The sequence below is a fragment of the Achromobacter sp. DH1f genome (genome assembly GCF_000633435.1).
Taxonomy (GTDB): domain Bacteria; phylum Pseudomonadota; class Gammaproteobacteria; order Burkholderiales; family Burkholderiaceae_B; genus Achromobacter; species Achromobacter deleyi.
Map to the genome: position 1 here is coordinate 226,697 of NZ_AYMF01000006.1, position 110,813 is coordinate 337,509.

Here is a 110,813-nt window from a genome sequence, read left to right on the forward strand (position 1 = left end):
CGGCCCTGTATTCCGAGCGCTGGAGTTCGCCCCTGGGCGATGAAATCCGCGGCGCGCTGTCGGATGCGCTCAAGCATGACCTGGGCGCGCTGGACGTGCAGGTGGTCAAACCCGCTCCCACCGCGCCGGTCTGGCGCATACAGACCGACGTGCAGCGTTTCGATCTGGTGGCCGGCCGCAAGTCGCAACTGGATGCCACCTGGCGGGTGCGGCCGGTGAACCTGAAGGGCAACGGCCTGCTGTGCCGCAGCGTGGTCACGGTGAACGTGTCCGATGCGGCGGGCGATTCCGCCGCTGGCGGGTCGGGGTCGAAGCCGGCGCCGACGTCGGGTGTGCCTGGGTTGGTCGCGGCGCAGCAGCGTGCCGTGGTGGCGCTGGCAGGCGCCATGGCGTCCGCCATTCGGGGCCAGACGCCGGACAGCGGCGGGGGCGTGCAGATGCTGGGTTGTTCGCCGTTGCCGGACTGAACCGGTTCATCTGTAAAAAGGGTCAAGGCGATTGTCAAAAACCCGCCATGATCTCAATCGGTTAACCCTAGGGTTAACCTTAGTACAAACCCGGTTGCAACCTGATTAGCATACGGTCCTACCGATGCCGGGCCTCGCTGTGGGCCCGGTATGACCTTTGCCATGCGACAGGAAGCAATCTCTTATGGCCAGCACCACCCTCGGCGTCAAAGTCGATGACGCGCTACGCGACCGCCTAAAGGCCGCCGCGCAAAAGCTCAACTGCACGCCGCACTGGCTGCACAAGCAGGCGATCCTTTCCTACCTGGACAAGATCGAGCGCGGCCACCTGCCCGCCGAAATGTCCCATCTGGGCGGGGAAGAGGGCGCCGATGACGAGGGTAGCGATCACCCCGCCGCCGTCACGCCGCCGTTCTACGAATTCGGCCAGGACGTGCAGCCGCAATCGGTGCTGCGCGCGGCCATCACGGCGGCGTATCGCCGCCCCGAGCCGGAATGCGTGCCGTTGCTGCTGGGCCAGGCCCGCATGCCGAACCTGGAAAAGGTGCATGCGATGGCCACCGACCTGGTCAAGAAGCTGCGCGGCAAGCGCACCGGCGGCGGGGTCGAGGGGCTGATCCAGGAATTCTCGCTGTCCAGCCAGGAAGGCGTGGCGCTGATGTGCCTGGCCGAGGCGCTGCTGCGCATTCCCGACCGTGCCACGCGCGACGCGCTGATTCGCGACAAGGTCGCCCGCGGTGACTGGAAGTCGCACATGGGCGGCTCGCAATCGCTGTTCGTCAACGCCGCGACCTGGGGCCTGATGATCACCGGCAAGCTGGTGGCCGTGAGCAGCGAGCAGTCGTTGTCCAAGGCGCTGACGCGCCTGATCGGCAAGGGCGGCGAGCCGCTGGTGCGCAAGGGCGTGAACATGGCCATGCGCATGATGGGCGAGCAGTTCGTGTCGGGTCAGACCATTTCCGAAGCGCTGGCCAACAACCGCAAGATGGAAAGCCGCGGTTTCCGCTATTCGTACGACATGCTGGGCGAAGCGGCCACCACGGCCGAAGACGCGGATCGCTATTACGCGTCGTACGAGCAGGCCATCCATGCCATCGGCAAGGCGGCGGCCGGCCGTGGCATCTATGAAGGCCCGGGCATCTCGATCAAGCTGTCGGCGCTGCACCCGCGTTATTCGCGTGCCCAGCGCGAACGCGTCATGGCTGAACTGCTGCCGCGCGTGAAGGCGCTGACGATCCTGGCGCGCAGCTACGACATCGGCCTGAACATCGATGCCGAAGAAGCCGACCGCCTGGAAATCTCGCTGGATCTGCTGGAAGCGCTGTGCTTCACCCCTGAGCTGGAAGGCTGGAGCGGCATCGGTTTCGTCATCCAGGCCTACCAGAAGCGCGCGCCGTTCGTCATTGACTACGTCATCGACCTGGCCCGCCGCAGCCGCCACCGCGTGATGGTGCGCCTGGTCAAGGGCGCCTACTGGGACAGCGAGATCAAGCGCGCCCAGGTCGACGGCCTGGAAGGCTATCCCGTCTACACCCGCAAGGTGTACACCGACGTGGCCTACCTGGCCTGCGCCCGCAAGCTGCTGGGCGCGCCGGAAGCCGTGTACCCGCAGTTCGCCACGCACAACGCCTACACGCTGGCGGCGATCTATCAACTGGCCGGCCAGAACTACTACCCGGGCCAGTACGAATTCCAGTGCTTGCACGGCATGGGCGAGCCGCTGTACGACGAAGTGGTGGGCCCGCTGGCCCAGGGCAAGCTGAACCGCCCGTGCCGCATCTACGCGCCGGTCGGTACGCACGAAACGCTGCTGGCGTACCTGGTGCGCCGCCTGCTCGAAAACGGCGCCAACACCTCGTTCGTGAACCTGATCGGCGACGACAGCATTCCTGTCGAAACGCTGGTGGCCGATCCGGTGGATGCGGCCTCGCGCATCGTGCCGCTGGGCGCGCCGCACGAGAAGATTCCGCTGCCTCGCGAGCTTTATGGCAATCCGCAGCAAGGGGCGCGTGCCAATTCGGCCGGCCTGGACCTGAGCAACGAACATCGCCTGGGGTCGCTGTCGGCCGCGCTGTTGACCAGCGCCGCCACGCCCTGGCGGGCCGCGCCGATGCTGGGCGAGGGCGCCGAGGCCTGGGATGCGGCCCGCGCGATCGAAGTGCGCAACCCCGCCAACCTGCGCGACATCGTGGGCCACGTGATCGAAGCCAACGGCGAGGAAGCCGAGGCCGCCTTGCGCGCCGCGGCCAATACCGCGCCCATCTGGCAATCGACGCCGGTGGCCGAGCGTGCGCAATGCCTGCGCCGCGCCGCCCAGTTGCTGGAAGAGCAAATGCAGACCCTGCTGGGCCTGATCGTGCGCGAAGCCGGCAAGTCGCTGCCCAATGCCATCGCCGAAGTGCGCGAGGCCGTGGACTTCCTGCGTTACTACGCGGACCAGGCCGAGCGCGAGTTCGGCAACGACACGCACCGCCCGCTGGGCACGGTGCTGTGCATCAGCCCGTGGAACTTCCCGCTGGCCATCTTCACCGGCCAGGTGGCCGCTGCCCTGGCGGCCGGCAATACCGTGCTGGCCAAGCCCGCCGAACAGACGCCGCTGATCGCGGCGCAGGCGGTGGCGATCCTGCGCGCGGCCGGCGTGCCGGCCGGCGCGGTGCAGCTGTTGCCCGGCCGCGGCGAAACCGTGGGCGCGCAACTGGTGGCCAGCCCCGGCATTCGCGGCGTGATGTTCACCGGGTCCACCGACGTGGCCCGCATCATTGCGCGCACGCTGGCCGACCGCCTGGATGACGACGGCCACACCATTCCGCTGATCGCCGAAACCGGCGGCCAGAACGCCATGGTGGTGGACTCGTCGGCGCTGTCCGAGCAGGTGGTGTTCGACGTACTGAGTTCGGCCTTTGACTCGGCCGGCCAGCGCTGCTCGGCGCTGCGCGTGCTGTGCGTGCAGGAAGACAACGCCGACCACGTGCTGACCATGCTGCGCGGCGCGATGCGCGAACTGAGCGTGGGCAACCCCGACCGCCTGTCGGTGGACGTGGGCCCGGTGATCGACACCGAAGCGCGCAACGGCATCCAGCGCCATATCGACGCGATGCGCACGGCAGGCCACCGGGTCGACCAGGCCGAACTGAACGGCGAATGCCGCCAGGGTACGTTCGTGGCACCCACCATCATCGAAATCGACACTGTCAGCGAATTGACGCGCGAAGTGTTCGGTCCGGTGCTGCATGTGGTGCGCTACAAGCGCGAGGAACTGGACGCCTTGCTGGATGCCATCAACGGCACCGGCTACGGCCTGACTTTCGGCGTGCATACCCGCATCGATGAAACCATCGCCCACGTGACCGGCCAGGTCCATGCGGGCAACGTCTACGTCAACCGCAACATCGTGGGCGCCGTGGTGGGCGTGCAGCCGTTCGGCGGCGAATGCCTGTCGGGCACGGGCCCCAAGGCCGGCGGCCCGCTGTATATGTACCGCTTGCTCGGCACGCGCCCCGACGGCCTGCCGCCCGCGCTGGATCCGGCGGCGCCGTTGCCGCAGCGCATCGCGCTGCCGGGCCCCACGGGCGAGACCAATACCTATATGGTCGAACCGCGTGGCGCCGTGTACTGCGTGGCGGCCACCGAGGCTGGCGCGCGGGCGCAGTGGTCGGCGGCGCGCCTGACCGGCAACCACGCCTGGTTCGCGGACACGCCAGCAGGCCAGGCGCTGCTGGCCGGGCTGGATGCCGAGCAGCAGGGCCAGGCCGGTATCCTGGCCGATGCCGACGTCGACGAGGCCGATTACCAGGCGGTGCTGTTCGAGGGAGATGGCGACGCCTTGCGCACGCTGAATCAGCGCATTGCACAGCGTCCTGGCGCTATCCTGGCGGTGCACGGACTGACGTCGGACGCGCTGGCGGCGGGCGCGGCCTATGTGCCGGAACGCCTCTTGACCGAACGATCCATCAGCGTCAATACGGCCGCGGCCGGCGGCAACGCCAGCCTCATGACCATCGGCTGAGCGTGACCGAGGGGTAACCCTTGGGCAACCAAGGGTTATCTCCAATATCTAGCGAGGTTGCACTGGAAGCAAAATCCGGTCGCACCTGAAGTTCGATTGCGGCAACCCGGCAATTGGATTCAAACAGAAAAGCCTGGCCCAAAAGCCCAGGAATAACAAAGCCTCATCCGACATACCGGAGGATACCCATGAAGTTTCGCACCACTTTGAAGCTTGTCGCCGCCGGCATCGCCGCCGCCAGCATGGCCGCCGCTGCCCAGGCCGCCGACGTCAAGTTCGGCTTTGCCGCGCCGCTGACCGGTCCCCAGTCGCACTACGGCGAAGACATGCAGAACGGTCTGAACCTGGCGCTGGAAGAAGCCAACAAGAAGGGCATCAAGATTGACGGCCAGCCGGCCAAGTTCGTGCTGGTGTCGCGTGATGACCAAGCCGACCCGCGCGTGGGTGTGCAGGTTGCGCAGCAACTGGTCGACGAGAACGTCGTCGGCATCCTGGGTCACTTCAATTCGGGCACCACGATCCCCGCGTCGCGCGTCTACCATGAAGCCGGCCTGCCGCAGATCGCCATGGCCACGTCGCCCGAATACACCAAGCAGGGCTACGAAACCACGTTCCGCATGATGACCAGCGACACCCAGCAGGGCGCCGCGGTCGGCAAGTTCATGGTGCAAAGCCTGAAAGCCAAGAAGGTCGCGATCATCGACGATCGCACCGCCTACGGCCAAGGCCTGGCGGACGAAGTCGAGAAGGCCGTCAAGGCCGCCGGCGGCCAGGTGGTGCGCCGCGAATACACGACCGACAAGGCCAACGACTTCACGGCCATCCTGACCAACATCAAGGGCGCGGCGCCCGACGCCATCTTCTACGGCGGCCTGGACGCGCAGTCCGGCCCGATGAAGCGCCAGCTGGCCACGCTGGGCCTGAAGTCGCCGCTGGTCTCGGGTGAAATGACCCGCAGCGACACCTTCATCAAGCTGGCCGGCGACGCCGCTGACGGCACCTTCGCCTCGCTGGCCGGCGTGCCGCTGGACAAGATGGCCGCGGGCAAGGATTTCGAAAAGCGCTACCAGGAACGCTTCAAGAAGGCCCCGGGCGTCTACGCGCCCTACGCCTATGACGGCGCCTGGAACATGATCAGCGCCATCGAAGCCGCCGGCTCGGCCAAGCCCGAGAAGTACCTGCCGGAACTGGCCAAGCTGAACCGCAAGGGCGCTACCAGCGAACACATCGCCTACGACAAGAACGGCGATCTGAAGGAAATCTCGGTCACCATCTACGAAGTCAAGAATGGCAAGTGGGAGATGGTCGAGACGATGGTCAGCCAGGCCAACTGAGGCTGCTGCACCCGGCCAGGTCGCGGCTGCGCCGCCCCTGGCCATTGACACCCGCCCGCGCCGCCCGGCGCGGGGGTGCGCCACAACGGTGGCGGCCCCGCGGGTGCGCCGCGCGCGAGATGCGCGCGATTTTTCCAGGCTTATTCTGCGGCCCCTATGGATATCTTCATTCAACAACTGATTAACGGCGTCACGCTCGGCAGCGTGTACGCCCTGGTCGCCCTTGGCTACACCATGGTGTACGGCATCATCGGGCTGATCAACTTCGCGCATGGCGATGTCGTCATGATCGGCGCGATGGCCGCGACGACGATCGCCATCTCGCTGGTGGGCGGCGATCCGTCCACGTCCGCGTTCGTGGTGCTGGGCCTGGGTCTGCTCGTGTCCGTGCCGCTGTGCATGGCGGTGGGCTGGACGGCCGAACGCGTGGCCTACCGGCCGCTGCGCCGGGCACCGCGCCTGGCTGCGCTGATCACCGCCATCGGCGTGTCGATCATCCTGCAGAACGTGGCGATGATGAGCTGGGGCCGCAACTACCTGAACTTTCCGCAGGTGCTGACCCCGCAGGTGTTCGAGATCTTCGGCGCCCGCATGAGCACGCTGCAGATCGCCATTGTCGCGATCGCCGCGCTGATCATGGGCGGGCTGCTGGCCGTGGTGCACAAGACCCGCCTGGGCACCGCGATGCGCGCCACCGCGCAGAACCGCGAAGTGGCCGGCCTGATGGGCGTGAACATCAACACCGTCATTTCAGCGGCGTTCCTGATCGGTTCGGCGCTGGCCGCCGTGGCCGGCATGATGGTCGCCACCTACTACGGCGTGTCGCAATACACCATGGGCTTCATGCTGGGCCTGAAGGCCTTCACGGCCGCGGTGCTGGGTGGCATCGGCAACCTGGTCGGCGCGATGGCCGGGGGCCTGTTGCTGGGCATCATCGAATCGCTGGGCGCCGGCTACATCGGCGACCTGACCGGCGGTTTCCTGGGCAGCCACTACCAGGACGTCTTCGCGTTCTTCGTGCTGGTGCTGGTGCTGATCTTCCGTCCGTCCGGCCTGCTGGGCGAGCGCGTGGGAGACCGGGCATGAGCGGCGCCATGAAACACAGCGGGCTGTCGACCCGCAACCTGATCGGCATCGCGCTGATCGGCATCGTGCTGGCGGTGCTGCCGTTCGTGATCGGCATGGCCGGCCAGAGCTGGGTCCGCATCCTGAACTTCGCGTTGCTGTATGTGATGCTGTCGCTGGGCCTGAACATCGTGGTGGGCTTTGCCGGGCTGCTCGACCTGGGCTATATCGCGTTCTACGCAGTGGGCGCCTACACCTGGGCGCTGCTGGCCTCGCCGCACTTCGGGCTGCACCTGCCGTTCTGGGCGATCCTGCCGATCGCGCTGGCGGTGGCATGCCTGTTCGGGGTGCTGCTGGGGGCGCCAACGCTGAAATTGCGGGGCGACTACCTGGCCATCGTGACGTTGGGGTTTGGCGAGATCATCCGTATCTTCCTGAACAACCTGAACGCACCGGTCAACATCACCAACGGGCCGCAGGGCATCAACCGCATCGATACGTTCAAGGTGGGCGAATTCGCGTTCGGCCGCACGGAAAGCCTGCTGGGCATCCGCGTGACCGGGCCGGAGAAGTACTACTACCTGCTGTTGGCGCTGACGCTCATCATCATCCTGGTGTGCGTGCGCCTGCAGAATTCGCGCATCGGCCGCGCCTGGGAAGCGATTCGTGAAGACGAGATCGCGGCCAAGGCCATGGGCATCAATACCCGCAACATCAAGCTGCTGGCCTTTGCCATGGGCGCTTCGTTCGGCGGCGTGGCGGGCGCGCTGTTCGCGTCGATGCAGGGCTTTGTCAGCCCCGAGAGCTTCTCGCTGATGGAATCCATTTCCATCCTTTGCATGGTGGTGCTGGGCGGCATGGGGCATATCCCCGGCGTGATCCTGGGCGCCCTGATCCTGGCCGCGTTACCCGAGTTCCTGCGGGCCGTGGTCGAGCCGGTGCAGCACATGCTGTTCGGCGCCGTGGTGCTGGACCCCGAAGGCATCCGCATGCTGCTGTTCGGCCTGGCCATGGTGTGCGTCATGCTGTTCCGCCCCGCCGGCCTGTGGCCGTCGGCCGTGCGCAAGCGCGAGCTGGCCACCAAGACCCAGGGAGGTGCGGCATGAGCAAACTGCTGCAAGCCCAGGGCCTGGGCAAGCGTTTCGGCGGCCTGCAGGCCTTGTCGGACGTCAGCTTCGATATCGAGCAGGGCGAGATCTACGGCCTGATCGGCCCGAACGGCGCGGGCAAGACCACGCTGTTCAATGTGCTGACCGGCCTGTACATCCCCGAAGACGGTTCGTGCACGTTCAACGGCCAATCGATGTCGGGCAAGAAGCCGCACGAAGTGGCCTACGCGGGCCTGGCGCGCACGTTCCAGAACATCCGCCTGTTCGCCAACCTGAGCGCGATCGAGAACGTGATGATCGGTCGCCACGTGCGGACCCGCGCGGGCGTGCTGGGCGCCGTGTTCCGCACGCCGGGCGCGCGCGCCGAAGAGGCCGCCATCGAAGCCCGCGCCCAGGAATTGCTGGACTACGTGGGCATCGGCCACCGCGCCAACGACGTGGCGCGCTCGCTGCCTTACGGCGACCAGCGCCGCCTGGAAATCGCCCGCGCGCTGGCGACCGACCCGAAGCTGCTGGCGCTGGACGAACCGGCCGCCGGCATGAATGCATCGGAAACCGTGGTGCTGCGCAAGCTGATCGAAAAGATCCGCGGTGACGGCGTGACGGTGCTGCTGATCGAACACGACATGAAATTGGTCATGGGCCTGTGCGATCGCGTGCTGGTGCTGGAATACGGCAAGGTGCTGGCCATGGGCAAACCCGCCCAGGTGCAGCGCGACCCCAAGGTCATTGAAGCGTATCTGGGCGCGGGCGCCGCCCAGGATCCGCTGATTCATCAGGAGCGCCCGGCATGACGACGGCAAGCAAACCCCTACTGGAACTGCGCGGCCTGCAGGTCGCATATGGCGGCATCCGCGCGGTGCGCGGCATCGACCTGCGCGTGGACGAAGGCGAGCAGGTCTGCCTGATCGGCGCCAACGGCGCCGGCAAGAGCACGACCCTGCGCGCCATCTGCGGCCTGGTGCCGCTGGCCGGCGGCGAAGTGCTCTACGGCGGCAAGTCCATCGGCGGGCAGAAGTCGCACGAACTGGTGCGCCAGGGCCTGGTGATGGTGCCGGAAGGCCGCGGCATCTTCGGCCAGCTGACCATCGAGGAAAACCTGGCGATGGGCGCGTACATCCGGCGCGATGCGGCGCAGGTGCGGCAGGACACGGACCGCGTGTTCACGCTGTTCCCGCGCCTGGCCGAACGCCGCAAGCAGGCGGCCGGCACGCTGTCGGGCGGCGAGCAGCAGATGGTGGCCATGGGCCGCGCGATGATCGCGCGCCCCAAGCTGCTGCTGCTGGACGAGCCGTCGATGGGCCTGGCGCCGCTGATGGTCGAGAAGGTCTTCGAGGTGGTGCGCACCATCGCCAGCGAAGGCGTGACGATCTTGCTGATCGAACAGAACGCCCGCCTGGCGCTGGAAAACAGCCATCGCGGCTACGTGATGGAATCCGGCGAGATCACGCTGTCGGGTCCGGCGCGTGAAATGCTGCATGACCCGAAGGTGCGTGCCGCCTATCTGGGTGAAGTCGAAGAGGTGTAAGAAAAAACCGGCGCAAGCCGGTTTTTTTTACCTTAAGCGGGTTGCGCCACGACCCGCTCACGCCCGATCAGCAGGGCGATGACGGCGGCAATCAGGCCGGTGGCGCCTGCGGCAACGAAGGCCATCAGGTAGCTGCCTTGCGATTCGCGCACCAGCCCCGCCATCCAGGCCGCGCTGGCCGCGCCCAGTTGATGGCCGGCGACGATCCAGCCGAACACGATGGGGGCCTCGCGGTCACCGAAGGCTTCGGTGGCCAGGCGCAGCGTGGGCGGCACGGTGGCGATCCAGTCCAGGCCGAAGAACACCGCGAAAATCGCCAGGCTGTAGAACGAAAAGTCGGAATACGGCAGGTAGATCAGCGCCAGCCCGCGCAGCGCGTAGTACACGAACAGCAGCTTGCGCGGATCGTAGCGGTCCGTGAGCCAGCCCGACGCGGTGGTGCCGAAGAGATCGAAGATGCCCATGATCGCCAGCAGGCCGGCGGCTTGCACTTCAGGCATGCCATGGTCGCCGCAAAGCGCGATCAGGTGCGTGCCGACCAGGCCGTTGGTGGTGAAGCCGCAGATGAAGAAGGTGGCGAACAGGAACCAGAAGGTGCGGGTCTTGGCGGCGCGGGCCAGGGCGCCAAACGTGGCGGCCAGCATGCCGGTGCGCGGGGCGGCGGGGGCGGGCGGCGCATGCGGGTCGCTGCCGAACGGCACCAGGCCGACGCTGGCGGGGCGGTCGGGCACCAGCCACCAGGCCAGCGGCACCAGTGCGGCGGCGGCGCCGGCGACCGTCCACACCACCCGGGTCCAGTCACCGGACGAGGCCAGTGCGGCCAGGACCGGCAGGAAGATCAGCGTGCCGGTGGCGGTGCTGGCGGTGAGCAGGCCCATCATCAGGCCGCGATGCTTGGTGAACCAGCGATTGACCACGGTAGCGCCCATGACCACGGCGACGGCGCCCGAACCGATGCCCGAGAACACGCCCCAGGTCATCAGCAGGTGCCACGGCTGCGTCATGTAGGCGCTGACCGCGCTAGACGCGGCCATCAGCGACAGCGACACGATCAGCACGCGGCGCAGGCCGAAGCGTTCCATTGCGGCCGCGGCGAACGGGCCGACCAAGCCGTACAGGAAGATACCGACGGCGGCGGCGAACGAGGTCGTGCTGCGGTTCCAGCCGAAATTCTCTTCCAGCGGCACCAACAGCACACTGGGCGAGGAGCGCAGGCCGGCCGACACCAGCAGGGCCAGGAAGACCACCGCCACCACGACAAAGGCGTACTTTTGCCCGGCTCGGCGGAAGGGGATGGGTGGTTGGGCTATACTCATGTTACTGACCGGTACGTATTAAGGTTTGCGAATAGTACGTACCGGTCAGTAACATCGTCAAGCATTATTTTTGACGACCCTGTTTTCAGGGCGGCGGGCCGTGTCCGCCGGTCTCAGCAAGGAGTCTCCGAATGGCCAACAAATCCGACGCAGCGGGCAAGGCGCCCGTTGCAGCCTCCCCGGCAAAGCCGTTGCTTGCGGCGGACCGCATCCGCAAGACCGCGCGCGAAATGTTCTACCGCGACGGCATCCGGGCGGTGGGGGTGGACGCCATCGTCAATCAGGCCGGCGTCACCAAGCCCAGCCTGTACCGCAGTTTCTCGTCCAAGGACGAGCTGGCCGCGGCCTACCTGCGCGACTACGACGCCGAGTTCTGGGGGCGCTTCAACGCGGCCTGCGACGCCCATCCGGGGGATCCGCAGGCGCAGTTGCGCGCCTATCTGTCCGGCCTGAGCGTGCGCGCGGTGCAGAACGGCTACCGCGGCTGCGGCCTGACCAACGCCGCGGTCGAGTACCCCGAAGCCGGCCATCCGGCGCGCGTGGTCGCCGTCGAGCACAAGGTGGAACTGCGGCGCCGCTTGACCGCGATGGCGGCGGAAATGGGGGCGCCGGATCCCGAGGCGCTGGGCGATGGGCTGCTGCTGCTGATCGAAGGCGCCTTTGTTTCCAGTCAGTTGTTTGGCGAGGGCGGCCCGGCCGGGCGCGTCGCCGACATGGCCGACAAGCTGATCGCCGCCCATGTGGACTGCCGGCAGGGCTGATCGTCACCTATTGCGCTGCACAAAAATAGTGCCAGATATGGTGCCTGTGCACCATCATGGTGGTGTTTGTACCCATTGCGCAACGGCAGAAATAGTGTCAGGTAATTTATATTGCGACGCAGCAAACGCGGATCTAACATGAAGTCGTGTTGTTCCCCATCGCGCTTTCTCAAGGAGAGAATCATGAGCGATACCGCGTTGAAAAATGCCCGCATGTCGGATGCGCTGGAGCGGTCCCTGATCCGCGAGGCCATCAAGGCGGAAACCCTGTCCGGCCCGTTCTCCCGCATGGGCTGGCGCCGGCTGAAGCTGCGCCTGGCCAAGATGGGCGGCGCCGTCGGTGAAGTGCTGCACGACATGGACGCCGGCCGCCGCCAGCACCCGGTCGTCTCTGCCCGCCGCTGACGCCCCAGGCAGGGTCCCAGAAAAAACGCCAGCGCAAGCTGGCGTTTTTTTATGGCCGAAGGCGGCGTGCGATCACACGACCATGTCGACCAGCAGGTAGCCGTCCAGCAGCACGATGCCGACGGTGGCGATGACGGCGGCCCAGGCCCACGCGCCGCGCAGCGCATGGCGGCCCATCAGGCTCTTGCGGCAGGCCAGCAGCACCAGCGGACCCAGGGCGAAGGGCAGGGCCAGGCTCAGGATGACCTGGCTCAGCACCAGCAGTTCGTCCGGATCCTGGCCGCCGGTGAAGATCAACAGGCCCACGGCGGCCGCGCCCGCGATCAGCCGGGTGGCCAGCGCGCGGCGGCGGTCGGACCAGTTGCTGCGCACCTGGAAGCCTTGCGACAGGATGCGGCCGGCCAGCACGCCGGTGATGGTCGAGCTTTGCCCGGCGGCGTAAAGCGCCACGGCGAACACGATGGCGGCGCCGATGCCCAACGTGTGGCCGATGACGGCGTGGGCGTCATCCAGGCTGGAAACGATCATGCCCGAGCCCGACAGGGACGCTGCGGCGACGATCATGATGGCCGAGTTGATCAGCATAGCCACGCCCAGCGACACCACGGTGTCGTTGCGCGCCACCCGCATGGCCATGTCGCGGGCGTCGGCCGGCAGCGCCCGGGCGCGTTGCGCCAGCGAGCCGGAATGCAGGTAGAGGTTGTGTGGCATCAGGGTCGCGCCCAGGATGCCCAGCGCGATCAGGAAGCCTTGCGGGTTGCGCAGCGCCTGGCCCGTCTGGGTGATGCCGTGCGCCACTTCCGTCCAGGCCGGATTGGCCTTGAACAGCAGGAACACGAACGAGGCCGCGACGATCGACAGCAGCACGGCGATGACGCGCTCGTGGCGATCGGCGTTGCCGCGGGTCAGGGCCAGCACGGCAAACGTGCCCACACCCGTGACGGCCACGCCGCCGATCAGCGGCAGGTTGAACAGCAGGCGCAGCGCGATGGCGCCGCCGATCAGTTCGGCCAGCGCGGTAGCCAGGATGGCGGCTTCGCCGGCCAGCCAGGCAGCCTTGGACATGCGCGGGGAAAGATGGCGGGCGGTGAGCGTGGCCAGGTCTTCGCCCGTGGCCAGCGCCAGGCGCGACACCAGCACCTGGAATCCCAGCGCCAGGATGGCCGAGGCGATGACCACCAGCAGCAAGCCGTAGCCGAAGCCGCTGCCACCGGCGATGTCGGTGGCCCAGTTGCCCGGATCGATGTAGCCCACGGCCACCAGGATGCCCGACCCGACCACCCGGCGCAGGTTGGCCGTCACCTGGGCGTCTTGTGCGTACGCCGCCTTGCCGCCAGAGATCGCATAAATGAATCGGGTCATGATTTTTCCTGAGAATGGTTCTCATTTTCCATAACTCGGGCATGACCGTCAAATTGATTTTCAGCAAGCCCGGGATAGGGCAGCCCAATGGCGCCGCCCCATCTCGGCCTGGCGGGCCGGTCAGGACTTGAGCTTGGCGTCCATGGTGATCTTGGCGTTCAGCACCTTGGAAACGGGGCAGCCTTTTTCAGCCTTGCGGGCAGCGTCTTCAAACGCCTGGGCCGACGCGCCGGGAATGACGGCTTCGACGGTCAGGTGCACGGCGGTAATGGCAAAGCCGTCGTCGGCCTTGTCCAGCGTGACCTCGGCCTTGGTGTCCAGGCTTTGCGCCACGAGGCCGGCTTCGCCCAGGATGTTGGACAGCGCCATGGTGAAGCAGCCGGCGTGGGCGGCGCCCAGCAGTTCTTCGGGGTTGGTGCCCGGGGTGTCGCCAAAGCGGGTATTGAAGCCGTAGGGCTGGCTCTTGAGCGCGCCGCTCTGCGTGGAAATCGTGCCCTTGCCCGTCTTCAGATCGCCCGACCAGGCGGCGGTTGCGGTTTTCTTCATGCGTTGACTCCTGTAGAGGGGAACGCGCCCGTCGCGGACGCGTCCGGTGGGGGGAGGCGGGCCGTTGGGGCGGCGCCGCGCAATGCCGAAAGGGCATGGGTCATGATACGGCGGCGGCGCGGCGCGGGTGCCCAAAACAGCGCCACGCAACGGCAAGCCGATGTAACGATTGCGGTCGCTACGCCTTGCCAGCGGGGCATGGCGCCGTCACACTTCGCCCTGGCTCAACCCGAACAGGCATTGGATACAGATGGTAGTGATCGACACCGAACAAACCCGCCGCGCATTGTCGTTCGACGCGGCGATTCCGGCTTTGCGCGAGGCCTTTCGCCAAGGCGCCCACGTGCCGCCGCGCCATGTGCATGCCATTGAATCCGGCGGTGCGCACGGCACCACGCTGATCATGCCGGCCTGGAACGAACAGGGCTATTTCGGCGTCAAGGTCATCAACATCTTTCCCGAAAACACGCGCCAGTCGTTGCCTGGGCTGCACGCCACCTACAACCTGTACAGCGCGCGCACCGGCGTGCCGCTGGCGCAGGTCGACGGCGATCAGGTCACGGTGTTCCGCACCGCCGGTGCCGCCGCGCTGGGCGCCTCGTACCTGGCCCGCCCCGATGCCCGGGTGCTCACCATCGTCGGCTCCGGCCGCATCGCCGGGCTGGTGGCCCAGGCCATGCGCACCGTGCGCCCCATCGACAAGGTGCTGGTCTGGAACCTGCGTCCGGCTGGCGCCGACGCGCTGGCGGCCGCGCTGCGCGAACAGGGCTTCGATGCCACCAGCACGCCAGACCTCGAACAGGCCGTGCGCCAGTCCGACATCGTCAGCTGCGCCACGCTGTCCACCGAACCGCTGGTACGCGGCGCCTGGCTGCGCCCGGGGACCCACCTTGACCTGATCGGCAGCTTCAAGCCCGACATGATCGAAACCGACACCGCCTGCTTTGACGGCACGACGGTCTACGTGGATACCGACGAAGCCCCCACCAAGGCCGGCGATCTGCTGGCCGCATTCCAGGCCGGCGTGCTGACGCGGGAAGGCATTCGCGGCACGCTCACCGACCTGGTGCAGGGCCGCGCCCCGGGCCGCACCGATGCGCGCGAAATCACCGTGTTCAAGGCGGTGGGCAGCGCCCTCGAAGACCTGACGCTGGCCGCGCTGGTCTACGAGGCCCGCGCCGGTCAGGCAAAATAGCGGCATCCGCATTTCTTCCTTTCCGCGAGTTGCCGTCATGTCCCGCACTTTTCTCCGTTACGCCTGCGCGGTCGCGCTGGTCGTCCCCGCCTTGTCTGCCCGTGCCGACATCGTCATCGGTGTGGACGTGTCCACCACCGGCCCGGCCGCGGCGATCGGCATCCAGACCAACAACGCGATCCGCCTGTGGCCGGCCACGCTGGGCGGCCAGCCGGCGCGCTACGTGGTGCTGGACGACGGCACCGACGTCAGCCGGGCCGTCAAGAACCTGCGCAAGCTCACGTCCGAAGACAAGGTCGACGCCATCGTCGGGCCCAACACCACCGCCGCGGCCCTGGCTGCGCTGGACGTGCTGGCCGAAACGCGCACGCCGATGATCGCGCTGGCCGCGTCCAGCGTCATCGTCGAGCCGTTGTCCGACCCCAAGCGCGCCTGGGCCTTCAAGATGCCCCAGAACGATTCGCTGATGGCGACGGTGCTGGTCGACGACATGAAAAAGAAAGGCCTGAAGAACGTGGCCTTCATCGGCTTTGCCGATTCCTACGGCGACAGCTGGTGGAAGGAATTCTCGGCCGCCGCCGGCTCCGACCTGAAGATCGTGGCGCAAGAACGCTTCCAGCGCACCGACGCGTCGGTGGTGGGGCAGGTGCTCAAGGTCATTGCCGCCAAGCCCGATGCCGTGCTGATCGCGGGCGCCGGCACGCCGTCGGCCCTGCCGCAGAAGACGCTGCTTGAACGCGGCTACACCGGCACCATCTACCAGACCCACGGCATCGGCACGCTCGAATTCCTGCAGGTCGGCGGCAAGGACGTCGAAGGCACGCTGTTCCCCACCGGCCCGGGCGTGGTGGCGCGCGAGCTGCCGGATTCGAACCCGGTCAAGAAGGTGGCCGTGGCCTTTGCCGACCAATACGAACGCCAGTACGGCGCCAACACGCTGACCCAGTTCGCCGGTGATGCCTACGGCGCCTGGATGCTGCTGGATTCCGCCGTGGCGCGCGCCCTCAAGACCGGCGCCAAGCCCGGCACGCCGGAATTCCGCGCGGCCCTGCGCGATGCCCTGGAAAACACCCGTGACCTGATCGTGCCCAATGGCGTGCTCAATATCTCGAAAGACAATCACCAGGGCTTTGACGAGCGCGCCCGCGTCATGGGCGTCGTGCGCGACGGCAAGTTCTCGTACGCGCAATAGGGGCCCCATCGGTAAAAACGGGGGGCAAAAAATGGGGACGACATAGTCGTCTACCCTTCGTAACGTGTTCTAACCTGTCATAGGGCAGCGCACGGGAAAAGCAGGCTTCGGCCTGCTTTTTTTCGTTCATATCATTAGAGGTGAAATGATTTAATGTCGTATCATTTTTAGCGAAGCCATGTACCTAGAAATAAATTCGGGAGAAAAAGACCATGACCCTGCAAACCACCCGCCGCCTGCTGCTGGCCCTGAGCCTGGGCTTGTTGGCCGCCTGCTCGGACTCCGGCGGCGACAAGACCGCGGCCGGCAAGGCGCCCGCGGCCGCCAACACGCTGGAAGCCGCCAAGGCGGCCGGCAAGATCCGCATCGGCTATGCCAATGAGGCCCCGTTTGCCTTCATGGACAGCAAAGAGGCCAAGGTCACGGGCGAGTCGGTCGAGATTGCGCGGGTGGTGCTCAAGCGCATGGGCATCAATGAGGTCGAAGGCGTGCTGACCGAGTTCGGCTCGCTGATTCCCGGGTTGCAGGCCAAGCGTTTCGACATCATCGCGGCGGGCATGTACGTGACCCCCGAACGCTGCGGCCAGGTGGCGTTTTCCGACCCGACCTATGGCGTGGGCGAGGCTTTCCTGGTCAAGCAGGGCAACCCCAAGAACCTGCACAGCTACGAAGACGTGGTGAAGAACCCCGACGCCAAGCTGGGCGTGGTGGTGGGCGCGATCGAAGGCGAGTACGCCTCCAAGGTCAAGGTGCCGCCCGGGCAGGTGGTGGTGTTTCCCGATGCGGTCAGTGCGCTGTCCGGCGTGCAGGCGGGCCGCGCCGACGCCTATGCGGCCACCGCTCTCACCATCAACGACCTGATGGGCAAGACCGATGCCGGCAGCGGCCTGGAAAAGGCCGACCCGTTCACCGATCCGGTGATCGATGGCAAGGGCGTGCGCGGCTACGGCGCCTACGCCTTCCGCCCCGACGACAAGGCCTTTGCCGACGCCTTCAACGCCGAACTGGCCAAGTTCATCGGCACCGACGAGCACAAGCAACTGGTGGCGCCGTTCGGCTTCACGCCGCAGGAACTGCCCAATGGGGTCACGGCCGCCAAGCTCTGCGCCGGCCAATAGGAGGCGCCGATGCCGCTCATCTCCGAACATATCGCCGAGCTGGTGCCGCCGCTGCTCGAAGGGCTGGCGGTGACGCTGGAAATCATGGCGGGCGCCGTGGTGCTGGCCGTGCCGCTGGCGCTGGCCGCCGGCATCGGACGCCTGTCGACGCTGCGGCCGGTGCGCTGGGTGGCCTCGATCTATGTCGAGGTCTTTCGCGGCACGTCGGCCCTGGTGCAACTGTTCTGGTTCTATTTCGTGCTGCCGCTGTTCGGCGTGCAACTGCCGGCCATGCTGGTGGGCATCGTGGTGCTGGCCCTGAATGCCGGCGCCTACGGCGCGGAAGTGGTGCGCGGCGCAATCCGCGCCGTGCCGCCGGGCCAGCGCGAGGCGGGCGTGGCGTTGAACCTGACCCGCGGCCAGATCATGCGCCGCATCGTCGTGCCGCAGGCCATTCCGGCCATGCTGCCGCCGGCCGGCAACCTGTTGATCGAACTGCTCAAGAACACAGCGCTGGTGTCGCTGATCACCATCACCGACTTGACCTTCCGCGGCCAGCTGCTGCGCAGCGAAACCCTGCGCACCACCGAGATCTTCACCTTGATGCTGCTGATGTACTTCGCGGTGGCGCTCTTGATCACGGCCGGCGTGCGGCTGCTTGAACGGAGGGTCCGCGTCCGATGAAACCGATATTCGACTGGTCCTTCGCACTGGAAATCCTGCCCACCCTGGGCTCGGCGCTGATCATCACCATCCAGGCCACCGTGCTGGGCATGCTGGTGGCCGTGACGCTGGGCCTGGCGCTGGCCCTGATGCGGCGCTCGCGCCTGGCGATTGTGTCGCTGCCCACGGCATTCGTGATCGAGTTCGTGCGCAGCACGCCGCTGCTGGTGCAGATGTATTTCCTGTTCTACGTGATGCCGCTGACCGGGGTGCAGATGTCGCCGCTGGCGACCGGCATCGTGGCGCTGGGGCTGCACTACGCGACCTATTGCGCCGAGGTCTACCGCGCCGGCATCGAGGCGGTGCCGCGCGGCCAGCTGGAAGCCGCCCGCGCCCTGAACATGTCGCCCTGGCGCACCGCCGTCGGCGTGGTGCTGCCGCAGGCGATTCCGCCGGTGGTACCGGCGCTGGGCAATTACCTGGTGGCCATGTTCAAGGACACGCCGCTGCTGTCCGCCATCACCGTGGTGGAACTGCTGCAGCAAAGCAAGATGATCGGCTCCAGCACCTTCCGCTACACCGAGCCCCTGACCCTGGTCGGCGTGCTGTTCCTGGTGCTCAGCCTGGTCGCGGCCTGGGGCGTGCGTGGCCTGGAGGCCCGACTGCAACGATACGGAGGAAAGCGATGAGCGCAAGCGTCACCATCAAGAACCTGCACAAACGCTATGGCGAACTCGAGGTGCTGCGCGGCATCAACCTGGAGATCCCGGCCGGCCAGACCGTCGCGGTGATCGGCCCGTCCGGTTCGGGCAAGTCGACCCTGCTGCGCGTCCTGATGACGCTGGATCGGCCCACCAGCGGCGATATCGAGATCGACGGCCAGGCCATGTGGACCGACGAGCAAGGCCGTCCGGCCGGGCCCAATTCCGACCACCTGCGGCGCGTGCGCGGCAAGATCGGCATGGTGTTCCAGCACTTCAACCTGTTCCCGCACATGACCGCGCTGGGCAACGCCATGGAGGCGCCGCTGCACGTGCTGGGCATGTCGCGCGACCAGGCCCGCGAGCGCGCCGTGGAGTACCTGGAGATGGTGGGCCTGGGCGACAAGCTGGATGTCTATCCGGCGCAGTTGTCGGGCGGGCAGAAGCAGCGCGTCGGCATTGCCCGCGCCTTGGCCATGTGCCCGGAGATCATGCTGTTCGACGAAGTGACCTCGGCGCTGGATCCGGAACTGGTGGGCGGCATCCTGCAGATCCTTCGCGACCTGGCGGCCCGGCGCAGCATGACGATGATCATCGTCACCCACCAGATGAAATTCGCCGAACGCAGTTCCGACCGCACGCTGTTTTTCGACGAGGGCAACATTGTCGAGGACGCCGAGTCGCAGACGCTGTTCAGCGCGCCCAAAGAGGCGCGCACCCGCCAGTTCCTGGATAGCGTCATCGAAGGCCAGTAGCGCGGCCCGGCGGCAGGCGGCACGCGCCGCCTGCATCGTCCGCCAGCGCGCGGGGCGGCCAGGGCATTGATGCTCAGTATCCCGCAGTCAGACCCCCCGCCGTTTAACCCTGTTGCGCCCGTTGGGATTTCCCGCGGCGCGCGCCGGGCGGCGCTATGCTGTGTATCCGCGTCCATCGCCCGGAGTTCTTCGCATGAGTCACCTGTTCAGTCCCACGTCAGTCGGCAATGTCGACCTGGTCAATCGCATCGTCATCGCGCCCATGTGCGAGTACTCGGCCGACGAGGGCCGGGCCACCGATTGGCACATGATCCACCTGGGCCACCTGGCGCTGTCGGGGGCGGCGCTGCTGTTCACCGAAGCGACCGCGGTCGAGGCGGACGGCCGTATTTCCCCGGGGGACCTGGGGCTGTGGTCGGACGAAACCGAGGCCGCGCTGGGCCGGGTGGTGCAGGCGGTGCGGCGCTATTCGCCGATCAAGCTGGGCATTCAATTGGGCCATGCGGGCCGCAAGGCGTCCAGCCATGCGCCCTGGGAAGGCGGCCAGCTGGTGCCGCCCGAGCAGGGCGGCTGGCAGGGCTGGGCGCCATCGGCGATTGCCCACAACGCGTCCGAGCCGCCGCCGCGCGCGCTGGACGCGGCCGGCCTGGCGCGGGTGCGCGATGCCTTCGTGGACAGCGCCCGCCGCGCCATCCGCCTGGGTTTCGACGCGATCGAGCTGCATGCCGCCCACGGCTACCTGCTGCACCAGTTCCTGTCTCCCCTGGCCAACCAGCGCGACGACGAATACGGCGGCTCGCTGGAAAACCGCATGCGCTTTCCGCTGGAAGTCTTCCGCGCGGTGCGCGAGGTGACCCCGGCGTCGGTGGCGCTGGGCGTGCGCGTGTCGGCGACCGATTGGGTCGACGGCGGCTGGGACCTGGAACAGACCCAGGCCTTCGCGCAGCGCATCAAGGAACTAGGGGGCGAGTTCATCGACGTCTCCAGCGGCGGTGTGTCGTCGCAGCAGAAGATTCCGGTGGGGCCGAATTACCAAGTGCCGTTCGCCGACGCGATCAAGCGCACGGTCGGCCTGCCCACCATCACCGTGGGCCTGATCACCGAGGCCCAGCAGGCCGAGGACATCCTGGCCAATGGTCAGGCCGACATGGTGGCCCTGGCCCGCGGCATGCTGTATGACCCGCGCTGGCCGTGGCATGCGGCCGCGCAACTGGGCGGCCAGGTCAGTGCGCCGCGCCAATATTGGCGGTCGCAGCCGCGCGAGCAGAAAGAACTGTTCGGCGAAACGCGCTTCGGCCAGCGCTAGCCGCCGCAGCGGAGCCGGGCGACGTACGCGAGTCCGCCACCCAGACCGATCCACCATGAAAAACGCCGCTTCAAAGCGGCGTTTTTCATGTGGCCTTGCAGCGAAGCGCGAGCCTTACAGCTTGGCGTAGGCGGCTTCCAGATCGCGGTGCAGCAGGTCGGCAAAGCCGGCTTGCGAGGCATCGTGTTGCGACAGCAGGCGGGCCAGCACGACGTTGTCTTCTTCGCCGTTCCAGATCTTGATGTAGGTGCCTTCCTTGTAGCCGTGTTGCTGGCGGAAGATGTTCAGCACGTTCTTGGACACGTACTGGGTATAGGCATCGTTCCAGGTCATCTCGCAGGCCGTCATGCTCTGTTCCAGCAGCTTGAAGCTGGCGCGGCCGCAGACGGCCAGGCCGCCGATCAGTTCCAGCAGTTCCGGCACGGTCAGGCTGGCCAGCGCGTAGCTCTTGCCATCCAGCGTCACCGAGGCCGGGCCGGCCAGGTCGGCCACCAGCGCGGCAGCGGCCGCACCGACGTCGCCCTTGGCCTGCACGATGGTGTGCGACAGGTAGAAATGCAGGATGTCGACCAGTTCCATCTGCACCTGGGGCAGATCGATGGTCTGCTTTTTCCACCACTTCCAGCCGTAGTGCTCGAGCGCCTCGGCCGATTCGACGAAGGCGGCGCGCAGGAAGCGGGCGCCGCCATTGATCCAGTCCGGATTGATCATGCTGTTCAAGTCGCCTTGCAGCTTCAGCATCGTGGCCGCCTGGGCCTGGTTCAATCCGACAACGTTGTTCACTTTCACTCCGGTATTCATGGGGTCTTTCGACGGCGGCGGAAATGTTAGCACCATTGCGTGGGGGGCCAGGCGCCGCCGTCCGCGTTCAGCCGTCCTTGCGGTACGAGGTGGTCTTGAGCGGCGGCAGTTTGCCCAGCGGCTGCTTGCGCGGATCGCGGGCGCCGCTGGCGGCCTTGAACAGCATGAACGCGAAGAACGCCAGGAACACCGCCGGCATCAGCTCGTCCAGGTCGAAGCGCGGCGAGCGCAGCGCCTTGAACGCGATATTGACCGCGGCCCAGCCGGCGATGGCACCGGCGATGGTCAGGAAGATGCCCAGCTTGCGCTGGCGCGCGCGCTTGGCCATCGACACTGTGGCGGCGTCTTCCTGGCCGGGTACGCCCACCAGCGGCGCGGGTTCGGCGCGGCGCGATTGCAGCGGCGGGGGCGCGGATTTGCCCCAGGTCAGGTCGTACAGCGAATCCTTGGTGGAACCGCTCGGCGGAGCCGAGGGCGTGGCGGCCGGGGTGCTGGCCTGGCGGCGCGTTTCGGCCTTGTCAGGCACGCGGCCGGGCGAAGCGCCGCCGGCCCGTGACAGGTTCTCGACGTAGCGCGCGAAGTCGCCGTTTTTCGGCTCCATATCTATTGCCATGCTGTTCTCCGGGCTGGGCCTGATGACGACGGATCGGCCCTAATTGCCGCGGCGCGCTCGCGCCGGCTGTCGGCGTTTGCGCATCATCGCGACCAGAAGCCCGAATCCTAGCAGCACTGAGAAGCCCGCGCCGATCATCATGGCGATCTGTTGCGCGTTTTCGGCCGCGCCCAGGCTGCGCGCCGTGATGTAGCCCGGCGCCAGCATCAGCGGCATCCACAGCACGGCCGACGCGACGTTGGCCAGCTGGAAACGGCCGTGGGCCATGCCCATCACGCCGGCCACCGTCGGGATGGTCGAGCGGATGGGGCCCAGGAAGCGGCCGATCAGCACCGAGGCAAAGCCGTAGCGGTAGAAGAACAGCCGCGCGCGGGCCACCGCGGTGCGCTGCTGCTTGAGCGGCCAGCGACGCAGCACGGTCGGGCCGGCCCAGCGGCCCAGCGCGTACGACAGCGCGTCGCCCACGATGGCGCCGGCGATGCCCCAGGCCAGGATGCTCCAGAGGTCCAGCGTGCCCGCGCCGATCAGGCCGCCGGTCAGCAGCATGAGGGCGGTGGCGGGGATGAACAGGCCCAGCAGCACCATCGATTCGCCCAGCGTCAGCAGGAAGGTGATCGGGCCGGCCCAGGCCTGGTTGGTCTCGATCAGCAGGCCGATCTTGTCGATATAGTGGTCCATGGGGGTCGAAGTTGAAAATTAGCTGAATGCAATCGGGTATCTTAACGCCTGCGTTGTGGACGGCGGGTGAAAATGGCAGTCCACCGGAAGGCTATCGTCGGAGTTCTATGGATTCGGTTACACAGGCCGTGCTGGGCGCGGGCATACAGGGGGCGCTGCTGGGGCGTGTGCAGGGGCGCCGGGCGCTGTTCTACGGCGCCGCGCTGGCGACGGTGCCCGATCTGGACGTGCTGATGCGCTATCCCGACCCCGTGTCGCTGATGACCTACCACCGCGGGTTCTCGCACTCGATCTTCGTCCTGACTGGACTGGCGGCGCTGCTGACCTGGTTGATACGCAAGTATTGGCCCCAGGCGCAATACAGCGGCAGGCGCCTGTTCCTGACCTTGTGGCTGGTGTTGGTGACGCATCCCCTTCTGGACGCCTTCACCGTCTATGGCACGCAGTTGTTCTGGCCGATACCGTCCATTCCCGAAAGCTGGTCGGCGATCTTCATCATCGACCCCGTCTATACCGTGCCCTTGTTGCTGGCAGCGGTGTACGCCGCGGCGGTCGGCATGACGCGCAACGCCCGCCGCTTCCTGGCCGGGGCGCTGGTGTTCAGCACGGCCTACCTGGGTTTCGGCTTGGCAGGCCGCATCGCTGCCGAGCACCGGGTGCGCGATGCGTTGCAGGCGCAGGGCATCGCCGTGACCGAGTTGCGGGCCATGCCCATGCCGCTGAACACGCTGCTCTGGCGCGTGATCGCCAAGACGCCCGATGGCCACTACTACGAGGCGGTCAGTAGCTGGTTTGATCGGGACCCACCGGAATCCCTGCGCCAGCCGCTCAACCTGGATGTGGGCCAGGCGCTGGCCGGCGTGCCGCTGCACGAGCGGCTGCGCTGGTTCACCGACGACTGGCTGCGCTACGACGTGATGGGCGACGCGCTGGTGGTGACGGATCTGCGCATGGGCATGGCGGGCCACTACAACTTCCGCTTCAAGATGGCCGAGCGCGGCCCCGACGGCGCCTGGCGCGCGGTCACCCCGTCCAGTTGGCCGGGCGAGCGGGGCGGTTGGGCTGAATTGAAACTAGTGCTGGCCCGCATCCTGCACGCCCAGCCGCCGCTGCCGCTGGCGCAATGGGCGGAAAAGGCGGCGCCTTAGGGCCAGTGCGAGGCTCCTTTTAGTGTTAACAGGCCCTAGCGCGCATCGCACCCGCCGGTCTGGTGTCGAAGGCCCCTCTGTGTCGTACGCGAGGGGCTTTTGTTTTTGGCCGCCCTGGATTATTCTTGTTCGCTATTAAGGAACAGCAGTTCCGTTTTATGGAACATCCATGAGTATTCTAGACGGCGTTCAACGCGTGCTGTCGCTGTATGCGGACGGCGTGGCCGAGTTGAGCTTCACCGATGTGGCGCAGCGGCTGTCCATGCCCAAGAGCACGGCGTCGCGCTTGCTGAACCAGATGCAGCACTACGGCATGCTGGATCAGGACGCCGCCACGCGCCGCTATCGCCCGGGCGTCTTGCTGACCCAAGCGGTGCGCGCCGGCCAACGTGCCACGCCGCTGGACGAGGCCTGTCGCAAGGTGTTGGCGCGCCTGTCCGGCGACAGCGGCCTGACCGCCTATCTGTCGACCCTGAATCAACGCGAAACCGTGGTGCTGCAGCGCTTGAACGGCTCGCAGCCGGTGCAAGTGCTGGCGCCGCCGGGATCTCGGCGCGCCGCGTCCGGCACGGCGATGGGCCGCGCGCTGCTGTCGCGGCTGACCCAGCCCGAGTTCGACGCCCTGTATGGCACCGACCCGTCGTCGCCCCTGCCGGTCGAGGGCAAGGATTGCCCGGTCACCGTGGGCGAACTGGCCCAGCGCGTCGCGCAAGTCCGTGCCGACCATTACGGCGTCGCCATCGACCAGGCCATGCCCGGCATCGGGGCCGTGGCCGCGGCGGTGCGCGATCCGGCCTCCGGCGAACTGCGCGGCCTGTGCCTGTCGTTCGTGTCGTTCCAGGCCGACGCCGCCCGGGTGGCTGCCCTGCGCGAATCCCTGATGCAGCAGGTCGCGGCATTGGGCCGCGAATTGAACGATCCCTACTGGCTGGGCTGATGCCCGGCCTGCTTCCCCTGACCGACATTCCCGCATCCTAGCCGCGCCCGCGCGGCCTCCGACTTACCGATTCCAAGGAACCCGTCTCATGAACCTTCTGCTTCTCAGCAATTCCAGCAGCGACGCCGGCTATCTGGTGCATGCCTTGCCCGACATCCGCGAACTGATCGAAGCGCTGCCGGCCGGCGCCAAGGCCGTATTCGTGCCGTTCGCGGGCGTGACCCGCAACTGGGACGACTACACCTCGCTGGTGGTCTCGGCGCTGGCCGACACAGGCCTGGACATCCAGGGCCTGCATCGCGCCGCCGACCCCGTGGCCGCGCTGGAAGAGGCCGCGGTCATCATCGTGGGCGGCGGCAACACCTTCAACCTGCTGGGCCAGCTGCGCCGCCAGGGCCTGCTCGACGTGGTGGCGCGCCGCGTGCGCGAAGGCGCCGCCTACCTCGGCTGGAGCGCAGGCTCGAACATGGCGTGCCCCAGCATCTGCACCACCAACGACATGCCCATCACCGACCCCGAAGGTTTCGATGCGCTGGGCCTGCTGTCGTTCCAGATCAATCCCCACTACACCAACGCCCACCCGCCCGGACACCGCGGTGAAACGCGTGCGCAGCGCCTGGCCGAATTCTGCACGCTGAACCCGACCATGCCGGTGCTGGGCTTGCCGGAAGGCGCGGCGCTGCGCGTGCGTGGCCAGGCCGTGGCGCTGATCGGTCCGCACGACGCGCCGCTGTTCCTGGGGCAGGCCGAGCCGCGCGTGTTCCGCCCCGGTCCGCTGGAGATTCCCGCATGAAGCAAGTCATCGACACCATCGAGTTGCTGTCCTCGGCCCACATCACGGGCGAAGCCGTGGCGCAGCACCTGCGCGCGGCCGGCAATTGCCAGGTCGACGTGACCCGGCTCGAACGCGACGGCGCGGCCACCGAGTTCCTGTCCATCATCATCCCGGGCGCGGATGACGCCGCGCCGCAGTTGGGCATCATCGGCCGCCTGGGCGGCATCGGCGCGCGCCCGGCCGTCACCGGCCTGGTGTCCGACAGCGACGGCGCCGTGGTCGCGATTGCCGCCGCGCTCAAGCTGATGGCCATGGCGCGCCAGGGCGACGTCCTGCCCGGCACCGTGCGCATCCGCACCCATATCTGCCCGCGCGCGGGCACTCGTCCGCACCATCCGGTGCCGATGATGAAGTCGCCGTTCCCCATGCGCGAAATGATGTCGCACGAAGTGGACCCGCGCATGGACGCCATTCTTTCGGTCGACACCACGCGCGGCAACCGCCTGGTGAACCAGCGCGGCGTGGCGCTGACGCCGGTGGCCAAGCAGGGCTACCTGCTGCGCATTCCGGAAACCATGCTGGACGTCATGGGCTGGGTCAGCGGCGAACTGCCGCTGACGCTGCCGCTCACCACGCAGGACATCACGCCCTACGAAAACGGCCTCTCGCACGTCAACTCGTTGATGCAGCCCACCATCGCCACCGACGCGCCTGTCGTTGGCGTGGCGCTGACCGCACAGACCGCCGTGCCGGGCTGCGCCACGGGCGTGACCAACGCCGTGGATGCCGATGTCGCCATGCGCTTCTGCATCGAAATTGCCAAGCTGTTCGGCCAGGGCGCCATGACGTTCGTCGACGCGGCCGAATGGAGCACGCTGCAAAGCCGCTACGGCTCGCTGGCGCGGTTGCAGACCACCGGCGTCGACCCCAAGGCTGCACAATAAGCCCAGGGGCGCACAACAGGTACGCCGCATCTGCCGCGCCCAGCAAAAACGCCAGACGTTCGTCTGGCGTTTTTTCCTGGCGGGAATGATGCGGCCCGCCGTGCGGTGTCAAGCGTTCAGGTCGGCAGCCGTGCGGCGATCTCGGCAATCAGGCGGCGGGCGGCATCGAGCTTGTCGGCGGCCGGCAGCGGGTGGGCGCCCTGGGCGTCGAACAGCACCAGCTCGGTGGTGTCGGCGTCCATGACCTTGTGCGCCAGGTTGCCGACCAGCAGCGGAATGCCCTTGCGTGCGCGCTTGGCCTCGGCGTGCTCGGCCAGCTTTTCGGTTTCGGCGGCAAAGCCCACGCACCAGGGGCCGTCTTTCAGCTTGGCCACTTCAGCCAGGATGTCGGGGTTGGGTTCGAATTCCATCAGGGGCGCGCCGCCGCCTTCGCTGGTTTTCTTGAGCTTTTGCGCGCTGACGTTCTTCACGCGCCAGTCGGCCACTGCCGCGACCGCAATGAAGATGTCGGCGTCGGTGGCACTGGCCATCACGGCGTCGTGCATCTGGCGCGCGGTGGTGACCGACAGCGCGGTAACGCCGCGCGGCACGGCCAGGGCGGTGGCGCCGGTGATGAGGGTGACGCGGGCGCCCGCTTCGCGCGCGGCGCGGGCCAGCGCATAGCCGGTCTTGCCCGACGAGCGGTTGCTCAGCACGCGCACCGGGTCCACGGGCTCGGACGTGGGGCCGGCGGTCAGCAGCACGTGGCGGCCGGCCAGCAGCTTGGGCTGGAAGAAGGCGATCAGGTCGGTCAGAATTTCATGCGCTTCCAGCATGCGTCCGTCGCCCGTTTCGCCACAGGCCTGTTCGCCTGCGGACGGACCCAGCACGCTGATGCCGTCGGCGCGCAGCTGCGCCACGTTGCGCTGGGTGGCCGGGTTGGCCCACATTTCGCGGTTCATGGCGGGGGCCACCAGCAGGGGGCACGCGCGCGCCACGCACAGGGTGGACAGCAGGTCGTCGGCCATGCCGTGCGCCAGCTTGGCCATGAAGTCGGTGCTGGCGGGGGCGATCAGCACGGCGTCGGCGCCGCGCGTCAGGTCGATGTGCGCCATGTTGTTGGGCACGCGTGCGTCCCAGGCATCGACGAACACCGGGCGGCCCGACAGAGCCTGCATGGTGACGGGGGTGATGAAGTGCGTGGCCGCTTCGGTCATCACCACATCGACGGTGGCGCCTTGTTCGGTCATGCGCCGCACCAGCTCGGCGATTTTGTAGCAGGCGATGCCCCCGGTCAGGCCGAGGACGATGCGTTTGCGGGCGAGGTCGAGCATGAGGGTCGGACGGCGGGCAAGCGCCGTCAAATCAAGGAACGGACCATGATTTTATTCTGCATTGCGGTATTGCGCCGTTCGCCATCCCGATAGGGGGCGTCAAACAGGACAAAACCCAAGACAGAACCCAAGAAAAAACCCGGCCGGGGGCCGGGTCTTTCGAGGCAATACGGGATGAAAAATCAGGCCCGCGGCTTGCGCGCCCGCAGCAGTTCGTCCAGCACCAGCAGTACTGCACCGCAGCTGATGCCCACGTCCGCCAGGTTGAAGGCGGGGAAATACCAGTCGCGCCAATAAAACAGCAGGAAGTCCACCACGTGGCCATAGACCACGCGGTCGATCACGTTGCCGATGGCGCCGCCCAGGATCAGCGTCAGGGCCAGGCAGAACCGCGGCTGGCCGCGGGTGCGGCGCAGGATCACGGTGATGACCACGGCGGCCACGATGCCCAGCGCGGTGAACAACCAGCGCTGCCAGCCTTCTTCGGACGCCAGGAAGCTGAACGCCGCGCCGCGGTTGTATAGCAGCGTGAAGTCGAAGAACGGCAGCAGATTCAGGCGTTCGCCGTATTGGTACGAGGTGTTGAAGTACACCTTGGTCAGCTGGTCCAGCACGATGATCGCCAGGGCGATGGCTAGCCAGCGGCCCACCTTGGCGGGGGGCGCGCTGGCTGCCGCGGACGCGTTGGCGCCTTGCGAGGCGGGGCCGGCCATGTTCAGGCCTTGTCGCGGGCTTCGCCCGAGCCGAACAGGTTGGACACGCAGCGGCCGCAGATCTCGGGGTGGTCCGGATCCTGGCCCACGTCCAGGCGCCAGTGCCAGCAGCGTTCGCACTTCTTGTGCATCGACGGCGTGACCTGGATGCGGGTTTCGCCTTCGCCTGCGTGCACGGTGGCGCGCGAGACGATCAGCACGAAGCGCAGATCGTCGCCCAGGCTGGCCAGCAGTTGCTGGTCTTCGCCGTTGGCGTACAGGTCGACTTCGGCCTGCAGCGACGAACCGATGTCGCCTGCCGTGCGCACTTCTTCCAGCTTGCGCTGGACTTCGGCGCGAATGGCGCGCAGGCGCGTCCACTTGGCAGACAGGGCATCGGCATCGGCGAACGGCGGCAGCGCGTGGTAGACCTCGGTGAAGATGGTCACGCGGGCCGCGTCGGCCTGGTGCTTCAGGGCCGAGGCCACCAGTTCCTTCCAGGCTTCTTCGGCCGTGAACGACAGGATCGGGGCCATCAGCTTGAGCAGCGTCTGGGTGATGTCCAGCAGGGCGGTCTGGGCCGAACGGCGGGCCAGGCTGCCCACGGCGGACGTGTACAGGCGGTCTTTCAGGATGTCCAGGTAGAACGCGCCCAGGTCTTCCGAGCAGAACGTCTGCAGGCGCGACACGGCCGGGTGGAAGTCGTAGCGCTCGTAGTTGGCCTGCACTTCGGCCTGCATCTGCGCGGTCATGGCCAGCGCGTAGCGGTCGATCTCGAACAGGTCGCCATAAGGCACGGCTTGCGACACGGCGTCGAAGTCGGCCAGGTTGGCCAGCAGGAAGCGCAGCGTGTTGCGGATGCGGCGGTAGCCTTCGACCACGCGCTTGAGGATCTCGTCGGAAATCGACAGTTCGCCCGAGTAGTCGGTGGAAGCCACCCACAGGCGCAGGATTTCCGCGCCCAGCGAGTCGGACACCTTTTGCGGGGCGATCACGTTGCCGACCGACTTGCTCATCTTGCGGCCCTGGCCGTCCACCACGAAGCCGTGCGTGAGCAGGGCCTTGTAGGGCGGTTGGCCATACAGCATGCAACCGGTCAGCAGCGACGAATGGAACCAGCCGCGATGCTGGTCCGAGCCTTCCAGGTACAGGTCGGCGGGCCAGGCGAGTTCAGCGCCGTGCGAGCCGGCGAAGGCATGGTCCTTGCCGCCCAGCACGGTGGCGTGGGTGCTGCCGGAATCGAACCAGACGTCCAGCGTGTCGCGGTTCTTTTCGTATTGGTCGGCTTCGTCGCCCAGCAATTCGCGCGGGTCCAGCGCCTGCCAGGCCTCGATGCCGCCTTGCTCGACGCGCTGCGCCACCTGTTCAAGCAGTTCGGACGTGCGCGGATGCAGCTCGCCGGTTTCCTTGTGCACGAAGAACGCCATCGGCACGCCCCACTGGCGCTGGCGCGACAGGGTCCAGTCCGGACGGTTGGCAATCATGGCGTGCAGACGGGCACGGCCCCAGGCCGGGTAGAAGGCCGTGGCGTCGATACCGGCCAGCGCCGATTCGCGCAGGGTCGGGCCGCCGTCTTTCGGGGCCACGTCCATGCCGGCGAACCATTGGCTGGTGGCGCGGTAGATGATGGGCGTCTTGTGGCGCCAGCAGTGCATGTAGCTGTGCTTGTGCTTTTCCACGTGCATCAGCGCGCCGGCTTCGGTCAGGGCCTCGACGATCTTGGGGTTGGCATCCCAGATGGACAGGCCGCCAAAGAGCGCCAGGCTCTCGGCGTACTTGCCGTCGCCCATGACCGGGCTGATGAAGTCGGTGTCTTTCATGCCGTGCGCCTTGCACGAGATGAAGTCTTCGATACCGTAGGCAGGGGCCGAGTGCACCACGCCGGTGCCCGAATCGGCCGTGACATAGTCGCCCAGGTAGACGGGCGACTTGCGGTCGTAGGCGGCTTCGAACTGGGCCAGCGGATGGCGGAATTCAATGCCCGACAGCGCAGCGCCCGGGGCGGTGGCGATGACTTCGCCTTCCAGGCCCCAAGACTTCAGGCAGGCTTCGACACGCTCGCGCGCCACGAGCAGCAGCGGACCGAACTTGGGCGCGGGCGACACGCGCACCAGCGCGTATTCGATTTCCGGGTGCACGTTCAGCGCCTGGTTGGACGGGATGGTCCAGGGCGTGGTGGTCCAGATGACGATGGCGCCGTCTTCGACCGATTTCAGGCCGAAGGCCTGGGCCAGTTTGGCCGGTTCGGCGAACGGGAAGGCCACGTCCACCGCCGGGTCGACGCGGTCGGCGTATTCGACTTCGGCTTCGGCCAGCGCCGAGCCACAGTCAAAACACCAGTTCACGGGCTTCAAACCGCGGAACACGTAGCCCTTGTCCAGGATGCTGCCCAGGGCGCGGATTTCGTCGGCTTCATTGCTGAAGTTCATCGTCATGTAGGGACGATCCCAGCCGCCCAGCACGCCCAGGCGCTTGAAGTCCTTGCGCTGGCGGTCGATCTGCTCGAGCGCGTAGGCGCGGGCCTTGGACTGCACTTCGGCCACGGGCAGGTGCTTGCCGTACTTTTTCTCGATCTGGATTTCGATCGGCATGCCGTGGCAATCCCAGCCCGGCACGTAGTGCGCGTCGTAGCCGGCCATGTTGCGGCTCTTGACGATGATGTCCTTCAGGATCTTGTTGACCGCGTGACCGATATGGATGTCGCCGTTGGCGTAGGGCGGGCCGTCGTGCAGCACGAAGCGCGGGCGCCCCTTGCTGGCGGCGCGGATCGCCTGGTAGACGTGGTTTTCCTCCCACTGCGTAATCCAGGCGGGCTCGCGCTTGGCGAGGTCGCCCCGCATGGGGAAGGGGGTATCGGGCAGGTTGAGGGTCTTTTTATAGTCCATGAACGGCAAAATAGGCGCGCGCGTTTCGCGCGTCTTCGGCGATGGCGGCAGTCAGGGAAGGGAGGTCAGGAAATTTTTCTTCGTCCCGCAGCTTGTGCAGGAATTCGATACGCACGAGTTTACCGTATGCGTTGACGGTCTCGTCGAGCAGGTGTGACTCAAGCAGCACGCGGCCGCGGTCTTCGACCGTGGGGCGCACGCCCAGGCTGGCCACGGCCGGCAGGGCGCGGTCGCCCAGGCCGTAGACCTGCACCACGTAAATGCCGGAACGGGCCGCGCAGCGCTCGGCCACCCGCAAGTTCATGGTCGGAAAGCCCAGGGTGCGGCCCAGCTTCTGGCCGTGGATCACGTGGCCGCTGATATGGAAGGGGTGGCCCAGCAGGTGGCGGGCCCGGTCCAGGTCGCCGACGGCCAGCGCGGTACGCACTTCCGAACTGGAAATGCGGTGGCCGTGGCGGTCGGTCACGTCGGCCAGGGTCTGGACCTCGAAGCCATGGCGCAGGCCGGCTTCGCGCAGCAGGTCGATGTCGCCGCTGCGCTTGTGGCCAAAACGGAAGTCTTCGCCCACCAGCAGCCATTTGGCGTTCAGGCCTCCGACCAGCAGGTTCTCGATGAATGCGTTGGCCGACATTTCGGCCAGGCGGGCATTGAAGCGTTCGACCACGACCTGGGAAACGCCATAGCGCGCCAGCGCCGCCAGCTTGTCACGCAGGCCGGAAATACGCGTGGGCGCCAGTTCCGGGCGGTGGTTCAGCGTCGCGAAATATTCGCGGGGGTGCGGCTCGAACGTCATTACGGCCGGGGTCAGCGCGCGCTCGCGGGCAACCTGGCAGACGCGCGCCAGCATGGCCTGATGTCCGCGGTGGACGCCGTCGAAATTGCCGATGGTCAGCGCACAAGGGGCGCGCTGAGCGGGCGGAGGAAGGGATCGGTAGATACGCAGCGATGGTTTCACGAGCGAGAGTTTACAATTTTGGATTACGGGATTGTTCGACATCCCCAATTTGGATTGGTCATCTTGCCGGAAACATCTACTACACAGCGCCGCATCGTCATCCTGATCTCAGGGCGCGGCAGCAATATGCAGGCGCTAGTCCAGGCCTGCCGCGAGCAGGGCTGGCCCGCCCGCATCGCGGCCGTCATCGCCAGCCGGCCGGATGCCGGCGGCCTCGAATGGGCCGCCGAGCAGGGCATTGCCACGGCCGCCCTGTATCACAAGGATTACGCCAGCCGCGAAGCGTTCGACGCGGCCCTGGCCGCTGAAATCGACCTGCACGAACCCGATTTCGTCATCCTGGCCGGCTTCATGCGGGTCCTGACGCCCGGCTTCGTCAATCGCTTTGCCGGCCGGCTCGTGAATATCCACCCGTCGCTGCTGCCGGCGTTCCCCGGGCTGCATACCCACGCCCAGGCCCTGGCCACCGGCGTGCGGGTGCACGGCTGTACCGTGCATTTCGTCACCCCGGTGCTGGATCACGGCCCGATCATCGCCCAGGGCTGCGTGCCGGTCCTGGCCGGCGATACCCCTGAATTGCTGGCCAACCGCGTGCTGGAGGTAGAACATCAGGCTTTTCCTGCCGCCGTGCGCTGGCTGGCCGAAGGCCGGGTTACCCTGACAACCGACCACCGGGTGGACGTGCAGGGCGATCCCGACCGCCTATTCACCTGGTCCGCGGCGGCCTGAGCCGCGACCCTTACGCATCGCGGGCCGCCCGGCGGCCCTGAATCGCATTTATCGGGCGCAATCCCTGCGCCCCACTGGAATACACCATGAGCAAACCCCAATCTCCGCGTTCCCGTCCGGCCGGCGCCCCGAGGGCAGCCGCCGAAGGCCGCGACGGTCGGTCCTTCTTCTCGCGCCCCAAGGGCGAGTCCCGCGACGCCGCCCCGCGCGAACGCGCCCCGCGTGACGAACGCGCCGGTGGCCGCGAAGATCGCGGCTCGTTTGGCTCCGAGCGCCGCGAAGAACGCGGCAATTTCGGCGCCGAGCGTCGCGAGGGCCAAGGCCGTCCGGCCCCGCGTCCGTCCTATGACGCGCCGCGTGGCGACAACCGGGGCGGTCAGCGCGGTTCCTTCAGTTCCGAGCGCCGTGAAGGGCAGGGGCGGCCGACGCCGCGCCCGTCCTATGACGCCCCGCGCGGCGACAGTCGTGGCGGTGAACGCGGTTCCTTCGGTTCTGAGCGCCGCGAAGGCCAAGGCCGTCCGGATTCCCGTCCGTCCTACGGCGCCCCGCGCGGCGACAGCCGTGGTGGCGAGCGTGGTTCCTTCGGTTCGGACCGCCGCGAAGGCCAGGGCCGTCCGGATTCCCGCCCTTCCTACGGCGCCCCGCGTGGCGACAGCCGTGGCGGCGAGCGCGGTTCCTTCGGTTCGGACCGCCGTGAAGGCCAGGGCCGCCCGGATTCTCGCCCGTCCTACGGCGCCCCGCGCGGCGACAGCCGTGGCGGCGAGCGTGGTTCCTACGGTTCGGACCGTCGCGAAGGCCAGGGCCGTCCGGACTCGCGCCCGTCCTACGGCGCCCCGCGTGGCGACAGCCGTGGCGGCGAGCGCGGTTCCTTCGGTTCGGACCGTCGCGAAGGCCAGGGCCGCCCGGACTCCCGCCCGTCCTACGGCGCCCCGCGTGGCGACAGCCGTGGCGGCGAGCGCGGTTCCTTCGGTTCGGACCGCCGTGAAGGCCAGGGCCGTCCGGATTCGCGTCCGTCCTACGGCGCTCCGCGTGGCGACAGCCGTGGCGGTGAACGCGGTTCCTTCGGTTCGGACCGCCGTGAAGGCCAGGGCCGCCCGGACTCCCGCCCGTCCTACAACGGCCCGCGTGACGACGCCGGCCACGGCCAGCGCGAAGCCGCGCCGCAAAAACCGCAGTTCAACCGCCCGCGCCTGTCATACGCCGCCAGCCGCATCGACCAGGTGCAGCGCGTGCTGGGCGAGATCCTGCAATGGACCTACCCGGCCGACGCCGCGCTGTCGCACTGGCTGCGCCACCATCCCGGCCTGGGCGCCCGCGACCGCTCCGAAGTCGCCGAAGCCGTCTATGACGTGTTGCGCCACCTGCGCCGCTACCGCCAATTCGGCGAAAGCGGCGTTGGCCCCGCCTCGCGCCGCCTGGCCATCCTGGGCCTGGCCGCGACGCTGGGCGTGGACGCATTGGAAGAGGGCATGGATGCCGGTGAAGCCGCCTGGCTCAAGCGCGTCAAGCAGATCGACCTGGCGACCCTGCCGCGCGCCGTGCGCGGCAGCATCCCCGACTGGCTCGACGAGCGCCTGGGCGCCATGGACAGCCCCGAAACCTTGATCGATGCGCTGAACCGCCAGGCCAGCCTGGACCTGCGCGTGAACCCGCTCAAGGTCGAGCGCGACGCCATGCTGACCGAACTGCAGCAAAGCGCCGGCCGCTACGAACCCGTGGCCATGCCGTTCTCGCCCTGGGGCATCCGCATGGAAGGCCGCCCGGCGATCAACCGCTGGCCGCAATTCGAAAACGGCAGCATCGAAGTGCAGGACGAGGGCAGCCAGTTGCTGGCCCTGCTGGTAGCCCCGCGCCGCGGCGAAATGATCATCGACTTCTGCGCCGGCGCCGGCGGCAAGACCCTGCTGCTGGGCGCGCTGATGCGTTCCACCGGCCGGCTCTATGCCTTCGACGTGTCGGCCGCCCGTCTGGCACGCGCCAAGCCGCGTTTTGCCCGCAGCGGCCTGTCCAACGTGGTGCCGGTGGTCATCGACAGCGAAAACGACGCTCGCGTCAAACGCCTGGCCGGCAAGGCCCAGCGCGTGCTGGTCGATGCGCCGTGCAGCGGCATCGGCACCCTGCGCCGCAATCCCGACCTCAAGTGGCGTCAGCATCCCGAGGCGCTGGCCGAACTGGGCCAGTTGCAGGAACGCATCCTGAACAGCGCCGCGCGTTGCGTGGCCCCGGGCGGCCGCCTGGTGTACGCCACCTGCAGCCTGCTGGCCGAAGAAAATGAAGTGCAGGCCGAGCGTTTCCTGGCCAGCCACCCTGATTTCGAACGCCTGGACGCGGCCGAAATCCTGGCGGCGCGCTGCGAAAACCTGAAGCTGGACGGCCCCTACGTTCAGTTGCGCCCCGACGTTCATGGTACCGACGGCTTCTTTGCCGCCGTCTTCGAACGCCGCAAGAAGGCCACCGCCGCCACGGAAACCGAGGCCCAGGCCGAAGTCGACGCAGAAGCGGACGCCGTGGATACGGTCGAAAGCGCTGCCGAGGCAGAGGCTGACGCCGTCGTGCAGACCGCCCAGGCCGAGGCCGAAGTGGTTCAGGCGGCAGTGGAATCGGTTGAGGCTGAAGCCGCTCAGGCGGCCGACGAGGCCGACGTGGCGGAACCCGCCGACGCCGAACCGGCCCCGCTCAAGCCCGCCGACGCCAAGCCCGCGGCTTGAAGCACGCGGGCCGCGCCGGCTCAGTCGGCCGGCGCGATGCCCAGCGTGGCGCTGTAGCGGCGGATGCCGATCGTCTTATTCTGGTATTTCACTTCCCAGGCCAGCGAGTCCGAGCCGGGCTGGTTGGCCTGGTAGACCAGTTGGGCGACCGGCACTGTCTTATATGCGCAACGTCCCGAATCGCCGGATTGGCCCCGTGTCTGCACGATGCTGGCCGTGCCCAGGCGCGGTTGCAGCGTGATCGTCACGCGCGGGGCGCGCAAGGCCAGGCAATCCGACCCCCGTATTTCGTAGTACGACGCCAGCACGGCGACGTCCCCGGTTTTCATCGACTGGGCGAGGGCGGGCGTCGAGGCCGCCAGCCCGGGCAGGGCCAGCAGTGCAATAAAATAGGGACGGATATTGTGGTGAAACATCTGGGGGCGGACCGGATAAGTGACGGGACGGGCGGACCGAAGTGTGCGCCAGACGCATGGCGCCCGCAAGACAGCCGCAGGACCTGACAGGAACTTTAATGGCGAAATGTAGCCAAAACACCATGCCTTGCGAAGGCTTCCCCGTCCCGGGAAGCGCCGGCCCCGCTGCCGGAAGCCCGCACGGTGTCAGTCCGCGGCTTGCCAGTGCCGCCGCGAGCGTGCGGTTTTGTGCTCAAAAGCGGGGCTTAGTCCTTGATTTCGCTCAAAAACTATTTTGAAACTCCGTTGTCATAAGATGGCAAAGGTAAGCTAAACTTCAGGCACTCTTCAAGCGAGGCTCATAACAGCTTTATGGATTACATCCTCTCCTTCATTGCCGGCGGTCTGACTCAAGCCTCTTGGTGGCAGGTCGTCGTTTTCACCCTGGTCGTGACGCACATCACCATTGTCGCGGTCACGGTCTTCCTCCATCGCAGCCAAGCGCACCGTGGTCTGGATTTGCATCCGGCTGTCATGCACTTCTTCCGTTTCTGGCTCTGGATGACGACCGGCATGGTCACCAAGGAATGGGTCGCCATCCACCGCAAGCACCACGCCAAGTGCGAAAAGGAAGGCGATCCCCATTCGCCCATCCTGTTCGGCATCTGGAAGGTGCTGTTCCGCGGCGCCGAGCTCTACCGCGAAGAATCCAATAACAAGGAAACCATGGCCAAGTTCGGCCACGGCACGCCTGACGATTGGCTCGAACGCAACGTCTACAGCAAGCACAGCCTGTGGGGCGTGCTCAGCATGCTCGCCATCGACATCGCCCTGTTCGGCGCCATCGGCGTCACGGTCTGGGCTGTCCAGATGGCCTGGATTCCCTTCTGGGCGGCTGGCGTCGTCAACGGCATCGGCCACTACTGGGGCTACCGCAACTACAACAGCCCGGACACCAGCACCAACGTGTTCCCGTGGGGCATCGTGATCGGCGGCGAAGAGCTGCACAACAATCACCACGCCCACGGCACGTCGGCCAAGTTCTCGGCCAAGTGGTACGAATTCGACATCGGCTGGTGCTACATCAACATCCTGAAGTTCCTGGGCCTGGCCAAGATCAAGAAGGTCGCGCCCAAGCTCAAGCTGGATGACTCCAAGACCGGCATCGACCTGCGCACCCTGCAAGGCGTGATCACGCACCGCTACGAAGTCATGGCCCGCTATGCGGACGTGATCAAGAGCGCCGCCCGCGAAGAACTCGCCAAGCTGAAGGCCTCGCGCCAGGACGGCAACGCCGATTGCGGCTGGAACAAGCTGCACAAGGTGCGTCGCGCCATCCACCGCAACGAAGACATCCTTCAGCCGGAACAGCTCGAAGCCGTGGACAAGGCCATTGCCCAGAACCAGTCGCTGTCGACCCTGGTGCAGATGCGCCGCGAACTCGGCCGCATCTGGGAAAGCTCCAGCGCCAGCAGCGAACAGCTCCTTCATGACCTGCAGGCCTGGTGCCAGCGCGCCCAGCAAAGCGGCATCGCCGGGCTCGAGCAATTCGCTCAACGTCTGCGCCGCTACGCGGCATGATGCTAGAGAAGCTCAACCCTGAACAACGCGCCGCAGTAACGTTAGAACCGCAGCACGCCCTGGTCCTGGCCGGGGCGGGCAGCGGGAAGACTCGGGTGCTCACCACCCGCATGGCCTGGCTGATTCAAACCGGCCAGGCTTCGCCTTTTGGGCTTCTGGCGGTCACGTTCACCAACAAGGCTGCCCGCGAAATGCTGGCGCGCATGTCGGCGATCCTGCCGATCGATACGCGCGGCCTCTGGATCGGCACCTTCCACGGCCTGTGCAATCGCATGCTGCGCGCGCACCATCGCGATGCCGGCCTGCCGCAGACCTTCCAGATCCTCGACGTCACCGATCAGCTGGCCGCCATCAAGCGCCTGATGAAGGCCAACGGCGTCGACGACGAGAAGTATCCGCCGCGCGATGTGCAGCGCTTCATCAACGGCGCCAAGGAAGAAGGCCTGCGTCCCAACGACGTCGAAGCCTACGATGCCCATCGCCGTCGCCTGATCGAGATCTACCAGCTCTACGAAGCCCAATGCCAACGCGAAGGCGTGGTGGATTTTGCCGAGCTGCTGCTGCGCGCCTACGAATTGCTGTCGCGCAACGCGCCGGTGCGCGAGCACTACCAGCGCCGTTTCCGCCACATCCTGGTCGACGAGTTCCAGGACACCAACACGCTGCAGTACAAGTGGCTGCGTCTGTTGGCCGGCGGCGGCGCGGCGATCTTCGCCGTGGGCGACGACGACCAGTCCATCTACGCGTTCCGCGGTGCCAACGTCGGCAACATGTCCGACTTCGAGCGCGACTACGCGCACGGCACCGTCATCCGCCTTGAACAGAACTACCGTTCGTACGGCCACATCCTGGATTCGGCCAACGCGCTCATCGGCCACAACAGCGGCCGCCTGGGCAAGAACCTCTGGACCGACCAGGGCGAAGGCGAACCGGTGCGCGTCATCGAACAGCCTTCCGACGGCATGGAAGCCCAATGGATCGTGGACGAAATCCGTTCGCTGATCCACGAAGGCAGCCTGCGCCGCGAGATCGCCGTGCTGTATCGCAGCAACGCGCAATCGCGCGTGATCGAACACGCCATCTTCTCGGCCGGCATTCCCTACAAGGTGTACGGCGGCCTGCGCTTTTTCGAGCGCCAGGAAATCAAGCATGCGCTGGCCTACCTGCGCCTGATGGCCAATCCGCACGACGATACGTCCTGGATGCGGGTGGTCAATTTCCCCACGCGCGGCATTGGCGCGCGCACGCTCGAGCAACTGGCCGACGCGGCCCGCGCGCACGATTGCAGCCTGTACGCGGCGGTGGCCATGGTGGCGGGCAAGGGCGGGTCGAACCTGGCCCAGTTTGCGCAGCTGATCCATCGCCTGATCGAAGAAACGCGCGACCTGCCGCTGCCCGAAATGGTCGAGCACATGCTCGAAACCAGCGGCTTGAATGCCCATTACAAGGCCGAACGCGAAGGTGCCGAGCGGCTGGAAAACTTGAACGAACTGATCACCGCCGCGGCGGTGTTCGCGTCCGAGGAAAACTACGACAGCCTGCCGGCCGGCGTGCCGCCCGCGCAGGACACCTCGTCCACCTTGATGCCGGGCGTGGTCGATGCGCCGCCGGTCGTGGCCGACACCATGACGCCGCTGGCGGCGTTCCTGTCGCACGCGGCCCTGGAAGCCGGTGACAACCAGGCCCAGCAGGGCCAGGACGCCGTGCAGCTCATGACCGTGCATGCCGCCAAGGGCCTGGAATTCGACGCGGTCTTCATCACCGGCCTCGAAGAAGGGCTGTTCCCCCACGAGAACAGCATTCTTGAGCAATCCGGCCTGGAAGAAGAACGCCGCCTGATGTACGTGGCGATCACCCGTGCGCGCCAGCGCCTGTACATCAGCCTGGCGCAAAGCCGCATGCTGCATGGCCAGACGCGCTACGCCATGCGGTCGCGCTTCCTGGATGAAATTCCCGAGCAGCACCTGAAATGGCTGTCGCCCAAGGCCGGCTTGGCGCCGGTCAGCAGCACGGGTGCGGGTTGGAACGGCAATCGCGGCGATGCCTTCGGCCGCAAGGCCACCAACACCATTGCGCCGCGTCAACCGCGTGGCACGGCCACCGGTGTCACCGTGGGCGACAAGCAGTATCGTGTGGGGCAGGGTGTCCATCACGCCCGTTTTGGTGATGGCACGATCATCGGCCTGAGCGGCGCAGGGCAGGACGCGCAGGCTGAAATCCAGTTCCGCGATGTGGGCGCCAAGACCCTGGCGCTGGGCATCGCCAAGCTTGATATTGTTCAAGGTTGACAAAGACATGGCCAAAGACGATTCCCCGAAAGCCGAACTCTCGGCGCTGCGCGCCGAGGTCGACGAAATCGATCAGCAGATCATCCTGCTGCTGGGCGTGCGGTTCCGCTGCACGGACATGATCGGCGAGCTCAAGCAAGCCCACGACATGGACCTGGTGGACCCGGTGCGCGAAGACCAGCAGGTTCAGCGCATCCGCCGCCTGGCCGAAGAAGCCGGCGTGCCGCCTGCGCTGGCCGAAACCATTCTGCGGGAAGTGATCGACACCGTCGTCGATCACCACACCCGTCTGCGTGAGCGTCCTTATTCGTGATCCGGCATGCTTGCTCAAAAACGGCGTCCATCTCGGACGCCGTTTTTTTTACAGCACCTTCAAGAACGCCAGCAGCGCATCGATCTCATCCGGGCTCAGGTCCAGCGGCTTGATGTGCGCCGACTTGCGCGGCGCATACGGATCGGGCGGGTTGTCCGGCGCCGGTTCGCGGCCCATGCCGGCGTTGTACATGCGCAGCAGTCCCTTCAGGTCCGGAAACAGGCCGTTGTGCATCCACGGCCCGGCGCGCGAGACATTGCGCAGGCTTGGCGTGCGGAACTTGCCCAGGTCGTCGAGTTCGCGCGTGGCTTCGAAGCGCCCCAGGTCCTGGTTGCGGCGGCCGTAGAAAGACAGGCCGATGTTGTGGAACTGGTGGTCCGTCAGCAGCGGGCCGCTGTGGCAGTTCATGCAGCGGGCCTTCGTGCGAAACAGATGCAGGCCGCGTAGTTCCGTATCATCCAGCGCATCAGGCTTGCCGGCCAGGAATGCATCGAATCGCGTGGGCTCGGGCCGGAGCGACGCGACGAACGCCGCCAGCGCGCGCGCCAGGCGGTCCGCATCCACGGACGACGGCGGCGCGGTGGTGGCGTCAGGCGCCGCAGCAGATGCTGCGTCCGGTGCCGCGTCACGTGCCGCGCCGAATGCCGCCAGGAACAGCGGCGGATAGGCCTCCGTCTGCCGCAGCCGCGCCACTGCGCCGGCCGCGTCATGGTTCATTTCACGCGGGTCGTGCAGCGGCCCCATGACCTGTTCCTTCAGACTGGCCGCGCGCCCATCCCAGAACAGGCGCGGGGCGAACGGCGCGGCCAGCAGCGGCGTGGAACGACGCCGGCCCATCAGCTTGTCTTCGCCTACCGCCAGCGCAAGGCCATCCGTGAAGGCGCGCTGCGGCAGGTGACAGGACGCACAGGACACCTGACCCTTGCGTGACAGGCGGGTGTCGAAGAACAGCATCTGGCCCAACGTCACGGCCGGCGCATGCGCCACGTCGGCCGCCAGTTCCGCCTGGCCCGGGTTCGCGGCTGTCCAGCTCAACGGCGGATCGGATGCAGGCGGTACCGCCGCCCATTCCGTCCAGCGCACGCCCGGGTCGATGGTGGGCGCCGGCCACGTGGCGGGGGCTCCGGCGTAGCGGGACCGCAGGCAGGCGGCGTCTTCGCCCGTCGTGGTGCGGCAGGCGGGGGCGACGGTCGATGGGGCAGCCCCCGGCGGCTCGGTGCCCTGCGCGGCGCTGGCCACCGCCAGCGCCGCGCCCGCCATCAGAAGCGATAGCCGACTTGCAGCCATAGCTCGCGTCCCGATTGGAAAGTGCTGCGGTTGGTCTTCAGGTTGGGATTGCTGGCCGTCACCGCGGGCATGCGGTTCAGCACGTTCAATACCTCGACCGTGAATTCCAGGTTGCGGGCGAATGTGGGTTGCCAGGCCAGCTTGGTGTCCCAGGTCCAGTACGACGGCAGTTCACCGGATTCGAAGCGATCCAGGTAGTAGGGCTTGGGGCCCACGCCGACATAGATGGTGGCATCGCGCTTGCTGCGCCAATTGACCATGTTGCTCCAGGTCAGCCCGGCGCGGGGCCACGCGCCGATCAACGTCATCGTTGCGACCTGGGGCTGGTAGAAGGTGCTGGGCGGCAGGTCGATGGCGCGGATCTGCGAGCCGTTGTAGATCACGTAGTCGTCCGGTGCGCGGGCATCCGCGGTGTAGCCTTCGACCAGGTCGGCGTTGGTCTTGCGCTTCTGCCAGCTCCAGGAGGCCTGCATGTTCCAGCGTGTCTCGCCCAGGCGCCAGGGTTCCAGCATGCGCAGCGTCAGGCTGACGCCGTCCGTGGTGGACAGGCCGTCGTTGGTGTATTTGTAGCCGTCGCGTTCGTTGCCGGTCTTGGTCCATTGGTCGCGGCCGTTGCGGTGCACGTAGCTCAAGGTGCCTTCCAGCCCCGCCATGCGCTGGCGCAACGACACCGCCCATTCGTCGTCGTAGGGCAGGCGCAGGCCCTGGTATTCGACGAAGTATTCCTTGTTGCCATCGGCGACCGGCTTGCCCTTGGCATCCAGCACCTGCTTGCGCAGGCGGCTGCGCTCGGCTTCCAGCGCGGTTTCCAGCACCTCGCCGCCGTAGTAGCGCGACCAGCCGGCGCTGAGCAGCGTGTCGCCCGAGCCGAACAGGTCCCAGTCCAGGCGGGTGCGTGGCGAGAGATTGGTGTTGCCCAGGAAGGTCTCGCGGTCGTAGCGCACGCCGGCGTCCAATGCCAGGCGCTGCCATTCGATGCGGTCGGACAGGTACAGGCTGGCCATGTCGTAATTCACGTTCACGGTGCCGGGCAGATAGCGGACTTTGCTGAAATCCTGGTATTTACCGTTGGCGCTGTAGGCGCGGCGATAGGAATAGGTTTCCTGGTAGCGCCTGAAGGCCGCATCGATGTGCTGGATTTCCGTGCCGGCGTACAGGCTGTGCGTGAAGACGCCCGTGCGCACCGGGTCCAGGTCGATGCGGCCCTTGAGCGTCCAGGTGTCCTGCTGCGTCTGTTCGCGGCCGAAGCCGCCGGCGGTGTATTGCGGCAACCGGTAAGGCTGGTACGTGACCAGTTCGTTGCCGACCGATGTGCGGTTGCTCATCGAACGGTCCCAGCCGGCCTGCAACGTGAAGCGCCCGCCCTGGAACAGGTGATCGACATTGCCGCTGACGCCGCGCGCGCCGTGATTGTTGTCCCAGCGGGTGTTGCGGAACAGGTCGCTGGCCAGCGTCTCGCGCCGGTCGCTGTATTTCAGCGTCAGGTCGGCGATGGTGTCGGCGCTGGCGCGCACGCTGAACTTGCCCAGGAAGTTGTCGATGCGGTCCTGGTAGCGGTCCTGTCCGGGCATGGGCTGGCCCTTGTCGTCCACGCCCATGTTCCAGCGCGTGATGTCCGATTCGCGGCGCGACATTGCCAGCACCGCACCCGTTTTCTCGTTGAACGCAATGTCGCCCACGGCGGAATAGAAGCGCTTCTTCCATTCTGGCGAGTAGCCGGGCTTGCCTTGCGCCCAGCTGTTCTCGTCGCCTTCCGACACTTGTTGCTGCGTCATCTTCGACGTGTTCCAGCGGTAGTCCAGGTTCAGGTGGTTCTCGCCGGAAAAACGCCGCAGCCGCGCGTCGACCACGCCGCCAGTAAAGCGCCCGTATTCCACCGGCACGAAGCTGTCGTGCACGCGCACTTCGTCGAGCAGGCTGGTGTCCACGAAGTACGACTGCGGATTGCTGGGGACGTTGCCGACCTGCAGGTTCAGGTTCTTGCTGGCCGGATCCACACGATTGGTCGCGTCCATGCCGTCGATCTGAAACAGGTTCTGGTAGGGGCTGGAGCCGTGGAAGGAAATGTCTTCCACGTTCAGCGAACCGCGATTCTGCGAGCCCGCCGCGCCGGGATTGGTACGTACCGCAGGATGAGTGGCCAGCAGGGTGCTCAGGTCCCGGTTCGATGACGGGGTTTCGGCGATTTCGTCGCGGCCGTAGACGCGTTCGCCGACTTGTTCGCCATAGACCCGCACGGCTTCCAGCCGCAACGCCGAGAATTGGCTGGTCTTGTCCACGAAGACGATGTAGCGGCCCGGGCCGTCTGCGCGCAGCGCCAGGCCGGACCCTGCCAGCAGCTTGTCCAGCGCCAGCAGGGCCGAATACTCGCCTTGCAGTGCGGGCGCGATCTTGCCGGCCACGGCGGCGGGCGAGAACGAGATTTCCAACCCGGCCTGGCGACCCAGCGCCAGCAAGGCATCGCCCAGCGGCTGGGCGGGTATGTCGTACGAGGTCGCGCGGGCCGGGGGGTGTGCGGCGACAGGCGCTGCAAGCGCCAGCGCGGCGCAAAGGATGGCGGCCGAAGCGCCTGCCAGGCGCCGTGCGCCGCCGTCAGAGGGGAAAGCCATGGATACGTCCCAAGCTGTGTTGATGTCAGCCGTAGGACGTGGCGACGCCGTGTTTACCTCAGTGCCGGATCGATGAATAATTTATATCGATTCTCATTTACTGATTGATGTGCGCACGTCAACGCAAGATCAGCAGGCCCGGCAGGTCCGTGATGCGCACCGGCGTCTGTGCCAACAGCAGGTCCAGCGCCCGCTTGGGGTTGGCGATATTGGCGGTGCCGGACACGTGGGTGCGCCGCGCCGGGTCACCCATGACCACGATGTGCTTGCCGGTGTAGCGCGCCAATTGCGCGGCGGCGTCGGGCAGCAGCGCATTGTTGAACGCCAGCAGGCCCTGGCTCCAGCCGGGCGCGTTTTCCTTGGGCGCGTCGCCACGGAGGATGCCGTCAGGCGAGACGGTGGCTTCCTGCCCCGGGTCCAGGATCAGCGATTGGCCATCGGTGCAGGCCAGGCATTGAACCGCTACGCGGTGCTGATAGACGGTGACCCGGGTGCCGGCCGGCTCGCGCGCCACGGCGTAGCGGGTGCCCAGCGCGCTCGCCGAGGCGTCGGGCGTGGCCACCGTGAACGCGGGGCCATCGGCAACGCGCGGCGCGGCATTGAACAGCGCCTGGCCAGCCAGCAAGTGCACTTCGCGCTTGTCCGGGCCGAAGTCGACCGCAATGGCGGAATGCGCATCCAGCACGGCGGTGGACCCGTCGGGCAGCGCCACGCGCAGCACTTCGGCGCCGCTGGCGTAATCGGCCCCGGGATGAAAATCCCGCAGCGTATGCCAGCCGATGCCGGTGGCCGCCAGCAGCGCCAACGCCAGGGCCGTACGCCGCTTGCGGGCCGGCCGTGCTGGCGCCAGCTTGCCGCGGTCGATCTCGCCCATGCGGCGCCACACCCGTGCCAGCCGGTCGTATGCCGCGGCATGGCTGGGGTCGGCCTGGTACCAGGCATCGAATTCGGCCTGGGTCTGGGCATCCAGTGTTTGCCCGCTGGCGCGGACCACCCAGCGCGAGGCCTCGTCATTGGCGGCCTGCGGCCCGCGAACGGACGGCGCGATGCTCATGCCAGCGCCTGGTCGCAAGCCAGCAGGATGCGCATCATGTGTTTTTCCACCGCGCTGACCGAGATCGCGAAACGCTCGGCAATGGCGCGATAGGTCAGGCCGTCGTGTCGGTGCAGCACGAACACATCCAGGCTGCGGCGCGGCTGGGCGAGCAACGCGGCTTCCAGCCGGCGCAGCAATTGATTGGCGGCGGCCACATCCAGCGTGTCGGCTTCGAAGGCAGGGGGCTGCGCGGCAGCGTAGTCGGCGACGGCGGTCAGTTCGCGGCCGCGGCGCCGGTGCCAGTCGGTGGCGATGTTGGCGGCGACCCGGAACACATAGGCGCGGTCATTGTCCGGGCGGGTCTTGTCCTTGAACTCGGCCAGCTTGATCCAGGTGTCCTGGGCGCAGTCCTGGGCCACATCGCGGGACCCGGTGCGAAGCGAAAGAAAACCCAGCACCTCGCGGTAGTGGCGAAGAAATACATCGGTAAGCGAAGACATGTCGCTGACGCCAGGCGCCAGATAGAGTCAAATTCGCAACCAATTATAAATGATAACTATTATTATTACTAGACGATTGCCGGCGTGGGCAAGCGGTGGGCGGCCTGGCCGCCCACCGCGATCAGGCTTCGCTCTGGTCGATTTCTTCCAGCGAACCCTGCAGTTCAAGCCACTGTTCTTCCAGCGTTTCCATGCGCTTGCCGTGTTCGCCGTGCTCGGCCATGACCTTCTGGCGTTCGCTGCGGCGCGCGTCGGAATACAAGTCCGGGTCGGCGATGACACCGTCCAGCGCATGCAGCTTGGCGCGCAGCTTTTCCATTTCGGATTCCACCTTGGCCAGCTTGGCTTCCAGCGGCTTGCGCAGGGCCGACAGGCGTTGGCGTTGTTCGGCCTCGGCCCGGCGCTGCGCCTTGCGGTCGACCACGGGCTCGCCGTTTTCGGCGTTTTCGCGGGCCGCTTCGGCGCGTTCGCCGGCGTTGCGGGCGGCTAGCCAGTCCCGGTAGTCTTCCAGGTCGCCGTCGAATTCGCTCACGGCGCCGTCGGCCACGATCCAGAAGCTGTCCACCGTCGTGCGCAGCAGGTGCCGGTCGTGCGAGACCAGCAGCATGCTGCCGCCGAATTCGGCCAGCGCGGCGGCCAGGGCCTCGCGCGTTTCCACGTCCAAGTGGTTGCTGGGTTCGTCCAGCAGCAGCAGGTTGGGCTTTTGCCAGACGATCAAGGACAGCGCCAGGCGCGCCTTTTCGCCGCCCGACATCGGGCCGACCTTGCTGTTGACGGTATCGCCCGAGAAGCCGAAGCCGCCCAGATAATTGCGCAGTTCCTGCTCGCGCGTTTCCGGCGCCAGGCGCGCCAGGTGCGCCAGCGGCGTGCTGTCCAGGTCCAGCATGTCGAGCTGGTGCTGGTGGAAGTAGCCGATGGCCAGGCCGCGCGAGGCGCGGCGTTCGCCGGCCTGCACCGGCAGCTCTTCGGCCAGCGTCTTGATCAGCGTGCTCTTGCCGGCCCCGTTGGCGCCCAGCACGCCCACGCGGCTGCCCGCGCGCACCATCAGCGTCACGTCGCGCAGGATCGGCACGGCGTTGCCCGCCGCATCGGTATAGCCTGCGGACAGGTGTTCCAGCGTCAAGAGCGGATCGGGCACCTGATCGGGCGACGGGATGCGGATGTCGATGCCGGCTTCGGCCTGCAGCGGCGCCAGCACCTGCATGCGGGCCAGCGCCTTGACGCGGCTTTGCGCCTGCTTGGCCTTGGACGCCTTGGCCTTGAAGCGGTCGATGAAGCCTTGCAGGCGGGCGGTTTCGCGGGTCTGGCGTTCGTAGGCGATGTTGGTCTGGCGCAGGCGCTCGGCGCGTTGCGTCAGGAAATCACCGTAGCCGCCGCGGTAACGCACCAGCTTGGCGTGGTCAAAATGCAGAATCGACTTGGCCACTGCGTCCAGGAACTCGGTGTCGTGGGAGATCAGCATGACGGTGCCCGGATAGGCACCCAGCCATTTCTCCAGCCACAGCATCGCGTCCAGATCCAGGTGGTTGGTGGGTTCGTCCAGCAGCAGCAATTCGGACGGCGCCATCAGTGCGCGCGCCAGCGCCAGACGCATGCGCCAGCCACCGGAAAAGCTTGCCACGGGCTGGGTCCATTCGGCCGGCTTGAAGCCCAGGCCAGCCAGGAGCTGTTCGGCGCGGGACGCAGCGCTCCAGGCACCGGCCTCGACCAGGGCGGCTTCGACCTCGGCAATCTGCGTGCCCTGGTCGTCGGTCAGCTCGGCGCGGCGCGCTTGCAGTGCGCGCAGCCCCGTGTCGCCGTCGATGACGAATTCGCGGGCAGGGCGGTCGTCGGCGTGCAGTTCCTGTTCGACGCTGGCAATGCGCCAGCCGGCGGGCACCGCCAGGTTGCCGGCGTCCAGGTCCAGCGAGCCGGTCAACAGGGCGAACAGCGACGACTTGCCGGCGCCGTTCTTGCCCACGATGCCGACACGCTCGCCGGGATGCACCACGAATTCAGCGTCGTCCAGCAACACCTTCGTGCCGCGGCGCAGGGTCAATCCAGTAGCGCGTATCACGTCGTCAACTGCTCGCGGGTCAAGAGCAGGAGCTGGTCGGATGCCTCTGCCGTATCCAGCCACACCGGCGACAGCTCGGGGAAGGCGGCTTCGAAGAAATCACGCTCGTGGCCGATTTCCAGCACCAGCACGCCGTCTTGCGTCAGAAAGCGCGGCGCGGCTTGCAGAATGCGTCGCACCAGGTCCATGCCGTCGGTGCCGCCGGCAAGCGCCAGGTGGGGCTCGTGGCGGTATTCCTGCGGCAGCACGTCCATGGAACCGCTGTTCACGTAGGGCGGATTGCACACGATCACGTCGTACTGGCGTTCGGGCAGGCTGTCAAAGAGGTTGCTCTGATGCAGTTCCAGCCGGTCGGCCAGGCCGTAGTCGTCGACGTTGCGGCGGGCTACGTCCAACGCGTCCGGCGAGACGTCGACGGCATCCACATGGGCATACGGAAAGGCCATGGCCGACAGAATCGCCAGGCAGCCCGATCCCGTGCACATGTCCAGTACGTTGTCGACGGCCTGTGCGTCCTGCACCCAGGGCGACAGGCCTTCGTCCAGCAGCTCTGCGATGGGCGAGCGCGGCACGATGACGCGCTTGTCCACGTAGAAGCGATGCCCGCGCAGCCAGGCCTCGTTGGTGAGGTAGGCAGCCGGCACGCGCTCGGTCACGCGGCGGTCGATCAGGTCCAGCACGCGGCTGCGCTCTTCGGTCAGCACGCGGGCGTCCAGGAAGGGCTCCAGCGTGTCCAGCGGCAGGTGCAGGGCGTGCAGGACCAGGTAGACCGCCTCGTCCCAGGCGTTGTCGCTACCGTGACCCAGCGCCACCTCGGCGGCGTTCAGGCGCGATACGCCGTAGCGGATCAGGTCGCGCAGGGTCAGCAGTTCTTGGCGGGCGGATTGATACATGAGGGGCTTTTTACTTGGCGGGCAGGAGGTTTTCCAGCGTGCGCCGATAGATGTTTTTAAGCGGGTCCAGCGAGGCCAGCTCGATACGCTCGTTGACCTTGTGGATCGTGGCGTTGCAAGGGCCGAACTCGATGACTTGCGGACAGATCTTGGCGATGAAGCGGCCGTCGGACGTGCCGCCCGTGGTGGACAGCTCGGCCGTCACCCCGGTTTCGTCGCGGATCGCCTTGACCAGCGCATCGGTCAGCGAACCGCGCGGGGTCAGGAAGGGCTCGCCGCCCAGGTCCCAATCCAGCGTGTATTCCAGGCCGTGCCGATCCAGGACTTCGTGCACCCGCGCCTGCAGGCTTTCCGGCGTGCTGGCGGTGGAAAAGCGGAAGTTGAACAGCGCCACGGCATCGCCCGGCACCACGTTGGTGGCGCCCGTACCCGAGTTCAGGTTGGACACCTGGAACGTGGTCGGCGGGAAATACTCGTTGCCCTGGTCCCATTCGATCTTGACGATGTCGGCCAGCGCCGGCGCCAACTGGTGCACCGGGTTGCGGGCCAGGTGCGGGTAGGCCACGTGGCCCTGGATACCCTTGACCGTCAACGTGCCCGACAGCGAGCCGCGGCGGCCGTTCTTGCAGGTATCGCCCAGCACGTCGCCCGAGGTGGGTTCGCCGACGATGCAGTAGTCCATCTGTTCGCCACGCGCTTTGAGCGCGTCGCAGACGATGGCCGTGCCGTCGATCGACGGACCTTCCTCGTCGGACGTGATCAGCAGGGCGATCGAACCGCCGTGCTGCGGGTTGGCCGCCACGAATTCCTCGGACGCCACCACGAAGGCGGCAATCGAGCTTTTCATGTCAGCCGTGCCGCGGCCGTACAGGTAGCCGTCGCGCTCGGTGGGCACGAACGGATCGCTTTCCCACTTCTCGCGCGGGCCCGGCGGCACCACGTCGGTATGGCCGGCAAAGACGGCCAGCGGCGCGGTCGTGCCGCGGCGCGCCCACAGGTTGGTGACACCGCCCTGGGCGATGGTTTCGCAGGTGAAGCCGATGCGCGCCAGGCGCGCAGCCAGCGTCGCCTGGCAATCCGCGTCCGCCGGGGTGACCGACGGGCGCGAGATCAGGTCCTTGACCAGATCCAGAACGACAGAGCCCGACATTTGGCTTAGGCCCTCAGCAGATCATTGATGCTGGTCTTGGCGCGGGTTTGCGCGTCGACACGCTTGACGATCACGGCGCAGGCCAGGCTGTGCGAGCCGTCGGCCGACGGCAGCGAGCCCGGCACCACCACCGAACCCGACGGCACGCGGCCGTAGGTGATCTTGCCCGTGGCGCGGTCATAGATCTTGGTGCTTTGCGACAGGTACACGCCCATGGCCAGCACCGAGTTCTCTTCGACGATCACGCCTTCCACGACTTCCGAACGGGCGCCGATGAAGCAGTTGTCTTCGATGATGGTGGGGTTGGCCTGCAGCGGCTCGAGCACGCCGCCGATGCCGACGCCGCCGGACAGGTGGACGTTCTTGCCGATCTGGGCGCACGAACCGACGGTGGCCCAGGTGTCGACCATCGTGCCTTCATCGACGTAGGCGCCGATGTTGACGTAGGACGGCATCAGGACCACGTTGCGGCCCAGGAACGCGCCGCGGCGGGCCACGGCGGGCGGCACCACGCGGTAGCCGCCTTGCTTGAAGGCGTTGTCGCCGTATTCCGAGAACTTGAGCGGCACCTTGTCGTAGAACTGCAGCGGGGCCTGGCCCATGATGGCGTTGTCGTTCAGGCGGAACGACAGCAGCACGGCCTTCTTGATCCACTGGTGCACGACCCAGTCGTCGTTGATTTTTTCGGCCACGCGCAGGCGGCCCAGGTCCAGACCGTCGATGGTGTGCTCGACGGCTTCGCGCACTTCGGCGCCGGCATCGCCGAACGACAGGTTGGCCCGGTCGTCCCAGGCTTTTTCGATGGTGGTCTGCAGGTCGAGAGTCATAGCGGGTCAGCTTTTCAAAGGTTGATCAAACAGAAGTATGTACAAAATGGGCAATGCGTTCGGCCGCCTGCACGCAGTCGGCCAGCGGCGCCACCAGGGCCAGCCGGATGCGGCCCTGGCCCGGATTCACGCCGTGCGCGTCGCGGGCCAGATAGCTGCCCGGCAGCACGGTAACACCGGTGCGGCCATAAAGGTCACGGGCAAACGCCGTATCGGACCCCGGCGTGGCCGCCCACAGGTAGAAAGACGCCTGCGGCCGCGACACATCCAGCACGTTCTGCAGGATGGGCAGCACGGCCTCGAATTTTTCCCGATACAGGCGCCGGTTGTCCTTGACGTGGGCCTCGTCCGTCCACGCCGCGATACTGGCGGCCGACACGATCGGGCTCATGGCGCTGCCATGATACGTGCGATACAGCAGGAAGCGGCCGATCAGCGCGGCGTCGCCCGCCACGAACCCCGACCGCAACCCCGGCACATTGGACCGCTTGGACAGGCTGGAGAACGCCACCAGGTTGCGGTAGTCGTTACGGCCCAGGCGGCGCGCCGCCTGCAGGCCGCCCAGCGGCGGATTGCCCTCGTCCAGGTAGATCTCGGAATAGCACTCGTCCGACGCGATCACGAAGCCGTAGCGGTCCGACAGGGCGAACAGGTCTTCCCATTCGTCCAGCGTCATCACGTTGCCGGCCGGGTTGCCCGGCGAGCACACGAACACCAGCCGCGTCTTTTTCCAGACCTCGTCCGGCACCTGGTTCCAGTTGCAGGCGAAATTGCGCAGCGCGTCCGCGTTGACGTAGTAGGGCGTGCCGCCGGCCAGCAGCGTCGCGCCCTCGTAGATCTGGTAGAACGGGTTAGGGCAGATCACCACCGACCCGGCCGACGGGTCGATCACCGTCTGGGTAAAGGCGAACAGCGCTTCGCGCGACCCCAGCGCCGGCAGCACCTGGGCGTCGGCGTCGGGCGCCGGAATGCTGTAGCGCCGCGCCAGCCACTCGGAAATCGCCCGCCGCAGGGCCGGGTCGCCCTTGGTCGACGGGTACACCGACAGCCCGCCCAGGTGGTCGCGGATGGCCTGCCCGACGCGCTCCGGCGCGGCGTGCTTGGGCTCGCCAATCGACAGGTTGATGGGCGTCAGGCCGTCCGGTTGCGAGCTGGCCGAAGCCAGCAAAGCCCGCAATTTTTCGAACGGGTAGGGGTGTAGAGCATCGAGGCGCGGATTCATGACGCAAGATTTTAACAAGCAAGCTACAATAGCGGGCTTGGCTTTGCGAAGGTGGCGAAATTGGTAGACGCACCAGGTTTAGGTCCTGACGCCGTAACAGGTGTAGGGGTTCGAGTCCCCTCCTTCGCACCAACTTATTCTAATGAAATCAATGACTTAGGTTTTTAGCCTGTCATTGTTTTGGGCTGTTTTGGGGCTGATTTGGCTCCAGAATGACCACTTAATGCCAGCTTTTCCCCGAAAAGGCCAACGGCCTTGCCGCCGGCGTCGGGATCAGCGGATGGCATCCATTTTCCGTAGACGCGGATGATCATGGCCCAGTCTTTGTGGCCCATCTGCTGCGCTACCCACATCGGGTGCTCGCCTGCTGACAGCATCATGCTGGCAAAGGTATGGCGCATCTGATACGGGCGGCGGTATCGCACCGTGGCCCGTTTGAGGGCTGTCGCCCAGACTTTTTGCACAGCCTGGCTGCTCGACCAGCGCTCGCCAGTGCCAGGGTTGCGGAATAGCTCCCCGTGGGGTTCTGCGCCGACCCAGGTGTGGGCCTTCTGGGCTTGAATTGCCTGTAGTGCTGGCGCCAGTATTTTGACCTCGCGCCGGCTGGATTTGGTTTTAGGCAATTCGGCCACTCCCTTGGCTGCGCGCGTGATCGCTTTCCGCACCAGAATGACTCCGCGGGCCAGATCGACGTCAGACCAGTTCAAAGCTATCTGTTCGCTTGGCCGTAGACCAGTCCACAGCGCGAACAAGGCATAGTTCCGCGTTTGGTCTGGTAGGTGGGCCAAAATCTGATTTTGCTCGTCAGGGGTGAACGGATCGACCTCGTCGTCGTCGCCGTCGTCGACCGGTTGCTCTTGCCTGCTGTAGTGGCGCCCACGCATGCAGTTTTCGTCCAGCACTTCGTCTTCAACTGCATCATTCAATGCGGACCGCAGGCAGCTTTGAACGTTGGACAGCCGTTTGTTGCTAACCGGCTTTTCGCCACCCAGACCCGCTAGCCACGACTTGATGGCGGGCCACTTGAGTTCACTCAACATCACGGCCCCGAATTGGGGAATCAACAGCCCGTCCACAATACTGCGATAGCCTTGATATGTACTTGATTTGAGCGTGGGCTTGCGGGCGTCGAGCCAATCATCCAGGTATTTTTCCACCGAAAGCAGTTGGCCGGGCGTTTCGGCATATTGGCCGGCACGTTGGCTGTTGGGAAAGGTGGCTGCATAGTCGAAGACGCCGGTGGCGATCGCGTGCAGGATGGCGCCCCTGTGTTGCTCGGCACGTTTCAGGTTAGCGGGCGTGGGCTTGAGTGGGATACGTTCCCGGCACCTCCGGCCCTTGTACTGGAACGTGATTTCGATACTGCTTTCCGAGGCGGCCTTAACACCTCGCCCGTCTCTACCCATTTTTCATATCCTTCCATGTCTATGAGAATGCGATCGTCCGGCGCCCGAATCCACTCCTTTTCTTCGCGCCATATGTCGTCGCGGATTTTGGAGCGGATCGCATCCTCTGTATAACCTGTAATGACGGCGGCGCGGGGGATTGTCACGAATCTGACCATGGCTGGCCTCCGTGATGAACTGACACGCCGCGGCCGAAAGCGTACGGGTAGGGACGGGTGACGCAGCAGAAACCGCCAGCAAATGGCAGGCTCAATGCATGGCGTTTTCGCTGCGAGGCGGTGCACCGGCCGCCAAAATACTTAATTGCTGACGCCACAGGCCCAGCATGGCAGTCTTTCGAGCTACCAGCCTCTCTTGGTCCGCGATAAATAGCGCCTTGTCGGTCGGCGTCCGCGCCACTTCCCAGCCTGCATTGTCGATAAGCTCGACGGCTGCCTCGATGCACTCGTTGCAGATACTGACGCCGGGTCCGGTTAATAGGTTGCGCACCTGTGTCTTGTGTTTGCCGCAAAAGGAGCAAATCAAAACTTCCTTTTTGGCGGGAGCGGTCACCTTGGGTTTCTTTGCCATGGGCTTCGGCCCCCCGAAGCGAGAGGGCGGAAAGTTGAGGTGAAGCGAACCTTAGCATGTCTATTCTCCTCGCCCGTACGCCGGAGTATCTCCGGCTCCTACTGGTGGATGCACTGCACACGGGCGCAGGGAGCCGTCACCAGAGGGGCATGCGCAGGCTGCGCCGTCTTTATCTGCTGGGGGCTGGGTTAGTGCGTCGCGCAGGCCGTTGAGGTCTTGCACGATCGCAGGCCAGTTGTCAGGCCAGCCCTCACCGGTCGGCGTCTCATGCTCAAGGGCGTCAATAGCGACGTTCAGGGCGTAGTGCCAGCCTTTAGGCAGCTTGCGCACCGCCTCGCTGGCCTGGGGCGCGGCATAGAGACATTCATTGTCGGTGTTGACAGGCGGCTGGCCCTCGTGGCGGGTGTACGTCTCTTGGCCGCAATACACCTCGCCGGTCGGAACCAGAAAGACCCGCTGCGCCTCCCCGGCTACAGGGGCGCCCATGGCATCCAGCACGGCCAGGATGCGCGCCGGGTATTCTTCCAGCGGCACGTCCTGATTGTCGGCGGCGGCCAAGTTCTCGTACACGCGGCGGGAAAATTCCCCGCGCCAACTTCCGGCCGACGGGCCACGCAGGCTCCATCCGGCTACAGGGGCGCTTGCCAGGGCGGCGCGGGCCTTCCAGCCGTTCCAGTATTCCTGAACATGTGAGTTCCGGTACTCGTCCGGCTCGTTCTCATCCCGCGTCAGTTCGCAGGCGCGGGCGTGATATTCGAACGCCGCCCGCTCATCGGCGACAGGGGCGCGCAGCCGCGCAACTTCATCGTTGATACGGGCAATAGCGGCTGTGGCGTCTACTTCGAGCTTCATCACCACAGGCTTACCCACCTGGGCCATGATGCAGGCCTGCCAGCCGTTGGTGAAGTGGCCCAGGTCGCTGGCGCAGGCCGGATCGTCGGCGTTTGCGGCGTAGGTCAGTTCGAAGCCTTCGCGGATATCCGATACAGGGGCGCGCTGCTTGGACAGTGCGGTCATCACAAAAATGGGTTCCATTAGATATCTCCTAATTCAGTTACCATCCGAGCAAATAAAAATGCGGAGGCCGATGTGCTAATTCTCTGGATCGTTCGATTGGCAATTCTTGGTGGGGCCTTTTATGTGCATTGGGCACTGGGGCTGTTCGTGACGTTTTCTCTTTACGCTCATATGAAAAACAAGGCGCGGATGTACGACCAGCGATTTAATCTTGGTCTAATGAACTCGCCCTGGTACAAGTTCTAACAGTGCAGGAAAGAACCCTCGCGTCTCATGCTGCTTTCCTTATGGCGTCGATGGCGTAGGCCGCCAGCGGCGGCGGGTTGGCGTTGCCGAGCATGTGCAGGGCGAGCGTGCCGTTTGCCGGTAGGCGGTAATGCGCCGGGAAGCCCATGCCGGCGCAGTTCTCGGCTGTGGTCAGCATCCGCATGCGGTCGCCGTCGACGACGGCCCAGCGGGCGCGGGTGGTGATGGTGCCCAAGGGGCGATCCAGGGACCGGCCGGTAAGACCTGAGCCGGAGCCGTAATAGGGCATTACGAAGCGGTCACCGAACTGGCGGCGGCCGGCGCGGACCCGCGAGAGGGTTTTGGGCGAGCGGCCTGGGCGGTCGATTGGCGACCACGTGCCGGCGTTGAAGTCGATGATCTCGCTTACCGGTCGGTGCGGGCGGGACGGCGCAACCAACTGGATCGGATGCTTGCTGCGTGTACCGATGATCAGGATGCGCTTGCGGTGCTGCGGCACGCCGCAATCAGCCGCATCCCAGATCACTGGCGAAAGCGCGTAGCCCAGGGCATGCATGGAAGCGCACCAAGTCTGATACCGAACCCACTTGGCGAATTCCGGCACGTTTTCGACCAAGAAAAATGGCGGCCTGTGGAATTCCACGGCGTCGACGACAGCCGAAGCTGTGGATCGCGCGATGTCGTGATGTGGCTTATCTTTGCCGCGGGCGTTGGTGTGGCCTGTGCACGCGGGTGACGCGATTATGATGTCGCTGGACGGGACTTTAGACCAGTTGGCTTGGTGCAGATCCTGACAAACATGGATGGCTTCGGGGTGATTTTCGGCGTGGGTATCCACTGCTGGCCGCGAGTGGTTGGCAGCCCACACGACGCGGACGCCTACCTGGCGCGCACCCTCGGAATTGCCGCCCAGGCCAGCGAATAGATCAATGGCTGTTTCCATACTCACCTCTCCGCGCTTGGCGCCAGATGGATGACCACCAGGCCCAGCTGTGTTGCGATGTGGTGTTCCAGCAGGGCGCCGCGTGATTGAGCCCAGCCGGGGAGCATGGCGATGGCATCGCACGTCACGAGGGCGGCGATGTCGGAGCGCATGCATTCGGTCCAGTCCTTGGCGGGGTCGCTGTTGATTTCGGCGGGGTTTACGACGTCGTGGCCGCATTCGCGCAGGCGCTTGGCCTCGGCGTGGAACAGGGGGAAATTCAGTTCGGGGTATCCGGACATTGGGCCGGCGAGGTAGGTGCGCATGGTCACTATCCTTTCCTGTGGCGCGCGCCAGGGTATTCGGCCCGGATGGGATACTGAGTCGGGGCGATGGCATGGGCGATCAGCCGTTTCCAGGCATCGCGCGTATTGGGAACAGCCCGAAGCGCAGATATCGGCATGTCCTCGGAGACGACGTCGAAGTCTCGCGGGTCGCCAGGCCGTGCCATTGCATCAACGATTTCAACCGGCACTGCGATGTTTTCGCCGCTGTTGTAGTAGCCCAGACTGGCATTGACTCGGTCCTGGTCGTACTTGCCGGCTGCGATGGTGCGCCAGCAGTACCCGCGGTCATCGGGGCGCCAGAGCGTGATGTAGCGGTCACGGCGCTGGGTGTGATGCACGCTAATTACGTAGAAATCAGCCATGCTCACCTCCCCGCGGCCTGGCCGCTCTGCTGGGCGGCGCGCTTCCAGCCGCGCTGCCACGCATGGCCCTTGCCGTGGCCGCCAGGCATATAAGGATTGGCGCTGATCGGCAGGCCCTTGGCGAAGGCGTCTTTGCCTTCCTGTTCAGGGCTGACCGAGCGTTTCGCGGCTTTGTGCAGCACGCGCTGTCCGAGGGATCGGCTCATGCTGCACCGCCTTTGCCCTGCTGGGCGGCAGGCCGGCGCATGCCCTTGATGGCTTGGGCGGCCTCCTGTTGGATATTCTCGTAGGAGTAGCCCAGCGCTTCCTCGTAGTCCAGGCCGCACCGGGCCTTCTCGGAGCGCCGCAGCTGGTCCGGTGTGCAGTAGCCACGCGCGATGCGCTTGAGCGCGTCGTACATGCGCTGCTCGCGTTCAGTCCGCTTGTCCATCACGCATCCCCCTTACGTTGGCCAGCATGGCGGACCCACACGCAGACCGGCCCCCAGTCTTCGGTGTCATGGATGGACAGAACAAACCAGCCTTCACCCTCTGGGCGGGGCGGTTCCCAGGCGCTGATGTTGCAGCTGCCGGCATCGCCCCAGTAGTTGATAGCTGCGGGGTGTTCGGGCGGTTCGCTTTCGAGATAGGCGACGTGGGATTCCAGCTGCTGGGCTTTGAACCACGCCACCATGTCGGCCGACAGGCCTTCTTCGACGTCAGGGTGTGCCGGATGCGTCCAGTAGCCATCGCTGTCGCGTTGGACGGGGGCGGGCTGGATGAGGGGGGCGGGCACGTTCAGGGCGGCGCCCATGAGGCTGCTGAGCGCTTCGTCAGCGCTGGTGGTGGGGGCGGAATCGTTCATTCGGCAGTTTCCTCTTCGGGGATTGAGGTCTGGCCCGCTGCGGCGGCTGCTTCGGCGGCGCGGCGCTGCTTGTCGGCCTGTTTGGCACGGACGGTTTCAACGGCGCCATGGGCCTGGAACAGTTCCAGAAGGGCGGCGGTGGGGATGGTGATGGTTTCGCTGGTTACGCGGCCTTCCTGGGCGTCGACGATGGCGGCGCGTTGGTTGGGGTCCAGTGCTTTGACGAAGGTATCCACGCTGGTGATGAGCGGGGAGACGACTTTGCGGGGTAGCGGGCGGCCCTTGATATCGCCGATGGTTGTTTTTCCGCGGTTGCGCAGGAACTCGCCAGCAGCCTCGCCGTACTTCTCGATTGCGGCTATTGCTACCGTGGGCTTCACAAGGTCAGCCAGAATCAGGTCATGCACATCGGTATTGGCGTTCGCCAGGGTCAGCATCTTTCCAACCCATACCGATGAGACGCCTTCAACGGACCCGATTCGCTCGTTGTCCCATTTGAAGCGCGCCAGGCGTGCATACCCCATTGCGGTATCGAGGATGAACAGGGCTTCTGCCTTTGAGCTGTCGATGACGCGCTTTGTCCTTTCTGCGTCGTTACCCTCGAAGGCAACCACATCGATCATCACGAAGCCGTCTTTGTCTTGCAGCGGGGCTCCAGCGGCAATGGCCCGGCCGATATTTCGGTGTCGGCGGTGGCCGTCGACGATCCACACGCCACCCTCAGCGCGCGGCCGAACTTCCAAAGCGGGATACTGCCCGCCCGCCATGATGTGGCGGAACAAGCTTTCTTCGGCGGCCTCTGCTTTCTGGCGCAGCTTGCCGCCGAGGCGCTCGATGGGCGTGCGGAGATTGAACCCGGGTTCGACGTGGAGTTGTTCGTAGCGCACCTGCATAGCGTGGGCGCGCTTGATTTCCTTGGAAAGGATCTTTTGGCGGAACGACACAGGGGCTGTGGATTCGGTCATGGCTGACACTCCGTGAAGGGATGGGATACGATTCCTGGCGACTGAATGCCTGGAGATGGATATGCGAGGAATGCTGCTGGGAGCGGCGCTAGCGTTGCTCGGGCTTGCGCTGGGTTTTGTGCTGGCAACCAAAGTGGACGCGGTTGCCGAAGCGAAATGGTGGGACTTGATGACTGCGTTCGGCACCGTGGGCGCTGTGGTGGTGGCGTTGGTAATCGCTGAACGGACGCGCAGGCAGCAAGTGGCTGAGAGTCGCGCCAAAGCCGGTCTAGCGGCAGCAAGTGTTGCCGTTCATTTGGCCTCAGTCCGCATTGACCTGGGTGTGGCCGTTCGTTACTCACAGCTGTTCACATCCATGGACCCCAGGCCCGAGCAGATGGATGACATATGTGAGGAAGTGGAGCGGGTGAACGCAATGGCAATTCCCTACGAGGAATTGCTTGCCCTAGCTCCCTTGCCGAACGACTGCGCGGAGAAGATATCAGCGGCGTTCGCCTGCATCCGTCTGGTTCATGCTCGGCTGTTGGGAAGGCGTACTGAGGTAAAGCGGTGGGTTGGGGAAGAGAGGATGAATCTGTTGCGGTTCTGTCACGAGCAACTGGAATTCGCCGAGAACCTCTTAAAGCAGGCCAACGACGATTGCGCCCGTGCAACGAGGGTAAAGGTCTATGTCCCTGATGAAAAGCGAGGATTGGCCTGACCGGCTCATGTTGCGAATTGGAGAAGCCAGCCCAGAACGTCGCGGCCGAAGAGGCAGAAGGCTGCAAACCCGATGCCGGCGGACCAAGCCGCCAACGGCGGGATATCCGCGTCCTTGCTCCAGTTGCCTTTGCCGGCGTGGTCACGCGGGGCGATGAGGTCGCCCAGCGTGCGGGCTGCCTTGGCGATGATGCGCAGGGGGCGGATGCGTGCCGGGGGCGCGCTTGCGCTGATGGTGTTCATTTGGTGGCGCTCCAGGGGTCGGCCGCAGCGTGGCGGCGGGTGATACGGTCGCCCAGCAGTGCGATGCACAAGGCCAGACCGATGATGGTGGCGAGCATCAGCGCGGCGCTCATGGGGCGCTGTGCCCTATCTGACGCTGAATAGAGGTTTTCGGCATGGCATCCATCATTTGCATGATTTGCCAGCGTTCTTCGTCGCTGTACTTGCTCGGCCTGTCTTCTTCCTGCGGTGTGTCAGCGCCAACCTTGTTGCGATTGATGAACGCCGCAAAGGTATGCTCCATTGCCTTGTCCAGATCGCGTTGAAATGCGCGGTAGTACAAATCAATTTCGACATGCTGGGCCTTGGTGACTTGGACCTCAAAGCCTTTACGCCCACGTTTCACCCGTGAATTGAACGAGTTCTGCCCCAGCACCATGCTGATCACCTGAATCAGCAGCCGGTGGCCGAATGCTGTCTTGTAGGTGAAGCGTTGCCACTCGGTGGGCTGCTGTTCGTTCTCCAGGTCTTCGAGGGACATCCCGTGTTGCTTAAGCAATCGGTCCAGAAATCGTTGTGCGTTGTCTCGTTCGCCGCCTTCGCCGCGGCGCGCGAGCGCCAGCAGCTTGAGCATGCGCCCGCGTGCTTTGTCGGTATTCATTGGGTGGGTCCAGAGGTGGCCGTGGGCCGGGGAAGGGATACAGCTTCGGAGAGCAGGCCGGGGGTGCAGCCGGTGATATCGAAGGAAAGTCACTTTCTGCGCCGGTGACGAAGCGGCGCCGGCCCGCTCTCCGAAGCCGCCCCGCAGCGCGGGGCATGGCCGGTGTGCTACTTGCTGAGGTCGCGGCCGAAGTTTGCGACGTCGATCAGTTCTTCCAGGAAGCGGATAAAGGTGGCGAGCATGGGGAGGTCTCCGGGGAATCAGGCAACAGCGCCTGCCCATACCCCGCACGCGGGGCATGAGCCGGGACTGTCTGGTGCCGAAGTGCAGTTCCGAAAGATGCGATATCTCAATCGGAGTTGGGTCCGAACCGTGGAACACCAGAGTTCTGCTTAAATGGGGTTCGATTGTTATCAGACACGACGAACCGAACGATGCAGGCACAACGTATTCGCGAGCTTTTCGAAGAGCAGCAAGTCAAGATTTATCTAGTTGCAGTGGTACTTGCCGCGATAGCGGCGTGGCTATCACCGTCCATGGCGAAGCTGGAGCCAGCAATTGAGCCGTTGCTTGCATTCATGCTGTTCGTCACGTTTTTGCAGGTGCCACTGAGCGAGTTGAGGCGTGCGGTCTCCAACGTCAGATTCCTGCTGGTACTACTCGGGGCGAATTTTGTGGTGGTGCCAATTCTGGTCGTAGGTTTGTTGCCGCTCGTGCCAGGCGATCCAATGGTGAGAATTGCGGTACTGCTTGTTCTGCTAACGCCGTGCATCGACTATGTAGTGACCTTTGCCCATCTAGGAAAAGGTGATGCGAAAGCGCTTTTGGCATCCACTCCGTTGTTGTTGGCAGTGCAAATGGCATTGCTGCCTGTCTATTTGCAAATTTTTCTGGGGGATGTGGCAACTGGTCTTGTCGCCTGGGCCCCATTTCTGCACGCATTTTGTACCTGATCGCAGGTCCACTTCTCCTGGCTGGCTTGGTTCAAGTTTGGGCGTCAAAATCCACTCTTGGAACGACGGTCTCGACGGCGTTGGGCATCCTGCCAGTGCCTGCCACTGCTGCGGTGCTATTTGTGGTCGTCGCGGCCATCACTCCCCAGATCGGGTTGGCCTCTTCGGCCGCGCTAGCAACGGCTCCCGCGTACATCGCGTTTGCTGTTATCGCTCCCTTGATCGGATGGGTGTTGAGCCGTATTGCTAGGCTGCCGGCCGACCAAGGCAGGGCAATCGCCTTCAGTGCTGCCACGCGAAACTCTCTTGTTGTGCTTCCGTTGGGTTTGGCAATTCCCGGTGCAATTCCGGTGATCCCAGCGGTCATCGTCACGCAGACCATCATTGAACTCGTGAGCGAACTCTTGTATGTGAAGCTCATCGCTCGGCTTCGGTAAGCGCTGACTCGCAGCGCTGGCCGAAACCCGCTTTTCAGCGGAATCGGAGTAGAGGCCGGGGTTATCGTCGCCACGCCCGGCTAGGCGTTGCTTGGCTGTAGAAGCCCAAGCACTCAGGGGCCGGGGGCGCGCTGGCGCCTGGCTTGTCCTGTTTCGCCCATCCCCGGTGGGGGCGGGCGGCCTCGGTTGTTAAAGAGCAATGCTGCAAGTAGGCAGGCACCTAAGAAGCACCTGATGGCTGAATCTTAGTAGACTAAGATAAAACGAGTCAACAAAAACTTAGATAGCTAAGATTTTGGTGCGAGCGAACGTGGCACAATCAGATACGGAACTGAATGTGTGCTGACATTTGCTGACAAGGGGGAGGGATGTTGCGCAGGAAGATCAACCGACCGATACGGCTTACCATGCTTTCAGCGGCCGCAGTGGACAAGCGCCTGAACTCCGTGAGAGCGGAGAATTTAAAGCTCCTGCTTGCCCGCTCGTGCACGAATAAAGTTCCGACAGTCGCAGCGTTCGCGCGATACCTGGCTGATGGCGGCGCACTTGTCACCGAAAGCGCCATTCGGAACAGCATATGCGGCAAGGCGCCGCTACCTAGTGAAATGGCTAGGGAAATCGAAACGGTGATGGGGTTGCCGGGCGGGTGGCTGAGTATTGATCACTCATTCATTTTCGGGGCATCGCCCGAATTGCCCATGGATGCGCATTCGCCCGACGGGGACATGCTCCCAGACGCGCAGATGGTTAGTTAATTTGCAGGTCGTACACAGTGCCCATGTCGTCCAGACATGCGCCAGAGCCCATTTGCAGACGTGGATTTAGGGCAAACACGCAACGTAGGCCGCTGCCGTCTGCTGATTTCGCAAACACGCTTCCATTACCGCCAATGAAACCCAGTTTCTCGCGCTTTGCTTCCATGGGGGGCGGGAGGTTGTCGGCGACGCTGATTGACGGCACCGAATATGTTGCATCCGAGCGATAGGAAAAGGGGCCTGTAAAGGTTTTGCCGTTCAGCACAATCGTGGCGGTGGAGCCGTCAGCTTTGGCCACGCCCTTGCCAGTGGCGCCACTTTTTTGCGCCATCAGGGTCATGTCGTAGGTAGCGCAGCCGGAAATTGAGACAAGAGAAGCGAACAGAATCGCCTTTTTCATACGGGTTTTGGCCTATTTGAATTAGAAATCGTGGCTACACCAGACCTTCAGAACCCTTCCGAAGACCTCGAAATCCATATCAGGGGTGATATCCCACGAATCGTATTTGTCGTTCTCTGATTTCGCGCGAATGATCATACCCGTTGCCACAGGTATGGCCTGGAGCCGTTTTATATATCCCTGGTTGTGGACGCGGAAGAAGTACACGGCATCAAACTCGACCGACTTTACGCCTCGGTCCACTATCAGTGGATCACCAGGGTTGAACAGAGGGCGCATCGAGTCGCCAAAGCCTGTCACGATGCATAAATTGGCCTTGGTTGAATAGTTCGGGACGTTCTTGTGTAGCCATTCGGCATTGACATGCCAAGCCTGAATGATGCCAGGCTGATCGCGTAACTCCAGCCCGTTGCCCATTGCTCCACCAGTCTCGAACTGGGGTATCTCTACCTCTACAACGCGCTTTCCGCTCGCGGTGATCACCGCACCACTATCGCCAGAAGCGTGGCCGTCAGCTTGAGGGCTTGCCTGCATTGGCCCCGTGCCGTCGAAAAGCCACCGAGCATTGACGTTCAAGATGGGAGCGGCTTTTACGCAGGTATCTAGATCCATTCCATTCGCGCCGCTGAACCAGTGCGTAGCAGCGGACGATGTAGCGCCGACAGCGCGCCAAAGCTCCGTTTTCGTCAGGCGCGGCTCTCCAGCGGCCAGTCGCCGCGCGGCTTCGGTGTTGTACGCAAGGGTAATTCGGTCTTGGAAAGGCATCTTAGTATGCTAAACAAAAAGTATCTTAGCCACCTTGAGCTTTGAATCTTAGTCAGCTAAGATTCCGTCAGGAGTGGATCAAATGACCGATACAGAAATCATCGACGCTTTGGGCGGGACGGGCGAAGCCGCTCGGCTGTTCGAGGTAACGACCGGCGCAATCTCGCAATGGCGGACGAAAGGCATACCCAAGGCGCGCCTCCAGTTCTTGAAGCTGGCTCGGCCAGACCTGTTCGCGCCTGCCCCCAGCCCGGAGCCTGCCCATGCATAGCCTTTCCTCTGACTTTGCAGAATGCGTGCGGCTCCTTGTTTGCAGAGAAATTCAGCGCAAGCCGATTCTGAGCCGCCGACTCCAGTTGCTGGAACCGCAGGCAACGCCCACGCATATCCCGGGTGACACGGCCACGCCGCCCGCGCCTGGCGCGATCCAGATAGGCCCGCTTGATGTGTCGTGAAGGTTTCCATGTCGCACATCGTAGGGCTGGGGGCGATGCCCCGAAACCCTGATCGCATCCCGAATTCAAGGTAAGACCCGATGACTCACCGCTACACACAGATCGACCCGCACGACGCGCTGTACATCAGCGTGCAAAAGACGCCCGGCGGCGTTGAAGAATTGGCCGCGTTCATGACGAATCGCCGCGGCGTCTCGATGCATGCGGAAACCCTGCGTCAGAAGCTGCGCCGGGTGAAAGGGCAATCCATGTCCCTGGACCTATTCGAACTCGCCACCGAGTGGATGTTGGAGAAGCAGGGCGGGGAGAGCTACGCGCGGGACTGGCTGCTGGCGCTGAACGTGCGCCACGGTGTGTCCGCCAACGTCCTGCCACCGGCGCCGCGGCACCTGAACGAGGTAGACGCAGCGCGCCAGAAGGTGATGGAAATGTCCCAGCTCAACGGCGAACTGTCGGCCGTGGCGATTGAGGCGCTGTCGGATGGGGATATCTGCGAGGCGGACGCCTCGGCCATCGTGATCGAGTGCCGCAAGATCGTGGAGAAGGCCCAGCGCCTTGAGCGCAATGTCGTGCGTGCCGCTGGCGACAAGGCGAGGGCCGGATGCTGACGCGCGGAGATTCGGGGCGCCCGGTGCGCGCAAGACGCGCGCCTGCGGCTGGCAAGGGGGCGGCGCTGTCTCAGCTGGCAGCCATGTGGTGCCAGAGCGAACCATTCCAAGACTGGGTGGAAACTCGCATCGGCGCCGCCCCTCTGGGCGTGAGCCGTGAGCAGCATGCCGCGCAATACGTGCGCGACATGTGCGGCGTCAGCAGCCGCGCCCAGCTGGACCACCACGCCCTGGCCGCCGACATGTTCCACGCTGTGATTCGCAAGCCGTTCCGTCGTTGGAGTGGTCTCGATGCGTAGCTGCCTGCACATGTTCAAGGGCTACCGCGTGCCACCGGAGACGGCACAGGCGGTGCGGCAGGCCATCATCGATACGCCGCGACGGGTTGACGTGCAGGCGCTGCGCGCCCTGGTGTCGCCCGCCTTGGAGGCGGTGCAGCCTTGGCCCAAGACGACCCGAGACGAAGCCGCGGCGCGGGCGGTTGACTCGCTTCTGTTCGACGCTGTGCGGGACGGCCTGGTCACGCGGCACAGCAACGCCTGGCGCTTTCCTGTGTGGTATCGGGCCAAGACGCGTCAGGGGGCGGCATGACCTTAAAGCGATCGACGCCACTGCGTCAGAAGACCCCCATGAAGCGCTGCGCGCCCATGCGTCGCGGTTCCGGCCTGAAGTCGGGCGGCAAGCGCATGCCGGCACGCCGCAGCACGCCGCGAACGACCAAAACCATGTATCGCAACCGGGCCTTGCTGGATCTGGCCCGGGGCAAGCCTTGCATGCTCCAAATCCCCGGGGTCTGCATCGGTGGCACTGAGACGACCGTGGCCTGCCATTCGAACCAGAACCGGCATGGCAAGGCTGGATGGCTGAAGGCGCACGACTGGGCCACGGCTTGGGGCTGCCGGGCGTGCCACGCATTTATCGACCAGAACACCACGGGTGCGCTCCACGAAGAGAAGGTGGCGCTGTGGGAGGCTGGATTTCAGGAAACCCGGATCGCGCTGATTGTGCAGGGCCAGTGGCCCATCGAGGCCGAGATTGGGTATCAGAATTTGTATGGAGGGGCAGCGACCCTATGAGCACTATCGTTATGTCGGCCTGCTGGCCGCTTCAAACCAACACGCCGGCTCAGAAAGCTGTCCTGATGAGCATGGCCGACAACGCCAACGACGAAGGCGTCTGCTGGCCTTCCGTCGGCTACATCGTGATGCGTACGTGTGCTGGCGAGCGTACCGTGCAAGACGCCATCAAGTGGCTGATCAAGCATGGCGCCATTACCGTCTCCAGGCGGACGGGCCGTTCCACGGTGTACACCATCACCCCCGCGAAATTCGCACCCCCGCAGGATTCGCACCCCCGCGAGATTCGCACCCCCGCAGATTCCGCACCCCCGCAAGAGCCGCACCCCCGTGAATCTCGCACCCCCGCAGCAGCCGCACCCCCACCCCCGCAGGATTCGCACCTCAGAGGTGCGAATGCCGCACCCAGAACCGTCATAGAACCTAAAGATGAACCGTCATTAAAAGATTCCCCCAGACCCCCGGAGGGGGCCTCGGGCCGTGGACGGAAAAAGAACTCGGTCACGTTCAAGACATTCGTGGATGCCTGCCAGGCCTCCGGTGAAAAGGTAATTGGCGACTACCAGCCCGTGCTGGACTACTGCGAGAAGGCAAAGCTGCCCGCCGAGTTCGTGAATCTGTGCTGGGCCGAGTTCAAGCGTCGGCACCTTCCGGGAGGCACGGCCGAGGCCAAGCGGTACACGGATTGGCGGCGGGCGTTCCTGAACTGCGTGCAGGGCAACTGGTACGGCATCTGGTTTGCCGACAAAGCCACAGGCGCTTTTGCCTTGACCACCAAGGGCGTGCAGGCCGAGAACGTCGTCAAAGGGGCGGACCAATGAGCGAGGTGATTGTTCCTCTGGCGACCGACTCCGAGCAGGGCGTAATCGGCGGCCTGCTGATCGACAACAACGCCATCGACAGGCTGGGCGACCTTCGGGTCGAGCATTTTTACCGGGCGGATCATCGGGTTATGTTCGGCGAAATCCTGGCCATGATCGGGCTGGGCATGGGGGCAGACGCCATCACACTGGCGGACCGAATCCGGGCCAAAGGAGCGGACGGTGGCGGACTGGAGTACTTGAGCGCCATCGTTGCCAACACGCCCAGCGCTGCCAACATTGCCCAGTATGCGGCGGCAGTGCGGGACCGAGCGCAGCAGCGCGGCCTGTTGGAACTGGCCCACGACACGATGGAAGCGGTGCGTGTCTCTGGCGCAATGGGCGCTGCGGCGCTGATCGACCAGGCCCAGGCTGGGCTGGAAAAGCTCGCGGAGGGAGCCACGCGCCAGTCGGAGCCAGTCAAGGCGAGCGATGACCTGGCCTCTTTCGTTGAGTACCTGGAACGTCACTCTGACGATGAGACTGCTGGGGTCATGTCCACGGGGTATCCCGATCTGGACGAGAAGCTGGCGGGCGGGGTTCGCGGAGGCGACCTGATTGTCATTGCCGGCCGTCCAAAGATGGGGAAGACAGCGCTCGCGCTCAACATCGGCTTGCATGTCGCCAACGGCGGAAACGTCCTGGTGCTGTCGATGGAAATGCCCAAGCGGCAATTGCACACGCGGAATGTGGCAATTCTGGGCGGGGTGCCGCTGCCCCGTTTGTTGCAGCCCAAGCTCCTGACGCCAAGCGACTACGAGGGTATGACAGCGGCGTTCAAGCACATTGAATCCCTTGGACTGTGGCTGGAGGATCAAGGCAATTTGAGCCTGATGGATGTTCGCCTCAAAGCCCGCCAGATCAAGCGCAAGCACGGCCTGAACCTGCTGGTCATCGACTACTTGCAGTTGATGCACGGCGAAGGCCCGAACCGAAACGCCGAAATCGAAGGCATCACGCGAGGGCTGAAGGCGTTGGCGATGGAACTGGATATCGGCATCGTCCTGCTGTCTCAGCTGAACCGCGAGTTGGAGAAGCGCCCTAACAAGCGCCCGCTCCCTTCGGACCTGCGGGATTCGGGGGCGATTGAGCAGGACTGCGACGCCATTCTTTTCGTCTATCGGGATGAGGTCTACCACCCCGACACGCCGGACCGTGGCATTGCCGAAATCATCATTGGCGCGGGACGCCAGGTGGATCGAGGAACGGTGGCCCTGCAATACGTCGGGGAACGGACGAAGTTCCAGAGCTTGGCGAAGGGACAGACGTTTGGAGTCCGTCCGGCGCCCAAGGGGGCGCGCTACAGCCTCATGGACGAGTAGGCATCCCACTATGAGACGCGAAATCGACACCGGCAGCGAGGCATGGCGCAGGCAATGCGAAGCCCGCCACGTGCTGTCTCTGCTGTTTGATCGGCGGGTGCCGTACTTGAACTTAGTCGGCCGAAAGCGCGGGATCGAAGCCCAACAGTATCTGGAACAAGAGGTAAGGCGACAGTTCGCCAAACGGAGGAAAGCAGCATGAGCGGAGCTATGGCTCGAAACAAGGGCGCGTCCTACGAGCGGCGCATTGCCAACCAGCTGACCGAGGCGACCGGCACTCGCTGGCGCCGCCGGGTCCGAAATCACGAAGACGACAGCGATGTGGTGGCCGATGACCCAGCGTTTGACCGCATCAGCGTGGAATGCAAGCACGCAACCACGCTTTGCCTGCCGGCTTGGTGGCGCCAGGCGCAGGCCCAGGCTGGCGAAAACCGAATTCCGGTGCTGATCTACAAGCGCACCGGCATGGTGGGCGACCTGGTTGTGTTGGACGCCCACGACTTGAATCCGCGTACCTTTCCCGTTCGGGGGCGCCACACGGTCACGCTGGACTGGGCTGCAGCGATGCAATGGATGCGGGAGAAGCTGCCCGTGAAAGTACCTTATTCCCCGGAGATTTACTGATGACGACGATGATTATTTCCCGCCTTCCCACGGTGCCGGCCGTGGCGCCGAAGGCTGAACCGCTGTTCAAGAGTGCCCACGCGGCCCTGGTGTTCGCGCTCAACTACTCCATGCAGCAGTACGACCGGCCGTTGATGAACCGTAAGGCGGCTGGCCCGGCGACTGGCCCCGGCAAGGGACTCAGCGGCGTGGACGGCGCGGGGCAGGCTGGCATGGTCCGGGTCGAATTGGCGCAGTTGACGCCGATTCAGCAGGCCGCTCTTGTGGCGAGCGTTGCGCCGCAGCAACTGCCATGCGAATGCAAGGTTTCGTGCTGCTCGGGTCTGAAGTTGAATCAGGAGTGGGCCAATGCTATCCGCGACCTGACAACGGCAGCAGCAGCCGGCGCGCTGTCTGGTTGTTTGTCCAATGGCCGGTTGCGCTCCATGCTCATCCAGAGGCTTTTCGGTGCCAAGGTCACGCTTTCTCAGCTGGCGGAAGACCACAAGGTCGATGAACGCACGGTCAGCGCGCACCATGCGAAGCTCAAGCGGTGGATGTTCGGGGCCGCGGGCGAGGTGGGATTGCACCAGCAGGCCTGCCAGGCGTTCACCGAGCGGCTACGTGCCTGCGGCTGGCTCGATGTGGCAGGGGGCTAATAAATTTTCTTGACGATGTGGTTTTTTACCCCCAATATAGGCACCTAAAGGATACGGTGCATTACTGCGTCCAACAAAACCCGCCTAGCGAAAGCCGGCGGGTTTTTGCTTTTTTGCGGGCTTGGCCGAGTGGTCAGGCTGCGGCCTTCCAAGCCGCCAACGCGGGTTCGATTCCCGCAGCCCGCTCCAGTTTGTGGCGTAGCTCAGGGGTAGAGCGCATGGGGTTCGGAGTTAAACGAGAACGAAGCACTCCATGAGGACGCCGGTTCAATTCCGGCCGCCCATTCACACGCAGGCCCCGATACGGATATTCCGGTCGGGGCTTTTCCTTTTCGCGGCGTAGCTCAGTGGCAGAGCGCCGGGTTCATACCCCGGATGGCGCAGGTTCGAACCCTGCCGCCGCAACCAGATAGTGCAAGTCGGCATAGACCGATGAACAGAACCCGCTTCGGCGGGTTTTTCTATTTCTACGCCAGAGAGGTGAAGCATGGATTTGAAAGACATTCGTGAGATGGTCACGCTGGCCGGCGATAGGCTAGTGACCGATTCCCGCCGTGTGGCCAGTCGCTTTAGCAAGCGGCATCGGGATGTGCTGCGCGCAATCCGGTTGCTGGAGTGCAGCGCGGGGTTCAGGGCGCGCAATTTTGCGCAGTGCTTTGAAATCAATGAGTTAGCGAACGGCAAGCCAGAGCCTTTGGTGCAAATGACCAAGGATGGCTTTATGTTCTTGGTGATGGGATTTACGGGCAAGGCTGCGGCGGCAGTAAAGGAGGCCTTTATCGAGGCCTTCAATGCCATGGCAGAGTACATCCGCACCGGTCGGCAAGATCTGTGGCAGCAGATGCAGGCGCTGTTGGCGAAGGATGCTGACTCCAAGGCCCGGGCCTCGTTCGGTTCGCACTTGATGCTGGACCGCAAGCGCCAGAAGCCAGTCTTCGAACAGCACTACACAAGGCTGATGGCTCATATTCAGCAGCCCTTGCAGCTGACCTAGTTTTACCCACCTCTCATGGGTTTGCCCGCTTCGGCGGGCTTTTTTATTTCTCCAACCCTTTGCCACCAAGGGCCGCGCGCTGGGCATGGCGCGCGGGGAAGGGATCATCGCGCCGGGCGGTGTGCAGTTGGTGGCACCCGGCGAGAACATGGGAAGCGGGAATGAAGCTCAAGACACTCAAGCCGCGCATTGCGATGGCTGGCTCAAGGCTGACGGTTGCGCCCACGCCAAGCGCCAAGCGCATGACAGGTCGCAAGCTGCAAGATCGCCGGCTGCGCATCTGGTCGGCTAACCCGCATTGTGCGCTTTGTGGGATGCTGACCGTGTATCCCCACGGCTTCGAACTCGATCACAAACTAAGCCTGTTCGACGGTGGCCAGGACACCGACGAGAACTCGCAAATCCTGTGCGTCTATCGAGATGCCCAGGGCCGCAAGGCTGGGTGCCATGACGCCAAGACGCGGCGGGACATGGGATACAGGAGCCGGACGTAATGGCACAGATCACGGTCAAGCTCTCTATTCGCGTCGCGTGGTGGGTGCGCTGGTATCTGACTGGCGTGGCGTTGACCGCACAAATGACCGGCGGCACGCCAGACATGGGTAAGGTCGAACGATGGATCAGGCGCGGCCTGTCCGCTCGCGTCACCAGAAGCCCGTAGCGCATCGCAAGGTCGTCGGCATGTCCGCGCCTCGGCAGTGTCTGCTGCGCCTCCTAGCGGGGCTGTGCGCGGGCGCCAGGACCATGCCGAGAGGGGGGCGGGGTGAAAGTCTGGCGGGTTCGCCTTCCGGAAACCACCTGTTCCCTCACGCGCGGAAAATTTCTCCGTTTTGGAAATTTGTTAACCCTCTTTTGTTAACTAGAAGCTATGGCATTAACCGACAAAAAGCGCCGCTTCGTCGATGCGCTGCTGTCGGGTCTATCCGGTGCGAAAGCCGCTATCCATGCGGGTTACAGCGAAAACGGGGCGGCCCAGGCAGCCGCCCGATTGATGCGTGACAAGCATGTTTTGGCTGCTCTCGGGCGCATAGCCGAAGTTAACAAGACGGTTAACAAAAAGTCGGTTAACAAAAAGGGCAACGCGCAGCCTCCGGCGGAGCAAGCAACCCCACCCGATGCAGCGCCTTCGGCAACCGCCGATGGAAGCCCCATGGGTGGAATCGGCCTTAAGGTCCTGGGCCTCACCTCCGATCCGCGGACGGTACTGGTGGCCATCATGAACGATGCAAGCGAGGAACCGAAGCTGCGGCTGGAGGCGGCCAAGGCCCTGATGCCGTTCACGCACGGAAAGGTCGCAGACCAAGGCAAGAAGGACGCACAAAAGGCCGCAGCAAACAAGGCGGCTGCGGGAGGGCGGTTCAATCCACCGCCGCCGCCGACGCATCTGCGCGTTGTCGGGAAGGGCTAAGCCATGTCCTGGACGACCGCGTGCCCAGACTGGGCGGATCGGCTGCGGGCGCGAAAATCGATCATTCCCCCGCCGATCTTTCCCGACCAGGCCGAATATGCGTTGAGCATCTTCAAGCAGCTGAAGGTGGTTGATCTCCCCCAGGTTTATGACGAGGACATAGAGGAATATCGGCACCAGACGTTCGGTGAATGCTCGGAGGAATGGGTGTTCAACTTTGTCCGCGCCATCTTTGGCGGCTATCAGGCTGACACGGGTAAACAGCTGATCCGCGAGTACGGCTTGCTCATCAGCAAGAAGAATACGAAATCGACTATCGCCGCCGGCATCATGCTGACCGCGGTAGTCATCTGCTGGCGCCAGGAAGAGGAACATCTGATCCTCGCGCCCACGAAAGAGGTGGCCGATAACAGCTTTAAGCCAGCTGCGGCGATGGTGCGGGCGGATGACGAACTGTCCGAAATGTTCCACGTACAGGATCACGTGCGCACCATCACGCACCGCGTCACACGCAACAGCCTGAAGGTGGTTGCCGCCGACACGGACACTGTGTCGGGGAAGAAGTCGGGTCGCATCCTCGTTGACGAGCTTTGGCTGTTCGGCAAGCGCGCGAATGCCGTGGCGATGTTCCTTGAGGCGCTCGGAGGTCAGATATCGCGCGATGAAGGCTGGGTGATCTACCTGACCACGCAAAGCGACGAGCCGCCGGCGGGTGTGTTCAAAGAGAAGCTGTCCTACTGGCGCGACGTTCGCGACGGTAGGGTGATAGACCCTAAGACGTTGGGCATTCTGTACGAGTTCCCGGACGACATGATCGAGGCAAAGGGGTATCTCGACCCCGACAACTTCTATATCACCAATCCCAACCTGGGGCGCTCTGTGAGCGCCGAGTGGTTGGGCGACCAGCTCAAGTTGCTGCGTGCTCGGACTGACGGAGCATTCCAGCAGTTCCTGGCCAAGCACTTGAATGTCGAAATCGGTCTGAATCTGCGTTCTGATCGATGGGCCGGCGCGGACCATTGGGAGGCGCAGGCGGATAAGTCGCTGCGCCTGCTGGACGATTTCCTGAGTCGAGCCGAGGTGGTAACCGGTGGCATTGACGGCGGGGGGTTGGACGACTTGCTGGGCTTGGGCCTGGTTGGCAGGGAGCAGGGCACCGGTCGATGGTTGCATTGGGGCAGAGCCTGGGCTCATCCGTCGGTGTTGGAACGACGCAAAGAAATCGCTCCTCGTCTTCGTGACTTCGAGCGGGATAAAGACCTGGTCATCGTCGACAAGATCGGCGATGACGTGGCGCAGCTGGCGGCGATCATCCGACGTGTGTTCGATGCTGGCCTGTTCCCTGAAAAGGCGGGTGTCGGCGCCGACCCCAGCGGAATCACGTTCGCTGAGGCATTCTCTGACGCGGAGATTCCCGAAGAGTTGCTTGTGGGCGTGTCGCAGGGCTGGCGCATGGGTGGCACGATCAAGACGGTCGAGCGCAAGCTTGCCGAAGGCACATTTCTGCATGGTGGGACCGCCATGATGGCCTGGTGTGTGGGGAACGCGCGGGTCGAGCAGCGAGCGAATTCGATTCTCATCACTAAGCAAGCCAGTGGGACAGCCAAGATTGACCCGCTGATGGGCCTATTCGACGCGAGCCACCTAATGGCGCTCAACCCAGAAGCAAGCGGCAGGTCGGTTTACGAGACTCGCGGTATCCGCTTCATCTGAGAGAACCAATGAAACTACTGGACCGATTCCTGGGCGGCTCGGCCAACGGCCCTATGCCTGAGGCCGGCCCGCGCCTTGAGCCTACGATTGCGCCCGAATTGGCGCAAGCATCGCAGCAGCCCAAGGGGCAGGCCTTTAGCGGCCTTGATGACCCAGCCTTGTTGGAGTACATGCGAAGCGGCGAGTACAACCGCCGAGTGGAGTCATTGCGGAACATGGCTGCATTGCGGTGTGTTTCCTTGATCGTCACTTCGCTGGGAATGTTGCCACTCAACCTGATGCGCAATGACGCGAGCAAGGCGTTGGTGAAGGATCACCCCGGCTATCGGTTGCTGAAACTAAAGCCGAACGGCTGGCAAACACCGTTCGAATTCAAAAGCATGATGCAGCTGCATGTGCTGGAGCAGGGGAACGGCTATGCCCGCGTGATTTGGTCGGCGGGTCGGCCTATTGCCGTCATCCCGATGGCGCTCGGCTCCGTCAAAGCCGAACTCGTAGGGTGGGAGATGCGCTACCTGTACACCAGGCCGGACGGTCAGCAGGTGACGCTAGCCCAAAAGGAGGTTTTTCACCTGCGGGATATATCGGTCGATGGGGTGGAGGGCTTGGGCCGAATGAAGCTCGCGCGGGATGCCATTGCCTTGGCGCGTGACGCCGAACGGGCGGCGGGTCGGGTGTTCCGTACCGGGAACCTAGCAGGGGGAGCGGTGGAGGTGCCCAAGCCCCTTTCGGACACGGCCTACAACCGTATGCGTCAGTCGCTGGATACAGACTATGCCGGCGCGGATAACGCGCAGCGCTGGATGCTTCTAGAGGAAGGCGCCAAGGCAAATAAGTTTTCGGCCACGGCTGCCGAAGCGCAGCACATTGAGAACCGGAACGCCCAAATCGAAGAAGTCGCGCGCGCCTTCGGCGTGCCGCGCCCTCTGCTGATGATGGATGACACCAGCTGGGGGTCAGGCATCGAGCAACTGGGCATCTTCTTTGTGCAGTACGGATTGCAGTTCTGGTTCACGGCATGGGAACAGGCCGCCATGCGCACCTTCCTGAACGATGACGAACTGGATGGCCTCACCTACAAGTTCAACGAGCGCGCGCTCATGCGCGGCACGCTGAAGGACCAGGCGGACTATTTCGCCAAGGCATCGGGCGCTGGCGGGCACGCGCCATGGATGTGGCAAAACGAAATTCGGGATCTGTCGGACCTACCCGCCAGCGATGACCCGGGGGCGAACAAGCTGCGCGACCCGACAAACCAGAAAGGAAAGAGCAATGAGCCTGATCCAACTGCCTGAAATCAGGGCGGATGCCCGACTGGGCGGCGCGGACTTCGATCTGCGGCCCGACGCCCTGGAGCGGTGGACGCCCGAAGTGCGCGCCGCGAAGGGGGATGAAGATGCCAACATCTCGATCTACGACCCCATCGGCGAGGCCTGGGACGGCAGCGGTGTAACCGTCAAGCGCATCCAGTCCGCATTGCGCTCCATCGGCGCGCGGGACGTGACGGTCAATGTCAATTCGCCTGGCGGAAACTTCTTCGAAGGCGTGGCGATCTACAACGCACTGCGCGAACACAAGGCCAAGGTCACCATCAAGGTGTTGGGGCTGGCAGCCTCCGCCGCCTCGGTCATCGCCATGGCAGGCGACGAAATTCTGATGGGGCAAGGGTCATTTCTGATGATCCACAACGCGTGGGCCGTGGCTATCGGCAACCGTCATGACCTGATTGACGCTGCTGCAAAGCTGGCGCCGTTTGATGAAGCTATGGCCCAGGTGTACGCCGCTCGTACCGGAATGACGCCCAAGGGAGCGGCATCCCTGATGGATAAAGAAACCTGGATCGGGGCCGCCCAGGCCGTGGAAGACGGCTTTGCCACTGGCCAGCTGGACGGGGGGGAGGTCAGCGAGGCGCCGCAATCGAGCGCGGAGCGCCGGGCACTGGCCCAAGTTGAGGCGGCGATGGCCAAGGCTGGATACAGCCGTTCATCGCGGCGGGACACCTTCAAAGCACTTTTTTCCGGCAAGCCGAGCGCTGCCACAACCGCCACGCCGTGCGCTGGCGCCGACGTAGCAGCCCTGCTGCAAACCACACTTTCAACCCTGCGAGGTTAAACATGAAGCACCAATCGAATGCCCGCGTGCCGCGCGGGCTGGTATCCGTTCGCGCCGACGCTGGCGGTCCGGGAGAAGTACGAGCCTTGATCGAGCAGCTGAACCAGGCCTTCGCCACGTTCAAGGACGAGCACACCAAGCAACTGGACGAGGTCAAGAAGGGCACTCACGACGCCCTGCAGGCGCTCAAGGTCGAGAAGATCAACGCCGACATTTCGCGGCTGCAAACGGGCATCGACGAAGCCAATCTCAAGATCGCATCGGCCCAGATGGGCGGGGGCGGTGGTCAGCCCCTGAAGGACGCCGAGTACAGCGACGCGTTCAATGCCCACTTCAAGAAGGGCGAAGTACAGGCCGCGCTGAACAAGGGCGCCGCGGAAGAAGGCGGCTACCTCGCTCCGGTGGAGTGGGACCGCACGATCACCGATAAGCTGGTACTCGTCTCGCCCATGCGTCAATTGGCCAACGTTCAGCCCGTTTCGGGCGCCGGCCTCACCAAGCTGTACAACCTGGGCGGCACGGCGTCGGGCTGGGTTGGCGAGACCGCCTCCCGTCCGCAGACGAACACCTCCGGCTTTGCGTCGCTGGCCTTCGGCTGGGGCGAGATCTACGCCAATCCGGCCGCCACGCAGCAGCTGCTGGACGATTCCGCGATCAGCCTGGAAAGCTGGCTCGCTGGCGAAGTGGAAACCGAGTTCGCCAAGCAGGAAGGGCTGGCCTACGTATCGGGCAACGGCACCAACAAGCCGTTCGGCATCCTGACCTACATCGAAGGCGGCGCCAATGCAGCCAAGCATCCCTTCGGCGCGATCAAGGTGGTGAACAGCGGCGCCGCGGCAGCCATCACCTCGGACGGCATCATCGACCTGATCTATGACCTGCCCTCGGCCTTCACGGGTAATGCGCGATTCGCCATGAACCGCAAGACCCAGGGGCTGGTGCGCAAGCTGAAGGACGGTCAAGGCAACTATCTGTGGCAGCCGTCCATGGTGGCGGGCCAGCCGTCCACGCTGGGGGGCTTCCCGCTCAGCGAGGTGCCGGACATGCCCGATGCGGTCGCAGGCGCTGCCCCCGTGCTGTTCGGGGACTTCAAGCGCACCTACACCATTTACGACCGCGTCGGGGTGAAGGTGCTGCGTGACCCCTACACCAACAAGCCCTTCGTGCTGTTCTACACGACCAAGCGCGTGGGCGGTGGTGTCCACAACCCCGAGCCGATGCGCGCGATGAAGATCGCCGCGTCGGCGTAAATCCTGATGGGGGACGGCCGCCGGCCGTCCCTCTGAGAACACTTTGGAGCCGATATGCCCAAACTGATAAAGGCCTTTGTGGGAGTTCCCGAGGGCGACATCTACCCGGTGCGGTATGAGCCTGGCGATGAATGCCCCCCTGAACTGGTGGCCGGAGCGACCGAGGTGGGTGCCTTGGATGCGCCAAGCCCGGATAACCCGGAAAAGGTTGAACTCTTCGCGCAGCTGGACGCGGCCGGGATCAAGTACGCCAAGAATTGGGGCGTAGAAAAGCTGCGTGCCGCCCTGGTCGAAGGCAAAAAGGACTGACCATGTCGCTGCTGACCCCGGAAGAGTGCATCGTACAGTGCCGCGCAGAGCCAGAAGACGGGCCGCTGCTGGAATCGCTCCTGGCGTCTGCCGAAAGCGTGGTGGCCGGACATCTCAACCGGGCCGTGTTCGCTACTGCCGAGGAACTGGCTGGCGCGCTCGATGCGCTGCCCGATGCCGCGGGCGATGCCCAGGATGCATACGACAGCGCCATTGCGCGCGCCGCATCGTTAGGCAATATCGCCGCGCGGGATATGGCAATTGCGGTAGCCCGCGAGCGGCTTGCCAAGGCGAAGCTCTGGTTCGACCGAGTTTTGCATGGGATGGTGGTGACGCCGCGGGTGGAGGCCGCTGTCCGGCTCACCCTTGGCAATCTGTATGCGAACCGTGAGCAGGTTGTGGTGGGGGCGACGGCCGTGGAGTTGCCGCAGGGCGTGCCGGAACTACTTAGGTCAGACCGAAGGACGATGACGCCATGAGAGCCGGCAAGTTGAATCGGCGAGTTCCCATTCTTCGCCCCGAGACGACCCGAGCGGGCGGCGGGCAGCCAATTACTCAATGGGTAGAACATGCGAAGCCATGGGCGGATGTGGCGATGCAAGGGGGCATCGGAGCGATAAAGGCGGACGGTGATGTATCAATCGTGAAGGCGAGCGTCAGGGTCCGGTTCCGAACCGACATCGTGGCTGGAATGCGTGTTGTCCTGCTTGGCACTGTATTTGAGGTGAGCGCTGTTTTGCCCGACGTGAAGCGGAGGGATCACGTCGACTTAGTCTGCCAGTCCATACCGGGGGCGAAGCCATGAAACTGACTTTTGAGATGGACGGCGACCCGGTGGCAGGGTTGACCCGCTTCGTGGAAGCGGTCGAGCAGCGGGTTGTTCGGCCAGCTGCGCATGCTGGCGCATTGGTGTTTTACGAGCGGGCGCGGGAGCTTGCGCCTGAATACACCGGGCCGGCGAAAAATGGCATCAAGCCGGGCCAGCTGCGAGCGGCGATCTACCGGGTTTTCTCTGAAGATCGCTCGACCGATGACGCCAAGATCTACCAGATCAGCTGGAACCACGCCAAGGCGCCCCACGGTCACTGGATGGAGTACGGGAACAGCCGCCACGGCCCGAAGTCGTTCATCCGGCCGGCGTTCGACTTTTACGAGAAGGCGCTGGACGCATCGCGGGAACGCGCCCGAGCGCTGATCGCGGAAATCGCAGCGGAGCAACCCCATGGTTGAAGACGACATTCGGGCTGTTCTCGGCCCGTTGGTTGAAGACGAGGTGTACCCCGGGGTCGCGCCAGACGGTGCCGGCCAGCCGCGGATTACCTATCACTGGGTGGGCGGCAAGCCCCTCAACTTCCTGGCGGGCGTACCGGACCTGCGCAACGGTCGTTTGCAGGTCGATGTATGGGCGCTGCTGGACCAGGACGCCGCCCGCATCATCCGCCAGGCAGAGGACGCATTGCGTCTTAGCCCGGTACTGCGCGCCGTCACCGAGGGTGGCGCGCTGTCGGATCACGAACCCGACACGAAGCTCTACGCGCGAAAACAGACTTTCTCGGTCTGGTTCAAGGATTAGCCCGCTTCGGGCAAAAACTCAGCCGCCTTCGGGCGGCTTTTTTCATGGAGGCCCGACATGGGCGTGAAACTTCCCAACGGCGCAATCTTCTCGGTTGCGAAGACCTATGCCGCGGCTGTTGTAGCTACGGCAGTGACCAATGCGAATCCGGCTGTGGTGACTGCAGCGGCCCACGGCGCGGCCGACGGCGACATCGTGGAAATGGTGTCGGGCTGGACCGCGCTGGATGGCCGTGTCGCCCGCGCGGACGCCGTCACCACCGACAGCCTGACGCTGGAAGGCATCGATACGACGGACACCAAGCGCTATCCCGCCGGCACGGGCGGTGGCAGCGTGCGCCGAATCCAAGACTGGACGCAGATTTCGCAGGTCATGGAATCGGCCAGCCAGGGCGGCGAACAGCAGTTCTACAACTATTCCTTCCTGGAAGACACCGGCGACGAACGCCAGATCCCGACCACGCGCAGCGCGCGGTCGATCACCCTGACGATCGCCGACGACGACGCGCTGCCGCACTACCAGGTGCTGAAGGCCGCGAACGACGACCGCCAGCCGCGGGCGATCCGTTTCCAGCTGCCCAATGGCTCGGTCATCTACTTCCGCGCCTACGTCTCGTTCAGCGAGATGCCCACCACCACCAAGAACGAAGCCATGACGCTGCAGGTCACCCTGTCGCTGACCGGCGCCCCGACCCGCTACGCCGCGTAAGGACCAACCATGCCCAAGCACAACGAAGACCAGCTGTTTTCCCTGACCCCGCCGGCGACCTTCGTCGCGACCGTCGACATTCCGCGCCCCGGCGCCGATCCGGCCAAGTTGCGCCTGACCTTCGGTCACAAGACCAAGGAAGAACTCAACGCGTGGCTGGCCAGCGGCACGGAAGTGAAGTCGGACGCCGAATGGCTCGGGGTGATCGTCGTCGGCTGGGAAGGCGTGAGCGTGGACTTTTCGCCCGAGGCGCTGGCGCTGCTGGTCAGCAACTACCACCAGCCTGCCGTCGAGGCCATCGTCGCCAAGTACCTGTCGGAACTGACGGAGGTCCGCCGGGGAAACTGATCGCCGCGGCCCGGCGGCGCTACTGGCGGGCGCCGCCGGCGGACGAATACGACTGGATGGGCCTGACGTTGGCGGACATCGCGCCACCCCTGGTGGCGCTGTTGCCCGAGAACCAGCTGCCGTTCAACGTTTTCTGCGCCATGGACACTCAATGGCGTGTGGGCACTGGCGGCGCGACGGGGTTGGACTACGGAACGCTGCCCACCGTGATGCGCTTCATGGGCATCAAGCGGGGGCTGTGGCCTGAAATCTGGGATGCGGTGCGCGTGATGGAAAGCGCCGCCCTGGAAGAAATGCACAAGGATTGATATGACGGACGTTGTAGGCAAAGCCACACTGGAGTTCGGTGCCGACAACAGCGGCGTCAAATCGGCTGTGCAAGAGGTTGGCCGCGAGGTCAACAGCATGGCAACTGTCGCGGCTGCTGCCGCCGTGAAGGCGTCGGGCAGTCTCCAGGGCATTGGCACCGCGGGAGAGGCCGCCGCTCAGAAGCTGAATTCGTCGCAGCAGCGCGCCCGTCAATCGCTGGAGCGCTTGGCGAATACGCTGGGTCGCTCTCGCGCAGAGGTGGCCGAGTATCGCGCCCAGGCCGCAGGCCTGCCGCGTGACGTGTATGAACCTCTAGTGGCCAAGATCCGCGAAGCGGAAGCGGCCATGGGCGGTCTCAGCGCGGGTCAGCGCGCGGTGGCGGCCTCTGGTGCCCAAGCTGCTCAATCGGAAGCCCAGACGGCGACGCGTTATCGGGATATCGGGCAAGCGGCGGTGGAGCGTGCCGGGGCTTTGCAGCGCCTGGTCGAGCAAGCCCGAGCCGCGGCTATCGCGGAGCGGGAACTGTCGGCCGCCTCGTCCAGCACTTCGCGCGGTCAAGGGGCTGGTGTGCTGGCCGGTCAGAATCGCGGCTTCCAAGAGCTGACGCGCGATATCAACGAGGTCAACGCGGCGCTGGCCGCCATCGAGCGCGGGGCGGGATCCCAGTCCGCAATCCGGGCGCAGACCGACAAGCTGGTTTCTTTGTGGAATCAGGGGCGGATTACCGCCGACCAGTACGGCGCTGCCGTGAAGCGCCTGGACGCCTCAGAAGCGGCCTTGGCGCGCTCCAGCGCCCAGGCTGCGGCACAGGGGGACCGGTTCATTGCTGGCTTGCGTGAGCAGGCGGAAACCGCTGGCTTGACGGCCCGCCAGATGCTGGAATACCGGGCCGCGCAGTTGGGGGTCGGCGACCGCGCCGCTCCGCTGATCGCGCGGCTCGCCCAGGTCAACAAGAACCTCGACGGAACCGGCGTATCTGCGCGCCAGACCGCCGCCGCCCTCAGGATGGTACCGGCGCAGATGACCGACATCGGTACACAACTGGTAGGAGGACAAAACCCGTTCCTCATCTTGATCCAGCAGGGCGGGCAGTTGAAGGACAGCTTCGGCGGTATCGGCCCGATGTTCCGAGCATTGCTGGGCATGGTGACGCCGTTCGCACTCGCTGTTGGCGGAGTTGGAGCCGCCTTGGCGCTGATGGGCACGGCGATGTATCAGGGGGCGACTCAGTCCCGAGTGTTCGATACTTCGCTTGCGCTGACCGGGAATGCTGTTGGCAAGACCGCCGGCCAGTTGAAGGACATGTCGCGCGAAATTGCAGGCGTTGGAGTTAGCCAAGGTAAATCTGCCGAGGTGGTGGCTCAGTTTGTTAACACTGGCAAGGTTGCCGGCACGGAGCTTGAGCGAGTATCCACCGCAACCGCGGCTATGGCGAAGACTGGCGCCCGCAGCGTCGACGACTTGGTTTCAGAATTTGGAAGGTTGGCCGATGCGCCGGCCGCCACGTTGCTCAAGCTTAATGAGCAATATCACTTCCTTTCCGTTGCGATCTACCAGCAAGTGGCCGCCTTGGAGCAGCAAGGACGCACACAGCAGGCCGCGGCGCTGGCCCAGGCGACTTATGCTGATGCAGTGAAAAATGCAGCGGACAGAATCATCGTTCAGATGAGTCCGCTGCAGAAAATGTGGGATGACTTGCAGACCAAGGCGAAGAACGCTTGGTCTGCAATGACGAATCTCGGCAGCGACCGCTCAATCGGCGACATCCAGAAAGATATCGACTACTACAGCGACGCAGTAGAGAAGGCGAGCCGTGGCTCGTCGGAGTGGTACTTCTATCGGTCGCAGCTTGGGCGCTTCGTCAATGAAGCATCTGCGTCGCAGCTGAACGCGGGCGCAGAACTCGACCGAGCGGAGACGCAGGCCGGACAGGACAGGAAGGTCCGAGCGCAAGCGCTGCTGAATCAGATCGATAGGGAGACACGATCAAGAAAGGAGATCCGAGACCAAGAAGTGGCTCAAGTTACAGCCGCTTCGAAAGAGCTTGGCGAAAACGAAGAAGCACTACAGAAGCGCATCGCCAAGGTCAATGAGAAGTACAAGGACCAAAAGGGTGCCGCTTACAAAGATGACGGTGCAATGCGCCGATTGGCTGATCTTCGCCAACAGGAAGCCTCTCTAGCCGCGCAGCTTGCCGGGGAGAAGAAGCTAACGGATGCAGGCAAGGCCCGCGCGGAGTTCGAGCAAGAGATTGCCGACCTCAAGGACAAGAAGATCCTGACGGCGGATCAAAAGAGCTTGCTCGCCAGTCAGGACGCGATCCGCGCCCAGCTGGTGAAGAACGAGGGCCTGGCCAAGGAACTGGCCGCCAAGCAGGCGATGCTCAAGATGGACGAGCGGGCGGCGCAGATCCAGCAGGCGATCGCATCGTCGGCCGAGTCGCGGCAGGAGCAGTACGACCGCCAGCTGGGCACAGCCGGCCTGGGCCAGGTTGCGCGCCAGCGGGTGGAGGCTGAGAACTCTATCCGCTTGGAGTTCAAGCGCTACCAGGACCAGCTTGCCAAGGCCACACCGAAGGATCAGCTTGACTCGGATCGCTTCCGGGAAGCGCAGGGCAAGATCCGCGATTCCCTGCAGGCGGCGCTGGCCGACCAGAAGGACTACTACGACAAGGTCGACAAGCTCAACGGAGATTGGCGCAACGGGGCGCGTGAAGCGTTCTCCGACTACGCCGAATCCGCCGGAAACGTCGCCCAGCTGTCGCAAGGCGTCTTCTCGGGCGCATTCCGGGGCATGGAGGATGCGTTGACCCGATTTGTGACCACGGGCAAGGCGAGCTTCAAAGACCTCGCCACGTCGATTCTGGCGGACTTGGCACGCATCGCGGCAAGGCAGGCAATCATCGGCGCCATCGGCAGCATCGTCGGTTCGCTGGCTGGAGGGATCACCGCCGGCGCGGGCGCGACGTCCGGCGGCTCGATGACGGGCAGCGTTGATGGCATGTCGGGCGCTTGGGGCGCGGTCGGTCGCAGAGCCATCGGCGGCCCCGTGGCGGCAGGCCAGATGTACGAGGTGAACGAGCGCGGCATGCCGGAGGTGGCTCGCATCGGCGACAAGTCTTTCCTGCTGATGGGGTCTCAATCGGGGCACGTCAGCCCGATGGTTGCGCAGGGCGCGCCGCTGGCAGAGGGTGTTGGGGCGGCCCCGAACATCTCTATCCAAGTCAACGTAACGCAGGATGGTGGCGAGGATCAGAAGGGGACTGGGCAGAGCGAAATCGGCGACCGACTGGCCGAAGGCATCAAGGTCTTGGTCCGTCGAGAGATCGACCGCGCCAACCGGCCAGGTGGTGCCAATTGGAATAAGAGGAATGAGCGGGTATGACGACAGAAACGTTTCGCTGGAAGCCCGTCGGGCAGCCAGCTGGCACGGTCGCCTTCCGGAGGATTGTCGCGCAATTCGGTGACGGCTACCGGCAAGTGGTCGGGGATGGCATCAACAAGAAGGTCCAGGCGTGGCCGGTGCAGTTCGCCGGCACGCGCGACCAGATGCTGGACCTCGTAGATTTTCTGGACCGCCACGCCGGCACCCGCTCATTTCTCTGGACCCCGCCCATGGGCGTTGAGGGCTACTACGAGGTCGCCGAGTACAGCCCCATGCCTATGGGCGGCCCCGCCTATACGGTGTCCGCGAAGTTTCAACAGGTTTTCAAGCCCTAAACAGATATGCAAGAACTCGAACACATCGAAGTTGGCCAGCAGGCCAATGATGGCACGGGCGACCCGTTGCGCAACGGTATGGTCAAGGTCAACGCCAACTTTTCCAAGGTGCAGACAGGCGTCGATGCCATCGAACTGATTGCGGTCGGAGCCAAGGAACAAGCGGCAGCCGCGCAGATTGTCGCCGACGGGGCAGTGCCAAAGTCCCAGAAGGGTATACCCGGTGGAGTGGCGCCGTTGGATGGCACCGGTAAAGTGCCGTCTGCACACCTTGATGATTTTGTGCATGCGGACGAAAAGGGCGCGCCTGGAGGTGTCGCCACACTGGGAACTGATGGCAAAGTGACGCCGACGCAGCTACCCAATGCAGTTGACGCTATCCCCATGTCGCAGAAGGGAGCGGCCGGCGGGGTGGCGACTCTGGACGCGGGAGGCAAAGTGCCGAGCGGGCAATTGCCGCGTAGCGGGCCGCCGGCAGGCTCGGTGGCATGGTGGCCGTTGCGCACGTCCATTCCCGCTGGCCAGATTCCGGCTGATGGGCAGACCGCAAGCCGCGCCACTTTCCCCGACCTCGCTGCCATGGTGGTCGCTGGCACGCTGCCGGTAGTATCCGAGGCGGATTGGCTCGCGGACCCGCTGAAACGCGGGGCCTACACGCTGGGGGATGGCTCCACGACTATCCGCATGCCGGATTACAACGGAAAGTCGTCTGGCTCTATTGGCGCGTTGTTCATGCGTGGTGACGGCTCGCTTTCGTCAGGAGTCGACGGCTCGATTCAACGAGACGCCATGCAGAACATCGCCGGTTCGCTCGATATTGGGTGGGGCCGCAACATCGCCCGCATGGTGGCGAACCCGTCGGGTAACACGAACGGGCCATTCCGGACGGTTGTGGATGGTGGAAATGGCTATCTCGTCGAAGGTTCAGCGCGGGTCGCAAGTGACTATGCTTCCAGCTACACATTTGATGCATCCCGCGTAGCTCGCACGGCAAGTGAAACTCGGCCCTCCAACGTCGCCGGGGTATGGACGGTGCAGGCGTTCGGCGCTGTCACCAACCCGGGGGCGGCAGATGCCGCGCAACTGGCCAGCGACTATGCAGCGCTGAATTCCGCTTTCCAGAGCCTGGAAACTTCGGTTGGCTTCGTACATTACTACCCCGGCGGTTCGCTGCAAAATCCTCCGACCATCCAAACAAATACCAGGTACGTATACGACAACCCATTCCCGGGCTGTCCGGTCGTTTGCGAAGCTCAGTTGCGACACCCCACCCTGACGGATCAATGGTTCGATACCGGATGGTTGACCACGTTTAACACGTCCACTGTGCCAGCGGAGTGGCAAACGCATGGGACTCGTGCTAGCCAACTTGGAACGGGTCAAATTGTCGTGCAAACGGGGCGCCACAGCCTTGCCGCGCCTGGATCGTTGTCCGGCGGTGGGGGGGGCGAAGTGGATGTATTTTCGAATGGTCGTCTGCGGGTTCGCGTGTGGAAAGTTCGAGGTGCGCTATGAAGGTCTACGGAAAGGTCGGATTTAGCAGCCAGCAGATCGGCGGTGTTCCGGAGAATGGCTGGGTGGTCATGGCTGGTGAGCGCCCAGCGCCAGAAATGGTGGCATCGGAAAGCGGAGATTGGGTCGCTGCCACACCTCCCGTGCCACGATTGGTGTCCCGCTACCAAGGGCGCCAAGCGCTGCGCTTGTCCACCGTTGAGGGGGGCGAAATTGTCATCAACGACACGTCCGATACCAGCGCGATCAAACGCGATTTGCTGGAGGCTGTGGAGGAACTGTTGGCGAAGTCAGAAACGCCTGCGTACTACCGAGACGCCTGGGCGGATATTCAGCAGTTCGAGCGTGACAGCGCAATGCTGGCGGCACTTGCCGATGAACTCGGCCTAGAGGCAGTCCACCTTGATGATTTGTTCCGCCTGGCTGCCACGTTGAAAGCATAAGGGGGAAAAATGCGGATCTATGCAGATGTGCAGAAGCTGGAGGTCGGCGATCTGGTCGAACTCTACGAGCTGGACGCCACGCCCATCGGGGGGGTGCTACAGCGCTTCCATGGCTACACGCAGGTCGGCCCGATCTGGTGGCAAGGTAATCAATACGACCCTTGGGCTATCACGGCGGAGGGCTTCGAACAGGTCGGCGACGGCCAGCAGCCGACGCCTACTTTGTCGGTCGGGAACATAGGCGCGGACGCCGAAGGCAAGCCGATTGCCGGCGTGATTTCTTCCCTGTGTATCGCCCTGGACGACATGGTGGGCGCCTGGGTGCGGGTGCGTCGCACGCTGGGCAGTTATCTTGATGCGCGCAATTTCCCGGAGGGTAACCCCACCGCGAACCCCGCAGAAGAATTGCCGCCGGAAGTCTGGATCGTGCAGCAGAAGACGGCCGAGACCGCCGAGGCGGTGGAATTCCAGCTATCGAGTGCTTTGGACTTCGACGGGCAGCAGCTGCCCAGTCGTCCGATCATCGCTGGGGTGTGCGGTTGGCTGCGCAAGGGCGGTTATCGCGGCCCGTACTGCGGATATACCGGCGGGCGCATGTTCGACCTGGCCGGGAACCCGGTCACGGACCCGGCGCGCGATCGCTGCTCGGGCCTCATGTCGGACTGCAAGAAGCGATTCGGAGAGTACGAGGTAATCAACTTCGGAGGGTTTCCCTCTGCCGACCTGATCAGAGGGTGACCATGCGCAAAAAGACGATGGAGGCCATCCGCGCGCATGCGGTGGCCGAGTACCCGCGCGAGTGCTGCGGGCTGGTGGTCATGGTGGCACGCCGCGAGGTGTATGTACCGTGCCGGAACACGGCGGCGAGCGCCGACCATTTCGTGCTTGCGGCTGACGACTACACCGCGGCCGAGGACACGGGCCGAATCGTGGCCATTGTGCATTCCCACCCGGACGAGACGCCTGCGCCGAGCGAGGCGGACCGCGTTGCCTGCGAGGCGACGGGTATTCCCTGGTTCATCGTGGCCGTGGCGAGGGACGACGCGGGCGCGGTGGTGGCGGGCGAGTTGCGGGGCTTTACTCCGGTGGGGTTTCAAGCGCCGTTGCTGGGCCGCCAGTTCGCGCATGGCGTGCTGGACTGCTACAGCCTGGTGCGGGACTGGTACAAGCGCGAGCGCGGTATCGAGCTGCTGGACTTCCAGCGGGATGACGGCTGGTGGGAGCCTGGCCGCGACGGCGACCTGTACATGGATCACTACGCCGAGGCGGGATTCCGGCTGTTGCAGGCCGGCGAGGACATGGCGCCAGGCGACGTGATATTGATGCAGGTCCGCTCCAACCGCGCCAACCACGCGGGCGTCTTCCTGGGCGCCGAGGGACTAAAGGAGGCGCCGGGCCTGTTCTCGGTGCCGGACGCGATGTTGCACCACCTCTACGGGCGCCAGTCCGAGCGGGTGGTGTATGGCGGCTACTGGCGCGAGGCAACGCGCCTGGTGCTGCGATATCAAGGGTGAAGCATGAACGAAACACTACGCACGGTGCGGCTATACGGGCGCATGGGTGCACAATTCGGCCGGGTGCATAGGTTGGCAGTGAACAGCACTGCAGAGGCCGTCCGCGCGCTTTGCGTGTTGGTTCCGGGCTTCGAAGCCGCGATGGCGTCCAGCGGAAGTCGCGGCGTCAAATACGCGTGTTTCATCGGCCGGCGGAACATCGGTGAGGAAGAGCTTGGGCACCCGGTTGGCGACAACGACATCCGGATCGCGCCTGTGTTGGCCGGCTCGAAGCGCGGGGGGCTGTTCCAAGCCGTTCTCGGCGCCGTCATGGTGGTTGTGGGCTTCTATACCGGTCAGGCTTGGCTGGTCAATATGGGTGCTTCTTTGGCGCTTGGCGGTGTCGTACAGATGCTCTCGCCACAGCAGCGATCATTGAGCGCCAAAGATCGGCCTGAGAATGGGGCTTCGTACAACTTCAACGGCCCGATCAATACCTCGGCTCAAGGCAATCCTGTACCCGTACTGTATGGGCGCATGATCATCGGCAGCGCCACTATCTCGGCAGGCATATTTTCGGAAGATCAAGCATGAAACTCAGGCAACGCAGAAAGGCACCTTCGGGTGCCTTTTTTTATGGTCGTCGCCAGCGCGTCACGCTGCGGGTTATCGGCCACAAGGGCGGTAAAGGCGGGGGGGGAGGGAGCAGCCCGAGCGAGGCGCCCGACAGCCTGCATAGCACCGCCTATGCCCGCGTAATCGATCTTTTGAGCGAAGGGGAGATCTACGGGCCGGTGCATGGGCTTGGCGGGGCGCTGCGTGACGTGTATCTAAACGGTACGCCCGTTGCCAATGCGGACGGCTCTCTGAATTTCTCCAATGTGTCGATTGATTTTCGCACTGGCACGCAATGGCAAGACCCCTTGCCGGGGTTCCCCGCATCCGAGAACACAATCGGCGTCAGCACCGAACTGAAAGCCACGCAGCCCTGGGTGCGACTGTTCACGAACCGCCAAATGTCCGCAGTGCGGGTGACATTGGCCGTGGAGGGACTGAGCAAGGCCGACACGTCGAACGGTGACATCAACGGCTACCGGGTCGAGTATGCGATTGACGTGAGCCGGGATGGCGCTTCCTACCAGCAGGTGCTGGCTAGCGCCTTTGATGGCAAGACAACGCAGCGCTATGCGCGATCGCACCGCATCGACCTGCCAGCGGGGGCGCAGCAGGGATGGAGCATACGTGTTCGGCGCCTGACGGCCAACGCGAACAGCAACACTATCGCGGATCGCACGTTCGTGGATGCGGTGACCGAGATCATCGACGCGAAGCTACGCTATCCCATGTCGGCTGTGGTCGGGATCAAGATCGACGCATCGCAGTTCCAAAGCGTGCCCACGCGCGCCTACGACATGAAGGGGCGCATCATCCGCGTGCCGAGCAACTACGACCCGGAGACTCGGGTGTATATCGGCACCTGGGACGGCACGTTCAAGACGGCGTGGACCGATAACCCTGCATGGGTGTTTTTCGACCTGGTGGGAAACGACCGCTACGGCCTGGGCGAGCGGGTTCCGGCCGGCTGGCTGGACAAGTGGGGCCTGTACCAGATCGGCCGGTATTGCGACGAACTGGTGGACGATGGCTTCGGAGGAAAGGAGCCGCGGTTTACCTGCAATGTCTATCTGCAGACGACTGCCGACGCGTACCGCGTCGTTCAGGATCTGGCGTCCGTGTTTCGAGGTATGGCCTACTGGGCGAATTCTTCGGTGATCGCCGTGGCGGACATGCCGGGCGACCCGGTTTACACGTACTCGTCGGCCAACGTCATCGATGGCCGGTTCTCCTACACCGGGTCTGCGTTGAACACGCGCTACACGGTCGCGCTGGTGTCTTGGAGCGACTTGACGGACATGGGGCGTCAGAAGGTCGAATACGTCGAGAGCCGCGAAGGCATTGCGCGCTACGGCATCAAGCAGCTGGAGGTCACCGCTTTCGGCTGCACGTCGCGCGGCCAGGCCAACCGGGTTGGAAAGTGGCTTCTGCTTACCTCCAACTTGGAGACGCGGGGCGTCACGTTCAGTGTCGGCCTGGAGCAGTGCCAGATTCGGCCAGGCAGCATCATTCGCGTTGCGGACCAGCATTTGGCCGGCCGTCGTATCGGTGGCCGCATCCGGGAAGCCTCGGCCAGCCGAATTGTGGTCGACGCCGAGTTGGGAATCCGGCCTGGTGACCGGCTGACGGTGAACCTGCCCAGTGGAAAGTCGGAAACCCGGTTGGTTTCGTCGGCCATGGGGGAGCCGTTGACGCTGGATTCAGGCGGCTACAGCTACGACTCAACGAAGTTGACGGCGGACCTCATTGGCCTACCTGGTTCGGCAATGCACATCGACGTCCAGACGCCGTTTTCCGAGGTGCCCGAGCCGGAATGCGTATGGACGCTGGAATCCGAGGCGCTGTCGGCTCAGACGTTCCGCGTCTTGAGTATCAAGCGCAAGGACGGAGTGTTGGCAGATGTCTCGGCTATCCAGCACGAGCCGGGCAAGTTCAACAACGTTGACTTTGGCACCCGGTTGGACCGGCCGCCGATTTCGGTGATTCCGCCTGGAGTGCTGCCGCCGCCTACGGAACCGAAAATCAGTTCGTACTACATCATCAATCAGGGCATCGCCAACCACACGGCGGTTTTCGAATGGAAGGGGGCGGACGGCGCGGTGGCGTATGAAGTGCAGTGGCGCCGCGACAATTCGGATTGGATCAATCTGCCGCGCACGGGCTATGCGCGAGTGGAGGTTCCCAATATTTACTCCGGGGGCTACACGTTCCGAGTGCGGGGACTCAACGCCCTGGGCGTGGCATCCATCTGGGCCACGTCTGTACTGACGCACCTGGACGGCATCGTGGGTCCGCCTCCAGTCATTACCAGCCTGGTTGCGAGGGGGCTTCTCTTCGCTATCCAGCTTGACTGGGGATTGCCGTCCGGCCCGTCGATCATCGCCAGCACCGAGATTCGGTACTCGCAGAATTCCAGCTTTGAGGGCGCCATCCCCTTGGGCGTCTTTGCCTACCCGCAAAACACGCACACGCTGTTGGGCCTGCTAGCTGGCAAGGAACTGTGGTTTTGGGCGCGGCTGGTCGACAAGAACGGCGTGGCGGGTGCTTGGTATCCCTCGGAAAGCGGCCTGGGCATTCGCGGGCAGGCGAGTACGGACGCAACGCCAATCCTGGAGCAGATCGGCGGCAAGATCGAAAAATCCATGCTCGGGCAGGACTTGATCACTGAAATTGAATCCGGGGGCGACGCGGCGACCGAGATCAAGCAGGTGAAAGACGGTCTCAATGCGATGGTGAGCATCAAGGCCGGCGTGACCGTGGACGGCAAGTACTACAGCGCCGGCATGGGCGTAGGCGTCGAAAACACGCCCGAGGGCATGCAGACGCAGGTTCTTTTCTTGGCCGACCGTCTGGCGCTTATCAACCTGATCAATGGCGTTGTCACCACGCCGTTTGTGATCCAGAACGGGCAGACGTTCATCAACCAGGCCTTTATCGGCAGCGGCTGGATCACTAACGCCATGATCGGCAACTACATCCAGTCGAACGACTACGTGCCAGGCGTGTCGGGGTGGCGTATCGACAAAGGCGGCGTGCTGGAAATGAACAGCGCGCTACCGGGCGGGGGGCGCCTTCGGGTCAACGGCCAAAACGTGGTGGTGTTCGATCCGAATGGCGTGGATCGCGTGACATTGGGGTATCTACCGTAATGGCGACTTATGGCGTTCGAACGAAAGCGGCCGGAGGGCTCAGCCAAGTTGAATTCACAACGCGGCTCCCTCGGCTGATAGGCGAGGTGAACACTGGGCTGTCGGACGGCGCAATCACCGTGCCGGAGTTTGCAGGACGCGTGCCGATCTATCAGCTGTCAGCGGTGGCAGGCTCAACCATCGGCTTCACTACGGCGCCTGTGATTTCAATATCCGGCACCACTCTTAGCTGGGCCTTCGGCGTAGCGTCGGCGTACCGCGTGAACGCCAGGGTGACATATGGAGTTCTAGGGTAATGGCGGACTACGGCTTCAGGGCAAGGAATGGATCAAATGAAATACAGATAGACAGCGCGTATAGGAACTTTGCTTTGCGTGACAAGGGGGTCATCACAGCAACAGGGGGGTGGTTTCACGGCAACTTCAGGCAGGCCAATGCTTACACGTCGCGCAACGCTGGGATTGTGGCGTTCCGCTCAAACGGGGCAGCCACGCTGTACGGAATTTCACCTAGTGGGAGTGGCATGTCTCTGAACTTTCTGGGCTACCAGCCTGGAAGTGCGCCGGTGACCATCTGGTGGTACGTGTTCGATGAGCCGGTAGCGGCTTCAATCCCAACTGGTGAAAGGTATGGACTTATCGTCAAGAATGCTGCTGGCGTGAAGACGTTTGATTCCAGAATTGACTATATGCGGACAACTGATTTTTGGAGCGGAACACTCAACGATGTTCCTTCCACAAGCTCGGGTCTGCCCCCCAACCTCGCGCTGCGTGTCTATCCGGGAATCACGCCGGCAATCATTCAGGGGAACATGTGCAATAGCCAGACCGAGGTGCCTATAGGTGTGGGTCCAGGTGTTCAATTCATGCAATTTCGGTTTTGGCAGATGGCTCGGCAGGACGGCAGCTATATGGGGCAGACCATCTGCGTGGAGGACTACGGACCGAATGCAACTCCGTCCAACTGGCCCGACATACGTCGAGAAAATTTCAGTTCGACGATTATTGACGTGACCGGCCTGTGAGATAGCTCCAGGCCTAGTTTGTGCCCGCTTTGGCGGGTTTTTTTTCGTCCATACGGGAGAGGCAATCATGCACACCGTCAACAGGAGCGGGGCAAATATGGAACCGGGATCTACTGGTCTGGGTGGTTTGGCGGCCCTGAAGGTCGCAATGGCTTACGGCATTCCTGCCGCAGTGGCCGCAATGCTGGGGCTGCTGATCATGCCGCCCAAAACGCCGCGGGAATTTACCGTTCGCTCGGTATGCACGGTTGCATGTTCCTTCATGTTCGGTCCGGCGCTGGCCGGCGTCGTAATCGCGTGGAAGCCGGGCCTGATAGAGGCCATGACATGGTTGGCCCATCACGGGGCCGGTTCCGACGACGCGCTGTTGGCGAAGTTCTACGTACTTGGCCCAAGCATGTTGCTCGCTGGCTTGCCGGCCTGGTGGGTACTGGGCGCATATATGCGCTGGATGGCGACGATGCGCCAAAAGGGGCTTTTGGAATGGTTGGCCGAAGTGCGGGCCAAGTTGTTCGGCTTTCGGCCGGGCGGGGAGGGATGAGCGTGAATCTGATGACGATCACGGACGAGGCGATCACGCCCGCGCTGGCTCTGCTGCCGGCGAAGATGGACACGGCCGAAGCGCGCCTGATGCTCTTGGCTATCGGCCTGCAGGAAAGTCGGTTTATCGACCGGCGGCAGTTGGTTGGTCGCCCGCCGCGGCCTGTGGGGCCGGCTAAGAGCTTCTGGCAAGCAGAGCAGGGGGGCGGCATGGTTCGGGGCGTCCGGACCCACGCGGCCACGCGCGACCTGGCTGCGCAGCTGTACCGCGCCCGCGGCGTAGCAGCGGACGATGCCGCGATCTGGAATGACATCGAGCGCGACGACGTGCTGGCCGCTGGTCTCGCTCGCCTCTTGCTGTGGACCGATCCGGGCCGCCTGCCAGCACTGGGTGACGAAGAAGGCGCCTGGGCGCTCTACTTGCGCACCTGGCGCCCTGGCGCCCATGCCAGGGGCACGCCGGAACAGCGGACGGAATTGCGTGCGAAGTGGGCGACCAATCACACGCAGGCCTACATCGAAGTCAGGGGGCGGCATGCAGACGTGGCTTAAGCGTGTGCAGGGCTGGCTGTTGGTGGTGGGCCTGTTTCTGGGCACGCTGGTTAGCGTGTACTGGCGCGGCCGAGCGACGGGGCGCCAGGCTGAGCGCCAGGAGCGCAATGAGCAGGTCAACGATCAGGCGGCACAGACCCGCCAGGAGGTTCGCGATGTGCAGGACGATGTGGCCCGCAAGGATGATGACGCTGTTGGTGATCAGCTTAAGTCTGGTTGGGTGCGCAGCCCCACCGGCAAGGGTGGGCGTTGAATACTGCGACCACACGCAGCCGGTCTATTTTGATTCCGCCGCACAGGTGGACAACACGCCGCCAGCGATACGGCGTCAAGTGCTGGAGCACAACGAAACCTGGCGCAAGCTTTGCAAGCGCTAACGCGGCGCCATCCCCTTGCGCAGCTTGGCTGGCGATTCCAACAGTTCGGCCGTCATCTGGTCCATTTCCACCACGCAGGGTTCGACGGCTAGGCCCGCCAGCAGTTCGTCGTAGATGTCCCCCATCAGCCCGGCAGGGCGCTTCAAGTCACAGGACACCTGGTGCATGCGCAGCAAGACCGAGCGCAGGCGCTTGACCTCCCATAGGAGGGCCAGCACATCAGCGTTCCACGGCTGACGCTCGCGGATGGCGCGCAACTCGGAATGGGTGAGGGGGGCTTTGAACGGCATGGCAAAACAACTGTATGGACATACAGTGTAATCGCGCCTAGAATTCGCGCAATTCGGCCCCCATTTAGGCCGATTGGGGACGAAACAAGGCGGACGCGGCAGAGTGGGTAAAGCGGGACGAATACTACTGGGCTGGGCCTGGCGGGTGGACAATCTGCCGGGTGTTCGTCGACAGCCGCTGGCAGCACGAGCTATGGGCCGCGAACGGCACGCGCCACGGGATGGAATTGACGCTGGACAAGGCCATCCTTCTCTACGACAAGGTCAAGCCGGCGGCGTAAGAGGCTCAACAGGGTCGACGGCGTCGGGCATCTGGTAGCGCGAACTGCCCACCTCCGGGCGGACTGGGTGCCAAGTGAAAGCCGATTCAGGCAATCCAAGGCCGAGCACGTCCAACGCCTGGGCGGTGGGAAAATCGGGGTCCATCCAGTGCAGCGCCAGATCCGGCGGAAGCGCTACTGGCCGGCGGTCATGGACGTCAATCATGCCGCCTGCGGCGTCGTTCGTAACGATGGCGAACCCATGCGCCTCATCCTTTTCCATACCGGGGCGCCAATTGCTCAAGCCGGCAAAATAAAGCGGTGCGCCGTCTGTAGCGTGGATGTAATAGGGCTGCTTGGCAGGCTTTGGTCCCGTACCGAGCTGCTTCCATTCATACCAGCCATCCGCCGGGACAAGGATGCGCCCGTGGCTGGTGAGCATCTTCCAGGGCCATGCGCCGGCAAGGACCTTGTCCAGCCTGGCGTTCGACATGAGGTACTTGGAATTGTGGGGGCGCCACCCCCACGGTAGCCGGCCCAGTTCGAACTCGCCGGCCAGACGGTGCATGGCGAGCGGCCGCGTGCCAGGCGGGATGTTGTAGCGCGGGCCGGCTGGGTCGTCGAACACGCGATGTGGGTTCGGAAAGATGCGCTCGACGTAATCGAGCGGCCCGGACTTCTGGACGATGCGACCGCACATGCTGCGCTCCTGACCCCTCTGGAAGGCTAAGTATAGGGCTACGGGCGCGAATGAAGTCGACTCCGGTAATGACAGCCTGCGGACAACATAAGGCTTGAAAGTCGCATAGATACTGGGGTGAGTAGGGGTTCGAGTCCCCTCCTTCGCACCAAACCCCTATTAGATGCTGTTTTGGCCCGGGTGGCACCTGGGTATGCAGTGTCTGCAAGACTGTTGCAACTGGCTTTCAGGCCGGGTTGCAGCGCGGAAACCCCCTTGGCAGGAATGCCTTGGGGGTTTTTGCTTTGGGCGGAGCTGGCTTGGGGCGGGGATTACAGCAGGAAAGGGAGCAATACGATGCTGTGGGCTACAACAATAAAACAAACACGGCGAACCGAGCCATATCGTGTTCTCCCCAGAAAAAGCCACTTGGTTGCTATAACCCCTGGCGTCTCGCCCTGCGCCAAAAGAGCAGGGCGGCCAGCGGGGTACACAGCAGGGCGCCGATAAGCAAGTCTCTGGGGGCCCGCAATCCGTCGAGCTCGTAGGCGATTCCCAGGAGAAACATCGTGGAACCTATGGCGGCCAATATCACCGCCAACAGATAGAGCACCTTGGAGAGGATTGCCGGAGTCTTGGAAATGACTCGGATTGTCTCTTTCTTGCGTTCCAGGCTGGCGATGGCGGCTTCCAGTTCAAGCCGGCGCTTCTTTTCTTCAAGCTGTTCGATTGTGTCTGGCATTGGGACGGCATTCAGGAAGGGGGCTCAGAATTGTAGTCTGGCACCGTATTTCTGCTTAGGAGTGCGCTCTGCGCCATCTCGCGACGGTCCAGACATGGCCACAGTGAACACGCAAGAGTTTTGCGACAGCCATTTTGAGGTGTAGCAACGCTGTGCGACGCGATGCCGTGTACGCAGATGGGCGCCGCCAATACCATGAAGTCTCTTTCCATTCATATCTAAGGAGCAATCTTCATGGCTTTGCAATTGACCAATCTGAAGGTAAACGTGTTTATGGGCATTCCGCCCTCCATCAACGCTACGCTGACGAATCATGCAGGGATGACCGGCGCAACCTACGACGTTCGGATCGAGTACGCGAATATGGCGGAATTGGCGGCGAAGACCTATGGGCAAATCGAGGCCGAGTTCATCGCCAAGTTCGTGCAGGACTATCCCGGTCTGGGCAATTGAAACGGCACCATCTGACGCATGTAGAAGTTGAGTTGTGTCGCCGCTCGATTACGGGCCCGCGGCGCAGCTGTAGCACACGTCCTTAGGGATGGGGCGAGAGCGCTGTGGATACGAAAGCGCCTCAAAGCTGCGCCAGCATTGAATTTTCGAGTCCCCTCCTTCCTACCAAACTCCTATTAGATGCAGTTTTGGTCCGGGTCGCACCCCGCGTAGGCAGTGTCTGCAAGACTGTCGTAACTGGTCTTCAGGCCGGGTTGCAGCGCGGAACCCCCCTTGGCAGGAATGCCTTGGGGGTTTTTGCTCTAGGTACGGTGTTGGGGGTGTAGAGGGTCGTGCCGCAGGGTCGAGCTACAGCAGGAACGGCAGAAGCATGACGCCCTGGATCAGGACAAAAGCGCCGAACAGGCTCATGGGCTTATTCCTTGATGGAAGACTTCGCGCCAAAATTGGCGGCGGCATTTGAAACCATCGTCCACTTCGTCTCAATTCGCCTCGCCAAAACTTAGTCTGGCACCATATTTCTATCGGAAGATTCCGGGCCTGTAGGGAGCAAAGTACTGTTGCCGGTACGTGCCAAGAAGATCGTTGCCGAACTGGTCCTGGGAGGAGACAGTTTGAGGCTCAGTGAACGCGCGTTGCAGTTGACCGAATGGGGTTATTGCTCCCACCATCAGGGCGGCCGCCAACGGCAATGCGATCAATGGACTGGAAGACATTACCGTTCGGGCGACAAGGATCGCCAGGATGGCCAGCGCAGGCGCCGAAGCTCGCATCGTGAGATCGTTGTACAGGCCCAGCCTGTAAAAGGGCAGAATCGCGAGCGTGACGGCGACGGCTGCGAGAAGAGCCCGGAAGCGACGTTCGGCAATCCAGGCTAGCACGACAAATGGCAGCACCTCCAACATCATGACGGTGGCATAGGATTTCGGCGAGAAGCAGAGCGAAGCTGGTGCCGAGCCTATGCATGGCAGGTCCCAGATAAGGCCCTTGATCAGAGCAGCTGTCCCAGAGGTCAGGTACACAACCAGTGGCAAGCCGATCACGACGGCCGACGCAATCGGCCACCATCCCAAGGCCATTGGGCGCAAGCCATGGCGCATTGCCAATACTAAATATATTGGCAGCAAGCCTACGGTGATGAACGGCGACCATAGCAGGACCGCGAACAGCAGCACGCCAATATGGTTGATGGCGGTCGGGGATTCCCATTGCTTCATGAGCAGGGCCACGGCGATCCATCCGGCAATGGCATGCTGTGGGACCCAGAATAGAGAGGTCAGGTTTGCGCTGTATTGCATCCAGCCTGGCCACCACTCGTAATGATGGGGAGCCGCCATGTGGCCAGTCAACTGCGTTCCGATGTAATCCATCCCGCTGAACGCCAGGAACACAAGGGGGCCAGCAATCGTTCCTTTCTTCCCTGGCCAGAAGCTTGCGGCGAGGGAAAAGAAAATAGTCAGCCCAATGAGGGACCAGCCTGCACTGAACAAGTCGACGTTGTGGGCGCCGACGGTCTTGGCCACCAGGGCCGGCACTAGATACCAGCCCAGGGAGTAGCGCAGCACCTCGACGTCGCCGGCGGCGGATGTGATGGTCGGCGGCCAGTTATTCTGAAGCAGCAAGTTCAGGATGGAGAAGTGCTTTTCCCAGTCGCTAGGAATGTAGGCAAAGCCACCGGCCCCGCCGATGACCAGGCAGGAGGCGCTAAGAACGGCATACCACATAGCCGCTTTGCCCTGGCCGGCAGGCATTTCAAAACTCGTGCGTCGGATGATGCTGACCAGGCTCGACAGCAGCAGTGGCACGGCCAGGGCGGCGATTTCCCAGCGCACGAAGGTAGCGAAGAAGACGACGACCGGGGCAAACAGGTAAAGGAATGCTGCGCATTCCCACAAGCTGACGGGCTTGCTGGTAGGTTTCATGGGATTCTTGTTGTCGTTGGCCCGAGGAGTTTAACGCGGGACGGATCGGCGGCTCGCCTTGCGTTACCTCGTTACCATGCCCTTGCGCAGCTTGTGCGGCGCTTCCATCAACTCCTGGACGTCCTGGTCCCGTTCCTGCAGGCAGGGTTCTATGGCCAAGCCGGCCAGCAATTCCTCGTAGATGTCACCCATCAGACCAGCGGGGCGTTACCCTTCGCACTGAAGGAAGGGCTCGCGCTCATCGCGCAGACAAGCGCCGCAGGCACGCCGCGAGCAAGGACCAGACGGCGAGGATCAAGATGGCGGGCCCCACCGACGACAGTATGCTCATCGCCACGAAGATGCTTCCTTTCTTGATGGACGCCACGCCCGCAAAGCAATAGACGCCCACCCATATCAACAGAAGACGGCGAAGCACGCGCAATCCCTTGTGGGCGGGCGTGCCGATCTTGCGGAAAAGGCCGATGGCCAGAACGGCATAAAGCGCGAAAAGCAGCCAGAAGTGCGCCCAAGGCGGTACGACCTCCGGCGGCGGAAATCGCAGGGCGGCAGACGAAGCCGGTTGTTCGGTGCCGGTAGTGGATAGTGCAGGCGCCGGCTGCGCCACCGTTGCACCGAGGCTGCGCTGGTACAGGCCGGGGCTGTTGTCTGACACGGGATTCTCTGTTGATGTGAGGATGGATCTGAGGAAGAACCGGTCAGGCCGTCTTTTCAGTGGGCATTACGCGCTCGGCTGGCGCCACATACCCAAAATACGTGTTGTGCACGCGGTTGGAGAATTTGAAATACAGCGTCCAGAGTGTGCACATCAAGAGCGATCCGATGAATTCGGAATGGCCGGAGCGTTTCGCCAGGACCCAGGCCGTACCCTGGATCAGTGTGAAAAGGGCAATACCCATGACGACGCCCACATCCGTGGGAATGGACAGGTCCAGTCCGAACCAAGTGGGAATCACGCCCATGAGCAAAATCAGCCACGCGCAGACCGACATTATCTGGGCCGCTTTTCGCGACCTTTCTTGCGTACTCATTGTTGTTCCGGCGCTGATTTTTAGTTTGGTTTTGTCATTTTCTCACACAACCTCACTTTTTCCCTGGTATCAAATGACGACGCGGGTAGATCCTGGCCGAGCCCCGCCGGCCCATTCGAATGTATTTTCTGGAGGTTTTCACGGCATGAGCGCCGCATCCGTTTTTGTCCTGTGCAGTTTCCTCACGCTGGCCGTCTTGATGATGATCGGCAAAGCGGTCAATTCAGCCGCGCGAGCGCCGCAGATGAATGGCGCGCGAGTCGCTTTCTGGACCTTGCTGATTGCCATGGTCGCGATCCCGGTCGGTCTGCTGGGGTATTTCGAGCTATTCCAACCCAGCGAAGACCTGGAGCTTGCCTACGCCCGAGGCGGACTCGCTGGGGAAATCAGCTCGGGAATACTGCCGGCCGTGATCGTGGCGGGGATACTCTCGTTCTGGTTTTCACGTCGCCACGGAAAGAAGCGCAGAAAGACCGTGACAAGTCAGTAGTGGCGCAAATACAGCGTAATGATCCCAGCCACGATGATGCCGATCGCGATATGGGTTTGGAACTTTTGGCAATACAGCGCTTCTTTGGCGAAGGGCTGCCCGCGATTTTTGAAGTGATTCCGCGAGAGTCTGACCAGATCGCTAATGGCGAGTATCAGGCAGACCACTATGATGGCGATCATTACCCAATAAAGCAAAACTCTCATGGTTGCCCGCTCCTGGGAATTCATGCGCTGCTATTTTTCTGACAGAAATATACCTTGCAGCGAAAGTTCGCGCGATCCTGGTTTCTAACGGGATCGGCGCTTGCTGGGCTTCTCGCATGACGCCGTTCGGCGCATGTGTCGATTCACCGAGGAGTTCCCATCATGGCTGCATCCAGGAAAGGCAATACCGAGAAAATTCACGACCTGCTATTTCAGGCTTTGGAGACGGAAATAGGGGGAATCAACGTCTACACCACTGCGCTCTCCTGTGTGGTCAATGACGATTTACGCAAGGAATGGCAGGGCTATCTGGACGAAACCAAAACACACAAGCAGGTGTTGTTGACCGTATTCGAAGAACTGGGGTTGGATCCGGCGACACCGGCGCCCAGCCGAAAAATCGTCAAGCACCATGGCGACAGCCTGGTCGCGGCCATGGAGATGGCAAAAAAAGGTGGGGACCTGTCCGCAGCCCAGATTGTGGCGGGGGAATGCGTAGTGCTGGCTGAAACCAAGGACCACCAGAATTGGGAGCTGATTGGACGGGTTGCCGACAAGCTTTCAGGGTCTGAATCCGCGATCCTGAAGAAGGCGTACGACGCCGTGGAAAAGGACGAAGATCATCACCTGTATCACACCCAGGGCTGGACGCGCGAACTGTGGATTGAAGCGCTGGGGTTTCCTGCTGTGCTGCCGCCGCCTGAAGAAGTCAAAAAAGTGGAAACCGCAATTGGTGCGTCCAGGGCCGAGCACAGCCGCGACGACATGCTCAAACACCCGTAGTGAAATGGGGGCGGTTGCGAGACGCCGCCCGCGCTTTTATCCGCCATCCAGGCTTGCTATAAAGACGGGTCAAGTCTGTTTTTCCAGCGAGGGTAAATGTCGATTCAAATGCTTTGCCGCAGCAGCGTCCTGCTGTTGTGCGCCGCCCTGGTGTCCGGCTGTTCTTCATCCACCCCGTCGCCCTGGTCTTCCCCCAATCCCGGTTCACCCTCAGGTTCGCCCGCTTCTCGCGTATCGCTGGAATGCCGGATCACCAGCTGTCTTTACGACGGCAAATACGAGCCCGGCGAGCGCGACTATGCCGAGGCGGAAGCCAAGCGCTTGAACCGAGCTGAAATGGAACGGCTGCGCCGCGCGGCCGGCAACTGAAACCCGGCTGGCAGCAGCGAGCCCTAACGCGTGACCGGTTCCGCCCGGAGCCGAATGGCGAAGGTGGCTTGCGGGTCCTTGTAGGCGGATGGGCTGTCGGCGCCGATGTCGATCCGCGCATTGTCTGCGGCGGCATACGACTTGTTCGAGAAATGCTTCACCACCGTGCGGGGGCTTTGACTGTCGGTCAGGCCGATCGCGGGGCTGAAATCCACCGGGCCGCGATGAAAGTCGGCGACCACGCCCGCCAGCGCCCAATGGCAGACGCCTTGGCCGAAATAATCTTCGTCGCGGAACGGGGCCAGCACGACCTCGGCACGGAAGGTGCCGTCCGCTTGGCGATCAAACGTGACCGCCACACGCTGTTCGGGCACGACGGTCGCGCCCGTCACGGGCGTCAACGGCGTGCAGGCGGCATTGCTGACGCGGTAGTCGGCATGGCCGTCGACACGGTCGAACGGACCCGGCGCGCCCTCGACGGTGGCTATGATGCCGATGCGCCGCGACGTGTCGGGGTTGGGCTGGACGGCCACGCTGGACGTGGCCGCGGCGTATGCCGAATGAACCAACCCCGAGATCATCGCAAAACCTGCAGCCAAGGGCAGGCAGGCCAAGGCGCCAACGCGCTTCATCGCGTTCACTTGGCGGACTTGGCCGGCATCGGCGCCAGCGTGTCGTACTGGTCGATCTGGCCCACGTCCACCCAGCCCGCGGCGCAGTCACCAGCATAGTCGCCATCTTTGCCCCGCTGGCACGCCTTGCCGCTTGGCGGCGTCTTCCATTGCACCGGCAGGTCGGCGTCCTTGCACAGGCTGTTGTCGCGGCATTCCGGCACGCTGGCGGTGGGCACGACGATGACGTAGTGGCGCTGGGTCTCGCCCTTGCGCGCCATGGCGGGGATGCAGACGAACTGGCGGTCCTGCACGTGGGCCACGGGGTTGCCTTCGCCGTCGATGCGGTCGTTCAGGTCCAGGCCGCCATCGGCCGCGATCGAGCCGAACGCGGCGCCTTCGCCGCAGTTGCCGACGTTCACGGAAAAGCCATCCGCGGTGCAGCTCGCGCCGCCGTAGCCGTCGGCACGGCACTCGATCTTCGAGGCGGGCGTCATGCGGGTGAGTTGGGCTTGGGCGGCGGCAACGGCGTTATCGCCAGCTGAAGCGGCCAAGGCCGTCGCGGCGCACAGGCTTGCGGCCAGGGCGGCCAGCAGATGGGACAGGGAGATCTTCATGGGGCTTCCTGAGAAGAATCGGAGTGCGATGCAATCGGCGGGAATTGTAATGCCGGGACAAGTACGACGTGGTGTCCGTGTCAGGTGGGCGGGACGGGCTGCGCGGCCGCGCCTGGCGGTTTGCCGTAGAGCACCCGGGCGCACGCCACGCCGCCGACCAGCCCCGGCAATCCCCCCATGAGCAACAGCGCCGTCAGATCCGACCACGAGTAGTCGCGTGATCCGAATCCCAGTTGAAAAACCGTGGCGTACAACCCGCCCAGCAGACCTGGCCAGCAGTACGAACGCCAGGACACGCGGGCCGGTCGAAAGGCGCCGGCCACCACGCCGGACAGCAAGGCAGGCACCCCGCCGAAGAGGTAGGAATAGGGCACCAGGAAAATCATCATCGGCAGGTTCTTGAGCGCTTCCAGGTCCAGGGCTGCGACGGTTACCAGCAGCGCAAAAGCGCCAACCCCCACAGGCGGCCCCAGGGCGACAAACAGGCCGGCGCCGCCAGCCGCGCCGCGCAAGATATCGCCGGGCGTCTTGCCGGCAGGACGGCGCGAGATGCGCCACAGCAACGCGGCCAGTGACAGCGCCGTCAGCACGCAAACGGAAAACAGCAGCAAAACGGGATGTCCTTATTCAGGCGCCGGCTTGTTGGGGAACAGGTTCAGCGACAGGATGGCGTCGGGGTAGGTGGCCAGCAGCATGCCGGACATATGGCCGTGCAGCGCGCCGAACAATGACCAGTTCAAGGGCTCGGTGCCGGGCAAGAGGTCCAGCAGCATCAACTGCCCAGTGCGCACCGTGCCCACGAAATACGCGCGCTCGTCGTGCTGGCCGGTGGGCGTGGCGCGGTAGATCTTGGTGGCGCGGGCGCTGTCATCCTTGCGCCAGGTGTTGCCGCCCGTACTGGTCTTGGCGCCGATGGGCGCGATGTCCGCCTGGATGGTTTCCCAAAGGGCGCGGGCGTTGGCGGCGTAGACGACGATGGTCATGGGTGCGCAGTCCTGTAAGAAAGAGGGGACGCAGCAAAGGTACCAATGTCGCGGGGTTCCGGCAAGCGGCCGATGACGCGCCTCCGTCGGTCTGGGCGCCGTGCATGGCAACGCTAATCGCCCGCCAGCTCGCGCAGTTCGCTGGCGCGATTGGCGTTGAGCAGCATCGGGCAGTAGCCATACATTGGCGACCCGACGTGTGCGCCGGCCAGCGAGCAGTGGCCGTTGCGGTAGACCAGCCAGGCCTTCTGGGCTTCTTCGAGCTTGACGGCGTCGTCCGGAAACTCGGTGGCCAGGCGCGCGTGGATCTTGGCGTACTGGGCGTTGATCTCGCGCTTGGCCGCGGACGATACCGCGCCGGAGCACGCTTCGACGGTGCCGTTGTTGACGGCGCCGGCGTCTTTCAGGCAGCGGTCGTACTGGTCCATGTAGTCCGGCGGGGCGGCCAGGGTCAGGACGGGAGACAGCATCAAAGTCAGCGCGAAAGCGTGTCGGATCATGGCGGCGCGAAGGGCAATCCAGGGGTTTTGAACAGGGTGAACACGCGCGCGAATTGGCGTGCAGGCCAAGCATACCGCCTGCCGCGGATTGGTGTTTCTCCTGCTTGACACTCATCGGGTTAGTCCATAAAGTCACCGCACAGATTTAGATAAAAGACCATCTGTAAGATGGTCTTTTATCGCGTGCACGTTGCGTCGACCTCTTACAGAAATAATTCCAAGAGGAGACAGTCGTGCAATCAACATCCGTCAAGCTGCGTGGCATCGACGATGTCATCGCCTACATCGATTCTCGTCCGGGCATCGTGGGCCGAGCCGGCCTTATCTGGTGGCTCGCCCTGGGTGGCCTGTTCCTGGACGCATTCGCCAATTCCGCGCTGAGCGCGGGCCTCGGACCCATGACGCGCAACCTTGGCCTGACGGCCGGCCAGGTGGCGCTGATGACCTCGTTTGCCTCATGGGTGGCGATCGCGTTCAACCCCATCGGCGGCTGGATGGCGGATCGCTGGGGCCGCATGCGGCCGCTGATCGCAGCCAAGCTGCTGGCGCTGATCGGCGCGCTGCTGGTGGTGTTTGCGCCGTCGTTCGAGGTGATCCTGGCGGGCCGGTTCTTCGTGGGCGCGGCCTATGGCATCGACTTCGCGATTGCGATGGCGGTGCTGGCCGAGTTCACGCCGGTCAAGTTCAAGAGCCGGCTCAATACCTGGCAGGGCATGTGGTACACGGCGGTCTGCACCAACCTGCTGCTGGCGCTGCTGTTCTATTCGTGGGACGTGGGCGACGCGATCTGGCGCTATTCGGTGGCGGCCACCGCGGTATTCGCCGTGACCATCCTGCTGCTGCAGCTGCGCTTCATGGTCGAAAGCCCGATCTGGCTGGCGCGCAAGGAGCGGGTCGACGAGGCCGCCGCGGCGATGACGCGCATCTACGCGCAGCCATTCACCGCCGCGCCATTGGCCGAACGCGTACCGGTGGCCAATCAGGCCCGGCGCGGGCTGGCCAACGTGCTGCTGATCTTTCGTGGCGTGTATCTGCCGCGCACCATCCTGGCGGCCACGGTGCAGATCGGGCAGTCGATCCAGTATTTCGCGGTGGGCTGGTACCTGCCGCTGATCAGCGCGGCGCTGTTCGGCAAGGACTTCGTCTATGCCACGGTGGGCGCGCTGGTGTTCAACGTGTTCGGCATTTTCGGCGGCTTCATGTCGCCCTACATCGGCCGCAAGCTGGGTCTGCGGCGCGCGTCGGCGTTCGGGTTTGCCGCCGTGTTCCTGATGCTGCTCATCCTGGGCACCTTCCACGGCAAGATGCCGATGTGGCTGGCGGTGGTGGTGCCGTCGCTTTTCATCCTGTTCCATTCCGGCGGGCCGGGCGCCAACGGCAAGAGCCTGTCGTCGCTGTCGTTCCGCGGTGAATTGCGAGCCGGCGCCAACGGCGTCATCGGCGCACTGGGTTCGATTGGCGCGGCGGTCGGGCTGCTGGTGTTTCCGCTGTTTCGCGAAAACTACGGGCTGGAGAAGACCTTCCTGATTCTGTCGGTGGTGCCGCTCATCGCCAGCATCATCTGCTTTGCCATCAAATGGGACCCCACCCGCAGCGGGATCAATCCCGACAACGAGGCCGGGGCCCCGCAATTCAAGGGCGACGAGACCCTGCCCGCGCTGGACCCCGTCTTGGGGAAAACGGCGCGATGACGGACGGAGACACTATGCACAAAGACGTGATCCTGGCTATCGATGCCGGCACCTCGGGGACCCGCGCGGCCCTGGTGTCGGGCGACGGCCATGTATCGGGGCAGCAGTACCTGTCGCTCCAGGTCGATACGCCGCGACCTGGCGTGGTCGAGCAGGACGCCAACGCCATTCTGGAACGGACGGTGCAGGTATGCCGCCAGGTCGTCGAACAGGCGCGCCAGGATGGCCGCGAGATTGCGGCGCTGGCGCTGGCCACGCAACGCGCGACGTCGGTGCTGTGGGACACCACCACCGGTCGTGCGTTGGTGCCGGCGATGGTGTGGCAGGACACGCGCTACGTCGATGAACTCGATCGCCTGGCCCCGGCCTGGAATGCGCGTCTGCTTGCGCAGGTGGGGCGTCCGGCTGGCGTGCGTTCGCCGTATCTGTGGGCCGCGCGCCACCTGCGCGATACGCCCGCGGTGGCGCAGGCCTGGCGCGAAAGGCGGCTGGCATTCGGCACGGTCGATACCTGGCTGCTGTGGCATCTGTCGGACCGCCGCGAATGCGTCACGACGCCTACCAACGCCACGTCTGCCGGCGCCTACGTGCTGGCCGACCATTGCTATTACCTGGACTGGATCGACGCGCTGGAATTTCCGCGTGAACTGCTGCCCGCCCTGCGCCAGGAAGCCGATGACTTCGGCCATACCCGCGCGGATCTGCTGGGCATCGCCGTGCCGATCCGCGCATCGGCTGGCGACCAGCACGCCGGCGCCGTCGGGCTGGGGTGCCTGGACCGCGGGCAGGCGATGTGCGTGCACGGCACCGGCAGCTTTGTCGACTTGATCATCGGGCCCCAGCCCCCCGTGAACAGCGGCCGCTACGAAGGCTCGTTGACCATGACCGCGCGGCGCCAGGACCAGGTCTCGCACTTCGCGGTCGAGACGTTTGTCGCCACCACCGGATCGGCCTTGAACTGGGTCTGCGACAAGCTGAAGTGGTTCCAGAACGCGCAGGAAATCAGTGCCTTGGCCGCCACGGCCGAATCCGCCGGCGGCGTGACGTTCATTCCGGCCCTGACGGGCTTGCGGGTGCCGCGCATGGAAGCCGGGGCGCGCGCGTCGCTGACTGGCATCTCCATGGCAACCACGCAGGCCGAGGTGGCCTACGCCATTCTGGAAGGCATCGCCCATTCCGTCGCCAGCTGCATCGAGGCGGACGAGGAAGTGTCGGGCGTGCAGGTGTCGGAACTGGTGGTCGGGGGCGGCCTGTCGTGCAGCGATCCGCTTCTGCGCATCCAGGCGGACCTGCTGGGCATTCCGATACGCCGCATGCAGGAAGCCGACCGCGCCAGCCTGCGCGGCGTGGCGTTCCTGGCAGGCGCCTCGGGCCTGTTCTGGCCGTCGTTGCAGGCGGCGCGCGATACCGCCGCCACCGACGCGGTGTTCCTGCCATCGCTGGCGGCCGACGCGCGCGCCCGGCGGCGGGCGCTGTGGCATTCGCGCGTTGAATCCGAATTGGCCCATGCGGGCCTGTACCCCCACGACAAGCAGGAGGCATTGCGCACATGATCGGGTGGCCATCAAGAAAGCCCAGGAAGGACCGGGCCGGCATGACCCGCACCGAACCGTTGCGGCTGGTCCGCCAGGAGCAGTCGGACCGGTTGGGCAGCGAGCAGTTCGATATGTTGATCATCGGCGGCGGCATCACGGGCGCCTACGCCGCGCTGGATGCCAGCCTGCGCGGCTATCGCGTGGCGCTGGTGGAAAAAGACGACTTTGCGTCGGGCACGTCGTCGAAGTCTTCGAAGATGGTGCACGGCGGGCTGCGCTACATCGAACAGGGCAACCTGGGGCTGGTGCGCCATTCGCTGCACGAGCGCCAGCGGCTGCGCCGCAATGCCCGGCACCTGGTGCAGCGCTTGCCTTTCCTGTTTCCCATCCTGGAACGCGACGGGGTGTTCGACAAGCGGCTGGCCAAGGCCTTCGAAAGCCTGCTGTGGACCTACGACCTGGCAGGCGGCTGGCGCGAAGGCATCCTGCATCAGAAGCTGACACCGGCCGAGGTGCTGTCGCATTGCCCGACCTTCAAGCAGGATGGCCTGCTGGGCGGCTTCCTGTATTTCGACGCGCGGGTGGACGACGCGCGCTTGACGCTGGCGGTCGCGCGCACCGCGGCTTTCCATGGTGCGGCCGTGCTGAACCATGCCAAGGCGGTCGAGGTCACGCGAGACGCCCACGGCCGGGTCGACGGCGCCATCGTGCAGGCCGGGCAAGCCGAAATCCGCGTGCGGGCCGCAGTGGTCGTCATGGCTACCGGGGTGTGGCTGCGCGACTGGAACGGCAGCCGCAAGGACGATCCGCAGGCGCTGCACATCCGTCCGGCCAAGGGCGTGCACGTGGCGGTGCCGTGGCTGAAGGTGCGCAACGACTGCACCGTGACGATTCCCGTGCCCGGACGCAGCCGCCGCGCCACCATCACGCGGTGGGGCAACGTGTCCTACCTGGGCACGACGGACGAAGACTATGACGGCGACCTGGACGACGTCCATTGCACCCGCCGCGAGCTGGACTTCCTGCTCGAAGGCGCCCGTTCGGCGCTCAAGACCGATCTGTGTGCCGAAGACGTGGTGGGCAGCATCGCAGGCTGCCGGCCGCTCGTGGCGCCGCCGGGCGGCAAGACGCTGGAAATCAAGCGCAACCATGAAATCCGGGTGGCAGCCGACGGCCTGGTGACCATCGTGGGCGGCAAGCTGACGACATCGCGCCACATGGCCGAGCAGACCGTTGACGCCGCGCAGAAGGTGCTGGGCAAGAAGGCGCGCTGCGTCACCGCCAGCGCCTTTTTGCTGGGCGCGGCGGGCTACGACCCGCAGGCCATCGTGGCCTCGGGCGGCCTGTCGGCGCACCTGGGTGAACGCTACGGCACCGAGGCGCGCTTTGTCAGCGACCTGATGCAGCAAGACCCGGCGCTGATGGCACCGCTGGTGGCGGGGCTGCCTTATACCGAGGCCGAGGCCCTGTACGCCGTGCGCCACGAATTGGCGGCCACGGTGGAAGACGTGCTGTCGCGCCGCATGCGGGCGCGGCTGATGGCGCGCGATGCCTCGGCCCTGGCCGCGGCGCGCGTGGGCCAGATTTTGCAGGCCGAACTGGGCCTGTCCGATACCGAAGTGGCGCGGCAAGTGAACGGCTACCGCGCCGCGATCCAACATGAAAAGTCCGTACTAATGGGAGACGACTCGTGATCAGTAAAGAAGCTATCAAGCGCGGCTACAACCGTGGCAACTACGTGGTGGGCGCACACACGCCGCCGGGCTATGCGGCAGGCTTGAACGAGACCGGCACGCAACCTGGCACGCAAGCCGGCCTGCAACGCGACCCGGTCGCGGTGACGCCTGAGCACATCCAGACGCTGCGCGCCGCGGCAGACGAGGTGCTGACCGCCACCGCCGACGCGGTGGCCTGGACGCGCGACTGGTGGGCCGGGTCGATGATGACCGAAACGGCGGGCCGGCCCGCAACGCCGCATGCGGTGATCGTCAAGGTGTCGACCGTGGCGCAGATCCAGGCCGTGATGCGTATCGCCCACGCGGCTGCCATCCCCGTCACCGTATCGGCCGGCCGCAGCAACGTCACCGGCGCCGCACTGCCGCTGCGCGGCGGCATCGTGCTGGACGTCTGCCAGTTGAACCGGTTGATCGGCATCGACCGCGAAAGCCAGATCGTCGAGGTCGAGGCCGGCATGTTCGGCGATGTGTTCGAACAGACCATCCAGCGCGATTTCGGCCTGACGATGGGCCATTGGCCGTCGTCGTTCGGTATCAGCACGGTGGGCGGCTGGGTGGCGTGCCGCGGGGCAGGGCAGTTGTCCACGCGCTACGGCAAGATCGAAGACATGGTGTTCGGCATGGACGTGGTGCTGGCCGACGGCAGCCTGATCACCGTGGGCGGCTATTCGCGTGCAGCATTGGGGCCGGACCTGCAACAGGTCTTCATCGGTTCGGAAGGCACGCTGGGCGTGGTGGTGCGCGTGCGCCTGAAACTGCACCGGCTGCCCGATTACGGTCGCGCCATCGCCTATGGCTTCAAGACCTTCGCGGCGGGCCTGGAGGCCTGCCGCCAGATCATGCAGCGCGGCGCCAACCCGGCGGCGCTGCGGCTGTACGACGAACTGGAAAGCGGGGTGCAGTTCAATCAGCCGGACTTGAACGTGCTGCTGGTGGCCGACGAGGGGCCACAGCCTGTCGTCGATGCCGTCATGCAGATCAGTGAAGCCGTGTGCCGCGAAACGGGCGAACCGCTGGACGGCGAGGCGGTGTTCGAGCGCTGGCTGGAAACCCGTTACCTGACCGGAAAAAGCGCCGAAGGCTTCAAACGCAGCCCGGGTTTCGTGGCAGACACGCTGGAAATGGCGGGGCGCTGGAGCGACTTGCCCGCGATCTACGACGAGGTCGTGGCCGCCATCAATGCGGTGCCAGGCACGCTGGCCGGGTCGGCGCACCAGTCGCATGCGTATGGGGACGGCGCGTGCCTGTATTTTTCGTTGCGTGGCGAAGTCGCCGTCGAGGACCGGGCTACGTGGTATCGGCAGGCCTGGGACGCCGCCAACGCGGTGTTGATTAAATATAATGCCGCGCTCAGCCACCACCATGGGGTGGGCCTGCTGCGCGCGCCATATATGCGGGAATCGCTGGGGCCGGCCTTCGCGGTGCTGCTCGCGGTGAAGCGGGCGCTGGATCCGAAAAACATCCTCAACCCCGGAAAGCTCGGCCTGACGGACGAACTCTTCTACGATCAGGGCAGGCAATAACATGGACAGGTCACTCGGGGCATGCCTTTCGCGGCATCCGGTCATTGCCACGCTGTACGGGCCGGAGCAAATCAACGCCTTCGTGGGCAGCGCAGCCGAGATCGGCATCGTGGCCAACGTCGAGCTGCGCAAGCTTGCGCCGGTGATCGCCGCCTTGAATCGGGCGGGCAAGTACGTCATCGTCAATATCGACAGCTGCGAAGGCCTGTCGCAGGACAAGGGCGGCGTGGACTACCTGGCCGATATCGGCGTGGCCAGCCTGGTGTCCACCCGCGTCGCCACCATCCAGCGTGCCAATCGCGCCGGCATGGTGACGATGCAGAAGGTGTTCGTCACCGACCGGTCCACCTGGCCGCGCAGCGTCAAGGCGCTGGAACAGAGCGACCCCAACCTGGTGCAGATCATGCCGGCGCCGATGCTGGCTCACATGGCGCCGCAGGACCTGAAGGCGCTGCCGCCCATCGTGGCGTCGGGCTTTGTCTGCAACCAGGGCGACGTGGCTGCCGCATTGAAACAGGGCGCGGTGGCGGTGTCGACCAGCGACGCGGTGCTGTGGAGCGTGGACCCGAAAGCGCTGCGATAGCGCCGCAGCGCTTTTGGCCGGCCGTGGCGGACGTCAGTCCAGCCGCGCGCCGGATTGTTCCACCAGCGTCTTCCACACGGGCAGTTCCTGCTGATAGCTCGCCACGAATTCCGTGGGCGAGTTACCCGTGGGAATGAAGCCCATGTCGATCAGCCGGGCCTGCACCTGCGGCGTGCGCACCATGTCGTGCATTTCGCGGGCCAGGCGCGCGACGATGGGGGCGGGCGTGTCCTTGGGCGCGGCCAGCGCCACCCAGCCAACCAGGCGGTAGGCGTCTTCGCGCAGGCCCTGTTCGGCCAGCGTGGGGGCATCGGGCAGCACGTCCATGCGCTTGTCGCCGGTGACGCCGATGAGCTTGAGCCGGC

119 protein-coding genes, 5 tRNA genes and 1 pseudogene (2 of these 125 running past the window's edge) are annotated in these 110,813 nt (G+C 64.4%); 78 read left to right on the plus strand and 47 right to left on the minus strand.

What is annotated here, in order from left to right:
- From U858_RS0103710 to U858_RS0103740, 7 genes are all read left to right on the plus strand, one after another.
- Positions 1-467, plus strand: the 3' portion of a protein-coding gene (locus U858_RS0103710; RefSeq protein WP_051593517.1) for a membrane integrity-associated transporter subunit PqiC. 274 nt of this gene lie to the left of the window's left edge; only the last 467 of its 741 coding nucleotides appear in the window; its start codon lies beyond the left edge, outside the window; the stop codon is at positions 465-467.
- Between the two features lie 184 nt (positions 468-651).
- Entirely contained in the window at positions 652-4,473 is a 3,822-nt protein-coding gene (gene putA / locus U858_RS0103715) for a trifunctional transcriptional regulator/proline dehydrogenase/L-glutamate gamma-semialdehyde dehydrogenase (RefSeq protein ID WP_025135848.1), read from the plus strand.
- Positions 4,474-4,661: 188 nt separating this feature from the next.
- Positions 4,662-5,807 carry a branched-chain amino acid ABC transporter substrate-binding protein gene (locus U858_RS0103720; RefSeq protein WP_025135849.1) on the plus strand — a complete coding sequence of 382 codons (1,146 nt, stop codon included), beginning with the start codon at positions 4,662-4,664 and terminating at the stop codon, positions 5,805-5,807.
- A gap of 234 nt (positions 5,808-6,041) precedes the next feature.
- Complete coding sequence (locus U858_RS0103725; protein ID WP_369797635.1) at positions 6,042-6,893, plus strand: branched-chain amino acid ABC transporter permease; 852 nt, start codon at positions 6,042-6,044, stop codon at positions 6,891-6,893.
- Positions 6,890-7,978 carry an ABC transporter ATP-binding protein gene (locus U858_RS0103730; RefSeq protein WP_025135851.1) on the plus strand — a complete coding sequence of 363 codons (1,089 nt, stop codon included), beginning with the start codon at positions 6,890-6,892 and terminating at the stop codon, positions 7,976-7,978. Before U858_RS0103725 ends, U858_RS0103730 begins: the two co-directional genes overlap by 4 nt.
- Positions 7,975-8,775 carry an ABC transporter ATP-binding protein gene (locus tag U858_RS0103735; protein WP_025135852.1) on the plus strand — a complete coding sequence of 267 codons (801 nt, stop codon included), beginning with the start codon at positions 7,975-7,977 and terminating at the stop codon, positions 8,773-8,775. Before U858_RS0103730 ends, U858_RS0103735 begins: the two co-directional genes overlap by 4 nt.
- The gene (locus tag U858_RS0103740; RefSeq protein ID WP_025135853.1) at positions 8,772-9,509 is read left to right on the plus strand and encodes an ABC transporter ATP-binding protein; all 738 of its coding nucleotides are present in this window, start codon (positions 8,772-8,774) and stop codon (positions 9,507-9,509) included. The genes U858_RS0103735 and U858_RS0103740 overlap by 4 nt, the downstream gene beginning before the upstream one ends.
- Positions 9,510-9,541: 32 nt before the next feature.
- Here U858_RS0103740 and U858_RS0103745 read toward each other — a convergent pair whose 3' ends face one another.
- On the minus strand, positions 9,542-10,825 hold the full coding sequence (locus tag U858_RS0103745) for an MFS transporter (protein WP_025135854.1): 1,284 nt from the start codon (positions 10,823-10,825) through the stop codon (positions 9,542-9,544).
- Between the two features lie 131 nt (positions 10,826-10,956).
- On the opposite strand from U858_RS0103745, the gene U858_RS0103750 reads away from it, so the two are divergent.
- A complete protein-coding gene (locus U858_RS0103750; protein ID WP_025135855.1) occupies positions 10,957-11,586 on the plus strand; it encodes a TetR/AcrR family transcriptional regulator in 630 nt (209 codons plus the stop codon).
- Positions 11,587-11,769: 183 nt separating this feature from the next.
- Complete coding sequence (locus tag U858_RS0103755; RefSeq protein WP_025135856.1) at positions 11,770-11,991, plus strand: hypothetical protein; 222 nt, start codon at positions 11,770-11,772, stop codon at positions 11,989-11,991.
- A gap of 72 nt (positions 11,992-12,063) precedes the next feature.
- On the opposite strand, the gene U858_RS0103760 is transcribed toward U858_RS0103755, so the two are convergent.
- Positions 12,064-13,353 carry an Nramp family divalent metal transporter gene (locus U858_RS0103760; protein ID WP_025135857.1) on the minus strand — a complete coding sequence of 430 codons (1,290 nt, stop codon included), beginning with the start codon at positions 13,351-13,353 and terminating at the stop codon, positions 12,064-12,066.
- A 120-nt stretch (positions 13,354-13,473) separates the two neighbouring features.
- Positions 13,474-13,899: an OsmC family protein gene (locus tag U858_RS0103765; RefSeq protein ID WP_025135858.1), complete on the minus strand. Its 426-nt coding sequence runs from the start codon at positions 13,897-13,899 to the stop codon at positions 13,474-13,476.
- A gap of 250 nt (positions 13,900-14,149) precedes the next feature.
- Between U858_RS0103765 and U858_RS0103770 the strand changes: the two genes are divergently transcribed.
- The 7 genes from U858_RS0103770 (at position 14,150) to U858_RS0103800 (ending at position 20,808) form a co-directional block, all read left to right on the plus strand.
- Positions 14,150-15,094 (plus strand): ornithine cyclodeaminase family protein, encoded by a 945-nt coding sequence (locus U858_RS0103770; protein ID WP_025135859.1) that lies wholly within the window; start codon positions 14,150-14,152, stop codon positions 15,092-15,094.
- Positions 15,095-15,131: 37 nt separating this feature from the next.
- The gene (locus U858_RS0103775; RefSeq protein WP_025135860.1) at positions 15,132-16,286 is read left to right on the plus strand and encodes an ABC transporter substrate-binding protein; all 1,155 of its coding nucleotides are present in this window, start codon (positions 15,132-15,134) and stop codon (positions 16,284-16,286) included.
- Positions 16,287-16,498: 212 nt separating this feature from the next.
- Positions 16,499-17,404 carry an ectoine/hydroxyectoine ABC transporter substrate-binding protein EhuB gene (gene ehuB / locus U858_RS0103780; protein WP_025135861.1) on the plus strand — a complete coding sequence of 302 codons (906 nt, stop codon included), beginning with the start codon at positions 16,499-16,501 and terminating at the stop codon, positions 17,402-17,404.
- A gap of 9 nt (positions 17,405-17,413) precedes the next feature.
- Complete coding sequence (gene ehuC, locus U858_RS0103785; RefSeq protein ID WP_025135862.1) at positions 17,414-18,067, plus strand: ectoine/hydroxyectoine ABC transporter permease subunit EhuC; 654 nt, start codon at positions 17,414-17,416, stop codon at positions 18,065-18,067.
- Positions 18,064-18,735 (plus strand): ectoine/hydroxyectoine ABC transporter permease subunit EhuD, encoded by a 672-nt coding sequence (gene ehuD / locus U858_RS0103790; protein WP_025135863.1) that lies wholly within the window; start codon positions 18,064-18,066, stop codon positions 18,733-18,735. Before ehuC ends, ehuD begins: the two co-directional genes overlap by 4 nt.
- Positions 18,732-19,502, plus strand: a complete 771-nt coding sequence (gene ehuA / locus U858_RS0103795) for an ectoine/hydroxyectoine ABC transporter ATP-binding protein EhuA (RefSeq protein ID WP_025135864.1) — start codon at positions 18,732-18,734, stop codon at positions 19,500-19,502. Before ehuD ends, ehuA begins: the two co-directional genes overlap by 4 nt.
- Before the next feature lie 193 nt (positions 19,503-19,695).
- Positions 19,696-20,808 (plus strand): NADH:flavin oxidoreductase/NADH oxidase, encoded by a 1,113-nt coding sequence (locus U858_RS0103800; protein WP_025135865.1) that lies wholly within the window; start codon positions 19,696-19,698, stop codon positions 20,806-20,808.
- A gap of 114 nt (positions 20,809-20,922) precedes the next feature.
- Here U858_RS0103800 and U858_RS0103805 read toward each other — a convergent pair whose 3' ends face one another.
- The 3 genes from U858_RS0103805 to U858_RS0103815 form a co-directional block, all read right to left on the minus strand.
- A complete protein-coding gene (locus U858_RS0103805; RefSeq protein WP_175191934.1) occupies positions 20,923-21,609 on the minus strand; it encodes a dUTPase in 687 nt (228 codons plus the stop codon).
- 67 nt (positions 21,610-21,676) lie between these two features.
- Positions 21,677-22,222 carry a hypothetical protein gene (locus U858_RS0103810; protein ID WP_025135867.1) on the minus strand — a complete coding sequence of 182 codons (546 nt, stop codon included), beginning with the start codon at positions 22,220-22,222 and terminating at the stop codon, positions 21,677-21,679.
- Positions 22,223-22,261: 39 nt separating this feature from the next.
- On the minus strand, positions 22,262-22,900 hold the full coding sequence (locus tag U858_RS0103815; protein ID WP_025135868.1) for a DedA family protein: 639 nt from the start codon (positions 22,898-22,900) through the stop codon (positions 22,262-22,264).
- Between the two features lie 107 nt (positions 22,901-23,007).
- On the opposite strand from U858_RS0103815, the gene U858_RS0103820 reads away from it, so the two are divergent.
- From U858_RS0103820 to U858_RS0103835, 4 genes are all read left to right on the plus strand, one after another.
- Entirely contained in the window at positions 23,008-24,048 is a 1,041-nt protein-coding gene (locus tag U858_RS0103820; RefSeq protein ID WP_025135869.1) for a metal-dependent hydrolase, read from the plus strand.
- A 169-nt stretch (positions 24,049-24,217) separates the two neighbouring features.
- Positions 24,218-24,985, plus strand: a complete 768-nt coding sequence (locus U858_RS0103825; RefSeq protein ID WP_025135870.1) for an IclR family transcriptional regulator — start codon at positions 24,218-24,220, stop codon at positions 24,983-24,985.
- Between the two features lie 88 nt (positions 24,986-25,073).
- A complete protein-coding gene (gene pepE / locus U858_RS0103830; protein ID WP_025135871.1) occupies positions 25,074-25,778 on the plus strand; it encodes a dipeptidase PepE in 705 nt (234 codons plus the stop codon).
- Complete coding sequence (locus tag U858_RS0103835; protein WP_025135872.1) at positions 25,775-26,704, plus strand: DUF1177 family protein; 930 nt, start codon at positions 25,775-25,777, stop codon at positions 26,702-26,704. Before pepE ends, U858_RS0103835 begins: the two co-directional genes overlap by 4 nt.
- Before the next feature lie 116 nt (positions 26,705-26,820).
- Here the strand turns inward: U858_RS0103835 and coaBC are convergent, their stop codons facing one another.
- From coaBC to U858_RS0103855, 4 genes are all read right to left on the minus strand, one after another.
- Positions 26,821-28,017, minus strand: coding sequence for a bifunctional phosphopantothenoylcysteine decarboxylase/phosphopantothenate--cysteine ligase CoaBC (gene coaBC / locus U858_RS0103840; protein WP_025135873.1), 1,197 nt, complete (start codon positions 28,015-28,017; stop codon positions 26,821-26,823).
- 182 nt (positions 28,018-28,199) lie between these two features.
- Entirely contained in the window at positions 28,200-28,730 is a 531-nt protein-coding gene (gene lspA, locus U858_RS0103845; RefSeq protein WP_025135874.1) for a signal peptidase II, read from the minus strand.
- Between the two features lie 2 nt (positions 28,731-28,732).
- Positions 28,733-31,594 carry an isoleucine--tRNA ligase gene (gene ileS, locus U858_RS0103850; protein ID WP_025135875.1) on the minus strand — a complete coding sequence of 954 codons (2,862 nt, stop codon included), beginning with the start codon at positions 31,592-31,594 and terminating at the stop codon, positions 28,733-28,735.
- The gene (locus U858_RS0103855; RefSeq protein WP_025135876.1) at positions 31,584-32,549 is read right to left on the minus strand and encodes a bifunctional riboflavin kinase/FAD synthetase; all 966 of its coding nucleotides are present in this window, start codon (positions 32,547-32,549) and stop codon (positions 31,584-31,586) included. The genes ileS and U858_RS0103855 overlap by 11 nt, the downstream gene beginning before the upstream one ends.
- Before the next feature lie 63 nt (positions 32,550-32,612).
- Here U858_RS0103855 and purN point away from each other — a divergent pair, with 63 nt between their 5' ends.
- Both purN and U858_RS0103865 read left to right on the plus strand, forming a co-directional pair.
- Positions 32,613-33,278: a phosphoribosylglycinamide formyltransferase gene (gene purN / locus U858_RS0103860; RefSeq protein WP_025135877.1), complete on the plus strand. Its 666-nt coding sequence runs from the start codon at positions 32,613-32,615 to the stop codon at positions 33,276-33,278.
- Positions 33,279-34,507: 1,229 nt separating this feature from the next.
- Positions 34,508-35,986 carry an RsmB/NOP family class I SAM-dependent RNA methyltransferase gene (locus U858_RS0103865; RefSeq protein ID WP_025135878.1) on the plus strand — a complete coding sequence of 493 codons (1,479 nt, stop codon included), beginning with the start codon at positions 34,508-34,510 and terminating at the stop codon, positions 35,984-35,986.
- A 20-nt stretch (positions 35,987-36,006) separates the two neighbouring features.
- Here the strand turns inward: U858_RS0103865 and U858_RS0103870 are convergent, their stop codons facing one another.
- Positions 36,007-36,402 (minus strand): hypothetical protein, encoded by a 396-nt coding sequence (locus U858_RS0103870; RefSeq protein WP_025135879.1) that lies wholly within the window; start codon positions 36,400-36,402, stop codon positions 36,007-36,009.
- A 351-nt stretch (positions 36,403-36,753) separates the two neighbouring features.
- On the opposite strand from U858_RS0103870, the gene U858_RS0103875 reads away from it, so the two are divergent.
- From U858_RS0103875 to U858_RS0103885, 3 genes are read left to right on the plus strand one after another with little or no spacing between them, the layout of a single operon-like run.
- On the plus strand, positions 36,754-37,962 hold the full coding sequence (locus tag U858_RS0103875) for a fatty acid desaturase (RefSeq protein WP_025135880.1): 1,209 nt from the start codon (positions 36,754-36,756) through the stop codon (positions 37,960-37,962).
- Positions 37,959-40,250: a UvrD-helicase domain-containing protein gene (locus tag U858_RS0103880; protein WP_025135881.1), complete on the plus strand. Its 2,292-nt coding sequence runs from the start codon at positions 37,959-37,961 to the stop codon at positions 40,248-40,250. Before U858_RS0103875 ends, U858_RS0103880 begins: the two co-directional genes overlap by 4 nt.
- A 7-nt stretch (positions 40,251-40,257) precedes the next feature.
- Entirely contained in the window at positions 40,258-40,563 is a 306-nt protein-coding gene (locus tag U858_RS0103885; protein ID WP_025135882.1) for a chorismate mutase, read from the plus strand.
- 48 nt (positions 40,564-40,611) lie between these two features.
- Here U858_RS0103885 and U858_RS0103890 read toward each other — a convergent pair whose 3' ends face one another.
- The 9 genes from U858_RS0103890 to dapC all read right to left on the minus strand — a co-directional run bounded on the left by U858_RS0103890 (position 40,612) and on the right by dapC (position 52,143).
- Positions 40,612-41,850, minus strand: coding sequence for a cytochrome-c peroxidase (locus tag U858_RS0103890; protein WP_029953511.1), 1,239 nt, complete (start codon positions 41,848-41,850; stop codon positions 40,612-40,614).
- A complete protein-coding gene (locus tag U858_RS0103895; RefSeq protein WP_025135884.1) occupies positions 41,823-44,459 on the minus strand; it encodes a TonB-dependent siderophore receptor in 2,637 nt (878 codons plus the stop codon). The genes U858_RS0103890 and U858_RS0103895 overlap by 28 nt, the downstream gene beginning before the upstream one ends.
- Before the next feature lie 118 nt (positions 44,460-44,577).
- A complete protein-coding gene (locus tag U858_RS0103900) occupies positions 44,578-45,513 on the minus strand; it encodes a FecR domain-containing protein (RefSeq protein ID WP_025135885.1) in 936 nt (311 codons plus the stop codon).
- A complete protein-coding gene (locus tag U858_RS0103905) occupies positions 45,510-45,995 on the minus strand; it encodes an RNA polymerase sigma factor (RefSeq protein ID WP_025135886.1) in 486 nt (161 codons plus the stop codon). Before U858_RS0103905 ends, U858_RS0103900 begins: the two co-directional genes overlap by 4 nt.
- A 121-nt stretch (positions 45,996-46,116) precedes the next feature.
- The gene (locus tag U858_RS0103910) at positions 46,117-48,051 is read right to left on the minus strand and encodes an ABC-F family ATP-binding cassette domain-containing protein (RefSeq protein WP_025135887.1); all 1,935 of its coding nucleotides are present in this window, start codon (positions 48,049-48,051) and stop codon (positions 46,117-46,119) included.
- Positions 48,048-48,944: a 50S ribosomal protein L3 N(5)-glutamine methyltransferase gene (gene prmB, locus U858_RS0103915; protein WP_025135888.1), complete on the minus strand. Its 897-nt coding sequence runs from the start codon at positions 48,942-48,944 to the stop codon at positions 48,048-48,050. Before prmB ends, U858_RS0103910 begins: the two co-directional genes overlap by 4 nt.
- Positions 48,945-48,954: 10 nt before the next feature.
- Entirely contained in the window at positions 48,955-50,094 is a 1,140-nt protein-coding gene (gene dapE / locus U858_RS0103920) for a succinyl-diaminopimelate desuccinylase (RefSeq protein ID WP_025135889.1), read from the minus strand.
- Between the two features lie 5 nt (positions 50,095-50,099).
- On the minus strand, positions 50,100-50,921 hold the full coding sequence (gene dapD, locus U858_RS0103925; protein ID WP_025135890.1) for a 2,3,4,5-tetrahydropyridine-2,6-dicarboxylate N-succinyltransferase: 822 nt from the start codon (positions 50,919-50,921) through the stop codon (positions 50,100-50,102).
- Positions 50,922-50,946: 25 nt separating this feature from the next.
- Positions 50,947-52,143, minus strand: a complete 1,197-nt coding sequence (gene dapC / locus U858_RS0103930; RefSeq protein WP_025135891.1) for a succinyldiaminopimelate transaminase — start codon at positions 52,141-52,143, stop codon at positions 50,947-50,949.
- Between the two features lie 45 nt (positions 52,144-52,188).
- On the opposite strand from dapC, the gene U858_RS0103935 reads away from it, so the two are divergent.
- Positions 52,189-52,275: transfer RNA gene (locus tag U858_RS0103935), tRNA-Leu, on the plus strand.
- 32 nt (positions 52,276-52,307) lie between these two features.
- On the opposite strand, the gene U858_RS0103940 is transcribed toward U858_RS0103935, so the two are convergent.
- The 10 genes from U858_RS0103940 to U858_RS0103985 all read right to left on the minus strand — a co-directional run bounded on the left by U858_RS0103940 (position 52,308) and on the right by U858_RS0103985 (position 58,821).
- On the minus strand, positions 52,308-53,549 hold the full coding sequence (locus U858_RS0103940) for a tyrosine-type recombinase/integrase (RefSeq protein WP_025135892.1): 1,242 nt from the start codon (positions 53,547-53,549) through the stop codon (positions 52,308-52,310).
- A 249-nt stretch (positions 53,550-53,798) separates the two neighbouring features.
- The gene (locus U858_RS36435) at positions 53,799-54,119 is read right to left on the minus strand and encodes a ClpX C4-type zinc finger protein (protein ID WP_025135893.1); all 321 of its coding nucleotides are present in this window, start codon (positions 54,117-54,119) and stop codon (positions 53,799-53,801) included.
- Positions 54,120-54,179: 60 nt separating this feature from the next.
- Complete coding sequence (locus tag U858_RS0103950; RefSeq protein ID WP_025135894.1) at positions 54,180-55,154, minus strand: hypothetical protein; 975 nt, start codon at positions 55,152-55,154, stop codon at positions 54,180-54,182.
- A 253-nt stretch (positions 55,155-55,407) separates the two neighbouring features.
- Entirely contained in the window at positions 55,408-56,325 is a 918-nt protein-coding gene (locus tag U858_RS0103955; protein ID WP_025135895.1) for a DNA cytosine methyltransferase, read from the minus strand.
- A gap of 2 nt (positions 56,326-56,327) precedes the next feature.
- Positions 56,328-56,630, minus strand: a complete 303-nt coding sequence (locus U858_RS0103960) for a DUF4406 domain-containing protein (protein ID WP_029953512.1) — start codon at positions 56,628-56,630, stop codon at positions 56,328-56,330.
- Positions 56,631-56,635: 5 nt separating this feature from the next.
- The gene (locus tag U858_RS0103965; RefSeq protein ID WP_025135897.1) at positions 56,636-57,013 is read right to left on the minus strand and encodes a hypothetical protein; all 378 of its coding nucleotides are present in this window, start codon (positions 57,011-57,013) and stop codon (positions 56,636-56,638) included.
- Positions 57,014-57,015: 2 nt separating this feature from the next.
- Positions 57,016-57,219 (minus strand): hypothetical protein, encoded by a 204-nt coding sequence (locus U858_RS0103970; protein ID WP_157838767.1) that lies wholly within the window; start codon positions 57,217-57,219, stop codon positions 57,016-57,018.
- Positions 57,216-57,443, minus strand: coding sequence for a hypothetical protein (locus tag U858_RS0103975; protein ID WP_025135899.1), 228 nt, complete (start codon positions 57,441-57,443; stop codon positions 57,216-57,218). Before U858_RS0103975 ends, U858_RS0103970 begins: the two co-directional genes overlap by 4 nt.
- Complete coding sequence (locus U858_RS0103980; protein WP_025135900.1) at positions 57,443-57,856, minus strand: hypothetical protein; 414 nt, start codon at positions 57,854-57,856, stop codon at positions 57,443-57,445. Before U858_RS0103980 ends, U858_RS0103975 begins: the two co-directional genes overlap by 1 nt.
- Entirely contained in the window at positions 57,853-58,821 is a 969-nt protein-coding gene (locus U858_RS0103985) for a hypothetical protein (protein WP_025135901.1), read from the minus strand. The genes U858_RS0103980 and U858_RS0103985 overlap by 4 nt, the downstream gene beginning before the upstream one ends.
- Before the next feature lie 61 nt (positions 58,822-58,882).
- Here U858_RS0103985 and U858_RS0103990 point away from each other — a divergent pair, with 61 nt between their 5' ends.
- Positions 58,883-59,521: a hypothetical protein gene (locus U858_RS0103990; RefSeq protein WP_025135902.1), complete on the plus strand. Its 639-nt coding sequence runs from the start codon at positions 58,883-58,885 to the stop codon at positions 59,519-59,521.
- A 5-nt stretch (positions 59,522-59,526) separates the two neighbouring features.
- Here U858_RS0103990 and U858_RS0103995 read toward each other — a convergent pair whose 3' ends face one another.
- A complete protein-coding gene (locus U858_RS0103995) occupies positions 59,527-59,763 on the minus strand; it encodes a hypothetical protein (protein WP_025135903.1) in 237 nt (78 codons plus the stop codon).
- A 109-nt stretch (positions 59,764-59,872) separates the two neighbouring features.
- Positions 59,873-60,403 (minus strand): hypothetical protein, encoded by a 531-nt coding sequence (locus U858_RS0104005; protein WP_157838768.1) that lies wholly within the window; start codon positions 60,401-60,403, stop codon positions 59,873-59,875.
- Positions 60,404-60,837: 434 nt separating this feature from the next.
- On the opposite strand from U858_RS0104005, the pseudogene U858_RS33565 reads away from it, so the two are divergent.
- Positions 60,838-61,793: pseudogene (locus U858_RS33565) on the plus strand (arsenic resistance protein).
- Between the two features lie 747 nt (positions 61,794-62,540).
- On the opposite strand, the gene U858_RS33570 reads toward U858_RS33565, so the two are convergent.
- Both U858_RS33570 and U858_RS34660 read right to left on the minus strand, forming a co-directional pair.
- Positions 62,541-62,948 (minus strand): hypothetical protein, encoded by a 408-nt coding sequence (locus U858_RS33570; protein WP_025135906.1) that lies wholly within the window; start codon positions 62,946-62,948, stop codon positions 62,541-62,543.
- A 21-nt stretch (positions 62,949-62,969) separates the two neighbouring features.
- Positions 62,970-63,713, minus strand: coding sequence for a S24 family peptidase (locus U858_RS34660; protein ID WP_025135907.1), 744 nt, complete (start codon positions 63,711-63,713; stop codon positions 62,970-62,972).
- A gap of 82 nt (positions 63,714-63,795) precedes the next feature.
- Between U858_RS34660 and U858_RS0104030 the strand changes: the two genes are divergently transcribed.
- The 40 genes from U858_RS0104030 (at position 63,796) to U858_RS0104220 (ending at position 93,320) form a co-directional block, all read left to right on the plus strand.
- The gene (locus tag U858_RS0104030; protein WP_025135908.1) at positions 63,796-63,984 is read left to right on the plus strand and encodes a Cro/CI family transcriptional regulator; all 189 of its coding nucleotides are present in this window, start codon (positions 63,796-63,798) and stop codon (positions 63,982-63,984) included.
- Positions 63,985-64,248: 264 nt separating this feature from the next.
- Positions 64,249-64,776 (plus strand): hypothetical protein, encoded by a 528-nt coding sequence (locus U858_RS0104035; protein WP_025135909.1) that lies wholly within the window; start codon positions 64,249-64,251, stop codon positions 64,774-64,776.
- A 116-nt stretch (positions 64,777-64,892) separates the two neighbouring features.
- The gene (locus U858_RS35550) at positions 64,893-65,075 is read left to right on the plus strand and encodes a hypothetical protein (protein WP_157838769.1); all 183 of its coding nucleotides are present in this window, start codon (positions 64,893-64,895) and stop codon (positions 65,073-65,075) included.
- Entirely contained in the window at positions 65,068-65,367 is a 300-nt protein-coding gene (locus tag U858_RS0104045) for a hypothetical protein (protein WP_025135911.1), read from the plus strand. Before U858_RS35550 ends, U858_RS0104045 begins: the two co-directional genes overlap by 8 nt.
- Before the next feature lie 38 nt (positions 65,368-65,405).
- Positions 65,406-65,852 (plus strand): nuclease domain-containing protein, encoded by a 447-nt coding sequence (locus tag U858_RS0104050; RefSeq protein WP_232786486.1) that lies wholly within the window; start codon positions 65,406-65,408, stop codon positions 65,850-65,852.
- Positions 65,849-66,673 carry a helix-turn-helix domain-containing protein gene (locus U858_RS34665; protein WP_081821533.1) on the plus strand — a complete coding sequence of 275 codons (825 nt, stop codon included), beginning with the start codon at positions 65,849-65,851 and terminating at the stop codon, positions 66,671-66,673. Before U858_RS0104050 ends, U858_RS34665 begins: the two co-directional genes overlap by 4 nt.
- A complete protein-coding gene (locus tag U858_RS0104060; protein ID WP_025135914.1) occupies positions 66,670-68,034 on the plus strand; it encodes a replicative DNA helicase in 1,365 nt (454 codons plus the stop codon). The genes U858_RS34665 and U858_RS0104060 overlap by 4 nt, the downstream gene beginning before the upstream one ends.
- A 198-nt stretch (positions 68,035-68,232) precedes the next feature.
- The gene (locus U858_RS0104065; protein ID WP_232786487.1) at positions 68,233-68,658 is read left to right on the plus strand and encodes a hypothetical protein; all 426 of its coding nucleotides are present in this window, start codon (positions 68,233-68,235) and stop codon (positions 68,656-68,658) included.
- Positions 68,658-69,296, plus strand: a complete 639-nt coding sequence (locus U858_RS33580) for a hypothetical protein (protein WP_025135916.1) — start codon at positions 68,658-68,660, stop codon at positions 69,294-69,296. Before U858_RS0104065 ends, U858_RS33580 begins: the two co-directional genes overlap by 1 nt.
- A gap of 115 nt (positions 69,297-69,411) precedes the next feature.
- Positions 69,412-69,485 (plus strand) — tRNA-Gly (locus U858_RS0104075).
- Positions 69,486-69,488: 3 nt separating this feature from the next.
- Positions 69,489-69,581, plus strand: a tRNA-OTHER gene (locus U858_RS35555).
- Positions 69,582-69,629: 48 nt separating this feature from the next.
- A tRNA-Met gene (locus tag U858_RS0104080) sits at positions 69,630-69,704 on the plus strand.
- Positions 69,705-69,783: 79 nt separating this feature from the next.
- Positions 69,784-70,290 (plus strand): Rha family transcriptional regulator, encoded by a 507-nt coding sequence (locus U858_RS0104085; RefSeq protein ID WP_029953518.1) that lies wholly within the window; start codon positions 69,784-69,786, stop codon positions 70,288-70,290.
- A gap of 161 nt (positions 70,291-70,451) precedes the next feature.
- Positions 70,452-70,784 carry an HNH endonuclease signature motif containing protein gene (locus U858_RS0104090; protein WP_025135918.1) on the plus strand — a complete coding sequence of 111 codons (333 nt, stop codon included), beginning with the start codon at positions 70,452-70,454 and terminating at the stop codon, positions 70,782-70,784.
- Positions 70,784-70,951, plus strand: a complete 168-nt coding sequence (locus tag U858_RS35875; protein WP_198529697.1) for a hypothetical protein — start codon at positions 70,784-70,786, stop codon at positions 70,949-70,951. The genes U858_RS0104090 and U858_RS35875 overlap by 1 nt, the downstream gene beginning before the upstream one ends.
- Before the next feature lie 207 nt (positions 70,952-71,158).
- Complete coding sequence (locus U858_RS0104100) at positions 71,159-71,698, plus strand: terminase small subunit (protein WP_025135919.1); 540 nt, start codon at positions 71,159-71,161, stop codon at positions 71,696-71,698.
- 3 nt (positions 71,699-71,701) lie between these two features.
- Positions 71,702-73,411 (plus strand): terminase large subunit, encoded by a 1,710-nt coding sequence (locus tag U858_RS0104105; RefSeq protein ID WP_025135920.1) that lies wholly within the window; start codon positions 71,702-71,704, stop codon positions 73,409-73,411.
- Between the two features lie 8 nt (positions 73,412-73,419).
- Positions 73,420-74,706, plus strand: a complete 1,287-nt coding sequence (locus U858_RS0104110) for a phage portal protein (RefSeq protein ID WP_025135921.1) — start codon at positions 73,420-73,422, stop codon at positions 74,704-74,706.
- On the plus strand, positions 74,684-75,523 hold the full coding sequence (locus tag U858_RS0104115) for a head maturation protease, ClpP-related (RefSeq protein ID WP_025135922.1): 840 nt from the start codon (positions 74,684-74,686) through the stop codon (positions 75,521-75,523). Before U858_RS0104110 ends, U858_RS0104115 begins: the two co-directional genes overlap by 23 nt.
- Positions 75,524-75,525: 2 nt before the next feature.
- Positions 75,526-76,773, plus strand: a complete 1,248-nt coding sequence (locus tag U858_RS0104120; RefSeq protein WP_025135923.1) for a phage major capsid protein — start codon at positions 75,526-75,528, stop codon at positions 76,771-76,773.
- Between the two features lie 54 nt (positions 76,774-76,827).
- Complete coding sequence (locus tag U858_RS33585; RefSeq protein WP_025135924.1) at positions 76,828-77,082, plus strand: hypothetical protein; 255 nt, start codon at positions 76,828-76,830, stop codon at positions 77,080-77,082.
- Between the two features lie 2 nt (positions 77,083-77,084).
- Positions 77,085-77,561, plus strand: coding sequence for a head-tail connector protein (locus U858_RS33590; RefSeq protein WP_025135925.1), 477 nt, complete (start codon positions 77,085-77,087; stop codon positions 77,559-77,561).
- Positions 77,558-77,887: a phage head closure protein gene (locus U858_RS0104135; RefSeq protein WP_025135926.1), complete on the plus strand. Its 330-nt coding sequence runs from the start codon at positions 77,558-77,560 to the stop codon at positions 77,885-77,887. Before U858_RS33590 ends, U858_RS0104135 begins: the two co-directional genes overlap by 4 nt.
- Positions 77,884-78,312, plus strand: a complete 429-nt coding sequence (locus U858_RS0104140; protein WP_029953519.1) for a hypothetical protein — start codon at positions 77,884-77,886, stop codon at positions 78,310-78,312. Before U858_RS0104135 ends, U858_RS0104140 begins: the two co-directional genes overlap by 4 nt.
- Entirely contained in the window at positions 78,305-78,655 is a 351-nt protein-coding gene (locus U858_RS0104145; protein ID WP_025135928.1) for a DUF3168 domain-containing protein, read from the plus strand. Before U858_RS0104140 ends, U858_RS0104145 begins: the two co-directional genes overlap by 8 nt.
- 57 nt (positions 78,656-78,712) lie before the next feature.
- Positions 78,713-79,363 (plus strand): phage tail protein, encoded by a 651-nt coding sequence (locus tag U858_RS0104150; RefSeq protein ID WP_025135929.1) that lies wholly within the window; start codon positions 78,713-78,715, stop codon positions 79,361-79,363.
- Between the two features lie 9 nt (positions 79,364-79,372).
- Entirely contained in the window at positions 79,373-79,711 is a 339-nt protein-coding gene (locus U858_RS0104155; RefSeq protein WP_042884288.1) for a phage tail assembly chaperone, read from the plus strand.
- A gap of 56 nt (positions 79,712-79,767) precedes the next feature.
- On the plus strand, positions 79,768-80,019 hold the full coding sequence (locus tag U858_RS0104160) for a DUF1799 domain-containing protein (protein WP_051593518.1): 252 nt from the start codon (positions 79,768-79,770) through the stop codon (positions 80,017-80,019).
- Position 80,020: 1 nt separating this feature from the next.
- Entirely contained in the window at positions 80,021-83,404 is a 3,384-nt protein-coding gene (locus U858_RS0104165; RefSeq protein ID WP_025135931.1) for a phage tail tape measure protein, read from the plus strand.
- The gene (locus U858_RS0104170) at positions 83,401-83,739 is read left to right on the plus strand and encodes a phage tail protein (protein ID WP_025135932.1); all 339 of its coding nucleotides are present in this window, start codon (positions 83,401-83,403) and stop codon (positions 83,737-83,739) included. Before U858_RS0104165 ends, U858_RS0104170 begins: the two co-directional genes overlap by 4 nt.
- A 6-nt stretch (positions 83,740-83,745) precedes the next feature.
- Positions 83,746-85,254: a hypothetical protein gene (locus U858_RS0104175; RefSeq protein WP_025135933.1), complete on the plus strand. Its 1,509-nt coding sequence runs from the start codon at positions 83,746-83,748 to the stop codon at positions 85,252-85,254.
- Entirely contained in the window at positions 85,251-85,694 is a 444-nt protein-coding gene (locus U858_RS0104180; RefSeq protein WP_025135934.1) for a hypothetical protein, read from the plus strand. Before U858_RS0104175 ends, U858_RS0104180 begins: the two co-directional genes overlap by 4 nt.
- A gap of 9 nt (positions 85,695-85,703) precedes the next feature.
- Positions 85,704-86,432, plus strand: a complete 729-nt coding sequence (locus U858_RS0104185; RefSeq protein WP_025135935.1) for a phage minor tail protein L — start codon at positions 85,704-85,706, stop codon at positions 86,430-86,432.
- Positions 86,433-86,434: 2 nt separating this feature from the next.
- On the plus strand, positions 86,435-87,208 hold the full coding sequence (locus tag U858_RS0104190; RefSeq protein ID WP_025135936.1) for a C40 family peptidase: 774 nt from the start codon (positions 86,435-86,437) through the stop codon (positions 87,206-87,208).
- A 3-nt stretch (positions 87,209-87,211) separates the two neighbouring features.
- On the plus strand, positions 87,212-87,781 hold the full coding sequence (locus U858_RS0104195; RefSeq protein ID WP_025135937.1) for a tail assembly protein: 570 nt from the start codon (positions 87,212-87,214) through the stop codon (positions 87,779-87,781).
- Positions 87,778-90,951 (plus strand): host specificity protein J, encoded by a 3,174-nt coding sequence (locus tag U858_RS0104200; protein ID WP_025135938.1) that lies wholly within the window; start codon positions 87,778-87,780, stop codon positions 90,949-90,951. Before U858_RS0104195 ends, U858_RS0104200 begins: the two co-directional genes overlap by 4 nt.
- A 295-nt stretch (positions 90,952-91,246) precedes the next feature.
- On the plus strand, positions 91,247-91,975 hold the full coding sequence (locus U858_RS0104205) for a hypothetical protein (RefSeq protein WP_025135939.1): 729 nt from the start codon (positions 91,247-91,249) through the stop codon (positions 91,973-91,975).
- A gap of 97 nt (positions 91,976-92,072) precedes the next feature.
- Complete coding sequence (locus U858_RS0104210) at positions 92,073-92,516, plus strand: hypothetical protein (RefSeq protein WP_025135940.1); 444 nt, start codon at positions 92,073-92,075, stop codon at positions 92,514-92,516.
- 2 nt (positions 92,517-92,518) lie between these two features.
- Positions 92,519-93,067 (plus strand): hypothetical protein, encoded by a 549-nt coding sequence (locus U858_RS0104215; RefSeq protein ID WP_025135941.1) that lies wholly within the window; start codon positions 92,519-92,521, stop codon positions 93,065-93,067.
- Complete coding sequence (locus tag U858_RS0104220) at positions 93,051-93,320, plus strand: hypothetical protein (RefSeq protein ID WP_025135942.1); 270 nt, start codon at positions 93,051-93,053, stop codon at positions 93,318-93,320. Before U858_RS0104215 ends, U858_RS0104220 begins: the two co-directional genes overlap by 17 nt.
- 120 nt (positions 93,321-93,440) lie before the next feature.
- On the opposite strand, the gene U858_RS0104225 is transcribed toward U858_RS0104220, so the two are convergent.
- Complete coding sequence (locus U858_RS0104225) at positions 93,441-93,734, minus strand: hypothetical protein (RefSeq protein ID WP_025135943.1); 294 nt, start codon at positions 93,732-93,734, stop codon at positions 93,441-93,443.
- 264 nt (positions 93,735-93,998) lie between these two features.
- Positions 93,999-94,694, minus strand: a complete 696-nt coding sequence (locus U858_RS0104235; protein WP_025135944.1) for an SOS response-associated peptidase — start codon at positions 94,692-94,694, stop codon at positions 93,999-94,001.
- 46 nt (positions 94,695-94,740) lie between these two features.
- Between U858_RS0104235 and U858_RS35560 the strand changes: the two genes are divergently transcribed.
- Positions 94,741-94,845, plus strand: a tRNA-OTHER gene (locus U858_RS35560).
- Between the two features lie 264 nt (positions 94,846-95,109).
- On the opposite strand, the gene U858_RS0104240 is transcribed toward U858_RS35560, so the two are convergent.
- Positions 95,110-95,415 carry a hypothetical protein gene (locus U858_RS0104240; protein WP_025135945.1) on the minus strand — a complete coding sequence of 102 codons (306 nt, stop codon included), beginning with the start codon at positions 95,413-95,415 and terminating at the stop codon, positions 95,110-95,112.
- A gap of 234 nt (positions 95,416-95,649) precedes the next feature.
- Between U858_RS0104240 and U858_RS0104245 the strand changes: the two genes are divergently transcribed.
- A complete protein-coding gene (locus U858_RS0104245) occupies positions 95,650-95,868 on the plus strand; it encodes a hypothetical protein (protein WP_025135946.1) in 219 nt (72 codons plus the stop codon).
- A gap of 521 nt (positions 95,869-96,389) precedes the next feature.
- On the opposite strand, the gene U858_RS0104250 is transcribed toward U858_RS0104245, so the two are convergent.
- The 3 genes from U858_RS0104250 to U858_RS0104260 all read right to left on the minus strand — a co-directional run bounded on the left by U858_RS0104250 (position 96,390) and on the right by U858_RS0104260 (position 98,752).
- Positions 96,390-97,790 (minus strand): hypothetical protein, encoded by a 1,401-nt coding sequence (locus U858_RS0104250; RefSeq protein ID WP_157838770.1) that lies wholly within the window; start codon positions 97,788-97,790, stop codon positions 96,390-96,392.
- Positions 97,791-98,028: 238 nt separating this feature from the next.
- Entirely contained in the window at positions 98,029-98,445 is a 417-nt protein-coding gene (locus U858_RS34190; protein ID WP_025135948.1) for a hypothetical protein, read from the minus strand.
- 43 nt (positions 98,446-98,488) lie between these two features.
- Entirely contained in the window at positions 98,489-98,752 is a 264-nt protein-coding gene (locus tag U858_RS0104260; RefSeq protein WP_157838771.1) for a DUF2569 family protein, read from the minus strand.
- Between U858_RS0104260 and U858_RS35565 the strand changes: the two genes are divergently transcribed.
- A complete protein-coding gene (locus U858_RS35565) occupies positions 98,751-99,311 on the plus strand; it encodes a hypothetical protein (protein ID WP_157838772.1) in 561 nt (186 codons plus the stop codon). The two genes, U858_RS0104260 and U858_RS35565, sit on opposite strands and share 2 nt — an antisense overlap.
- Here U858_RS35565 and U858_RS0104270 read toward each other — a convergent pair.
- Entirely contained in the window at positions 99,305-99,517 is a 213-nt protein-coding gene (locus U858_RS0104270) for a hypothetical protein (RefSeq protein WP_157838773.1), read from the minus strand. The genes U858_RS35565 and U858_RS0104270 overlap by 7 nt on opposite strands.
- 162 nt (positions 99,518-99,679) lie before the next feature.
- On the opposite strand from U858_RS0104270, the gene U858_RS0104275 reads away from it, so the two are divergent.
- Both U858_RS0104275 and U858_RS34675 read left to right on the plus strand, forming a co-directional pair.
- A complete protein-coding gene (locus U858_RS0104275; RefSeq protein ID WP_025135952.1) occupies positions 99,680-100,300 on the plus strand; it encodes a ferritin-like domain-containing protein in 621 nt (206 codons plus the stop codon).
- Positions 100,301-100,396: 96 nt separating this feature from the next.
- A complete protein-coding gene (locus U858_RS34675) occupies positions 100,397-100,669 on the plus strand; it encodes a hypothetical protein (RefSeq protein WP_081821534.1) in 273 nt (90 codons plus the stop codon).
- A gap of 23 nt (positions 100,670-100,692) precedes the next feature.
- Here U858_RS34675 and U858_RS0104280 read toward each other — a convergent pair whose 3' ends face one another.
- The 5 genes from U858_RS0104280 to U858_RS0104300 form a co-directional block, all read right to left on the minus strand.
- On the minus strand, positions 100,693-101,301 hold the full coding sequence (locus U858_RS0104280) for a hypothetical protein (protein WP_025135953.1): 609 nt from the start codon (positions 101,299-101,301) through the stop codon (positions 100,693-100,695).
- A 5-nt stretch (positions 101,302-101,306) separates the two neighbouring features.
- Complete coding sequence (locus U858_RS34195) at positions 101,307-101,897, minus strand: hypothetical protein (RefSeq protein WP_025135954.1); 591 nt, start codon at positions 101,895-101,897, stop codon at positions 101,307-101,309.
- A gap of 80 nt (positions 101,898-101,977) precedes the next feature.
- Entirely contained in the window at positions 101,978-102,508 is a 531-nt protein-coding gene (locus U858_RS0104290) for a hypothetical protein (protein WP_025135955.1), read from the minus strand.
- A 12-nt stretch (positions 102,509-102,520) separates the two neighbouring features.
- A complete protein-coding gene (locus U858_RS0104295) occupies positions 102,521-102,880 on the minus strand; it encodes a hypothetical protein (protein ID WP_025135956.1) in 360 nt (119 codons plus the stop codon).
- A gap of 113 nt (positions 102,881-102,993) precedes the next feature.
- Positions 102,994-103,350 carry a lysozyme inhibitor LprI family protein gene (locus U858_RS0104300; protein WP_232786488.1) on the minus strand — a complete coding sequence of 119 codons (357 nt, stop codon included), beginning with the start codon at positions 103,348-103,350 and terminating at the stop codon, positions 102,994-102,996.
- Between the two features lie 263 nt (positions 103,351-103,613).
- Here U858_RS0104300 and U858_RS0104305 point away from each other — a divergent pair, with 263 nt between their 5' ends.
- From U858_RS0104305 to U858_RS0104325, 5 genes are read left to right on the plus strand one after another with little or no spacing between them, the layout of a single operon-like run.
- Positions 103,614-105,071, plus strand: coding sequence for a nitrate/nitrite transporter (locus U858_RS0104305; protein WP_025135958.1), 1,458 nt, complete (start codon positions 103,614-103,616; stop codon positions 105,069-105,071).
- A gap of 14 nt (positions 105,072-105,085) precedes the next feature.
- Positions 105,086-106,624, plus strand: a complete 1,539-nt coding sequence (locus tag U858_RS0104310; RefSeq protein ID WP_025135959.1) for an FGGY family carbohydrate kinase — start codon at positions 105,086-105,088, stop codon at positions 106,622-106,624.
- The gene (locus U858_RS0104315; RefSeq protein WP_025135960.1) at positions 106,621-108,300 is read left to right on the plus strand and encodes a glycerol-3-phosphate dehydrogenase/oxidase; all 1,680 of its coding nucleotides are present in this window, start codon (positions 106,621-106,623) and stop codon (positions 108,298-108,300) included. The genes U858_RS0104310 and U858_RS0104315 overlap by 4 nt, the downstream gene beginning before the upstream one ends.
- Positions 108,297-109,865: an FAD-binding oxidoreductase gene (locus U858_RS0104320; RefSeq protein ID WP_025135961.1), complete on the plus strand. Its 1,569-nt coding sequence runs from the start codon at positions 108,297-108,299 to the stop codon at positions 109,863-109,865. The genes U858_RS0104315 and U858_RS0104320 overlap by 4 nt, the downstream gene beginning before the upstream one ends.
- A 1-nt stretch (position 109,866) precedes the next feature.
- Positions 109,867-110,448 (plus strand): glycerol-3-phosphate responsive antiterminator, encoded by a 582-nt coding sequence (locus tag U858_RS0104325; RefSeq protein WP_025135962.1) that lies wholly within the window; start codon positions 109,867-109,869, stop codon positions 110,446-110,448.
- Between the two features lie 33 nt (positions 110,449-110,481).
- Here U858_RS0104325 and U858_RS0104330 read toward each other — a convergent pair whose 3' ends face one another.
- A protein-coding gene (locus tag U858_RS0104330) for a tripartite tricarboxylate transporter substrate binding protein (RefSeq protein ID WP_115596925.1) crosses the window boundary here: on the minus strand, positions 110,482-110,813 show its 3' portion. It continues 676 nt past the right edge of the window; 332 of the gene's 1,008 nt are visible here — the last part of the coding sequence; the start codon falls outside the window, past its right edge; it ends in the stop codon at positions 110,482-110,484.

Coding starts and splice junctions, on each gene's coding strand:
- prmB (WP_025135888.1), bottom strand. CDS start 48,944: ATGTATCAATCCGCCCGCCAAGAACTGCTGACCCTGCGCGACCTGATC.
- U858_RS0103735 (WP_025135852.1), top strand. CDS start 7,975: ATGAGCAAACTGCTGCAAGCCCAGGGCCTGGGCAAGCGTTTCGGCGGC.
- U858_RS33590 (WP_025135925.1), top strand. CDS start 77,085: ATGTCGCTGCTGACCCCGGAAGAGTGCATCGTACAGTGCCGCGCAGAG.
- ehuC (WP_025135862.1), top strand. CDS start 17,414: ATGCCGCTCATCTCCGAACATATCGCCGAGCTGGTGCCGCCGCTGCTC.
- U858_RS0103895 (WP_025135884.1), bottom strand. CDS start 44,459: ATGGCTTTCCCCTCTGACGGCGGCGCACGGCGCCTGGCAGGCGCTTCG.
- U858_RS0103775 (WP_025135860.1), top strand. CDS start 15,132: ATGTCCCGCACTTTTCTCCGTTACGCCTGCGCGGTCGCGCTGGTCGTC.
- U858_RS0103905 (WP_025135886.1), bottom strand. CDS start 45,995: ATGTCTTCGCTTACCGATGTATTTCTTCGCCACTACCGCGAGGTGCTG.
- U858_RS0104310 (WP_025135959.1), top strand. CDS start 105,086: ATGCACAAAGACGTGATCCTGGCTATCGATGCCGGCACCTCGGGGACC.
- U858_RS0104190 (WP_025135936.1), top strand. CDS start 86,435: ATGCGCAAAAAGACGATGGAGGCCATCCGCGCGCATGCGGTGGCCGAG.
- U858_RS0103965 (WP_025135897.1), bottom strand. CDS start 57,013: ATGGCTGATTTCTACGTAATTAGCGTGCATCACACCCAGCGCCGTGAC.
- U858_RS33585 (WP_025135924.1), top strand. CDS start 76,828: ATGCCCAAACTGATAAAGGCCTTTGTGGGAGTTCCCGAGGGCGACATC.
- U858_RS0104100 (WP_025135919.1), top strand. CDS start 71,159: ATGGCATTAACCGACAAAAAGCGCCGCTTCGTCGATGCGCTGCTGTCG.
- U858_RS0104150 (WP_025135929.1), top strand. CDS start 78,713: ATGGGCGTGAAACTTCCCAACGGCGCAATCTTCTCGGTTGCGAAGACC.
- U858_RS0104165 (WP_025135931.1), top strand. CDS start 80,021: ATGACGGACGTTGTAGGCAAAGCCACACTGGAGTTCGGTGCCGACAAC.
- U858_RS0104270 (WP_157838773.1), bottom strand. CDS start 99,517: ATGAGAGTTTTGCTTTATTGGGTAATGATCGCCATCATAGTGGTCTGC.
- U858_RS0104295 (WP_025135956.1), bottom strand. CDS start 102,880: ATGACCATCGTCGTCTACGCCGCCAACGCCCGCGCCCTTTGGGAAACC.
- U858_RS35565 (WP_157838772.1), top strand. CDS start 98,751: ATGAGCAAAATCAGCCACGCGCAGACCGACATTATCTGGGCCGCTTTT.
- U858_RS0104155 (WP_042884288.1), top strand. CDS start 79,373: ATGCCCAAGCACAACGAAGACCAGCTGTTTTCCCTGACCCCGCCGGCG.
- U858_RS0104205 (WP_025135939.1), top strand. CDS start 91,247: ATGGCGGACTACGGCTTCAGGGCAAGGAATGGATCAAATGAAATACAG.
- U858_RS0104280 (WP_025135953.1), bottom strand. CDS start 101,301: ATGAAGCGCGTTGGCGCCTTGGCCTGCCTGCCCTTGGCTGCAGGTTTT.
- U858_RS0104195 (WP_025135937.1), top strand. CDS start 87,212: ATGAACGAAACACTACGCACGGTGCGGCTATACGGGCGCATGGGTGCA.
- U858_RS0103750 (WP_025135855.1), top strand. CDS start 10,957: ATGGCCAACAAATCCGACGCAGCGGGCAAGGCGCCCGTTGCAGCCTCC.
- U858_RS0104175 (WP_025135933.1), top strand. CDS start 83,746: ATGCAAGAACTCGAACACATCGAAGTTGGCCAGCAGGCCAATGATGGC.
- U858_RS0104005 (WP_157838768.1), bottom strand. CDS start 60,403: ATGAATACCGACAAAGCACGCGGGCGCATGCTCAAGCTGCTGGCGCTC.
- U858_RS0104260 (WP_157838771.1), bottom strand. CDS start 98,752: ATGGGCGTGATTCCCACTTGGTTCGGACTGGACCTGTCCATTCCCACG.
- U858_RS0104050 (WP_232786486.1), top strand. CDS start 65,406: ATGAAGCGCTGCGCGCCCATGCGTCGCGGTTCCGGCCTGAAGTCGGGC.
- U858_RS0104240 (WP_025135945.1), bottom strand. CDS start 95,415: ATGCCAGACACAATCGAACAGCTTGAAGAAAAGAAGCGCCGGCTTGAA.
- U858_RS0104300 (WP_232786488.1), bottom strand. CDS start 103,350: ATGCTGTCTCCCGTCCTGACCCTGGCCGCCCCGCCGGACTACATGGAC.
- ehuB (WP_025135861.1), top strand. CDS start 16,499: ATGACCCTGCAAACCACCCGCCGCCTGCTGCTGGCCCTGAGCCTGGGC.
- U858_RS34675 (WP_081821534.1), top strand. CDS start 100,397: ATGTCGATTCAAATGCTTTGCCGCAGCAGCGTCCTGCTGTTGTGCGCC.
- U858_RS0103760 (WP_025135857.1), bottom strand. CDS start 13,353: ATGACCCGATTCATTTATGCGATCTCTGGCGGCAAGGCGGCGTACGCA.
- U858_RS0103800 (WP_025135865.1), top strand. CDS start 19,696: ATGAGTCACCTGTTCAGTCCCACGTCAGTCGGCAATGTCGACCTGGTC.
- U858_RS0103900 (WP_025135885.1), bottom strand. CDS start 45,513: ATGAGCATCGCGCCGTCCGTTCGCGGGCCGCAGGCCGCCAATGACGAG.
- U858_RS0103995 (WP_025135903.1), bottom strand. CDS start 59,763: ATGAACACCATCAGCGCAAGCGCGCCCCCGGCACGCATCCGCCCCCTG.
- U858_RS0103940 (WP_025135892.1), bottom strand. CDS start 53,549: ATGGGTAGAGACGGGCGAGGTGTTAAGGCCGCCTCGGAAAGCAGTATC.
- U858_RS0103885 (WP_025135882.1), top strand. CDS start 40,258: ATGGCCAAAGACGATTCCCCGAAAGCCGAACTCTCGGCGCTGCGCGCC.
- dapE (WP_025135889.1), bottom strand. CDS start 50,094: ATGTCGGGCTCTGTCGTTCTGGATCTGGTCAAGGACCTGATCTCGCGC.
- U858_RS0103765 (WP_025135858.1), bottom strand. CDS start 13,899: ATGAAGAAAACCGCAACCGCCGCCTGGTCGGGCGATCTGAAGACGGGC.
- U858_RS0103825 (WP_025135870.1), top strand. CDS start 24,218: ATGAGTATTCTAGACGGCGTTCAACGCGTGCTGTCGCTGTATGCGGAC.
- U858_RS0104245 (WP_025135946.1), top strand. CDS start 95,650: ATGGCTTTGCAATTGACCAATCTGAAGGTAAACGTGTTTATGGGCATT.
- U858_RS0103745 (WP_025135854.1), bottom strand. CDS start 10,825: ATGAGTATAGCCCAACCACCCATCCCCTTCCGCCGAGCCGGGCAAAAG.
- U858_RS0104275 (WP_025135952.1), top strand. CDS start 99,680: ATGGCTGCATCCAGGAAAGGCAATACCGAGAAAATTCACGACCTGCTA.
- U858_RS0104180 (WP_025135934.1), top strand. CDS start 85,251: ATGAAGGTCTACGGAAAGGTCGGATTTAGCAGCCAGCAGATCGGCGGT.
- ileS (WP_025135875.1), bottom strand. CDS start 31,594: ATGGACTATAAAAAGACCCTCAACCTGCCCGATACCCCCTTCCCCATG.
- U858_RS0103880 (WP_025135881.1), top strand. CDS start 37,959: ATGATGCTAGAGAAGCTCAACCCTGAACAACGCGCCGCAGTAACGTTA.
- U858_RS0104200 (WP_025135938.1), top strand. CDS start 87,778: ATGAAACTCAGGCAACGCAGAAAGGCACCTTCGGGTGCCTTTTTTTAT.
- U858_RS0104140 (WP_029953519.1), top strand. CDS start 77,884: ATGAAACTGACTTTTGAGATGGACGGCGACCCGGTGGCAGGGTTGACC.
- U858_RS0104110 (WP_025135921.1), top strand. CDS start 73,420: ATGAAACTACTGGACCGATTCCTGGGCGGCTCGGCCAACGGCCCTATG.
- U858_RS0104250 (WP_157838770.1), bottom strand. CDS start 97,790: ATGAAACCTACCAGCAAGCCCGTCAGCTTGTGGGAATGCGCAGCATTC.
- U858_RS0103890 (WP_029953511.1), bottom strand. CDS start 41,850: ATGGCTGCAAGTCGGCTATCGCTTCTGATGGCGGGCGCGGCGCTGGCG.
- U858_RS0104325 (WP_025135962.1), top strand. CDS start 109,867: ATGGACAGGTCACTCGGGGCATGCCTTTCGCGGCATCCGGTCATTGCC.
- dapD (WP_025135890.1), bottom strand. CDS start 50,921: ATGACTCTCGACCTGCAGACCACCATCGAAAAAGCCTGGGACGACCGG.
- U858_RS0104220 (WP_025135942.1), top strand. CDS start 93,051: ATGCAGACGTGGCTTAAGCGTGTGCAGGGCTGGCTGTTGGTGGTGGGC.
- putA (WP_025135848.1), top strand. CDS start 652: ATGGCCAGCACCACCCTCGGCGTCAAAGTCGATGACGCGCTACGCGAC.
- U858_RS0104315 (WP_025135960.1), top strand. CDS start 106,621: ATGATCGGGTGGCCATCAAGAAAGCCCAGGAAGGACCGGGCCGGCATG.
- coaBC (WP_025135873.1), bottom strand. CDS start 28,017: ATGCTCGACCTCGCCCGCAAACGCATCGTCCTCGGCCTGACCGGGGGC.
- U858_RS0104170 (WP_025135932.1), top strand. CDS start 83,401: ATGACGACAGAAACGTTTCGCTGGAAGCCCGTCGGGCAGCCAGCTGGC.
- U858_RS0103970 (WP_157838767.1), bottom strand. CDS start 57,219: ATGAGCCGATCCCTCGGACAGCGCGTGCTGCACAAAGCCGCGAAACGC.
- U858_RS0103950 (WP_025135894.1), bottom strand. CDS start 55,154: ATGGAACCCATTTTTGTGATGACCGCACTGTCCAAGCAGCGCGCCCCT.
- U858_RS0103805 (WP_175191934.1), bottom strand. CDS start 21,609: ATGAATACCGGAGTGAAAGTGAACAACGTTGTCGGATTGAACCAGGCC.
- U858_RS0104210 (WP_025135940.1), top strand. CDS start 92,073: ATGGAACCGGGATCTACTGGTCTGGGTGGTTTGGCGGCCCTGAAGGTC.
- U858_RS35875 (WP_198529697.1), top strand. CDS start 70,784: ATGGCACAGATCACGGTCAAGCTCTCTATTCGCGTCGCGTGGTGGGTG.
- U858_RS0104235 (WP_025135944.1), bottom strand. CDS start 94,694: ATGTGCGGTCGCATCGTCCAGAAGTCCGGGCCGCTCGATTACGTCGAG.
- U858_RS0104060 (WP_025135914.1), top strand. CDS start 66,670: ATGAGCGAGGTGATTGTTCCTCTGGCGACCGACTCCGAGCAGGGCGTA.
- U858_RS34665 (WP_081821533.1), top strand. CDS start 65,849: ATGAGCACTATCGTTATGTCGGCCTGCTGGCCGCTTCAAACCAACACG.
- U858_RS34660 (WP_025135907.1), bottom strand. CDS start 63,713: ATGCCTTTCCAAGACCGAATTACCCTTGCGTACAACACCGAAGCCGCG.
- U858_RS0103975 (WP_025135899.1), bottom strand. CDS start 57,443: ATGGACAAGCGGACTGAACGCGAGCAGCGCATGTACGACGCGCTCAAG.
- U858_RS0103770 (WP_025135859.1), top strand. CDS start 14,150: ATGGTAGTGATCGACACCGAACAAACCCGCCGCGCATTGTCGTTCGAC.
- U858_RS0103955 (WP_025135895.1), bottom strand. CDS start 56,325: ATGGAAACAGCCATTGATCTATTCGCTGGCCTGGGCGGCAATTCCGAG.
- U858_RS33580 (WP_025135916.1), top strand. CDS start 68,658: ATGACGACGATGATTATTTCCCGCCTTCCCACGGTGCCGGCCGTGGCG.
- U858_RS0104135 (WP_025135926.1), top strand. CDS start 77,558: ATGAGAGCCGGCAAGTTGAATCGGCGAGTTCCCATTCTTCGCCCCGAG.
- U858_RS0103730 (WP_025135851.1), top strand. CDS start 6,890: ATGAGCGGCGCCATGAAACACAGCGGGCTGTCGACCCGCAACCTGATC.
- U858_RS0103980 (WP_025135900.1), bottom strand. CDS start 57,856: ATGAACGATTCCGCCCCCACCACCAGCGCTGACGAAGCGCTCAGCAGC.
- U858_RS0104090 (WP_025135918.1), top strand. CDS start 70,452: ATGAAGCTCAAGACACTCAAGCCGCGCATTGCGATGGCTGGCTCAAGG.
- U858_RS34195 (WP_025135954.1), bottom strand. CDS start 101,897: ATGAAGATCTCCCTGTCCCATCTGCTGGCCGCCCTGGCCGCAAGCCTG.
- U858_RS0104145 (WP_025135928.1), top strand. CDS start 78,305: ATGGTTGAAGACGACATTCGGGCTGTTCTCGGCCCGTTGGTTGAAGAC.
- ehuA (WP_025135864.1), top strand. CDS start 18,732: ATGAGCGCAAGCGTCACCATCAAGAACCTGCACAAACGCTATGGCGAA.
- pepE (WP_025135871.1), top strand. CDS start 25,074: ATGAACCTTCTGCTTCTCAGCAATTCCAGCAGCGACGCCGGCTATCTG.
- U858_RS0103810 (WP_025135867.1), bottom strand. CDS start 22,222: ATGGCAATAGATATGGAGCCGAAAAACGGCGACTTCGCGCGCTACGTC.
- U858_RS0103875 (WP_025135880.1), top strand. CDS start 36,754: ATGGATTACATCCTCTCCTTCATTGCCGGCGGTCTGACTCAAGCCTCT.
- U858_RS0104030 (WP_025135908.1), top strand. CDS start 63,796: ATGACCGATACAGAAATCATCGACGCTTTGGGCGGGACGGGCGAAGCC.
- U858_RS0103755 (WP_025135856.1), top strand. CDS start 11,770: ATGAGCGATACCGCGTTGAAAAATGCCCGCATGTCGGATGCGCTGGAG.
- U858_RS0104085 (WP_029953518.1), top strand. CDS start 69,784: ATGGATTTGAAAGACATTCGTGAGATGGTCACGCTGGCCGGCGATAGG.
- U858_RS0103990 (WP_025135902.1), top strand. CDS start 58,883: ATGCGAGGAATGCTGCTGGGAGCGGCGCTAGCGTTGCTCGGGCTTGCG.
- U858_RS0104065 (WP_232786487.1), top strand. CDS start 68,233: ATGAGCGGAGCTATGGCTCGAAACAAGGGCGCGTCCTACGAGCGGCGC.
- U858_RS0103870 (WP_025135879.1), bottom strand. CDS start 36,402: ATGTTTCACCACAATATCCGTCCCTATTTTATTGCACTGCTGGCCCTG.
- U858_RS0104105 (WP_025135920.1), top strand. CDS start 71,702: ATGTCCTGGACGACCGCGTGCCCAGACTGGGCGGATCGGCTGCGGGCG.
- U858_RS0104225 (WP_025135943.1), bottom strand. CDS start 93,734: ATGCCGTTCAAAGCCCCCCTCACCCATTCCGAGTTGCGCGCCATCCGC.
- U858_RS0103720 (WP_025135849.1), top strand. CDS start 4,662: ATGAAGTTTCGCACCACTTTGAAGCTTGTCGCCGCCGGCATCGCCGCC.
- dapC (WP_025135891.1), bottom strand. CDS start 52,143: ATGAATCCGCGCCTCGATGCTCTACACCCCTACCCGTTCGAAAAATTG.
- U858_RS36435 (WP_025135893.1), bottom strand. CDS start 54,119: ATGGCAAAGAAACCCAAGGTGACCGCTCCCGCCAAAAAGGAAGTTTTG.
- U858_RS0104035 (WP_025135909.1), top strand. CDS start 64,249: ATGACTCACCGCTACACACAGATCGACCCGCACGACGCGCTGTACATC.
- U858_RS0103740 (WP_025135853.1), top strand. CDS start 8,772: ATGACGACGGCAAGCAAACCCCTACTGGAACTGCGCGGCCTGCAGGTC.
- U858_RS0104045 (WP_025135911.1), top strand. CDS start 65,068: ATGCGTAGCTGCCTGCACATGTTCAAGGGCTACCGCGTGCCACCGGAG.
- U858_RS0103985 (WP_025135901.1), bottom strand. CDS start 58,821: ATGACCGAATCCACAGCCCCTGTGTCGTTCCGCCAAAAGATCCTTTCC.
- U858_RS0104115 (WP_025135922.1), top strand. CDS start 74,684: ATGAGCCTGATCCAACTGCCTGAAATCAGGGCGGATGCCCGACTGGGC.
- U858_RS0103725 (WP_369797635.1), top strand. CDS start 6,042: ATGGTGTACGGCATCATCGGGCTGATCAACTTCGCGCATGGCGATGTC.
- lspA (WP_025135874.1), bottom strand. CDS start 28,730: ATGGCCGGCCCCGCCTCGCAAGGCGCCAACGCGTCCGCGGCAGCCAGC.
- U858_RS0103960 (WP_029953512.1), bottom strand. CDS start 56,630: ATGCGCACCTACCTCGCCGGCCCAATGTCCGGATACCCCGAACTGAAT.
- U858_RS0103820 (WP_025135869.1), top strand. CDS start 23,008: ATGGATTCGGTTACACAGGCCGTGCTGGGCGCGGGCATACAGGGGGCG.
- U858_RS0104160 (WP_051593518.1), top strand. CDS start 79,768: ATGGGCCTGACGTTGGCGGACATCGCGCCACCCCTGGTGGCGCTGTTG.
- U858_RS0104120 (WP_025135923.1), top strand. CDS start 75,526: ATGAAGCACCAATCGAATGCCCGCGTGCCGCGCGGGCTGGTATCCGTT.
- U858_RS33570 (WP_025135906.1), bottom strand. CDS start 62,948: ATGAAAAAGGCGATTCTGTTCGCTTCTCTTGTCTCAATTTCCGGCTGC.
- U858_RS0103835 (WP_025135872.1), top strand. CDS start 25,775: ATGAAGCAAGTCATCGACACCATCGAGTTGCTGTCCTCGGCCCACATC.
- U858_RS0104185 (WP_025135935.1), top strand. CDS start 85,704: ATGCGGATCTATGCAGATGTGCAGAAGCTGGAGGTCGGCGATCTGGTC.
- U858_RS0103815 (WP_025135868.1), bottom strand. CDS start 22,900: ATGGACCACTATATCGACAAGATCGGCCTGCTGATCGAGACCAACCAG.
- ehuD (WP_025135863.1), top strand. CDS start 18,064: ATGAAACCGATATTCGACTGGTCCTTCGCACTGGAAATCCTGCCCACC.